Annotated in this window: 89 protein-coding genes and 1 pseudogene (1 of these 90 only partly in view); 46 read left to right on the top strand and 44 right to left on the bottom strand. The window is 70.9% G+C overall.

The genetic code is table 11. From position 1 onward, the window contains the following. Positions 1 to 333: 333 nt before the first annotated feature. The 7 genes from cas6e to ACIBM5_RS30925 form a co-directional block, all read right to left on the bottom strand. The gene (gene cas6e, locus ACIBM5_RS30955; RefSeq protein WP_396009856.1) at positions 334 to 1002 is read right to left on the bottom strand and encodes a type I-E CRISPR-associated protein Cas6/Cse3/CasE; all 669 of its coding nucleotides are present in this window, start codon (positions 1000 to 1002) and stop codon (positions 334 to 336) included. Beyond that, complete coding sequence (gene cas5e, locus ACIBM5_RS30950; RefSeq protein ID WP_396009855.1) at positions 999 to 1832, bottom strand: type I-E CRISPR-associated protein Cas5/CasD; 834 nt, start codon at positions 1830 to 1832, stop codon at positions 999 to 1001. The genes cas6e and cas5e overlap by 4 nt, the downstream gene beginning before the upstream one ends. Further along, positions 1829 to 3022, bottom strand: a complete 1194-nt coding sequence (gene cas7e, locus ACIBM5_RS30945; protein ID WP_396009853.1) for a type I-E CRISPR-associated protein Cas7/Cse4/CasC — start codon at positions 3020 to 3022, stop codon at positions 1829 to 1831. The genes cas5e and cas7e overlap by 4 nt, the downstream gene beginning before the upstream one ends. A gap of 36 nt (positions 3023 to 3058) precedes the next feature. Continuing rightward, a complete protein-coding gene (gene casB, locus ACIBM5_RS30940; protein ID WP_396009852.1) occupies positions 3059 to 3718 on the bottom strand; it encodes a type I-E CRISPR-associated protein Cse2/CasB in 660 nt (219 codons plus the stop codon). Positions 3719 to 3744: 26 nt separating this feature from the next. Beyond that, a complete protein-coding gene (gene casA, locus ACIBM5_RS30935) occupies positions 3745 to 5355 on the bottom strand; it encodes a type I-E CRISPR-associated protein Cse1/CasA (protein ID WP_396009851.1) in 1611 nt (536 codons plus the stop codon). Positions 5356 to 5519: 164 nt separating this feature from the next. Further along, a complete protein-coding gene (locus tag ACIBM5_RS30930; RefSeq protein WP_396009850.1) occupies positions 5520 to 8426 on the bottom strand; it encodes a CRISPR-associated endonuclease Cas3'' in 2907 nt (968 codons plus the stop codon). Positions 8427 to 9566: 1140 nt separating this feature from the next. After that, positions 9567 to 10058 carry a hypothetical protein gene (locus tag ACIBM5_RS30925; protein WP_396009849.1) on the bottom strand — a complete coding sequence of 164 codons (492 nt, stop codon included), beginning with the start codon at positions 10056 to 10058 and terminating at the stop codon, positions 9567 to 9569. A 521-nt stretch (positions 10059 to 10579) separates the two neighbouring features. Here ACIBM5_RS30925 and ACIBM5_RS30920 point away from each other — a divergent pair. The 5 genes from ACIBM5_RS30920 (at position 10580) to ACIBM5_RS30900 (ending at position 13597) form a co-directional block, all read left to right on the top strand. After that, positions 10580 to 11212, top strand: a complete 633-nt coding sequence (locus ACIBM5_RS30920) for a tyrosine-type recombinase/integrase (protein WP_396009848.1) — start codon at positions 10580 to 10582, stop codon at positions 11210 to 11212. After that, entirely contained in the window at positions 11209 to 11535 is a 327-nt protein-coding gene (locus ACIBM5_RS30915) for a helix-turn-helix domain-containing protein (RefSeq protein ID WP_396009847.1), read from the top strand. The genes ACIBM5_RS30920 and ACIBM5_RS30915 overlap by 4 nt, the downstream gene beginning before the upstream one ends. Positions 11536 to 11716: 181 nt before the next feature. Further along, positions 11717 to 12715, top strand: coding sequence for a hypothetical protein (locus tag ACIBM5_RS30910; RefSeq protein ID WP_396009846.1), 999 nt, complete (start codon positions 11717 to 11719; stop codon positions 12713 to 12715). Beyond that, a complete protein-coding gene (locus tag ACIBM5_RS30905) occupies positions 12712 to 13146 on the top strand; it encodes a hypothetical protein (RefSeq protein WP_396009844.1) in 435 nt (144 codons plus the stop codon). The genes ACIBM5_RS30910 and ACIBM5_RS30905 overlap by 4 nt, the downstream gene beginning before the upstream one ends. Then, positions 13133 to 13597, top strand: a complete 465-nt coding sequence (locus tag ACIBM5_RS30900; RefSeq protein ID WP_396009843.1) for a hypothetical protein — start codon at positions 13133 to 13135, stop codon at positions 13595 to 13597. The genes ACIBM5_RS30905 and ACIBM5_RS30900 overlap by 14 nt, the downstream gene beginning before the upstream one ends. 312 nt (positions 13598 to 13909) lie before the next feature. On the opposite strand, the gene ACIBM5_RS30895 is transcribed toward ACIBM5_RS30900, so the two are convergent. Further along, positions 13910 to 14077: a hypothetical protein gene (locus ACIBM5_RS30895; RefSeq protein WP_396009842.1), complete on the bottom strand. Its 168-nt coding sequence runs from the start codon at positions 14075 to 14077 to the stop codon at positions 13910 to 13912. Positions 14078 to 14499: 422 nt separating this feature from the next. Here ACIBM5_RS30895 and ACIBM5_RS30890 point away from each other — a divergent pair, with 422 nt between their 5' ends. The 5 genes from ACIBM5_RS30890 (at position 14500) to ACIBM5_RS30870 (ending at position 19634) form a co-directional block, all read left to right on the top strand. After that, complete coding sequence (locus ACIBM5_RS30890; RefSeq protein WP_396009841.1) at positions 14500 to 14694, top strand: hypothetical protein; 195 nt, start codon at positions 14500 to 14502, stop codon at positions 14692 to 14694. Between the two features lie 405 nt (positions 14695 to 15099). After that, complete coding sequence (locus ACIBM5_RS30885; RefSeq protein ID WP_396009840.1) at positions 15100 to 16038, top strand: hypothetical protein; 939 nt, start codon at positions 15100 to 15102, stop codon at positions 16036 to 16038. A gap of 142 nt (positions 16039 to 16180) precedes the next feature. Then, positions 16181 to 17653 carry a peptidoglycan-binding protein gene (locus ACIBM5_RS30880; RefSeq protein ID WP_396009839.1) on the top strand — a complete coding sequence of 491 codons (1473 nt, stop codon included), beginning with the start codon at positions 16181 to 16183 and terminating at the stop codon, positions 17651 to 17653. After that, entirely contained in the window at positions 17650 to 18354 is a 705-nt protein-coding gene (locus ACIBM5_RS30875) for an ABC transporter ATP-binding protein (protein ID WP_396009838.1), read from the top strand. Before ACIBM5_RS30880 ends, ACIBM5_RS30875 begins: the two co-directional genes overlap by 4 nt. 47 nt (positions 18355 to 18401) lie before the next feature. Further along, positions 18402 to 19634, top strand: a complete 1233-nt coding sequence (locus ACIBM5_RS30870) for an ABC transporter permease (RefSeq protein WP_396009897.1) — start codon at positions 18402 to 18404, stop codon at positions 19632 to 19634. Between the two features lie 86 nt (positions 19635 to 19720). Here the strand turns inward: ACIBM5_RS30870 and ACIBM5_RS30865 are convergent. Together ACIBM5_RS30865 and ACIBM5_RS30860 are read right to left on the bottom strand one after the other, a co-directional pair. Beyond that, positions 19721 to 20002 (bottom strand): annotated as a pseudogene (locus ACIBM5_RS30865) (IS5/IS1182 family transposase); the annotation flags it as partial. A gap of 524 nt (positions 20003 to 20526) precedes the next feature. After that, complete coding sequence (locus ACIBM5_RS30860; RefSeq protein ID WP_396009837.1) at positions 20527 to 21153, bottom strand: DUF4352 domain-containing protein; 627 nt, start codon at positions 21151 to 21153, stop codon at positions 20527 to 20529. A gap of 1220 nt (positions 21154 to 22373) precedes the next feature. Here ACIBM5_RS30860 and ACIBM5_RS30855 point away from each other — a divergent pair. The 11 genes from ACIBM5_RS30855 (at position 22374) to ACIBM5_RS30805 (ending at position 34004) form a co-directional block, all read left to right on the top strand. Continuing rightward, entirely contained in the window at positions 22374 to 23210 is an 837-nt protein-coding gene (locus ACIBM5_RS30855) for a hypothetical protein (protein ID WP_396009836.1), read from the top strand. 18 nt (positions 23211 to 23228) lie between these two features. Continuing rightward, positions 23229 to 23510 (top strand): hypothetical protein, encoded by a 282-nt coding sequence (locus ACIBM5_RS30850; RefSeq protein WP_396009835.1) that lies wholly within the window; start codon positions 23229 to 23231, stop codon positions 23508 to 23510. 14 nt (positions 23511 to 23524) lie between these two features. Then, positions 23525 to 24493: a hypothetical protein gene (locus ACIBM5_RS30845; protein WP_396009834.1), complete on the top strand. Its 969-nt coding sequence runs from the start codon at positions 23525 to 23527 to the stop codon at positions 24491 to 24493. Between the two features lie 62 nt (positions 24494 to 24555). After that, positions 24556 to 24990 carry a hypothetical protein gene (locus ACIBM5_RS30840; RefSeq protein ID WP_396009833.1) on the top strand — a complete coding sequence of 145 codons (435 nt, stop codon included), beginning with the start codon at positions 24556 to 24558 and terminating at the stop codon, positions 24988 to 24990. 631 nt (positions 24991 to 25621) lie between these two features. After that, positions 25622 to 27289 (top strand): FKBP-type peptidyl-prolyl cis-trans isomerase, encoded by a 1668-nt coding sequence (locus ACIBM5_RS30835; RefSeq protein ID WP_396009832.1) that lies wholly within the window; start codon positions 25622 to 25624, stop codon positions 27287 to 27289. Between the two features lie 396 nt (positions 27290 to 27685). Further along, positions 27686 to 27769 (top strand): putative leader peptide, encoded by an 84-nt coding sequence (locus tag ACIBM5_RS30830; RefSeq protein ID WP_396009896.1) that lies wholly within the window; start codon positions 27686 to 27688, stop codon positions 27767 to 27769. A gap of 549 nt (positions 27770 to 28318) precedes the next feature. Next, positions 28319 to 29455, top strand: a complete 1137-nt coding sequence (locus ACIBM5_RS30825; protein WP_396009830.1) for an LLM class flavin-dependent oxidoreductase — start codon at positions 28319 to 28321, stop codon at positions 29453 to 29455. A gap of 610 nt (positions 29456 to 30065) precedes the next feature. Continuing rightward, positions 30066 to 31037 (top strand): alpha/beta fold hydrolase, encoded by a 972-nt coding sequence (locus ACIBM5_RS30820; protein ID WP_396009829.1) that lies wholly within the window; start codon positions 30066 to 30068, stop codon positions 31035 to 31037. Positions 31038 to 31149: 112 nt separating this feature from the next. Beyond that, on the top strand, positions 31150 to 31635 hold the full coding sequence (locus ACIBM5_RS30815; protein ID WP_396009828.1) for a ChbG/HpnK family deacetylase: 486 nt from the start codon (positions 31150 to 31152) through the stop codon (positions 31633 to 31635). Positions 31636 to 32047: 412 nt separating this feature from the next. Then, positions 32048 to 32545 (top strand): hypothetical protein, encoded by a 498-nt coding sequence (locus ACIBM5_RS30810; RefSeq protein ID WP_396009827.1) that lies wholly within the window; start codon positions 32048 to 32050, stop codon positions 32543 to 32545. A 250-nt stretch (positions 32546 to 32795) separates the two neighbouring features. Continuing rightward, complete coding sequence (locus tag ACIBM5_RS30805; protein ID WP_396009825.1) at positions 32796 to 34004, top strand: serpin family protein; 1209 nt, start codon at positions 32796 to 32798, stop codon at positions 34002 to 34004. 155 nt (positions 34005 to 34159) lie between these two features. On the opposite strand, the gene ACIBM5_RS30800 is transcribed toward ACIBM5_RS30805, so the two are convergent. Next, a complete protein-coding gene (locus ACIBM5_RS30800) occupies positions 34160 to 34741 on the bottom strand; it encodes a GNAT family N-acetyltransferase (protein ID WP_396009824.1) in 582 nt (193 codons plus the stop codon). A 255-nt stretch (positions 34742 to 34996) separates the two neighbouring features. Beyond that, entirely contained in the window at positions 34997 to 35119 is a 123-nt protein-coding gene (locus ACIBM5_RS30795) for a hypothetical protein (protein ID WP_396009823.1), read from the bottom strand. Between the two features lie 168 nt (positions 35120 to 35287). On the opposite strand from ACIBM5_RS30795, the gene ACIBM5_RS30790 reads away from it, so the two are divergent. Further along, on the top strand, positions 35288 to 36481 hold the full coding sequence (locus tag ACIBM5_RS30790) for a hypothetical protein (protein WP_396009822.1): 1194 nt from the start codon (positions 35288 to 35290) through the stop codon (positions 36479 to 36481). Positions 36482 to 37280: 799 nt separating this feature from the next. Next, positions 37281 to 39686: a S8 family serine peptidase gene (locus ACIBM5_RS30785; protein WP_396009821.1), complete on the top strand. Its 2406-nt coding sequence runs from the start codon at positions 37281 to 37283 to the stop codon at positions 39684 to 39686. 94 nt (positions 39687 to 39780) lie between these two features. Here the strand turns inward: ACIBM5_RS30785 and uxaC are convergent, their stop codons facing one another. The 4 genes from uxaC to ACIBM5_RS30765 all read right to left on the bottom strand — a co-directional run bounded on the left by uxaC (position 39781) and on the right by ACIBM5_RS30765 (position 44044). Beyond that, the gene (gene uxaC, locus ACIBM5_RS30780) at positions 39781 to 41184 is read right to left on the bottom strand and encodes a glucuronate isomerase (protein ID WP_396009820.1); all 1404 of its coding nucleotides are present in this window, start codon (positions 41182 to 41184) and stop codon (positions 39781 to 39783) included. Positions 41185 to 41605: 421 nt separating this feature from the next. Further along, a complete protein-coding gene (gene larB / locus ACIBM5_RS30775; protein WP_396009819.1) occupies positions 41606 to 42322 on the bottom strand; it encodes a nickel pincer cofactor biosynthesis protein LarB in 717 nt (238 codons plus the stop codon). Between the two features lie 163 nt (positions 42323 to 42485). After that, the gene (locus ACIBM5_RS30770; RefSeq protein WP_396009818.1) at positions 42486 to 43859 is read right to left on the bottom strand and encodes a mannitol dehydrogenase family protein; all 1374 of its coding nucleotides are present in this window, start codon (positions 43857 to 43859) and stop codon (positions 42486 to 42488) included. Further along, entirely contained in the window at positions 43856 to 44044 is a 189-nt protein-coding gene (locus ACIBM5_RS30765) for a hypothetical protein (RefSeq protein WP_396009817.1), read from the bottom strand. Before ACIBM5_RS30765 ends, ACIBM5_RS30770 begins: the two co-directional genes overlap by 4 nt. 99 nt (positions 44045 to 44143) lie before the next feature. On the opposite strand from ACIBM5_RS30765, the gene ACIBM5_RS30760 reads away from it, so the two are divergent. The 3 genes from ACIBM5_RS30760 to ACIBM5_RS30750 all read left to right on the top strand — a co-directional run bounded on the left by ACIBM5_RS30760 (position 44144) and on the right by ACIBM5_RS30750 (position 47825). Continuing rightward, complete coding sequence (locus ACIBM5_RS30760) at positions 44144 to 45373, top strand: lactate racemase domain-containing protein (protein WP_396009816.1); 1230 nt, start codon at positions 44144 to 44146, stop codon at positions 45371 to 45373. Beyond that, positions 45370 to 46605: a nickel pincer cofactor biosynthesis protein LarC gene (gene larC / locus ACIBM5_RS30755; RefSeq protein WP_396009815.1), complete on the top strand. Its 1236-nt coding sequence runs from the start codon at positions 45370 to 45372 to the stop codon at positions 46603 to 46605. Before ACIBM5_RS30760 ends, larC begins: the two co-directional genes overlap by 4 nt. 170 nt (positions 46606 to 46775) lie before the next feature. Continuing rightward, a complete protein-coding gene (locus tag ACIBM5_RS30750; protein WP_396009814.1) occupies positions 46776 to 47825 on the top strand; it encodes a LacI family DNA-binding transcriptional regulator in 1050 nt (349 codons plus the stop codon). A 91-nt stretch (positions 47826 to 47916) separates the two neighbouring features. On the opposite strand, the gene ACIBM5_RS30745 is transcribed toward ACIBM5_RS30750, so the two are convergent. From ACIBM5_RS30745 to ACIBM5_RS30710, 8 genes are all read right to left on the bottom strand, one after another. Beyond that, entirely contained in the window at positions 47917 to 48564 is a 648-nt protein-coding gene (locus tag ACIBM5_RS30745; protein WP_396009813.1) for an SGNH/GDSL hydrolase family protein, read from the bottom strand. A gap of 65 nt (positions 48565 to 48629) precedes the next feature. Continuing rightward, complete coding sequence (locus tag ACIBM5_RS30740) at positions 48630 to 49490, bottom strand: sugar phosphate isomerase/epimerase family protein (RefSeq protein WP_396009812.1); 861 nt, start codon at positions 49488 to 49490, stop codon at positions 48630 to 48632. Between the two features lie 161 nt (positions 49491 to 49651). Beyond that, on the bottom strand, positions 49652 to 51076 hold the full coding sequence (locus ACIBM5_RS30735; RefSeq protein ID WP_396009811.1) for a chondroitinase-B domain-containing protein: 1425 nt from the start codon (positions 51074 to 51076) through the stop codon (positions 49652 to 49654). Positions 51077 to 51111: 35 nt separating this feature from the next. Beyond that, positions 51112 to 52545, bottom strand: a complete 1434-nt coding sequence (locus ACIBM5_RS30730) for a chondroitinase-B domain-containing protein (protein ID WP_396009810.1) — start codon at positions 52543 to 52545, stop codon at positions 51112 to 51114. Positions 52546 to 52596: 51 nt separating this feature from the next. Beyond that, complete coding sequence (locus ACIBM5_RS30725; protein WP_396009809.1) at positions 52597 to 53952, bottom strand: alpha-L-fucosidase; 1356 nt, start codon at positions 53950 to 53952, stop codon at positions 52597 to 52599. A gap of 191 nt (positions 53953 to 54143) precedes the next feature. Beyond that, positions 54144 to 55010: a carbohydrate ABC transporter permease gene (locus ACIBM5_RS30720; protein WP_391588369.1), complete on the bottom strand. Its 867-nt coding sequence runs from the start codon at positions 55008 to 55010 to the stop codon at positions 54144 to 54146. Further along, on the bottom strand, positions 55007 to 55978 hold the full coding sequence (locus ACIBM5_RS30715) for a carbohydrate ABC transporter permease (protein ID WP_396009808.1): 972 nt from the start codon (positions 55976 to 55978) through the stop codon (positions 55007 to 55009). The genes ACIBM5_RS30720 and ACIBM5_RS30715 overlap by 4 nt, the downstream gene beginning before the upstream one ends. Beyond that, a complete protein-coding gene (locus ACIBM5_RS30710) occupies positions 55975 to 57303 on the bottom strand; it encodes an extracellular solute-binding protein (protein WP_396009807.1) in 1329 nt (442 codons plus the stop codon). Before ACIBM5_RS30710 ends, ACIBM5_RS30715 begins: the two co-directional genes overlap by 4 nt. 484 nt (positions 57304 to 57787) lie before the next feature. Between ACIBM5_RS30710 and ACIBM5_RS30705 the strand changes: the two genes are divergently transcribed. Next, positions 57788 to 58807 carry a hydroxyacid dehydrogenase gene (locus ACIBM5_RS30705; protein WP_396009806.1) on the top strand — a complete coding sequence of 340 codons (1020 nt, stop codon included), beginning with the start codon at positions 57788 to 57790 and terminating at the stop codon, positions 58805 to 58807. A gap of 1732 nt (positions 58808 to 60539) precedes the next feature. Here ACIBM5_RS30705 and ACIBM5_RS30700 read toward each other — a convergent pair. The 4 genes from ACIBM5_RS30700 to abc-f form a co-directional block, all read right to left on the bottom strand. Beyond that, positions 60540 to 61778, bottom strand: a complete 1239-nt coding sequence (locus ACIBM5_RS30700) for a PP2C family protein-serine/threonine phosphatase (RefSeq protein WP_396009805.1) — start codon at positions 61776 to 61778, stop codon at positions 60540 to 60542. A gap of 248 nt (positions 61779 to 62026) precedes the next feature. Further along, positions 62027 to 64363, bottom strand: a complete 2337-nt coding sequence (locus ACIBM5_RS30695) for a collagenase (protein ID WP_396009804.1) — start codon at positions 64361 to 64363, stop codon at positions 62027 to 62029. Positions 64364 to 64789: 426 nt separating this feature from the next. Then, a complete protein-coding gene (locus ACIBM5_RS30690) occupies positions 64790 to 66478 on the bottom strand; it encodes an ABC-F family ATP-binding cassette domain-containing protein (protein ID WP_396009803.1) in 1689 nt (562 codons plus the stop codon). Positions 66479 to 66655: 177 nt separating this feature from the next. Continuing rightward, positions 66656 to 68290 (bottom strand): ribosomal protection-like ABC-F family protein, encoded by a 1635-nt coding sequence (gene abc-f / locus ACIBM5_RS30685; protein WP_396009802.1) that lies wholly within the window; start codon positions 68288 to 68290, stop codon positions 66656 to 66658. A 417-nt stretch (positions 68291 to 68707) separates the two neighbouring features. On the opposite strand from abc-f, the gene ACIBM5_RS30680 reads away from it, so the two are divergent. After that, positions 68708 to 69067: a cupin domain-containing protein gene (locus tag ACIBM5_RS30680; RefSeq protein ID WP_396009801.1), complete on the top strand. Its 360-nt coding sequence runs from the start codon at positions 68708 to 68710 to the stop codon at positions 69065 to 69067. 374 nt (positions 69068 to 69441) lie between these two features. On the opposite strand, the gene ACIBM5_RS30675 is transcribed toward ACIBM5_RS30680, so the two are convergent. The 3 genes from ACIBM5_RS30675 to ACIBM5_RS30665 form a co-directional block, all read right to left on the bottom strand. Further along, on the bottom strand, positions 69442 to 70317 hold the full coding sequence (locus ACIBM5_RS30675) for an NAD-dependent epimerase/dehydratase family protein (protein WP_396009800.1): 876 nt from the start codon (positions 70315 to 70317) through the stop codon (positions 69442 to 69444). A 171-nt stretch (positions 70318 to 70488) separates the two neighbouring features. Continuing rightward, positions 70489 to 73251: an AAA family ATPase gene (locus tag ACIBM5_RS30670; protein ID WP_396009799.1), complete on the bottom strand. Its 2763-nt coding sequence runs from the start codon at positions 73249 to 73251 to the stop codon at positions 70489 to 70491. A 245-nt stretch (positions 73252 to 73496) separates the two neighbouring features. Then, positions 73497 to 74051 (bottom strand): cysteine hydrolase family protein, encoded by a 555-nt coding sequence (locus ACIBM5_RS30665; RefSeq protein ID WP_396009798.1) that lies wholly within the window; start codon positions 74049 to 74051, stop codon positions 73497 to 73499. A 317-nt stretch (positions 74052 to 74368) separates the two neighbouring features. Between ACIBM5_RS30665 and ACIBM5_RS30660 the strand changes: the two genes are divergently transcribed. From ACIBM5_RS30660 to ACIBM5_RS30640, 5 genes are all read left to right on the top strand, one after another. Further along, a complete protein-coding gene (locus ACIBM5_RS30660) occupies positions 74369 to 75010 on the top strand; it encodes a hypothetical protein (RefSeq protein ID WP_396009797.1) in 642 nt (213 codons plus the stop codon). A 101-nt stretch (positions 75011 to 75111) separates the two neighbouring features. After that, complete coding sequence (locus ACIBM5_RS30655; protein WP_396009796.1) at positions 75112 to 75249, top strand: hypothetical protein; 138 nt, start codon at positions 75112 to 75114, stop codon at positions 75247 to 75249. 128 nt (positions 75250 to 75377) lie between these two features. Continuing rightward, positions 75378 to 75863, top strand: coding sequence for a pyridoxamine 5'-phosphate oxidase family protein (locus ACIBM5_RS30650; RefSeq protein WP_396009795.1), 486 nt, complete (start codon positions 75378 to 75380; stop codon positions 75861 to 75863). Positions 75864 to 75971: 108 nt separating this feature from the next. Then, entirely contained in the window at positions 75972 to 76262 is a 291-nt protein-coding gene (locus ACIBM5_RS30645) for a universal stress protein (RefSeq protein ID WP_396009794.1), read from the top strand. Between the two features lie 74 nt (positions 76263 to 76336). After that, positions 76337 to 77284 carry a universal stress protein gene (locus tag ACIBM5_RS30640; RefSeq protein WP_396009793.1) on the top strand — a complete coding sequence of 316 codons (948 nt, stop codon included), beginning with the start codon at positions 76337 to 76339 and terminating at the stop codon, positions 77282 to 77284. Between the two features lie 235 nt (positions 77285 to 77519). Here the strand turns inward: ACIBM5_RS30640 and ACIBM5_RS30635 are convergent, their stop codons facing one another. Beyond that, positions 77520 to 78734 carry a hypothetical protein gene (locus tag ACIBM5_RS30635; RefSeq protein WP_396009792.1) on the bottom strand — a complete coding sequence of 405 codons (1215 nt, stop codon included), beginning with the start codon at positions 78732 to 78734 and terminating at the stop codon, positions 77520 to 77522. Positions 78735 to 79127: 393 nt separating this feature from the next. Here ACIBM5_RS30635 and ACIBM5_RS30630 point away from each other — a divergent pair, with 393 nt between their 5' ends. Continuing rightward, positions 79128 to 79571, top strand: a complete 444-nt coding sequence (locus ACIBM5_RS30630) for a hypothetical protein (protein ID WP_396009791.1) — start codon at positions 79128 to 79130, stop codon at positions 79569 to 79571. A gap of 39 nt (positions 79572 to 79610) precedes the next feature. Here the strand turns inward: ACIBM5_RS30630 and ACIBM5_RS30625 are convergent, their stop codons facing one another. Continuing rightward, on the bottom strand, positions 79611 to 81227 hold the full coding sequence (locus ACIBM5_RS30625; RefSeq protein ID WP_396009790.1) for an MFS transporter: 1617 nt from the start codon (positions 81225 to 81227) through the stop codon (positions 79611 to 79613). Positions 81228 to 81608: 381 nt separating this feature from the next. Here ACIBM5_RS30625 and ACIBM5_RS30620 point away from each other — a divergent pair, with 381 nt between their 5' ends. From ACIBM5_RS30620 to ACIBM5_RS30600, 5 genes are all read left to right on the top strand, one after another. Continuing rightward, positions 81609 to 82265, top strand: coding sequence for a GAP family protein (locus ACIBM5_RS30620; RefSeq protein ID WP_396009789.1), 657 nt, complete (start codon positions 81609 to 81611; stop codon positions 82263 to 82265). A 179-nt stretch (positions 82266 to 82444) separates the two neighbouring features. Then, positions 82445 to 84721: a PQQ-binding-like beta-propeller repeat protein gene (locus ACIBM5_RS30615; protein ID WP_396009788.1), complete on the top strand. Its 2277-nt coding sequence runs from the start codon at positions 82445 to 82447 to the stop codon at positions 84719 to 84721. Positions 84722 to 84833: 112 nt separating this feature from the next. Next, complete coding sequence (locus tag ACIBM5_RS30610) at positions 84834 to 87245, top strand: protein kinase (protein WP_396009786.1); 2412 nt, start codon at positions 84834 to 84836, stop codon at positions 87243 to 87245. A gap of 184 nt (positions 87246 to 87429) precedes the next feature. Then, positions 87430 to 88131, top strand: a complete 702-nt coding sequence (locus ACIBM5_RS30605) for a hypothetical protein (RefSeq protein ID WP_396009785.1) — start codon at positions 87430 to 87432, stop codon at positions 88129 to 88131. Between the two features lie 111 nt (positions 88132 to 88242). Beyond that, the gene (locus ACIBM5_RS30600) at positions 88243 to 89076 is read left to right on the top strand and encodes an arylamine N-acetyltransferase (protein WP_396009784.1); all 834 of its coding nucleotides are present in this window, start codon (positions 88243 to 88245) and stop codon (positions 89074 to 89076) included. Positions 89077 to 89209: 133 nt separating this feature from the next. On the opposite strand, the gene ACIBM5_RS30595 is transcribed toward ACIBM5_RS30600, so the two are convergent. Further along, positions 89210 to 90943: a DUF885 domain-containing protein gene (locus ACIBM5_RS30595; RefSeq protein ID WP_396009783.1), complete on the bottom strand. Its 1734-nt coding sequence runs from the start codon at positions 90941 to 90943 to the stop codon at positions 89210 to 89212. 251 nt (positions 90944 to 91194) lie between these two features. Next, entirely contained in the window at positions 91195 to 92091 is an 897-nt protein-coding gene (locus tag ACIBM5_RS30590) for a hypothetical protein (protein WP_396009782.1), read from the bottom strand. A 261-nt stretch (positions 92092 to 92352) separates the two neighbouring features. On the opposite strand from ACIBM5_RS30590, the gene ACIBM5_RS30585 reads away from it, so the two are divergent. Then, on the top strand, positions 92353 to 93297 hold the full coding sequence (locus tag ACIBM5_RS30585; protein WP_396009781.1) for a hypothetical protein: 945 nt from the start codon (positions 92353 to 92355) through the stop codon (positions 93295 to 93297). Between the two features lie 140 nt (positions 93298 to 93437). Here ACIBM5_RS30585 and ACIBM5_RS30580 read toward each other — a convergent pair whose 3' ends face one another. The 5 genes from ACIBM5_RS30580 to ACIBM5_RS30560 all read right to left on the bottom strand — a co-directional run bounded on the left by ACIBM5_RS30580 (position 93438) and on the right by ACIBM5_RS30560 (position 98216). Continuing rightward, positions 93438 to 93740 carry a ferredoxin gene (locus tag ACIBM5_RS30580; RefSeq protein WP_396009780.1) on the bottom strand — a complete coding sequence of 101 codons (303 nt, stop codon included), beginning with the start codon at positions 93738 to 93740 and terminating at the stop codon, positions 93438 to 93440. Between the two features lie 5 nt (positions 93741 to 93745). Next, positions 93746 to 94993, bottom strand: a complete 1248-nt coding sequence (locus tag ACIBM5_RS30575; protein ID WP_396009779.1) for a cytochrome P450 — start codon at positions 94991 to 94993, stop codon at positions 93746 to 93748. 152 nt (positions 94994 to 95145) lie between these two features. Beyond that, positions 95146 to 95994 carry a class I SAM-dependent DNA methyltransferase gene (locus ACIBM5_RS30570; RefSeq protein WP_396009778.1) on the bottom strand — a complete coding sequence of 283 codons (849 nt, stop codon included), beginning with the start codon at positions 95992 to 95994 and terminating at the stop codon, positions 95146 to 95148. A gap of 69 nt (positions 95995 to 96063) precedes the next feature. Then, positions 96064 to 97299 (bottom strand): YcaO-like family protein, encoded by a 1236-nt coding sequence (locus ACIBM5_RS30565; protein WP_396009777.1) that lies wholly within the window; start codon positions 97297 to 97299, stop codon positions 96064 to 96066. Next, positions 97296 to 98216, bottom strand: coding sequence for an aKG-HExxH-type peptide beta-hydroxylase (locus tag ACIBM5_RS30560; protein WP_396009776.1), 921 nt, complete (start codon positions 98214 to 98216; stop codon positions 97296 to 97298). Before ACIBM5_RS30560 ends, ACIBM5_RS30565 begins: the two co-directional genes overlap by 4 nt. Before the next feature lie 980 nt (positions 98217 to 99196). Here ACIBM5_RS30560 and ACIBM5_RS30555 point away from each other — a divergent pair. Continuing rightward, a complete protein-coding gene (locus ACIBM5_RS30555) occupies positions 99197 to 100339 on the top strand; it encodes a glycosyltransferase family 4 protein (protein ID WP_396009775.1) in 1143 nt (380 codons plus the stop codon). Positions 100340 to 100361: 22 nt separating this feature from the next. Here ACIBM5_RS30555 and ACIBM5_RS30550 read toward each other — a convergent pair whose 3' ends face one another. The 4 genes from ACIBM5_RS30550 to ACIBM5_RS30535 form a co-directional block, all read right to left on the bottom strand. Next, positions 100362 to 101162, bottom strand: coding sequence for a helix-turn-helix domain-containing protein (locus tag ACIBM5_RS30550; protein ID WP_391588335.1), 801 nt, complete (start codon positions 101160 to 101162; stop codon positions 100362 to 100364). Positions 101163 to 101497: 335 nt separating this feature from the next. Then, positions 101498 to 102700, bottom strand: coding sequence for a cytochrome P450 (locus ACIBM5_RS30545; RefSeq protein WP_396009774.1), 1203 nt, complete (start codon positions 102698 to 102700; stop codon positions 101498 to 101500). Positions 102701 to 102824: 124 nt separating this feature from the next. Continuing rightward, positions 102825 to 104288, bottom strand: coding sequence for an MFS transporter (locus tag ACIBM5_RS30540; RefSeq protein WP_396009773.1), 1464 nt, complete (start codon positions 104286 to 104288; stop codon positions 102825 to 102827). Positions 104289 to 104473: 185 nt separating this feature from the next. Further along, on the bottom strand, positions 104474 to 104854 hold the full coding sequence (locus ACIBM5_RS30535; protein ID WP_396009772.1) for a nuclear transport factor 2 family protein: 381 nt from the start codon (positions 104852 to 104854) through the stop codon (positions 104474 to 104476). 403 nt (positions 104855 to 105257) lie between these two features. Between ACIBM5_RS30535 and ACIBM5_RS30530 the strand changes: the two genes are divergently transcribed. The 5 genes in view from ACIBM5_RS30530 to ACIBM5_RS30510 are tightly spaced (at most 51 nt apart) and all read left to right on the top strand, a layout consistent with a single transcriptional unit that may run on beyond the window. Continuing rightward, on the top strand, positions 105258 to 105620 hold the full coding sequence (locus ACIBM5_RS30530) for an acyl carrier protein (protein WP_396009770.1): 363 nt from the start codon (positions 105258 to 105260) through the stop codon (positions 105618 to 105620). Then, complete coding sequence (locus ACIBM5_RS30525) at positions 105610 to 112050, top strand: SDR family NAD(P)-dependent oxidoreductase (RefSeq protein WP_396009769.1); 6441 nt, start codon at positions 105610 to 105612, stop codon at positions 112048 to 112050. Before ACIBM5_RS30530 ends, ACIBM5_RS30525 begins: the two co-directional genes overlap by 11 nt. Before the next feature lie 30 nt (positions 112051 to 112080). Further along, positions 112081 to 113709, top strand: coding sequence for a long-chain-fatty-acid--CoA ligase (locus ACIBM5_RS30520; protein WP_396009768.1), 1629 nt, complete (start codon positions 112081 to 112083; stop codon positions 113707 to 113709). Beyond that, positions 113706 to 114497, top strand: coding sequence for a thioesterase II family protein (locus ACIBM5_RS30515; RefSeq protein ID WP_396009767.1), 792 nt, complete (start codon positions 113706 to 113708; stop codon positions 114495 to 114497). Before ACIBM5_RS30520 ends, ACIBM5_RS30515 begins: the two co-directional genes overlap by 4 nt. 51 nt (positions 114498 to 114548) lie before the next feature. Further along, positions 114549 to 115343: the 5' portion of an LLM class flavin-dependent oxidoreductase gene (locus ACIBM5_RS30510; RefSeq protein WP_396009766.1), read on the top strand. 180 nt of this gene lie beyond the right edge of the window; only the first 795 of its 975 coding nucleotides appear in the window; it begins with the start codon at positions 114549 to 114551; its stop codon lies off the right edge, out of view.

Below are 115343 nucleotides of genomic sequence, written 5' to 3'. Positions count from 1 at the left end.
CGGGGGCTGCGCGGATCACCCGGCTCAGGACGCGAAGCCGCCGCCGACGGTGAGGGATGCGCCGGTAATCCACCGGCCGCCGCCGCCCGCGAGCTGTGCCACGGTCGTGGCGACCTCCCACAGCTGTCCGTAGCGGCCGAGGGCCCGGCGGGGAGGATCGGGCCCAGAGATCGAACCCGCTTGCCACGAGGGATCGGAGAAGAGAACGCACGGGACGTCGAGCAGGGCGCTGCGAGCAGGAGCAGCCGAATTGCTCTCGGGTGCTCGACGCCGATCGTCGAAGCAGCGCAGGAGAAGACCGGTCTGGTGCCGAGGAAGAGCAGCCGCCGGTGTCTACTGTCCCGGCCGTAGGGGCGCGATCGTCAGCAGCCCGCACCCGTACGCCCGCCCTTTTCCGACGCCACCGATCATCGCGGCCCGCAGCGCGTCAGGGTCGACGATTTCCGCGGTGCCCTCGAAGCGGACGCGGTGGTGGCGCACCTTCTGGGCGCCACCGCCCTTGCCGCACCGGCCGACGGCGGCGTCCAGCGGGTGGGAGAGGTGGATGTGAATCTTGAGACCGGCCAGGCCCGCCCGGCGGTGCCACCAGTCGTCGGCGTGGCGGCCGTGGAGGGCAACGAGGGGAGGCAGGTTCCTGTACAGCTCCCGCGTGGTGTGGCCGGGGCGGCGGACGGGGTTGGCGTCGCAGCGGTAGGACAGGCGGCGGCCATGGGCAAGGGCGTTCAGGAGCGGCTCGATGTCGCGAGAAGCCGAGTCGACCGCGTACCCGTTCGGGAACCGCTCAGGCGCGACCTGTGTATTGCTCTGGACCATGAGTACGACCTGCCGCTCGGCCTGCTCGACCCGGTGTAGTACACCGAAGTGGCTTCGTGCCTCTTCGATCTCGGGGAGGTCGGGGAAGAGGGACATCACGCGCCGGTGCATGGCGACGGCGTCGCGCAGTTCCTTGCGTACGTCGGTTCGGGAAGTGTCGAGGGTGAGGCGGGCGAGCCAGGTGGTCATACGGCGGCCTCCGGACGGTCGGACGAGGGCACGGTGGTGGCGTGCAGATGTGCGGCGAGGGCTTTGAGGTAGCTGTTGCCGAGTTCGCCGGTGTACAGGCGCTCGGGCGGGTGCCAGGAACCCCGGTAGAGCCGACGGGTGCGGAAGGTACGCCGGTCCGCGGCCGTGTCCACCGGTTCGTCTTGAACCTCGGTACCGAGGCGGGTGCCGTCGTCGGGATCGTCGGGATGGCGTGGAAGCCAGCCGAGGGGGCGGTCGGCGAGCAGCGTCACCACGGGAGCCGGGGCCTGCGCGGGCAAAGGCAGTCGAAGGAGGCCGTCGAGGACGTCGGAGTTGCGGTCGAGCAGGACGGGGCCCTCGGGTGGGCAGCTGCGGCGGCCCAGGTAGAGGGGCCGGCGCGGGGCGGTCAGTGCGTCGGCGCAGCGGTCGAGGATCGCCTCGTCCTGACCGGTGAGCGCGCAGACGAAGGCGGCGTCGGCGAGGTAGAGACGGTGGCCGTAGACGGTGGACGTGTTCGCGCTGCGGGTGCCGCCCTTGGCCGTTTGCACGGTGTCTTTCGGGGCGAGGCCACCGCCGACGGTGTGCAGGTCCCGCAGCACGTAGCCGGGGCGGTCGACGCGCACGGTGAGATTCAGTCGGCGCAGGTCGTCGTTGGCCTGCCCTCGATGTCGGCCGAGCGCGCAGGAGAGCAGGCCGAGCACACCGGACTTGGTGGGGAAGGCGGCGGTGTCACGCTCTTCGGTGAAGTGGCTGCGCTCTCCCCAGGATTGCAGCGGAGCGGCGAGGCGTAGCAGCAGACCGGACTCCTGTGGTGGCTGTGGTGCGGTCACGCGCCGCCCTCCAGCGGGGCGAACGCGGCCTCGACACCGGCCTCGACCAGTGCATCGAAGGTGTCGACGCGGGTGCCCAGTCCCTCGATCTCCCGACCGGTCCCGGCCCAATGGGCGGCGAGGATGCGGTCGGTGCCCATGAGCGTGGTGGCGGTCTGCGCGTACTCGACGAGCTGGTCGCGGGAGGCGGCGCCGTGCCCGCCGCCCTGCGCGGAGCGCACCGGGGTCTCGAAGGCGGCGGCGAAGGACAGCGGGCGATCGCTGCGGACGCTGATGTGGACGAGGTCCGGTGCGGTATGCGGAGCGGTGGAGTTCTTCTTGGCCTGCGGCAGAGAGCGGATGAAGGAGGAGAGGAAGGCCCCGGCGATCCTGCGGGCGTCCTCGGAGACGTCGCGGTCGATTTCGGAGGTGTGGACCTTGCCCATGTTGGCTACGAGTTCGCGCACGTCGATGGTGGCGAAGCGGTAGAAGGTGCCGGCGGAGAACTCGGCCTCGCTGAGGTGGCCGCTGCCGGTCTCACCCCATGCGGCGGTCAGGTCGTCGACGGCGGTGAAGTAGTCGACCTGGACATCGCTGCGATGGGTGGTGAACGCGTGCGCAACCTGGACCGCGCCGTCGACACCGGCGTCGTCGACCTCGGCGAGCATGCGGCCGAAGGTATGGATGACGGCGTTGCCTCGACGGATGATCTCTTGGACACCGGTCGCGGGGAGTTGCGACTTGTCGGTCGCTTTTTCGATCTTCTTCTTCTTGATCTTGTCGGGGTGTTGGACAGCGAGGTCGGCGAGTTCTTCGATCGACTCGGCGGAAAGGTACACGAGTCCGTTGGTGATGGCCTCGTAATCCTCTTGGTCCGGCTTCCCCTCGATGCCGAACTTGATGCCGGAGGCCGCCACGATGTGAGCGCCGCCCTGGCGTGCTTCACGCTGATCCCAGCCGTGCTTCGTTTCCAGGACCTCGGCGACGGCCTTGCCGACCCGACGAGTTCGGGTGGCGAATTGGCCGATCTCCTTCTGGAACTCCGTCCGCAGCGCCCTCTTCCACGACTGGCTGCTGACGCGGGTGCGTCGCACGCCGCCGTAGTCCACCGTCTTGACGGCGTTGAGGTCGTCGCGGTTCAGCGTGGATACGGGGACGCTCTGAAGGACGTGGACGTCCACAAAGCAGGCGGGCAGGTGCGCGGTCGGCACGGGGGCTCCTTCTGGAGTGGTGTGCGGGGATGGCGGTCAGACGGAGGATGATCCGGGCTCGGGCACGGCCTGTGCGGCGTCGGTCTGGTCCTTCTTCTTCCACTCGTCACGGTGGAGGGCGCGGAAGTAGTCCTGCTGCCACCGGCTTCCGATGTCGGCCGCGTTCCACGGCCAGCGGGTCAAGTCGCTCAGCAACTGGGCCCAGTCGGGTTCCGTCCCGTACTGGCGCAGGAGGCGGGTGGCCGGCGGGAGGTAGCGGTGCAGCCCGGTAGGGCTCTGGCGGACGAGGAGGTCCAGGCGCCTGCGGGTACTGTCGCGCCGACGTGAGCGCTCCTGCGCGGGAGAGTTGAGAACGGACTCGGCGAGGGTGCGGCCGAAGCTGGGGCCGTAGGTGCCGATCGGCTGCTCCGCCTCCGTGTCATCCGCCGGCCGGCCGCGGACGACGTGGCGGGGCTGGTCGGCGATGAGCGCGGCGACCGCGTAGTAGGCGCGGTCCCGTTCCCGGTTCCGCTTGTCGGGCAGCCAGTGCGCGATGAACTCGTGCATCCCGGCCACCTGGTCGATGTCCTTGCCCACGCCGCGGCGCAGGCGCGCGTGTGCCCCGGGGTTGCCGGCACACAACTGCCGGATCTCCCGGACGAAACTCTGGTGTTCGGCGCGGCGCGCTCGTGCCGCGGCATCGCGGTCCTCCGTCATGGGACACCTTCCGATCGGCGTGGTGACTACTTGTTCTTGCGCTCGGGGCGCGTCATCCACAGCAGGCCACGGGCCTCGAGCACGGCTTGGTTGCCGCGGACGGTGCGGGTGAGCGGATCGGTCGTGCGCGTGTACGCCTCGCGGGCCAGTCCCAGAAAGGCGTCGCGCGCGGCGCGGATGTCCAAGCCGCCGTCGGGGGCGTCGCCCGTGCGATCGAGGTGGTCGAAGCGGATCCAGAACTCCCGCTCGGCGGCGGGCCAGTACAGGGCCTCGGCCTGTGGGACGAGTCTGCCCGCTTGCTTGGGATCGCCCCTGGTGTACAGCGCCCAGGCCTTGCGTACCGCTTCGGTGAGGTTCTCCCCGTAGCGTTCGCCGAGTCTGCGCAAGCGACCGACCGCGACCTGAGCATCGGGGCGCTGATCGGAGAGGTGGCCCACGGTCGCGGACGTGAGTCCGCTGACGAGCTGGCTGTTCTTGGCCTTGTTCTGGTCGAAGCCGAGTGCTCGAACGCGCAGTTGGTCGGTCAGTTCGACCGCTGACGCGAACACCTTCGGTGGCTCGACCGTGGTCTCCTCGCCTGCGGCCTCCGGAGGCCGGTGCAGCAACAGGCCGTCCAGATCCCTCCACAGGGCCCGGTTCGCCTTGGCCCGCCGGGCGGTGCGAACATTCTCGTCCTTCTCCCCCTGCTTCTTCTTGACGAGCTTGTGTTCCCAGATGAGGTACGGGTCGTCGAGAGCTCCCGGGAGGCGGTATGCCCAGGTGATGAAGGCGTCCGTGACACGCTCTCCGCGTGCGTCGGGCCGGAGCAGGAGAGCGTGCCGCGAGGTGTCCGTCCACCAGCCGCAGGGGCCGACGGGCACCGGTGGCGCGCCCGCCGGGTCTGTCGGCTCGTTCCGTTCCCAGGGGCACGGATCTTGCTTACGCAGCACCTTTGTGTTCGGGCGCACGAGCCCGGCAAGCAGGGTGACGAATAACGAGTCCCCTTCCGGGTGGTAGGAGAGCGAGCCGAACAACGGTCCGCGCTTGGCCTCGGAGATCCGCTCCCCGTGGAGTGCGCGGGCGGTGCACTTGCCGGGAGCGCCGTAGTAGTGCCACATCAGCAGGTACGGCACCGCCGCGGCCGCGGAGGGCGAGTGCGGGGAGCTGTCGCGGACATGCCCGAACCAGGAGTGGTTGTTACCCGAAGGCCGGGTCATCACCAGCTTGTTCACGCCGGTGGACTCGGTGCACTCGTTCGCCAGACGCGGGTCCTGCAGCCACGGACGGCCGGTGACTTCGTCGAAGAGAAAGAACCGATGGTGCCACTCGGAGACGTAGTCCTCGATGCCGTCCTGCGGCAGCGCATGCTTCTTCAGGATGCGCGCGCGCCGGTGCATCCAGCCGCCGTCCCGCCCTTCGCCGTCCCGCTCCTTGTCGTCTCGCTCCTGGTCGAGCTTGGTGACCCGTGCGGTGAGCGCGTACAGCACCCGTAGAAGCGCAGACTGGGCGGCGGCAAGCGGGACATCCAGGGCCTCGATGTCCTGGCAACGCTCCAGAAGCCCCCGGAAACCCACGGACTCGGGGCCGTCCTGGCCGGGGAGCCAGCGCACGGGGATCCACGGCTCGTCGAAGAGGTTCATCGCCCGCAGCGGTTCCACAGCTCTCCCGGTCTCCTGTTCGTTCTGTCCCTCAGGGCCGCACGGGCAGGTCCGTCGTGTCGGAGTGGCGCGCACCATCGGTGCCTTCGAGAGCACCTTCCGTAGCCGTGGGTTGTCGGTGATCGTATGCAGTCACGCCTCCCGGCGCTGCCCTTTTCCGGGAATCAATCGAGCGTGACCAGGCCGGTCCTGGTGAGTCCCAGCCGCATGTTCCCGAGGAACCCGGTATGGGAATCACCGGTTCCGCTGAGCACCACCGGATACACCCGGTTCAGCCATGTTCGCTTCTTCCAGTTCGTGTACTTGATGTTGTCGAATCGCCCACGGCCGATCTGCGTCGAGATCCCGCCTTCGGGCGCCCACTCCGGCGGAACCGAGATCGTATGCCGGGCCAGCGCGGCCACTGCCGGACTGCGCCCCTTGAGCTCGACGAAGGGCACTTTTTCCTTTCCCTCCGGATCCAGGAAGGCGGTCTTGACCCGGAGGTGGACGAACAGCACATACGCCTGTTCGAAACCCACCATGGCCGAGAGGCGCTCCTCGGTGAGGCCGGGCTCGATTCGGGTCAGCTGGTACAGGTCGTCGTGGACGTCCATCGGGCTCGGGATCCCGGCGAGGCCGGCGTCGTGCAGCAGCTTGGCCTCGTGTCCGTCGGCTGCGGCGTCCAGCCGGCGCTGCCGCTGAGCCGATACGTCGTCGAGAGCGGCCAGGTAGTTGTCCGAGTCGTACACCTGGCGGATCAACTGCTCGGTGTCGGCCGGTAGTTCAAGCCGCGGACCGTGGGAACGGAGCGCCTGCAGCGTGCGCTGCCTCAGCGCTTGGTCCGTCGGCGAGCCGGCCTGTTCCCCACCTTCCAGAAGGATCAGATTCCGACCGCGGGCAGCACGCGCCAGCAGCGACGGCAGCGGAACCAGAGGTGTGACGACTCGATCGAAGCGGAACGGGAGATGTTCGGCGAAGGAGGCGGTGGTCACGAGCACCGAATCGTTCTCCGCCGGGTCTTGGTGGGCCGCTGTGCACTCGGCCACCAGTTCGCGGACGCGATACCGACGGAAGCGCGGATGCAACAGCCGAACCTGGCCGGCTGCCGCGCCGGGGCGACGGAGATGTTCGAGCGCACGGAAGGTCCGCTGGGCTTCCTCCACGCTGCTGCAGCAAACGAGGGTCGAGCCGCTGTCCGCGACCTCGCGCGTGACGGCTTCCACGTACGAGTCCGCACCGCCGACCCGCAGCCGGACTTCGGACCGTGGGAAGCGCGGGGCCGAGTCTTCGGCAGGATCGACTGCGGACTCGGTGACCGCGCCGTCGAGTCCGTCGATATGCAGCCAACCCGGCTGGGGCAGCTCCGCCGACGAGGGCGCACCCTCCTGCAGGCTCCGCAAACCCCGAGCCGCTCGCGCGCCCCTCTGGTAGCCCTGTACCAGGCGGTCGGCACTCGCGCCGGCGAGGGTGTCGGTCAGCAGCACGACGGATGCCCCGAGTGCTCCCAGCCACTCCACCAGGAGGCACAGGAGGTAATGCGGCCGAGGCTCCTGAGGACGCACGTCGTCCACCACGAGGACCTTCTCGCTGAGTGCGAAGAGCCGTACGGCATTGTCCGGCACGAGCTGGACGGCCGACAGGAACTGCTCGTGTACGCCCACGCCGAGGGGAGCCAGCAGCCCGCGGCGTCGCTGGGTGAGCCACTGCTGCGCGACTTCCCGGTCACCCGGCGTGCCGAGGCTGAGTTCGGGGATTTCCTCGGAGGCCGATTCCGCGTCGCCGTCGAAGAACATCGGGTGAAGGCGGGTGAGCATGCCGGAGCCCTCCAGAAGCATGCCCGCCAACGACGCCAACTCGTCCGACGCCTCGTCGAGGTGATGTTCTTCCGCTAGTGCGAGAGCGATACCCCGAGCCCCGCACGCTCGACCCAACCGCGAGGCTGCGACCAGCCCGAGCCGCCGGCGGGCGGGGCCGGCCGGAGCGCTCACGAGCAGCATGCCGGGACCTGCGGGTGCGGTCGTTGTGAGCAGCTGTTGCGCAAGCCGACCGTGCACGGATCCGTCCGGGAATCCGGCGGCACTCAACAGCTCCTCCCCTGCCGGGGCGGCGAATCCGCAGCGCCCCAGAGCCCGCTGCCTCACCCCGGCCCGGGCCTCCTTCCGCGCACGCTCCCAGTGCCGGGCGAGGGCCTCGTGGCAGCAGCACTCCTCGTCCACGAGGCGCCGCACCTTCTTGATCGACTGGGTATCGCTGGCCATCCAGTCCGCCACCATCACCGCGCCGAGCACCACGACCGCGAGCTCGGCCGGGAGAATCCCGGTCGGTACCGGGCCATCGTTCGTGATCAGCCTGCGCAACACGCGGACGTGGTGGTGGCGTTGCTCCGGCCACTCGCACCTCCCGACCTGTGGCAGGAACGTCGCCGAGTGCTTCAACTGCCGACGCTCCATCCGCGGGTGGAAGACCCCGTGGTGCCCGCCGAGCAACTGCCCGATAGCGTGACCGACCAGGTCGCCGACCGGCCCCTCGGGATCGCCCGGCGGATAGCCCAGCTGCTCGAGAACGCCGGGCAGGGTCCAGTGCGTGATCTTGCTGTGGTGGCCCGCGCCGTTGTCGATGCCGCCCGTGCCGTGCCGGTAGAGACTGCCGGGGAATGTCTCCGCGAAGCACCCCGGATACCTCTTCCGCACGGAGTGCTGGTACGACGGTGAAATCTTCCCCACGTCGTGCAGCGCGGCCCAGAAGGCAAGTTCTCGCATGGCGTCGAGCTCCGACAACCCCAAGGCCAGAGCGACACGGGCATGCATGCGCGGTCCGACGGCCGACTTCCACAACGCCTCGAAGTACGCGCCGGTGTCGACGAGATGGCACACCACCGGGTACGGGTGGCCCAGGCCTTGCTCCTTGCCCCACAGGCGGGCGTCGAGGAGCGGGGGGTGGCCGTGGTGGCAGCGGTTGTTCCCGGCGCCGCGCCCGGACTCGGTGCTCGTCTCCATGCGAGTGTTGTAGCAGCAGCCGTCTGCCAACCGGCGGCGGACGGCGAGTACTTGGCGTAGAGTCGGAAGTGGGTCGAGGAGATCCGGCGCCACACGGCAGGGGATTCGTCCCCACGGCTAGTGACACCGCCCCGCGGGTCCAGCCGGCCCGTGGCACCGAATCTCCTAGAGGTGTCTACATGAACGAGTCCCAGAACCGCCGCGGTGGGTTCCTCAAGCTGGTCGCCGGCTCCTTCGTCGGCAAGGTGCTTGCGGGCATCCTGCTGGAGTGGTGGTCAGGGCAGTAGTCCCAGCCCACGGCCCGGACTTCGGTCCGGGCCGCTTTGTTCCCGGGACCCGGCGGAATCGTGCCGTCATCGATGTCGCCCCCAGGTCGTGGGCTGCGCCACGCGGTCTCGCGCGATGGCCCGCACGGGGGCGGTTGCCGCTCAACGCGCCGCTCCGAGATGGATGTTCGTCCGGGTCCGGAACGCAGCCGCTTGGCACAACGGCGAACCACTCGAGACGAAGGCACTTCTCCGGTTCACGGTTGACCGGTTCGCCCTCCCAGCGGGTGGCCTCGAAGAAGAAACCGATCCGGTCGGGGGCGCCGTCGCCCTGGTGGTGGTGGACGGTGTGGACAGTCGCAGGTCGTCGGGCTCGACCACGACGCCGGTTTCCTCGTGGGCCTCTCGAACGGTGGGCGCGGTGAGGGATTCCCGGGATCGAGCTTGCCGGACGGGGCCTGCCACAGGCGTGGCCGTAGGCCCCGGCTCGCTGGGACAGAAGAATCTTGTCACCGTCGCGCAGGATCAGATGCACGTCGATGACGGAACTGCCGGGGGTCATGGGCTATCCGGGTTCGCTGTGGCTCTTCGGGTGGGTGGGACGGTATCCGAATCGACGCTCGCCGCGTGCAGGATCACCGCGGCAGCACGCTCCCGGGTGACGGCGTCCGCGTCCACGCGCAGGACCCGCACGGCCATGGATTCGAGGATGGGGATCGCCCGTTCGTACAAGGCCCGACGCTTGTATTGCTACGGCGGGGTCCCATGTACCTCTCTATAGTCGTTGCATCGGTGTTTGCCTGTGCAACGCGCCGCCACCTCACGGTCGACCTGCGCATCCGCAGTTTCATGGGTCGTTGCAACGGTCCGACGACCGAAACGCACCCGTGAAACAGCCGGGAATCAGCTACAGCGAGCTACATGGGACTTCGCCGTGGCAATACGAGCGTCGGGCCGTGGAATGCGCTCAGTGCAGGATTTCGACACGCATCCTCTCCTTCGGCGTGGCGATGTCCCAGTAGCGAACAGTGCCCCGGGCGCCATTGAAGGCGCCTGTACCGCCGGTAATGGCCATGTCGAGCGTACTCGCTTCGTTCGTTCGCAGCGATTGCATCGTCAGAGAGCCACGCTCGAGTTCCAGCGTGATCACGGCCTGCGACGTGATCTTCCTGCCCTCGACGTGAACGACCTGAGCTGTCCCAGCCCCATATCCGACCTTGCGGCCGTTCTCTACGGCGGTGGCGCAGTAGGCGCTCATATCGCCCAGGCTCGGCCCTGCCGGGCCGAGGTCGATAGGCTTGTACTCAAGGTCCTTGAGCTGGAGTTCGAAGACCTCGACCCGGTTCTTTTTTGAGGTATCGGCATCTGCGCTGCCCACGGCGAAGACGCCGACCGCGGCGGTGACCAGCGACAGAGCGGCGAATTTCAAGAGCATGGGTCGTGTGTTGCTGTTCCCCATGGTGGAACCTCCTCATTGCGATCCTCTTGCGCGAACAACGTGAGGCCATGGCATACGAGATATGGCATCCAAGACCGATACCGATATGACGTTATTGTGCCGCTGTCAATCAGGGGTGGAATGCGCTCGCTTGGCAATCGGCGTCCATGGCTTCGACGGCGAGTCCTTCCTGCAACGACTGCGGCGGACGTCCGCTTGCTGCTCGACATATGGGCCTGCCCTACGCACACAAGACGCCGCTCCCCAGCGCTTTGTGACACCCACCATCGATGACCCACGTCACACGCCCGCGCTGTCAACCCCGACTACCCCCATCACACCGTCGCCTCACAGCTCGCCCTTGCGCACGCCCGCGAACCCTTGCTGTGTCTGTGGGATATCCCGTGAGTTCCTTTGAGGGTTGCTGAGCTCTCGTGCCTGTGGTCAGGGGCTTCTTCCTCGTTCGTGTGGTGAGGGCCCCTCCGACGTAACTTCGGGATTCCTGAAGCGTTCTCATCTCGTCCGACCGATCCACGGTTCGGGTGAAGGCGAGGGCCGCGGATCTGGCGTCCTGCCGCAAGTTCGCGCCGACCGCCCGCAACTACACGGCCGCGAAGCTGATGAGCGACGTGGGCCTGCGGGTGAACGAGGCATGCCGGCTCGACCTCGCCGACATCAAGTGGGACCAGGGCCGTTTCGGGAAGCTGCACGTCCGCTATGGCAAGGGCAAGCGCGGCTCCGGGCCACGCGAGCGGATGGTGCCCCTGATCAACGACGCGGGGCGGACGTCGCGCTGGTTCATCGAGGACGTCTGGGGGCAGTTCGGCGACGACCACACCCGCCCGGGCGCCCCGTTGTTCCCGTCCGAGCGCAAGAACGCGGACGGCTCCTCGCAACGGGTCGGCGACGATGCCCTGCGGGCCGGCCTCGTCGCCGCGGCCGAGAAGCCTCTCCCTGCGTGGGCGGAGACGCTCACGCCCCACGTCCTGCGGCACTTCTGCGCGTCGGAGCTCTATCTGAACGGCCTGGACCTGCTCTCGATCCAGGAGATCCTCGGTCATTCCTGGATCGCGACGACGATGCGATACGTCCACGTGCACCGCACCCGGGTCGAGGACGCGTGGGCGGCCGGGAACGAACGCGCCGCGAAGCGGCTGGAAGGACTGAACCGATGAGGTGGAACCTGCGACTGGCCGCCGCGAATCGAGGCGTCTGGAAAGCGTCCGAGCTACAACGCGACCTGGCCGAACACGGATTGGTCATCTCCGCCGGCAAGATGTCCGGACTGTGGTCCGGGCAGCCGATCTCGCTCAAACTCGATGACCTGGACGTGATCTGCGTCGTCCTCGGATGCGAGATCGGGGAATTGCTGGTCCCCGAACCGGACAAGGTCAGCCGCCCCGGTCACGAGACGGCGACGCAGGCAACAGCCGTCGGATCGACCACGACCGTGGTGATCCCCAAGGGCCGCGACGGCCGTTCCCTGCCCCCCACCTGAACGAGGACCACAGCGCGATGGGAAAGATCAGCGACGACAAGCCGGCGGCGTCGTGCGTGGAGTGTTTCGCCTGGGGACAACTGCCGGGACGGTACTGCCGAGCCTGTTACAGCTACGGCCAGATCAACGCGCGCGGCGAGTGCGCGGCCTGCCGCCGTGAGGTTCCGGTCCACGACGGACATTGCCGGCTCTGCCGGCCCAGGCCGGTTGGGCAAACAAGGCCGGCGGCAAGTGCTCGGTGCTGGAACCCTTCCTGCGGCAGGTCACCTGCCGGCAACTGTTCTTCGCGAGGATGCAACGGCCGCGCAAGGGCGGGCCGCCCGTCGGAAAGAGCGGGCGCCGTGTCCTGGCTCCACCACCGCTGCCCGAGATTCCCCGCCCGGTCACCGGCCGGGTCCAAACGGAACCCTTCCCGATCGCCCGCGACTACCGCGGCTTCGATCGGCGACGCCACGAAGACCCGGCCAAGCCGTGGCTCGTCCAAGCACGACGAGTCGCCCGCACCCTGGGCGAGTTCCGGGGTTGGACCCGCTGGATCGCGAGCGACGTCGACCGGGCCCTGGTCGTCGTCTTGTGCGGTCACGCCGAGGGCGAGACGATCCGATACTCCGAGATCTTCCCCGCGTTGCGAAGCCTCGGGCTCTCAGTCAACCGAACGACCGAAGACCGCGACAAAATGGGCCTGTTCGTGGACGACAGGGCTCCCGCCGCCGACCTGTGGCTGGAACGCAAACTCGACGGCGTCGCACCGGGGATCCGGCGCACGGTCGAGCAGTGGGCCCGCGCCCTCCTGGACGGCGGCCCTCGATCGGAGCCGCGTGACCGCAACACGGCCTGGACCTACCTCAACGCGATCCGGCCCGCTCTGCTGGACGGGTCGACCCGGCACGACCACCTTCGCGAGATCGAACGAGCCGACGTCGTCGCGGTCCGCGACGGCGCGACCGGACGTCAACGCGAAACCAGGGTCGTCGCCTTGCGTTCGCTGTTCGGGTTCGCGAAGAAGAACGGGCAGATCTTCCTCAACCCCACCCTTCGTCTTCGAGCCGGCGCCCGGGATACGGCGTCGCCCAGCCCCTCGAACAAGTACACATCGACGAGGCGATCACCGCCGCACGCACACCACAAGCGCGACTCATCCTCGTTCTTGCGGCCGTTCAGGCGGCACGACCCGCCATGATCCGGGCGCTGCGGCTGGAGGATCTCGACCTCGGCAACCGCCGCATCACGATTGCCGGGCACAGCCGTCCACTGGAGGACCTCACCCACCACGCGATCCTGGACCGGCTCGATCACCGACGAACCCGCTGGCCGAACACCGCGAACCCGCACCTGCTGATCACCCAAAAGACCGCCGTCAAATTCGGCCCCGTCGGCAAGCTTTGGGCGACCCAGGCCACTCGAAACATGACCGCGACCCTCGAACGGCTCCGCGTCGACCGCCAACTCGAAGAGGCCCTGACCCACGGCCCCGACCCCCTCCACCTCGCCCTCGTCTTCGGCATCGACGAGAAGAACGCGATCCGCTACGCGGCCACGGCACGTGGCCTCCTGGAAACCGGTGCCGAATCGCAGGCGGCCGTGCAAGCATCCACGGATGATCAACGCTGAGGACCTGATCGGCCGCCGACTCCTGCGGGTCACGACGTCCTGGCACCACTACCCGGACACCGAACCGTCCCTCCTGCACATGTGGTTGCACCTGGACGACCTCGGCCCCGTTCGCTTCCACACCCTGGGCGACGACCTGGACCTGCGGATCGACGAACCCCACGATCACTACGACCTGGACGAATACGGCCACGTCACGGTGGAGGACGATCCGGCGGACTTCCCCATGAGCCCGTTCGTGGATCGGCGCATCGTCTCCCTCCGGCCGATTCGGTATCGGGACGCGGACATCGACTACGTCACCGGCGTCACCCTGCAATTCGAGAGCGGCGACATCCGCGTCCTTGCCGTGGCGGACGAACTCGTTCTCGCCCACGAGCGACACCTGGGCACCATCGAATCCCACCTTCACGAGGAACCGGCCATCACTCCCTCGGACATCGAGCCCTGAGTACGGATCGAACCCACGGGTGCACCCCGGGAAACCCGACCTACCACCTGCGGGTTCGTCGCCAATGTCCTTCAGTTTTCTCGAACCCACGGGGAACTCCGCCCTGTTCTCCCGAATCTGCCGCAGCACGACATGTAACGCCGTGTGACTAACTTGACGTCCGCCTCGACGAGCGCGTCGAGTTGGGAGTCGAGCGACTGCCGGGCGGTGGACACTCGCGCGTACCCCAGGCGGATGTCTCCCACCGGCTCGGTACCCGTGCCCGCCGAGCGGGGCAGTTCGGTCCATGCCGAAGCAATACGAGCGTCGGGCCTACAAGCCCGGTTCCCGGCGGACCTTGTCGAGGTCGTGTTCGAAGCGGCGATGTGCGCCTCGGGCGGCCAGGCGGCGGGTGACGGTGTCGACCGACGCGGTGAGGACGACCGCGAGGTCGGGCGGGTCGACGTGCGCGCTGATGGCGCGGATGAAGTCCGTGGGCACTCCGTCCAGGCGCTGGGGAACCAGGCTGGACGCGAGGTAGCGCTCCCAGACGACGATGTGAGACCGGTCGCCAGGTGGGGCCGGAACTCGGTGTCCGGTTGGTGATGGCGGTCGGCGGCGACCAGCAGGGTCAGGGCCGTGCCGCGGACTTGGTCCCGACCGAGCGCCTGATTACGGCGTCACGAGCAACCAACCAACTTTTACCTTTATGAGGCGACTTTGTCCTTACTTTACTTACCATGATCGAAATGCATGCGGAGACCGATCGGTTGATTCCATGGCGTGTTCATGCTCACGACCGAGACGCAAGGTTTCCGCAGGTGAAATACCCACGCCGCTGATAATTTTTGATCGCTACAGAGCGCAATCGAAGGTTATTTCTCTGTACATGGCATGCTTTTCGATCTCGAATCGGAGTAATCATGCACGTACTCAGGTTTGCCGTCGTCTCCGCCCCCGCCCTCGCCGCAGCGAGCGCCGCCCTCCCGGGGCAGGCCTCCGCCGGGGAAGCCGCCGACAACGCACCCGTCACGGTCGTGGCCACGATCCACGCGAGTTCCGAGTTCACGAATCAGAACCTCAGTGGTGCACAGCGGGACGCCCCCTGGACAATGTGAACTGCAACGCCGAGTAAGTGATCCAGCAGAACGCCAACATCCCCGCCGGTGTGGACAACAACGTCGAATCCCATCAGACCTGGTCCCAGGTCCTATTGCCGGCAAAGCAGTCAGTCGAATCACTCCGACGGGGTCTGGCACGCCGGTTCGGCTTCCGGGTGGTGGGACGGTGCCCAGTACAGCCTGGGCGGGATGAACAACTACACGAGCTCGATCGCCTACCGCCAGCCGACACCGACCGTCTCCCGTCGGCGCCACACGGAACGGAAGCGTCCGGCGGTCGGTCGGGCAGTCGAGTAGTCGGTCAGTCGGGAACTCGGGCAGTCCGCCCGGTCGAGTAAAGGTTCGCGGGCCCGGTCGACGTTCCTCGCCGGCCGGGCCCGCTCACGAGAGGACGAAGCGTCGATGTCGGCAGTCCCCCTGCGCGGGAAGTTGGCCGCCCTCGTGGCGGTCGCCGCGTTCGTCGCGACGGGATGCGGCTCCTCCGGAGCGGACGAGAAGGCGAAGGAAGGGACGACCGGCAAGGAACCGCCACTGGGCGAACTCCGCCGGATTCGGGGCCCCGCCGACGTGGCGTTACCCCTGGACGCGTACTGGCCGACCACCCAGGACCGCGCCAACTCCTTCCGCGCCGTCTACCTCGTCGGGGCCGACTGCATGCGCAGGTTCGGCTCGCCGGACTGGCCCGTACCCGACATGGGCCCCCAAGCCCCCACCGAGGGCCGCAACATGCGGCGATACGGCGTCTTCCTCGCCTCCGACGCGGAACGCTACGGCTATCACAGCCCCGATCAGGCCGCGGGCCAGAGCGCGCCGCCACCGCCGCGCACCACACGCGTCCCGACCCCGCTGGAGAACCAGATCTGGGCCGGACAGATCGGTCAGACCCCCGACGGGCGCAAGGTCCCCACCGGAGGATGCTCGCAGGAGTCCGAGGACAAGATCATCAACGGGGTTCCGCGCGCGGAGTTCCTCAACACCGTCCAAAACCTGATGATGGAATCCTGGACGAAGGTCAAAACCGACTCCCGGGCACAGGCGGCCACCGCGAAGTGGAGCGAGTGCATGGCCCGCTCCGGTTACAAGTACGGCGACATCTGGGCGGCCCACGACGGCAACTCCGGCGGACCCACTGCCACTTCGAAGGAGATAGCGGTCGCCGAGGTCGACGTCGCCTGCCGCCAGGAAACCAACCTCACGAACCTGCTGTTCACGATCGACGCCGCCTACCAGAATCAGTCCATCGAGGCCCACGCGGAAGTCCTGCGCAAGGTGAAGGACTACCAGGACGCCCTCAAACGAGGCGCCGCCCGGGTACTGGCGGGCAAGCCGGTCGCCTCCTGACCATCGGGCGATTCGCGCCACGTCCACCGAGAGGACGACCACCATCGACACCCCATCGGGCCCCTACCCGCCGCCGCCCGCACGGGAGATCGCCCCCGACCCCGAGCCGCCGACCGCGGGCTTACCCGCGACGTCGCGCCGGATGCGAATACTGGTGGCCACCGTGATCGCGGCGGTACTCCTCGCCGGCGGGGGCCTCGCCGCGGCACGATTCGTGAAGTCACCGAACGAGAAAGCCGCCGAGGCCAAGGCACCCGCCCCGTCGGTGATCACGGCCATGGTCGAGCGCCGGATACTCACCGACACCGTCGTCCTGCGCGGCGAGGTCACCGCGGGCCAGACCGTGGCGGTCTCCCCCAGGGTCTCGGCCTCGGGCGGCAAGGACGCGGGCGCCGGCAAGCCCGTGGTGACCGGCCTTCGGGTCAAGCCCGGCGACGTCCTGCGGGCCGGCCAGATCCTCATCGAGGTCTCCGGCCGTCCGGTGTTCGTGCTCCCCGGCGACCTGCCGGTCTACCGCGACCTCAAACCCGGCAGCGAGGGCCGCGACGTCGCACAACTCCAGTCCGCGCTCGACGGACTCGGCCACAAGACCGGCACCGACAAGTCCGGTACGTACGGCACCGGCACCAAGGGCGCGGTCGCGTCGTTCTACAAGTCCCTCGGCTACGACCCGCCCGCGGCCGGCGAAGGCGACGACCAGGCACTGCGGGCCGCGCAGGACCGCGTCACCACCACCGAACGCGCCCTCGCCCAGGCCCGGGACGCCCTCAAGGCCGGCGCACCCGGCGGATCCACGACACCCCCGACCGGCCCCGGCGGAAGCGGCGGGACCGGCGGCACCACCGGCCCCGGCACGAACAAGCAGGCCGAACAACAGGTCCGCTACGCCACCGAGGACCTGGCCCGCGCCAAGGACGAACTCGCCGCCCTCAAGGCCAAATCCGGCGCCATGCTCCCCGCCGGCGAAGTACTCTTCCTGTCCCGCTTCCCCGCCCGCGTGGACACCGTCCAGGCCCAGGTCGGCTCCGAGGTCAAGGAACGCGCCCTCACCGTCTCCACCGGCGACCTCGTCGTCAAGGGCCGGCTCGCCCCCCACGAGAAGGGCCTGGTCCAACCCCGACTCAAGGTGCGGATTCTCTCCGAACTCACCGGCATCGAAGCCGAGGGCGAGGTCCGCTCGGTCGCCGACACCCCCAGCGACCCGAGCGGCGACATCACCGGCTCCGGCGACTCCGCCTCGGCCGGACGCGCCGCCGCACCCCAAGCACCGGGCCAGGGCTACGAGATGGTCGTCGTACCCTCCAAGGCCCTCGACGCGAAACTCGCCGGCCAGGACGTCCGACTCACCGTCGAGGCCGCGTCCTCCGGCGGCCCCGTCCTGGTCGTCCCGATCTCCGCCGTCTCCGCCGGCGCCGACGGCCGCACCGTACTCACCGTCGTCGACCCCTCCGGCACCCAACGCCGCGCCGAGATACGCCCGGGAACCTCCGGCGACGGCTACGTCGAAGTCACACCCCTGAGCGGCGAATCCGTACACGAGGGCGACCGCGTCGTCGTCGGCGCCGCCCGCAAGGACACCCCCGGCGGCACCGTACCCACGGGCCCGCGCCCGTGACGACCAACCCGCCCGTCGTCGAATTCACCGGAGTGGGACTGACCTACCCCGGCCCACCGCCCGTCCCCGCGCTGCGACCGTGCGACCTGCGCGTCGAACGCGGCGAGTACGTGACCATCACCGGCCCCTCCGGATCGGGCAAGTCCACCTTCCTCAACGTCGCCGGCCTGCTCGATCGCCCCACCTCCGGCACCTACCGCCTCGACGGCATCGACACCGGCGCCCTGCCCGAACGCGACCGCACCGCGCTGCGCGGATCCCGGATCGGCTTCGTCTTCCAGTCCTTCCACCTGCTCCCGTACCGCACCGCCGCCGAGAACGTGGAACTCGCGATGATGTACCAGGGCCGCACCCGCAGCCGACCCGAACGCGCCGCCCGCGCCCGCGAATCCCTCGCCCGCGTCGGCCTCGGACACCGCCTGCACCACACCCCCACCACGCTGTCCGGCGGCGAACGCCAACGCGTCGCCATCGCACGGGCGCTCGCCGCGGGCCCCTCACTGCTGCTGTGCGACGAGCCCACCGGCAACCTCGACACCACCACCGCCGACGGCGTCCTCGCCCTCCTCGACGGCCTGCACGCCGACGGCATGACGATCCTGGTCATCACCCACGACCCCGCCGTCGCCGCCCGCGGCCAACGCGGCGTCGCCATCCGCGACGGCGTCATGAGCCGGACCGGCCGGGAGAGCGCCACGTGAGCCTCGACGAACTCCTCGAACCCCGCCCCGAACCCACCCCGGCGCCGATCCCGCCCCCGGACCGCATCGCCCCCTCCCGACAACACCTGCGAGACCTGTTCGCCGAAGCCCTCGCCGGCATGCTCCAACGCCCCGCCCGCTCCATCCTCACCGCCCTCGGAACCGTCCTGGGCGTCGGCACCTTCGTCGCCATCCTCGGCCTCACTGCCACCGCCACCGGCCAGATCGGCGACCGCTTCAACGCCCTGACCGCCACCGAGGTCACCGTCGAGGACACCGGCGGCCAGGACGCCGCCGTCCAACCCCTGATGTTCACCCCCGACGCCGACCAGCGCGTCCGCGCCCTCAACGGCGTCGAACACGCGGGCGTGCACTGGAACATCCGACTCCCATCCGGGACCACCGTCCGCGCCGCCCCCGTCGGCCGCGACGCCGGCGGCCAACAGATCACCGTCCTCGCCGCCTCCCCCGGCCTCCTCGACGCCGCCGGCCCGCACTGGGCCACCGGCCGCGGCTACGACACCTTCCACGACCAACGCGCCGAAGCCGTCGCCGTCATCGGCGAAGGCATGGCCACCCGCCTGGGCATCACCACCCTCGACACCACCCCCGCGATCTTCATCGGCGACACCCCCTTCACCGTCATCGGCATCCTCGCCGACACCGACCGCAAACCCGACCTCCTCCTGTCCGTCCTCATCCCCCGCACCACCGCCGAAAAGATCTACGGACCACCCGACCCCGCCGACCGCGCCCACATGCTCGTCACCACCGAAATCGGCGCCGCCCGCCAGGTCGCCGGCGAAACCCCCTACGCCCTGCGCCCCGACGCCCCCGACGCCTTCAAACCCATCCCCCCACCCGACCCCCGCACCCTCCGCGACAACGTCACCGACGACCTCGGCGCCCTCTTCCTCCTCCTCGCCGGCATCTGCCTGATCATCGGCGCCGTCGGCATCGCCAACACCACCCTCGTCGCCGTCATGGAACGCACCGCCGAAATCGGCCTCCGCCGCGCCCTCGGCGCCCGAGGCCGCCACATCGCCGGCCAATTCCTCACCGAATCCGCCACACTCGGCGCCCTCGGCGGCCTCGTCGGCACCAGCCTCGGCACCGTCACCGTCGTAGCCACCGCCGCCGCGAAGCAATGGACCCCGGTCATCGACCCGACAACCGTCGCGGCGGCCCCCCTGATCGGCCTCGCCACCGGCCTACTCGCCGGCCTCTACCCCGCCTGGCGCGCCGCCCGCATCGAACCCGTCGAAGCACTACGCCGCTGAGAGGCCGTCGTCGTCCCCCGCCGCTCCATTCCCGAATCGGTCTCCGATCGTTTGGCGTCGAGCCGCACCAGGAGATGGCGGCCTGCCTCTCCGGTAGGGCGGCGGGCCATCGGATCGGTCATGGCCAGGTGGATCATGGCTTCGGAGCGGGTGGGGAGGGTTCCTCGTCGCGGGGCAGGCGTCGGCAAGACGTCGGCCGCCGTAGGTTCGTTCCGCCGCCCGCCATTTCGGTATCGAATCCAACCCCCGGCCCCAGGGGCGCGTGCGGAGATTTCCATGTCGATGCCGAGGATGATCGCGCGCTCGACGAGGTGCGAGCGATAGCCGCCGTCGACCCGGGCCTCGCGAATCCGCAGTTCGGCCGCGGCTCCGGGGACTGGCGGCGGGCAGAGGGGCGGCGACGACCCCCGCCGGTGATCGGATGACGGTGACGGGTCGGGCGCGGCCGTCGACCGCCTTCCGGATGGGATATGTACGGGTTGACGCGTTGACGCACAGGGCCCACGTCGCGGATCCGAGCGTCCCGGTCGTGGTCGGTGCCAGAGCCATGGTGACGCTGTCGCCCACTGCGTCGGCGATGGCAAGCGAACCGACGGTGTAGAACACGCCGTTCGTCAGCTTGATCTCGTCCTCGCCCGTGGCGGGCGGGATCGCGGGAGTCACGACTCGGCCGGTCAGGTCCTGCAGCTCACCGGGCCGGACAAGTCGGCCTCGTTCGCATGGTCCGAGGCCGAAGCCGACGATGTACTGCTCGCCTTGGTCAGCGTCGTCCCACAGGCCCCGGTCGGTGGCCCCGCTTGCTCCTTCCCTTGGTCGGGTCGGGTCAGGACGTGGCTGAGGCCCCGCGGCTCGTATCGCGCGGGGCCTCAGGTTCAGGGGTGATGCGGGTCGGTCAGGTGTTCCACTGTCCAGTGACAGTGGAAATCATGCTGATCTGCATCTGGATCGTGGTGATCTTCGAGTCGGTGGGGACTTCGTAGGTGACGTATCCGAGTCGGCTGCCGCCGGGCGGGATACTCACGCTGGACGGGAACGCCGGGCCCGCGGACGTGTCGGCGAAAGTACTACCGAACTGTTGGCCATCGCTATCGATGAGATGGGAACCGAAGTTCGGCGTGTCGGTGACCGGCACATCCCCTTTGTTGGTGATTTTCCACTGGACCGCGACGTACCGGCTGCCGGCTTTCGGCTTGAGGTACTGATTCGCGGAGGAGGCGGGATCAACGAGTTTCGCCAGGGTGACGTCGACCGGGACGTCCTTGCTGTTCGTCAGAGTAAGCGTGTCACCGACCTTCGCAGGCGCAGGAGCGGCGGGCTTGGCCGAGGTGGGTGGAGCTGCCTGGGTGACCGGGGCAGCAGCCGTCGGCGCAACGGTGCCGCCAGGTGGTTCGGTGACGGAAGCGTCGATGATGGTGGGCTTGTTCGGCTTGGTGACGACCTTGTCGTCGCGGCCGTTGCAGCCGGCGAGCGCGAGTGTGCAGGCGACGGCCAGGGCGATGCCGGTGGTGCGAGTGTGCATGATCCCCCACGGGTTCGAATGCGGGGGACGCTACGCCTGTGCGACCGGCGTGGTGGCCGAATTCGCAGATCCGACCCGGCCGAGTCGGTGCCGCACGTGTTGCGGCCGTGTGCGGTCCGGACAGTGAGTCGGCCGACACCAGCGGACGAGGCGAGGACCTCTGGAGGAGACAGGACCAGGCTGCCTGGTAGCCGCGGGCACCGCGTAATCCGACGGTGATGGCTCTGGGAACAATCGGATGCCCGAGTATGGTCGCCGACTGCTCGTCACTCTCCACCGCCCCCGCCTCGCGAGCTGCCAACACCGGCTCACCCCCACCTGCGTGGGGACTTCTGGACCGCTACCACACGGGCCGGCAACCCGACTGGCTCACCCCCACCTGCGTGGGGACTTCAAGATCAACGGCAAGCAGCCGCAGCGCGGCTGCGGCTCACCCCCACCTGCGTGGGGACTTCCCTTGCTGACCTGCGCATTCTCACAGGCTTTGCCATGTCGTGATCCAAGTTCGGCAATTGAGGCAAGAAACGTTCCTGAATAGCGCCTGACCACCAGGTTTCCGCGCTCATCACTCCGCTCCAGCACCACCCATCCCGATCCATACGCCCATTCAGTCACACAAACCCTCCGTGCACACCCCTGCGCCCACCCGGCCTCCTTCGCCCACCGATCGAAGGCGACACCCAACGACCCGCCTCCCGCGAGAAGGCCCCTTCCCTCTCTCGCTCAGCGCCACAGCCCCCAACTCGTCCACCTTCCAAAAGCGGCCACCAGACAATGCCGGAGCACAACCCTCGAAGATCCCGAAGAGCGAAACCCATTCGAACAAAGACACGATAATCCGATATCTACGTGCAGAGATTCCCTCACCCGGCGGGCATCACCCCAGCACCCCCGGAGACCCCCAGCGAGGAATTCTTCAACCCATAGAACATCCTGACGAGCCATTCCCGGTCCGATATTCGGGAACGATCAATTCCACACCCCCCACACCCCCGGGCCTTCACACATCACGCACCTGTGACTACGCTTCGGGTACTTCACGACCGGGGGCCAGCGTGAAAACCATCGACACGGACATCTTTTCCGCACGCTTACGGACGAAATCCATACGTCCCGACACGCCGGGGGCTCCTGATCGCTCGAATCGGCGTTCCGATCAGGTAACCGACCTGACCGAACCGCCCAACTGCGCAGGCTTCGGGCGCATTCGACACTTCGGGATGGACACCCCCGATCCATGGCCCGACAACCCACTACCGATCCTCCCCGCCGCCCACCGCCTCGGGGTCGTCGAGAGCACCACCCGCAACGCGCAGGTCTTCCAAAACGCTTCCTGCAATTGGCGATGCTGGTACTGCTTCGTACCCTTCGACCTCCTCGCCGCGAACGAGGCCAAAACCGCATGGCTCACCACCGATCGGATGATCTCCCTTTATCGCGCGGAGACAACACCACCGCTCGTGATCGACTGCTCCGGAGGACAACCCGACCTGATCCCGGAATGGATTCCGTGGATGATGGACTCCCTCACCCGCGAAGGACTCCACACCACCACATACCTGTGGTCGGACGACAACCTCAGCAACGATTACTTCTGGCGTCACCTCGACCCCGACCAACGACGCACCGTCACCGCCTACCGGAACTACGGCCGAGTGGGCTGCTTCAAGGGCTTCAACGCCCGGTCGTTCGCCTTCAACACCCGCGCCGAACCGACTCTCTTCACACGACAGTTCGAACTCTTCGCGCGACTACTCGCCACAGGCATCGACCTCTACGCCTACGCGACCTTCACCGCGCCGGACGACACGAACCTGGACCGCGACATGACGGACTTCGTCGACCGCCTCCAGGAGGTCCACCCCACCCTCCCCCTGCGCACGATACCCCTGCGCATCGAGGCATTCGGAGTCGTACGGCCGCGACTGCACCCCGAACACCGACACGCCCTCGAAATCCAGGATCAGGCCATACGAGCCTGGAACCACGAGATCGAACGACGATTCGACGCGCCCACGCGCGCCCTGGCCATGCCGGACGCGCCGCCGAAAGCGTGATCGGCCGTGGAATTCGACGTGTCCGACACCGAGTTCACCGACCGCCTCGTCGCCTGGCTACGCAGCCTCGACGACTCCACCCTGGGCGACCCCCACGCCGTCGTACGCAACTCCCCAGGCTTCTACCCCACCACCATCCTCGCGTTCTGGCCCGAGGAGATGGCACGCCGCGGCCTGCGCCTCGCGCCCACCGCCCCCACCGCGCCGACCCCCTACCCGTCTGCCATCCGGGCGACTTCGCATGGCGCTTCACCACCGACACCGCCCGCCGACTCGTCCGACGAGCCACACACCACCTGAACCACGACAGCACCGTGCTCCTCCTGGGCACGCCGACGACGTTCCTTTCGGCCGCGGACGCCACCTCGATCCACCACCACGTCCTGCTCGAGCGAAACGACTCCGTCGTCGACTCGTTGAACAGTGGCGTCCACGACGGGCACACCGTCGTCCGTCTCGACATCGCCACCGACCCGCTTCCCGCCCTGGAAGGCGCAGCAGCCATCGTCGACCCTCCCTGGTACCCGGCCGACACCACACACTTCCTGATCGCCGCGGCCACCATGTGCCTACCCGGCGCCCGGACCCTGCTGTGCCAACCCACCGCCACCACCCGGCCCGGAGTCCCCGAGGAACGCGCCCTGCCCACCCGGACACTGCCGGACCTCGGCTTCCGACTCGTCGCCGTCGAACCCTCCGCCGTGCGCTACCGCATGCCCCACTTCGAGGCCGTCTCCCTCGCCCGCACGGCCCCGGCGGTGACCGTACCCGTCGACTGGCACACCGGCGACCTGTTCGTCCTCGAACGCCGCGACACGGCCCCACCGCCGCGACCGATCCACACCACCACCGACCCCGCCCTCGACGAAATCGCCTTCGGACCGGTCCGCATCAAACTGCGCGCCGCCGGCGGACCCGACCTCGGCGAACTGGACGACCCTTCTACCGGGCCCCGCACACGGACCCAACCGGATTTCCGCACGATCCGGCGGCCGCCCCGGCGAAGCCCGGTCGCTTCGGTCGCTGTCTCGGTCGCCACGAGGAAACGCGCCTCACCGCTCCACCGCTCGCTGAGTTCGTCGACCCATCCGGAAAACTCGATCCTTCGGTCCTTCGGTCCTTCGGTCCGTCGCCGGCCCCGTCGCCGCCCCAGCGGCACCCGACGTCGGCATCTCGCACCAATCCGTCGGCCACGGACCCAGGTTCCCCCGCGTCCGGGAACGACGCCACCGGCAATCCCCGCCCTTCCGACGGACGACATCCCGCCCGAGCCGACCGGATAGCGGCCCCCGCCCCCGCCGCCACCCCCGCACCCCCGCACCCCCGCACCGCCGCCGCGACCCTCGTGCTGATCCTCGGCCTCCTCCTCACCGCACGCGGCAAGGGCTCCGGCAACATCGGCGTCGAGAACGACGGCAAGGCCTACGACCGACTCGTCACGGGCATCGAGGACTTGGGCGAACACGGCCGCGAGGGCGCCCTCCGCGACCTGACCACCTTCACCTGGGACAACGTCTACGTCTTCTTCGAAGGCGCCTCCCGCAAGGACATCGAAACCGCCACCGGCGACCGCATCGACCTCCCCGACGGCAGCGCCGGCGGCTCCGACTACTACTCCGGCGCCGGAGCCCTCTTCGTCTTCACCCACAACAAACACGCCACCCGCGCCATCGCCGTCCCCTACGGCGGCGTCACCGAAGCCGGCGGCCCCCGGCCATCCACCGCCCGCCAGACTCCTGGTGCCCCCGGCTCACCGGGCACCCTCACCCTCCAGGGCTGACGCCCTGTCGCAACGACCGATCCGCAGCGTCCGGTTTCGGTTCTCCATCGGGTTGTTGGTGTACGGCCGCCTCGTCGCCTCCGAGGGATGTTCGCCCGTGGTGTGGAGGTGTACTGGAGGCGGCGGTGCACCCCGGACCGGGGATGCTTGTGGTCCTGGTGCGGGTGCGATCTGCGCCGCAGAGGTCTCGCTCGTCAGGTCGCGGCTCACCCCTACGCGTGTGGGGACTCGGCAGCAGCAATGTGGTGGTGTGGGAACCGTGGTGGGGCAACATCGACTCTCCGGTGGGCCGGCCAGGGTACGGCGGTGCGCCCGCCACAGGTCGACTCGATCCTCGGCAACCCTCCCGCGCCCGCCCGCCGGGGCGGCGTCTGCCGGCTTTGGCCGAGAACCGGATGCGAACGCCGCGTTGTCGACGCGTCTTGGCCACTCGACGTCCGCGACCGCACGCATCCGGTGGTCACCGCGATCGAGGCGGGTGCTGCCCCAAGGCGAGGACGGCGAATGGAACGCGGTCCGCGGGTGGGCCCGCGAGTGGGATGATCGCGGGCAGCGCGGTCGCGGCAGGCGCGGCGCGGCGGCGGGTGTCGTCGGGGTGGCACGTGGCGAGGGGACGCAGGTGGGGGACGGCGTGAGCGGGCCGATGGCCGGGGATCCGGCGCAGATCGGGCCGTACCGGATCGAACGGCGGCTCGGCCAGGGCGGGATGGGCCGGGTCTATCTTGGGCGGTCGGCGTCGGGGCGGGCCGTGGCGGTCAAGGTCGTGCGGCCGGACCTGGCCGAGGATGCCGACTTCCGGCGGCGGTTTGCCCGTGAGGTGGCGGCTGCCCGTGTGGTGAGCGGGGCGTTCACGGCGGCCGTGGTCGATGCCGAGCCGGACGCGCCGAGCCCGTGGCTGGCCACGGTGTTCGTCGAGGGCATGGCGTTGTCCGACGCGGTGGCGACGCACGGGCCGTGGCCGGAGGGGCCGTTGCGGGCGCTGGGTGCCGGGTTGGCCGAGGCGCTGGCGGCGATTCACGCGGCGGGGGTGATCCACCGCGATCTGAAGCCGTCCAACGTCATGTTGGCCCCGGACGGTCCCAAGGTGATCGACTTCGGCATTTCGCGGGCGGTCGAGGCGAGTGTGCTCACCCGCACGGGCAGTACGGTCGGTTCGCCGGGATTCATGTCGCCCGAGCAGTGCGACGAGCGCCCGGTGGGGGAACCGTCGGACGTGTTCTCGCTCGGCGCCGTAGTGGCGTTCGCGGCCCGCGGAATCGGGCCGTTCGGGCACGGGTCGGTGCCGGCGCTGCTGTATCGCGTCGTGCACGACACGCCCGATCTCGCAGGTGTGCCGGCCTCGTTGCTGCCCCTGGTGTCGGCGTGCCTGGACAAGACGCCGGAGGCGCGTCCGACGGCCGCCGAGGTGCTGGCCGGGTTGGCGATCGCGGCCGACGTGGCGGGGGCGCGGACGGGGTGGTGGCTGCCGCCGGCGGTGGCTGCGGCGATCACGGGTGCGGGGCGGGACGAGGGTGTCTCGGGGGCTTCGGCGGTCACCGTTCCCGGGGTGGTGGAAGCGGTCGAACGGGAGGCGGTGTCGCCTGTGCCGCCGCCGCCCCGGACGCCTCTCATGCCCGGCCGGCCGCCGTATCCCGGCGGGTTCCCGATGACTCTGCCGCTGCCGCCGGACAAGCCGTCTCGGTCGCGGCCTCGGCGCCGTGCGCTCCTGGCCGCCGGCTCGGTCGCCGCGGTGGTGGCGATCACCGTCGCGGTCGTCCTGGCCACGCGGGGCGGCGATGCCGGCAACCGGCCCGCCGGCGCGGGTGCCACCTCGCCGAAGGCGAGCGCGACGAGCACGGCCGTGTCCGGGGCGCCGCCCACTCGACCACCCGCTTCCTTGGTGTCCGGCGGGCAGTCGCCGTCCGCGTCCTCGTCCGGCGCGACGGCCCGATCGCGTACCGAGCCGGACATTCGCCGAATCGACGTCGGCGCGGGCGGCGGGTCGGCCGTCCGCGTGCTGGAACCCGGTTCGGGCCCAGAGGTCAGAGCCGGGCAGCAGATCGTGGCGGACTACGTGGGCTTCTATCAGAGCGACCGCACAGTGTTCGACTCCTCGTGGTCACGCGGCACCCCGGCCGTGTTCACCATCGGCACGGGGCAGTTGATCCAGGGCTGGGAAGAGGGCGTGGTCGGCCAACGCCTGGGCAGCCGCGTGCAATTGGTGATCCCGCCCGAAAAGGGCTACGGCGCGAACCCGCCCGGCGAAATGCGCCCGAACGCCACCCTCGTCTTCGTGATCGACCTCGTGGGCACGGCCTGACAACGCCGCACCACGCCCGGCGGGAGCGGCCGGGCAGGAAATATCGAAGGGGTTTCCCTGGCGCTCGGCCCCATGTACATCATCACTCCCAGTGGCGCGCCACCATCCCCGATGACATCGACACCGGAATTCACGAACAGAGCGTGGTCGCCTCCGGTACCGACGCGGCCCCGGTCATCGTCCCCAGCGTCGCCCACCCACCCACCGAGTCGCCCACCTACCCACCGACCCGCGGGAGACCCCTTCCCGGGCAGCCTCGACCCCCTCCCGTCGACGAAGCGCTCCCGTGTCACGGGTCGGCGCTCCTGGGTCGGGCACTCGCCGACTGGTGTCTTGCGGTTGCCGGCACGGGTTGGATCTTGACGATCGTTGGTGTCGACTGCGAGCATCGGCGGCATGCTGACGCGATTGGTGCTCACACGGCGACGCCATGTCGACCTCTCGCGTGTCTCCAGCGCCTTCTGTTGCGCCGAGGCCTGATTTCGGGTTCGGTCTCGTAGGCCCGCCCGCTTCCCGTGCTCACGTCTCCTGGTGGACAGCGGTTGTCGAGCGATCACCTCAGCTCCTGAACACGATGCTCGGTGTGCCCCGTGCGCCCGGTACGCCCCGTATGACCGGTGCGCTCGTCGTGTTCCGTGCGTTCGTCGTGTTCCGTGCGTTCGTCGTGTTCCGTGCGCTCGTCGTGTTCCATGCGTCTGTCGTGTTCGGTGCGCTCGTCGCGTTCGGTGGCATCGGGGTACCGAAGATTTCGGGAGCATCGCAATCGGCGGTGCCCGCGACGGGAGTTCCGCATGTCCGCGCCTGCCGAGGGCGGCGGCGGGCTTCGCGATCGAGGGCTTCGACTCCGCGGACCTGAGCCTTCTCGACGACCGGGACAATTTCGGCCGGCGCCTCACCGAGAGCAAGGGCGTCACCCCTTCGACGGGGTGTGAACGCTGGGCTCCTCGGCGATCCACCGCGTCGACAAGGTGTCCCGACGCCACACGTCAAAAACCCTCACTGTGCCGACGATCCAAGCGGAGTCTTCCCGTGTCCCTCACCTTTCACTGGTTCCTGCCCACCAACGGTGACAGCCGGCATGTCGTCGGCGGCGGCCACGGGGCTCCGGTCACCACCTCCGGGCGGGACCGGCCGCCGACGGTCGCGTACCTGAGTCAGATTGCCCGCGCCGCCGAGGATCTCGGCTTCGTCGGTGCGCTCACGCCCACCGGCGCCTGGTGCGAGGACGCCTGGTTGACCACCGCGATGGTCGCCCAGCACAGTGAACGCCTGAAGTTCCTGGTCGCGTTCCGGCCCGGTTTCGTCTCGCCGACGCTGGCCGCGCAGATGGCTTCCACCTTCCAACGCCACACCCGTGGGCGGCTGTTGCTCAATGTCGTCACCGGAGGCGAGAGCCAGGAGCAGCGCGCCTTCGGCGACTTCCTCGACAAGGACGCCCGCTACCGGCGTACCGGTGAGTTCCTGGAGATCGTGCGCGGCCTGTGGGAGGGCAAGACCGTCGACGTGCGTGGCGACCACCTCCGGGTGGAGGCGGCAACGCTGGCCCGGGTCCCCGATCCGGTGCCCGAGGTGTACTTCGGCGGTTCCTCGGCCGTTGCCGGAGAGGTCGCGGCCCGACACGTGGACGTGTACCTCACCTGGGGCGAGCCACCGGCCCGGGTCGCGGAGAAGATCGCCTGGATCCGCGGGCTGGCGGCGGAACACGGGCGCGTGCTGCGCTTCGGTATCCGCCTGCACGTGATCACCCGCGACACCTCGGCGCAGGCATGGGCGGAGGCGGAACGGCTGTTGGCCGGCTTCGATCCCGAAACGGTGAGATCCGTACAGGCGGGGCTGGCCCGCAGCGAGTCGGAAGGGCAGCGGCGGATGCTGGCACTGCACGGGGGTGGCAGCCGGGACGGCTTGGAGATCCATCCCAACCTGTGGGCCGGAATCGGGCTGGTGCGCGGGGGCGCGGGCACGGCGCTGGTCGGGAGCCACGCCGAAGTCGTCGAACTGATCAAGGAGTACGCGGCGTTGGGAATCGAGGAATTCGTGCTCTCCGGCTATCCGCACCTGGAGGAGGCGTACTGGTTCGGGGAAGGGGTGCTGCCGAGGCTGGCCGCGGAGGGCTTGTGGCGGCACCCGGACGAGGAACGCGCGGTCGTGGCCCGGGACGTGTCGTAGGCGGCGGGACGAACCCGCCACCTGCGCTCGGTCGGCCTGACCGCTGAAACCGGGCCGCCGCACCACGGCCGACACCGACGCCGACGCCGACGCCGACGCCCGCAGCACGGCCGGCCTGCGTGTCTGGTTCGGCCTGTGTCCTGGCCTTTACCCTGGCCTCGGACGCCATGTGGACCGCAACGACCGGCAACTCCCCCTGGGCGTCGGCTCGTCCGTCGTCCCCAGCTTCGCAATGAAGCGATTCCCGCATGGAATGGAGGAGTTGGGTCACGCTGCGGCCCGGCTCCCCCGGGGCCAACGCTCTGCCGACCGGTCGGGGACACGATCCGGCCGAGGACACGATCCGGTCGAGGGCACGATCCCATCGGGAACACGACGGCGGTGACGGCCGAGCGGATCGCCCGCAGCAACCCCCTCCCGAGCCGGCAGGAGCGCCACGCCCCGAACCCGGAGGGATTCCAGCGGGAAAGACGACAGTCCGGGTGCGGCGTCCTTCGCGACCCGACCCGACCCGAAGCGTGGAGAACTGCGTGCGACCGGTCGGGAGGTGTGAGCCACCCGGCAGAACGAGGGGCGTGACTCCCGGACACCGAAGATCGTTCACCTTCGCGTGATCTACTCCGGCGCGCCACTCAAGACGCCTCACCTCGCCGAGACCGCTCCGCCACCGGGCGAGGCACTGGTGCGGACACATCGTTGGCAGGGTTTCTCCTGCGAATCACGCGCCATCCACGCAACCGCCCCGTACTTCCCGCCTGTGCTGCTCATCGGTGGGGCATTCCAGCGCAAGGAATCCTGGGGACGCTGCGAGGAGGTGTTCCTCGAAAGCATGGACGTGTTCACCGTCGATCCCCCCGGTTGGGGAGCCGCCGACCCGCTGCCCGAGACCTACGGCGTGGACTTCCTGGCCGACGCCGTCTGCCACATACTCGACGAATGCGGTGCCGGGCAGGTCAACATCCTCGCCGGCTCCTACGGAAGCGCCATCGCCTACGAGATCGCCCGGCGGCACCCCGACCGGGTCGGGCGCGCGGTCCTGGTCGGCACGATGACGGCGGTCCCCGACCACGCGCAGGCCGCGATGCGCCGCGCCTTGGAACACCTGGCCGCAGGAGACATGCAGACGTACGCGCACGCCTCGGTCGACTTGCTCATGACGCCGGATCACCTCGCGGAAATCCCCAACGGCACCCGCATCCGCGCTCTGTTGCTGCGCCGCATCCTCAACCTCTCCGCGACGGAGGCGCACCAGATGTACACCAATACCCTGCGCCTGCTCACCCATCAGGCCCTCGACACCAGCCGGCCGCCTCGAACACCGATCCTGACCGTGACCGGCGAATACGACTCGTTCACCACCCCCGAACTGTGCCGCCGGATGGCAGCAGCGTGTGCCGACAGCTGGTATGCCGAGATCCGCAGCGCCGACCACATGCTCATCCTGGAACGGACCGTCGAGACCGCCGACTTGATCACCCGTTTCCTCGCCGGCAAGCCACTGGGCGGCCTGCCCTACTGCCGTACCGTCGAGCGAGTGTCACCGGCCATCACCCCGCCCACCGATCCCATCCGCATACTCTGACCCACGCCGGAAGGCCGCTCCGGCACGCGTGCACACCGAGGACCCGGCATGGTGATCGCCGGGACCTCGGCTCAACACACGGCGGCCGTGCCCGGTAGCGGTTCAATGAGCCGTGCATCTTCCCAGTCGACGACCGGATATCCCGTTCGGGATCCACCTCACGTCGGTCTGCGATACGACCGAGCATCGGTGGAGCCCACTGGCCTCGCACGCGAAGGTACCCTCCCTGCTCGACGATGCGGGCGAACTGATTACGCTCGCCCCCGAAGGACGTTGCGAGCTCCTCGCCCGGGCCCGTCTCGATGAGGTCGAGCTCGAGTTCCGCGCGCAGATCGACGCCGGGCTCACGCCGACGCACCCGGACTTCCGCTGCCTGGCGGACGGCGGACGAGACGACATCCTCGACCTGACCGTGGCTCTGGCCACGGAGTGCGGCCTGGCTGTGCGGGTCTGGCTCGCAGCTGGACGCCAGAGGATGCGGCAGCGCGGCCTGCCGGTGATCGACAACCGCGGTGGGCCGGCGCGGGTCCTCGTCGAGGAGGTCGAACTCGCCGGAGGCGATCGTGTCCGCCGACTCCCGGCGTCGGGCCGGGCTTGACGGCGCCGGGCAGCGCCGTGTTCACCGTGGCGACCCTGGTGCTCGTCCAGGTGGATCATCGGTCGGGTCGACGTGGGGCACCGCGACGTGGATCGCGGAGGGTTCCCGTCGATCAACTCGCGTAGCGCGCGATCCGGTTCCCCGGACGTTCTCCGCCTGCCGTGCATGCCGACACACGGCCAATAGGTCCGCGTGTGCGGATTCCGCCGCGTCTGCGCGCCGGTACACCCGCGGCGAGAGTTCCTCGACCGCGCCGCGTCCTCGGCGACCAACTCCGCCTGTCGCTGCATCGGTGACCGAACGCCCGCACGGGCCGGCCCCGTTGTGGGCGCGGTACACAATCTGCCGACCGGTACAACCGTCTGCCGCCGCCGCCCGTCCAACTCTCGGGACATCCACACCAGGGGGCAACATGCGACGCATCATCCGACACACCACCACCGCCACCGCCACCGCCGTGGTCGCGGCATTCCTGCTCGCCGCGGGCTGCGACGGTGGAGACGACGACAGGAAGGCCACCTCCGCCGACCCGGACGGCCGCCCACCCGCCGGCACGGTGACCTCGGTCCCACTACCGGCGGACCGCGCACCCACCGTCGCCGCCCCGGATACCGGTCCGTTGGAGACGGCCGTCCGCGCCTACACCGCGCGCATGTTCGCCGGCGACGGCCCCGGCGCCTACACGATCCTGTCGACCCGATGCCAGGGCAAGACCACCGAAGCCGAGTACAACGCGATGGTCGACCAGGCCGAGAAGGTCTACGGCGTATTGACGGTCAGGACGATCAAGATCGACGAAATGCACGGCGACCGGGCCCGCGTCACCTACGCCGTCGGCGTCCCCACCCTCGACCGCCAGGCCCAACCCTGGACCCTCGAGGCCGGAACGTGGCGCTGGGACGCCTGCTGAACGTGCCCCCGGGCCACCGCCGGTACGCCGGGTCGGTGGGCGCTCCTGCTCGGAGCCCGCCGCGAGCCGGCGGTAGCAGAGGTCGGCAGGTGTGCAACGCCGACGCGCCCCACGATCACCGCGTCACCGCGTCACCGGCGTCACCGAGTGGCCGAGTGGCCGCATCGCGCGATGCGCAAATGCGCTCGCCGGTCGACACTTACGGCTCTACTCTCGCGGGGATCCCAGAGCGACGAAAGGGCAAGCAAACATGGTCGGTCACGGCACGGTCGAAGCCATCAACGGACTGACCGCGCGTTGGGCCGCCGCGACCCGGCCCGAGAAGAGCACGGTACTTGCCGCAGCCGGAGTGTGGCCCTTGCTCGGTCTCCTCGCCGCCGGTGCCGCAGGTCCCGCCCGGCAGGAACTCTCGGCTGCACTCGGCGTCCCGGCGGACGACGGCGCAACGGCGGCACGAGACCTGCTCTCCACTCTCGGGGCCATGCGTGGCCTGAGCATGGCCCTGGGCCTGTTCACTCGCGACACCCTGCCCATCGAACCGACCTGGCTGGACCAACTGCCCGCCGAAGTACACGGGCAACTCACCGGCGACCCCGCCCGCGACCGATTGCACCTCGACTCCTGGGCGGCAACGTGCACGGACGGGCAGATCGACGCGATGCCGATCACGGTGAACGACGAGATCCGGCTGGTGCCGGCCTGCGCCCTGACCCTCCGCACCGACTGGGTCCGGCCCTTCATCCCAGGCGTACTCGAAGCCGAGACAGGTCCCTGGCGCGGCAAGGTTCTGGCCGGTCTGTCCCGAACTTCAGGTCTCTTGAACCGTGTCGGTGTCGCGGACACGGCGGCCGGCCCGCTCACCGAACTTCAGGTCGTCGGCGCCCACGGCATCGACGTCCACCTGTACCTCGGAACTCCCGAAGCCACCGCAGACCGGGTACTGGCTGCCGCCGTGGCCACACTCCACAACCGACGGGCGACCGTCCCCGGCGATTGCCTCCCCGACGGCGCACCGGGCCCTGGGCTGTCCGTGGCCCGCGTCCCCAGTGTCGACGGCGAACCCGCCCTCCACGTGGATACCGTCGCGTTCACCGTCAAGGCCCACCACGATCTCCGTGCCCACGCCGACCTGTTCGGCCTGCGCACGGCAATGGACGTCTCACAGCACCACTTTCCCGGCATCAGCGCCGAACCCCTGGCCATCCGGCAAGCCGCGCAGACGATGACGGCGACTTTCGGCGCGCGCGGCTTTCGCTCCGCAGCCGTCGCCACCTTCTCCCTAATCGCTACCGGCATCCCGCGCCACGCCTTCCGGACCCGCGAGATCAGCGTCCGCTTCGATCGCCCCTTCCGCCTTCCTCGCCCTGCACCGCACCTCTCGACTCGTCCTCAACGCAGGCTGGGTCACCGATCCCGATACCTTCGAGGAAGCCTCCGACGACTACTGAACGGACGTTGAGTCCGATCTTCCTCGGCTCGTGAGCGCTCGATCGGCGTACCGATTGTCAGGTCGACGGCCCTTTGGGCGTGCCCATGCCGAGACGCGGGGCATGGAGCGAGAGCCGTACGCCGCCGACTTGTCGGATGAGCGGTGGGTGATGATCGAACCGACGGTCACGGCCTGGAGGTAGGACCGGATGGCGCGGCCGACGGCTGCCACTCTCGCCTGAGCAACCCGAACACCCACGAGTCGGATACCTCGCCGTTCACGACGCAGTCTTCCCGCAGCGTGCCTTCACGCACGAATCCGATCTTCTCCAGGACCCGCGCGGATGGCGCGTTGCGCGTATCGGTCTCGGCCTGAACCCGATTCAGGTCCAGTGTGTCGAACGCCCACTCCAACAAGGCGTGCGCGGCCTCCGTCGCGAAGCCGTTGCCCCACATCGCATCGCCGAGGCAGTAACCCAAGGACGCACTGCGATGGTTCTCGTCCCATGCGGTCAGACCGCACCAGCCGACAAAGGCCCCGTCGGAAGCACGGTCGATGGCCACCCGAGCTCCGGTGCCGTCGTCCGCCATCGTCCGGCACATCTTGATGAACCGCTCTGCGCGGGCCCGTTCGTTCCACGGCGGGGAGTCCCAGTAGCGCATCACGTACGTGCTGCCGTGCAGCGCGAAGAGGTGGTCCGCGTCGGCCTCGGTGAAGGGGCGCAGTCGCAGGCGAGCGGTGTGCAGTATGGGGGTGGCCAAGGTCATGCGCACCATCTTGCGTCCTCAAGAGGCGGGCAGACACCGAATATCCGATCCCGGCCCCGGTCCGCATGGCCAAGGCGCCGCCTACCGGACGGCGTGGGCGAGTTGGGGTGAGCCGATCGTGCGGGGCGATGCCGTGGCGGGCGCTGATTCGGGCAGGCGCCGCGGGAGCCTGTCCGCGGTGCACTGGTTGCACTCGGCACAAGCAACCACCAGCCACCACACAACGGTTCCGGCGCGGGCCCCGGACGCGGGTGGCTAGTTCGTCCAGCGCGTGAGTGCCCACGCGAGGACGGCGCGGACCGCTCCCGAGATCGCGCCGCCGATGACGGTGTGGGTCCAATGCGTGGGTGCGTTTTTGTGGGCTTGCCTGGCGGTCATGGTCGTCGTTCTCCTGTTCTTGGACTTCGTCGGGACTACCGTCGAGCTTCGGAGGGTGTTGCCGCGGGTGCTACGCGTTGCCGATGCGTTGGCAACGGCGCCTTGGGTGTTGCCGATTGCCGGCAACACCCGGCCCGGGGTCGGACGCGGGGTTTTCTGGAGGGGATCGTGCGGGACGAATCGCGGGTTGCGGGCACGGGTGTGGGATTCTCCGGTGCGTTGCGGCCGTTGGCGGGCGACCTGATCGCGCCCAGGAGGGAATTCGCCGAGGCGTTGCGTAGATTGTTCGAGACGTTGGGGATCTCGGTGAGGCGGTACGGGGCGCGACGGCATCTGGACCCGGCCACGGTGTCGCGTTATCTGAACGGGACTCGCATTCCTCCGATGACCTTCGTCGGCAACCTGCTCAGCGATGCGTACGAGCATCGGGGCGTGCCGTTGACGCTGGAGGCGGAGCAGCATTGTCGGCGTTTGTACGACGAGGTCCTGCGGGCCGAGGATCCCGAGCGGTGCAAGGTGCAACTGCTTCGGGATCGGCTCGAACTCGCGGACGAGCACGCTCGTCAGGCCGCGTTGCGCGAAGAGGTCCTGACGGACGCCGTACGGGATCGTCAACATCGGATCAGTGATCTGCAGGACCGGATGCGCAGGCTGCGCCTGACGGCCGCGGCCGAGCGGGCGTCCGTCGACGCGGCGCTGGAGGCCGGTGCCGAGGAGCGCTCCGGGTTGGAGGCCGAATGCGAACGGCTGCGCCGGGAGGTACGTCGCCTCGAGGGCGAGTTGGCCGACGCCCACCGCCGGACGCTGGAGGCGGAGAGGCAATGCGACATGCTGGAGCGCCAACTGGAGGCTGCGGACACGGGAATCACCGACCGGGACGAAGCCGAGGTGGCCCGAACGCGTGCCGAGGCCAGCGCGGCCAAGCAGTCGCTGGAGGGCGCGTTGCGCGAGATGGAGGGGCTCCGCCGGGAGATCGAGCGGTCCCGCGCTCTCGAGGTCCCTCCGAAGCCTCACGTCGGGAGCGTCGTCGATTCGGCGATGACTCTCCTGATGCAGGACAAACCGCAGTGGGCCATGGACGGGCTGCGCGAAGCCGCGCGGTCCCTGCCGGTGGAGTACCTCGTCGACCTCTACCGCATCCTGCGTCTGGGTCCCTACACCCCCATCCCCGCGCGCGAGGGAACCGTCACGGATTTCGGGGGAAGGGTGCGACTCATGCTCGCGATTGCCCTTTTCGAGGTCCGTCCGCGGGCACATCTGCGCGAGTTGGAGCGTCAGCTGCGTCACAATCGACTCTCCACCGAAGCCGCACAGATCGGGGCTCGTCTGGATGACCCCGCCCCGGCTCGCGGGCACATGTAGGCGGGCGCTCCATGGCGAGGGATCGGGCGGAACGGGGCATCGACGCCCGGGCACGTACGGTGCGCGTCGCGTCCACCCCACACACCACCCGCTCCGGTCGCCGCCCGAACACCTCCTCGGCCCCCCGGCCAAGGGTGTTCTGGCGTGTCCGGCGGCAACTGGAGTGGGATCCACCGTAGTTGCCCGTACCTCCCAACCTGACGCCACCGGGACCCGGTTCCACCAGGCGCTGGTGGCGCACGCCCGATCATTTCGAGACACGCTCGACCCACGATCGATTCGAGCACTGGGCGCTCCGGTTCCGACGACCGTGACCGAGTTCCAACCAACGTGTCGCCGCCCGCGCGGGACGCCGAACTTCGTGTACCGCATGTCTTCTCGACGGAATCCACACCGGGAAGCGTCCGACGGGTCTACTTCACGCGAAAGCCCCCATGCTCTTTCGCCCGGTGCCGGAAGTCGATCGGTGCAGGAAGTCAATCGGTGCAGGAAGTCGATCGGTTCGTCCCTTCGCGGCGTGGTGGCATGGGCTTCCGCCCACGCGGACGGCGGCCGGGTCGCGAGGGTGGCCAGGGTGGCGCGGATCTCCTTCGGGGTCACGAGCCGATGGTCGTTGCCGTGGCCGATCTTGAAGTCGGCACGGAATCATCCCCGACTCCCCGCGTGGCGCGATATCGTCGGCGGTCAAACCGGGACGGCCGACGAGTGCGGGCGAAGTCGGGGGCGGCATGGGCGACGATGACGGTGACGACGTGATGGTGACGATGATCCCGACGACGGTGCCGACGACGGGTGGCCGGTGAGGCGGCCGGGCGGACGTCGCCGCTGGGGGCTGGGCGCCGCGGCCGTCTTCCTTGTCCTGGCCGTGGTGGCGACCGTGTTGGTGGTCGTGCTGCGTGGCGGCGACGAGCGTGGCGCCGCGGCGCGTCCCGCGGTCCGGGCCGAAGACGTGCTGAGCGAGCGCCAACTCGCGCAGATCCGCGGCGCGCGGCCTGATCCATCCTGCGCCGCCGCGCCCGGGAAGGGTCCGGGGGCGCCCGGCCTCGTCGCCCTCGACGTGTTGCGCGTCGACGGAACGTGCCTGTCGACGACGACCGAGTACCTGCCCGCCGCCGATGTCGGAGGCCGGCAGGCCGTGTTGGCGCGGGATCCGGGGGTCGTCGTCGCCGCGGTGGCCCCGCCGGCACAGGCCGACGCGGCCGACGGCGAGCGTGAAGACCAGTGGGCCCTGGACGCCCTCGGAGTTCCGGAGAAGTCCAGCGAACTCCCGTGGCCCGACGGCACCGGAGTCGTGGTCGCGGTGATCGACACCGGTATCGACGCCGCCCACCCGGACTTCGCGGGCGCGGTCGTCGGCCGACGCCACTACGAGGGGGAAGGCGAGCCGGACCCGGACGGTCACGGCACCCACGTGGCCGGCATCATCTCTGCGCGTCGGAACAACGGCGGCATCGTCGGCGTGGCGCCGGGCGTGTCGGTGCTGGACGTACCCGTGCGCCTCAAGCACGCGAACGACCGGGGGCCGTCCTGGTCGGTCGGCTTGGCCTGGGCGGTCAACCACGGCGCGAATGTGGCCAACATGTCCCTGGGCAGTCCCCTCGCGCTCTACGGGCAACCCGACTACCACGATGCGATGGCGTTCGCCGCCGCGGCGGTGGAGTTCGCCCGGCACAACGACGTCGTCCTGGTCTCCAGCGCCGGGAACTGCGGCAGCGGTGAAGGGGATTGCGACGAGGACGACCAGCGGCAGGTCCCGGCCGCGTTGGACGGCGTCGTCGCGGTGGGCGCGGTGAAAGGCGACACGGAGGTGACCAAGTACTCCACGAAGAACGGCGATGTGGACCTGGTCGCCCCGGGCGGCGAGCACAATTTCCTGCTGCCGCCGAACGTCGGACACGACGGCACGGTGATATCCACGTATCCCGGTGGCAAGTACAAGTGGCTGAGGGGCACTTCGCAGGCCGCCCCGCACGTCGCGGCGGCCGCCGCCATCGGCCGTTTCGTGAGCCGACAGGCGAAGGGCGACGACATCGCCCGGGCGCTGATCGACACCGCCGACCCCAACCGGGTGAGCTGGAAGGACCGTTCGAAGCCAGGCGCCGGCCACGGGTTCCTGAACATCCCCGGGATGATCGACAGACTCCGGACGGCGCCGTCCCCCACACCCACCGGCCCGGCCGGCCCGGTCGGGCGCACGCAGGCCGCATTCGTGCAGGACGGCACGCTGTTCGCGTTCGACGGCGGCACGCCCCGCCCGGTACGCCGGGTGGATCCGCAGGCGCCGCTGCGGTGGATCACCTGGTCGGCGGATCACACGTTGCTCCTCGGCGCCGACGAACGCACCCTGTTCTCGTGGGCGGGCCCCGACACCCGCCTGGTCGAGAAGCCGTGCGACTGGTGCGCCGACAAGAACACCTCGCCCGCCTTCGTCGAGAACGTCACGGTCACCGACCCCGGCACCGGTGCCCCCGGCGGCGACCTGGTACTCCGCGTCGACCCGGACGGCACGCTCACCCGCTACGACGCGCACACGCTCGACGAACTCGGCTCGACGCGACCCGCGTACCCGGCCGGCGCGGTGGGTTCGAAGATGTTGCAGGGCGCGGTCGGTGGCAAGCTCGTCGTGATGGATTCCGGCGGCGCGCACGCGCTCGAGCGGTTGTGGCTGGTCGATCCGGTCTCCGGCCGGGTCGGCGCATCGCACGAGGTCGCCGGCCGGGTGCTGACCGACATCGCGGTCGGCGCCACGGGGGAACGGATCGCCGTCGTCACCGGTTGGGCCATGTGCGGGCGCCCGGACGGCGTCTACGTGCTCGGCGGAGGTGATCTGAAGGAACTCGCGAAGCCCGAGCCGCCCGCCGGCCAGATGTTCGACGAGGTGTTCTTCAACGGCGACACCCTCTACGCGAGCATGTCCGGGTACTCCATGTCGCCGGGCCAACCCTGCAAGACGGTTTCCTCGTCCGGCCTGTGGCGGCTCACCGGCGCCGGGTGGGAGCAGGTGGACCCGCGGCTCGCTGCCGGACGCCCGTTCGAAGGCCGTCCCGCCGGCCCGGCCACCGGCTGGCTCGCGGTGCGCGACGGCGGCGCCGTTCTGGAACCTCCGGTTCCCGACGATCCCGCGAAGGGGAACCTGGGTCCGGTGAGCGGGCAGGTGTGGTCCACCCCGACCCGTACCGAGGTGCCCGCCAAGCCGCCCCGGTGATGCCCCATCCCCGGACGGACGCGATTCGTGTGCGCGTTCCCCGGGCAGGCTCGATTCCCGTGCGCGTTCCCCGGGGTTCGGGTCACGGCGGTGATCACAGCTTGAATGCCCTTCGCGGGTTGACCGTGACCAGATCCACCGCCGTCTCCATCGCCTCGTCCTCGTCGAGTCGGTGTTCGGCGACCAGTTCGGCGAGGTAGCCGCAGTCCAGCCGACGTGACATGTCGTGTCGGGCGGGGATGGAGCAGAAGGCCCGGGTGTCGTCGACGAAGCCGGACGTGCGGGAGAATCCCGCCGTCTCGGTGACCGCGCGGCGGAATCGGCGGATGGCGTCGGGGGCGTCGAGGAACCACCACGGGGCGCCCGCGTAGACCGACGGGTAGAACCCGGCCAGCGGAGCGATCTCCCGGGTGAAGACGGTCTCGTCGAGGGTGAACAGGATCAGCTGGAATCCTTCGGCGGTTCCGTACCTGTGCAGGAGCGGACGCAGGGCGTCGGTGAACTCGGCGCGCAGCGGGATGTCGTGGCCGGTGTCGGGGCCGTACCGGTGGTGGGTGGGCGTGTGGTGGTTGCGGCGCACGGAGGGGTGCAGGGTCATCACGAGGCCGTCGTCGCAGGACATGCGGGCCATCTCGAGCAGCATGTGTCGGCGAAAGGCGACGCTCTCGGCTTCGCTCGCCGTGCCCTGCAAGCCCGCCCGGTAGATGCGGGCGGCCTCGCCGTGGGTCAGCGGTTCGGTGCCCACGTCCGGGTGGCTGTGGTCGGCGGAGGTGGCGCCGTGCGCGATGAAGTGGCGTCGTCGATTTTCCAACGCCCGGATGTAGCCGTCGTAGTCCGAGGTGTCGATGTCCGCGGCCTCGCCCAGGCGCGCCACGGCCTTTTCCCAACCCTGACCGGGTTCCAGGTAGCGGTCGGGTCGGAACGTGGGGACGACCCGCGCCGTCCACTCGGGGTCGGCGGCCAGTGCCCGGTGCGCGGCCAGATCGTCTGCGGGGTCGTCGGTGGTGGCCAGCACCTCGATGCCGAAGCGGCGGAACAGTGCCCGCGGGTGGAAGGCCGGTTCGGCCAGCCGCGCGGCGATCCGGTCGTAGATCCGGTCGGCCGTGGCCGCGGCCGGCCGCTCGGTCACGCCGAAGATCTCGACGAGTTCCGCCTCCATCCAGTAGCGGACGGGAGTCCCTCGGAAGGCGGTCCAGTGCTCACACATCGTGCGCCACACCCGGCGGGCCTGCTCTTCGGGCAACGGCCCCTGCCCCACCCCGAGTTCGTCCAGCGGGACGCCGCAGGCGTGCAGCAGGCGCGTGACGTAGTGATCGGGGGAGATCAGCAGACTCGCGGGATCGCTGAACGGCTCGTCCTCGACCAGCAACCGAGGGTCCACGTGACCGTGCGGCGACAGGATCGGCAGGTCGCGGACCGCTTCGTAGAGACGGCGGGCGACGGCGCGTGCTTGTGCGTCGACGGGCAGGAGCCGGTCGGGATGGAGTGAGGAGGGCATACTCCGAATGGTTGTCCGCAGCGGAGGCCACGGCAATCGGTTGTCATGTGTTGCCGCGATAGCTCATATGCGGAGGCTCGCGCGCAAGGGCTCGGACGCGAAACTTCCCGCGCAGGGGCTCGGACGCGAAACTTCGCGCGCAGGGGCTCGGACGCGAAAGCTCGCGCGCAAGGGCTCGGATGCGAAAGCTCGCCTGCAAGGGCTCGCATGCGAGGGCTCGTGTACAGAGGCTCGGATGCGGAGGCGCGTGTGCACGAGCTTGGACGCGAGGGCTCACGTGCAGCGGCTTGAACACGAGGGCTCGCGTGCGGGGCTCGTGGGCAGGAAACCCGTGCGTGCGGGTGCGTTCACAGGCGCCGATCGGCAAGGCCCGTCCAGGACTTCGGCCATGCGACGGGGGTAGCCGGCCACAAGGCGCGGCTCATTCCCGACCGTCCGACCCCCACGACGGAGCGCCGCCCGTCGGCGTGGAAGGCGCCGGCGGGCATGGCGCCGCGATCTGCGCGGCGAGGTGCCCGGCCCCGTAGCCGTTGTCGATGTTGACGACCGCGACCCCGGGGCTGCACGCGTTGAGCATCGACAGCAGCGGGGCCAGGCCGCCGAAGGCCGCTCCGTAGCCGACGGAGGTCGGCAGCGCGACGACGGGCGCGGCGACCAGCCCCGCCACCACGCTGGGCAGCGCGCCGTCCATGCCCGCGGCAACCACCACGACCCGGGCGGAACGCAGCAGGTCGAGCATGCCGATCACGCGGTGGAGGCCGGCGACGCCCACGTCCACGGCCATCTCACAGCGCCGTCCCAGATAGCGTGCGGTCAGTTCGGCCTCGAGCGCCACCGGGAGGTCGGAGGTGCCCGCCGCCAACACGACCACGAGACCTCCCTCCGGAGCGGGCGGTTCGGGCGGCCACACCAACAACCTGGCGTCCGACTCGTGCCGGGCGTCGGGCAGTTCGGCGAGGACGGCCCGCGCGTGCTCGGGACCGGCGCGGGTGAACAGGGCCACCGCCCGGCCGCGCTCGCGCAGCTCGGCGGCGATCGCGCCCACCTGCTCCGGGGTCTTGCCCTCACAGAAGATCGCCTCCGGATATCCTCTCCGGTCGACCCGGTCGTGATCGAGACGTGCGAACGATTCAGCCATGGCGAACTCCGATCAGGAAAGCGTGCAGGCGCCCGATTGCATGCCTGCGAATTCGACGGCGACCCTCCGGAACCCGGCGGCACGGACCATCGCCGGAGCCGCCTCGCGCAGGTCGCCGGCACTGGCGCCGCGTCCTCGACGCCCGGCACCTCGATGTCCTCGGTCAGGTGAGTTCCCAGGCGCGGGCGGTGAGCGCCTCGACCAGTTCGGTGTCTCCGGCGAGGGCGGGATCGAGGAAGGCCAGCACCGCGTGCGCGGCGTCGGACGGTGATCCGGTGAGGACCGGGGCTGCGGCGTCTCGTACCGGGACCCCGTTGCTTCCGAGCAGGTGCAGCAGCCACGCGGCGATGACGCGGAGCGCGCCGGGCGGCATCGCCCCGGACGTCCGCTCGGCGTAGAGCGTCGGAAGCACGCGCACCGGGATCTTCTGGGCTCCGTCCTCGGCGATCTTGGCGAGGGTGTGCCGGATGCGCGGGTTCGCGAAGCGGGCCGTCAGCGCGTCCCGGTAGCCGGCCAGCGCGGTTTCCGGGAAGTCCAGGTGGGCCGAGGCCTCGTCCCACCATTCGCGCACCCAGACCCGGCAGACCGGATCGGCCACGGCCTCGGCGACGGTGGCGTGCCCGCGAAGCGGCGCCGCGTACGCCAACAGCGAGTGGGCGCCGTTGAGCAGCGACAGTTTGCGTTCCTCGTACGGCGTGACGTCGGCGACGAAGCGGGCACCGGCATCCTCCCAGCGGGGCCGCCCGGCCGGAAACTCGCCGCTCAGCACCCATTCGGTGAACGGCTCGGTGACGACGGGGACTTCGTCGCGGCGCCCGGTCGCGTCGGTGGTGGCGGCCACGTCGTCCGCGGTGGTCCACGGGGTGATGCGGTCGACCATGGTGCCGACGTACGAGGCGTGCGCGGCCGCCTCGCGCCATCCGGGGCGCCCGATCGCGTCCGCCAGTTCGCCGATCACCCGTGCGGTGACCTCGCCGTTTCCCGGCAGGTTGTCGCACGGCACGACGGCCACGGGGTCGCCGCCCGCAAGCCGCCTGGCGGCCAGCCCGGCCAGCAGCCGCGCGGCGACGGTCGACACCGGGGCGTTCGGATCGGCGCGGAGTGCGGCGACATCGGCACTCACGTCGGCGCGTCGGGTGTCCAGGCCGCCCCCGGGGGCGCGGGTGTACGCCGCCTCGGTGACCGTCAGGGTGACCACCGCGAGTTCCGGTCGCCGCCAGTGGTCCAGCCACGCGGCGTGGTCGCCGCCGGGGTGCGCCGAGGTGAGCGAACCGATCACCTCGAAGCGGTCGCCGTCGGGAGCACGGGTGACCAGCGTGTAGAGCCCGTCCTGGGCGGTCAGCCGCTCGGCGATCGCGGTGCTGCGCCCGGTGAACGCCGCGATCCCCCACCGGTCGGCGTCGCCGGCGTGCTCGGTGTACCAGGCCTGATGGGCCCGGAAGAAGCCGCCCAGGCCGAGGTGGAGCATGCGCACCGGCGCGGCGGGGCGTCCGTCCACCGCACGGGACAGGGGCCGGGTCGCGGGTCGGGCGGTCACAGTTCGAAGACCTTTCGCGGGTTGACGCCCACCGGTTCCGCCGCCGCCTCGAATGCCTGGTTCCGGTCGAGCCGGTGCGGCGACGGGATCATCGGCAGGTCGCGCACCGTCTCGTCGCGGCGCCGGGTGAGAGCCCGCACACCGGGGGCGACGGGAGGTAGTCGGTCGGAGTGGGGGCTTGGCATGACGGCATGTTCGCTGCCGTCGGCCCGGTGCGGCAACCGGTTGCCATGTGTTGCCCTGGGCACTTGCACCGCGTCGGACGCCATGGTCCTCTGGCCGCCATGACAGCACAGATCGGTGGGCCGGACACCGTCCTTTCCGAGGCCCGGGTGCGAGCCTTCGTCGCCGAACAACTGGCCGACGAGGATCTCGACGGCCGGAGCGTATGCCTGGTGGTGCCCGACGCCACGCGCAGTTGCCCGCTTCCGCTGCTGCTCGCCGCGGTGCACGAGGCGCTGTACGGCCGGGTCTCCCGGTTGACGGTGCTCGTCGCGTTGGGTACGCACGCGCCGATGGGCGAGGCCGAGTTGGCCGCCCATGTCCCGCCGCTGCCGGGCATGACCGTGCTCAACCACGAGTGGTGGGAGCCGTCGACGTTCGCCTCGGTCGGCACGATCGGCGCCGAGCGCGTGGCCGAGTTGTCCGGCGGGCTGCTGCGCCAGGAGGTCGACGTGCGCCTCAACCGGGCCGTCGTGGACCACGATGTGGCCTTGGTCGTCGGCCCGGTCTTCCCGCACGAAGTGGTCGGCTTCTCCGGCGGTGACAAGTACTTCTTCCCCGGCGTCGCGGGCGCCGACATCATCGACCTGTCGCACTGGCTCGGGGCCCTGATCACCAGCGCGGAGATCATCGGAACGCGCGGCATCACCCCGGTCCGCGCGCTGATCCACGAGGCGGCCGCGCTGATCCCGAGCCGCAGGCGCGCGCTGTGCGTGGTGGTCGAATCCGGCACCGGGGCGCTGCACTCGATGGCGTACGGGACCCCGGAGGCGGCCTGGTCGGCGGCTGCCGACGTGTCCGCGCAGGTCCACGTGCGCTACCTCGACGCCCCGGTGCGGCGTGTGGTGTCCGTGATCCCGGAGAAGTACGAGGACATCTGGACCGCGGCGAAAGGCTTCTACAAGCTCGAACCGGTCGTCGCGGACGGCGGCGAGGTCGTGCTGTACGCGCCGCACGTGCGGACGATCTCCGCGATGCACCCGGAGATCGAGGAGATCGGCTACCACTGCCGCGACTACTTCACCAAGCAGTGGGACCGCTTCAAGCACCTGCACTGGGGCGTCCTGGCGCACTCCACACACCTGCGCGGCGCGGGTACCTACGACGAAGAGCACGGCGAGCGCTGCCGGTTGACCGTCACCCTCGCGACCGGCATTCCCGAGGACGTCGTCCGCGGGGCGAACCTCGGCCATCTGGACCCCTCCGCGGTGGACTTCGCGGCGCTCGCCGCCGACCCGGACACCCTCGTCGTGCCGCAAGCCGGCGAGGTCCTGCATCGGTTGCGCCGATGAGGGCCGCGTGGGTCGATGCGTCCGCCGGCATCGCCGGGGACATGCTGCTCGCCGCCCTCGTCGACGCCGGGGCCGCGTTGAGCACGGTGCGTGCCGCGGTGGAGGCGGTGGTTCCCGGCGAGGTGCGCCTCGCGCGGACACAGGTCGTCCGCGCCGGCATGCGAGCGACGCGGATCCAGGTGACGCCGAGCGAGGACGACCACGCACACCGGACGTGGCGTGACGTTCGCCGCCTCATCGAGCAGGCGCCCCTGCCCGATCCGGTCCGCGCGTCGGCACTCGCCGCCTTCGCCCGCCTCGCCGTCGCCGAGGCACGCGTACACGGCACCGAAACGGACGAGGTGCACTTCCACGAGGTGGGTGCCTGGGACTCCATCGCCGACGTCGTGGGCGTCTGTGCCGCGCTGCACGACCTCGCCGTGACCGATCTGACGGCAGGTCCCGTGGCGTTGGGCGTCGGCCGCGTCACCACCGCCCACGGCGAACTGCCCGTCCCCGTCCCCGCGGTGGCCGAACTCGCCGCCGAGTGGCAGGTGTTCGCGGGCGGCGAGGGTGAACTCGCGACCCCCACCGGCATGGCGCTGATCACCACCCTGGCCCGCGAGTGCTCCCCCCTGCCGCACCTGCGTCTGGAGCGAACCGGCATCGGGGCCGGCAGCCGCGACACCCCCGGACGCCCCAACGTCACCCGCGTCTTCCTCGGCGTCCCGGTCCCCGCCCCGACCCTCGACTCCGCCTTCGACGCCGCCGAAGCCGTCGTCCTGGAAACCAACATCGACGACCTGGATCCGCGCGCATGGCCCAGCGTCCTCGCGTCCCTCATGGAGGCCGGCGCCTCGGATGCCTGGCTGACCCCCATTCTCATGAAGAAGGGTCGGCCCGCGCACACGCTCTCCGTCCTGTGCCCACCGCACGGCGCGCACCCCCTCCGGGACGCCGTCTTCCGCCTCACCACCACCCTGGGCGTGCGCGAACGGCCGGTCCGCAAAACCGAACTCCAACGCGGCTGGACCCAGGTGGACGTCCTCGGCGGCCGCCTTCCCGTCAAGGTGGGCCATCATGGCGGCAGGATCCTCCAGGCGACGCCCGAGTTCGCCCCCGCCGCCGCCCTCGCCGCCCGTCTCGGCCTTCCCGTCCACACCGTCCTTGCCGCCACCACCACCGCCGCCCACCAGGCAGGCCTGACCTCCAGCGCCCCCGTCCCGCAAACGCTCGCCCCCGAACCCGCCTGAATCCGCGGCGCCGGCGCGGGCGTCCACCCGGACGACCGCGCGCCGGGTGGCGGTGTCGAAACGGGGTACAGTGCGCTCCCGCCCATGCCATGGGCAGCCATGGGGTCGTGCGATACCCGGTGTCGCCGCCCCGGACCTGCGGTTTTCCCCGCGAATGGAAGTGAGATCGGGTGAGCGAGCGTGACGGCGCACCGACCGCGGCAACCGGCGGGAGCAAGGCACCGACGATCTACGACGTCGCCCGGGCCGCGGGGGTGGCCGCGTCCACCGTGTCCCGGGCGTTCGCCAGGCCGGGTCGGGTGAACGCGGCGACCGCGGAACGCATCCGGCGCATTGCCGCGGAGCTCGGTTACCGCGTCAATCCGTTGGCGTCGGGGTTGCCCACCGGCCGCACGTCGATGCTCGCGTTGGTGGTTTCCGACGTGACCAACCCGTTCTACGCCGAGATCATCCGGGGAGCCGAGTCCGCCGCCGCCGAGGCCGGCTTCGTCCTCCTGCTGATCGACGCCCAGGAGTCCGACCGGGTGGAACGCGCCAGCCTGGAAAGGGCGTTGCCCGCCGTCGAGGGACTCGTACTGGCGGGTACCCGGTTGTCGGACTCGGCCATCCGGATGACTGCCAAGCAGCGGCCGGTGATCGTCCTCAACCGCGATGTCGCCGATGTCCCCAGCATCACCCTCGACAACCCGCACGGCATGCGCGTGACCGCGGAGCATCTGGCCCGGTTGGGTCATCGCACGGTGACCTATGTGGCCGGTCCGGAGGCCTCGTGGGCGGACGGCATGCGCTTGCGGGGCCTGCGTGAGGCGGCGGCCGGGCTGGACATGCGGGTGCAGCGCGTGGGCCCGTTCGCGCCCACGGTCGCCGGCGGTCGCGAAGCTGCCGACGCGCTCCCCGAGGACCTGCCGACCGCCGTCGTGGCCTACAACGACCAACTGGCGATCGGGACCATGCTCGCCCTCCAGGCACGCGGCGTCCGAGTTCCCGAGGACGTCAGCATGGTCGGCTTCGACGACATCTTCCCCACGCGCATCGTCCGGCCGGGGCTGACCACCGTCGCCGCCCCGCTGCGCGCCCAGGGAAAGGCTGCCGTCGACGCGCTGCTGTCCTCGCGCGGCAACCCGGCACCGCGCACCGGCAAGCCCATGACCCTGCCGGTGAAGCTGGTCGTCCGTGACTCGACGGCACCGGCTCGGCGCACCCGGCGTCCGAGCTCGTAAGGCGCTACGGGGCCGCGGATCGCGGCGGTGCCCGTGCCGACACGGCAAAGCGGGCCCGGTTCCGCGCCGGCACGGCGCAGCAGCACCGCTGCTACCGCTCTGCGTCCGGGGCCGTGGGAGCCACCTCGGCGAGCCAGGCGTCGGCGATCAGCCGATGCCCCGGCGGGCTCGGGTGGACGCCGTCCGGGGCCAGTTCCCCCGGCTCCCGGTCCTGCGCCGCGCGGGGCAGCACGAGGTCCGCGCGAACCACTCGGGCTCCGTTGTGCGCCGCTGCCCGCAGGACGGCGTCGGTACGCGGCGACAGGTCCTCGAACCAGCGCTCCTGGTCCGGCTCGATCGGAAGCAGGAACGGGGTGATCACCACCAGCCGTGCGGACAGCTTCCGCGCGGTGATCGCGAGCAGCCGGTCGAGGCACGCCTCGAACTCGTCGACCGGGCTGAGCAGGTTTCGGTCGTAGCGTCGCCAGGTGTCGTTGATGCCGATCTTGACCGTGACGACGGTGGGCCGGTGGTCCAGGACGTCGGTGTTCCAGCGGGATTCGAGGTCGTACACGCGGTGGCCGTTGATCCCCCTGTTGACGATCCGGGGGCCGGGTCCGTCGTGCGCCCGCTCGCGCAGGGTCCGCGCGATCTCGTGCACGTATCCCCCGCCGAGCGATGCCGGATCCGCACGGTCGCGGCCCGCGTCGGTGATGGAGTCGCCGATGAACAGGAGCGTGTCGTCGTCCTTGGGATGCATGCCTGCCGTCCTGGCGTGTGGGTTGGTGGGCGGGCGACCGGGCACCTCACCGGCGCCCCACCGGATCACGGTCGATCATGTCGGATCGAGGAGGCTCGGTCCACGGCGCGCCGCAGGGTCTCGGCCTCGCGCGCCAGCACGGTGGGGTCGTCGCCGGGGACGAACTCCAGCAGCGCCTCGAGACCCCGGCCCGCCAGCCGGCCGAGGGCGGCGACCCACAGGTCCCGGCGATCCGCCAGCGGCAGCCGGTTGTTGGCCGGCCACCACGAGAAGACGTGCACGGCGGCGACCCGGTCGCCGAGTTCGACGAGCCCGGCCGCCGCCTGCTCGTCGGGGACGTCGAGCGGCGGCTGCCAGTAGGTGCGGACGTTGTCCGCGCCCACCTCGTCCAGCAGCCGGACGGTCGAGGCGACGGTGTCGGTGAGCGTTTTGCCGTGGAACTCCGTCGCGAGTTCCAGGCCGTGGTCCGCGGCGATCCGGGCCGCCTCGCGCAGGCAGCGCACGGTTTCCTGCCGCTCGTCCGGGGCGACGGACCGCGATCCGATTCCGCCCGCCCAGACCCGCACCCGGGGCGCCCCGAGCAGAACGGCGGCCCGCGCGACGGCGGGGAACCCGGCCAGTTCGGCGGGGGTAGCGCGAAAGTACGAACCGTACGAGCAACAGACCAGCCCGTGGCGGTCGGAGACCTCACGGACCGCGCGGACCGTGTCGGGCTCCCCCGCGGGCGCGTGCACGTCCGCACCCCACTCGATCACCTCCAGGCCCGCGTCGATCGCGCGTCGCGCGACCTCGGCGGCGGGCAGCCGGCGGAAGGTGACCGAGCACAGGCCCGAACGGGTCCGCCCGCCCCCCGCTGTGTCCGTCGAGCCGGCGGGCGGGCGGACCGGGGGGCGGTCCGCCGCGCTCCGTGTGCTCTCCTCGGTCATGGCCCTGCCTTCCTGCGGTCGGCCTGCGGATGGTCTGCGGTGGTCCTGCGGGGGCTCGGCGCGGTCCGCCCGGACGGGGCCGGGCGGACCGGATCGCTTGGTCCGGCGAGGTCGGGTCGACGGACCGGTCGGGCGTGCGATGCCCCGTCGTCGCCGGTGGCTCAGGGAGCGTTCGGGCCCACGTCCGCGGCGGTGAGGGGGTGCCGGAGAGCGGGCGTCGTCGAGTACTCGTCGGCGCCGATGTCCCGTACGCTGCCGCGCGGGTCCCCGTCGATGTCGTCGGCCAGGGCCATGCTCAGCGTGGCCGCGCCGATCGCCGGGCTGCCCGCCGTCAGCCGCAGCACACCGTCCGCGCCCTGGGCAAGCCGGGGGTCGGCCCGGGTGAAGCCTCCGGCGGGGATGTTGCCGTTGCCGGCAGCCCCCCACAGCAGGTTGCTCCGCCAGGTGAAGCCGGTGGTGGCTCCCATGGCGACGAGGTCGCCGGAGTCGCCGACCAGCAGGTTGTCGGCGATGGTCACGTTCTGCGGCTCGTACGTGCGCGTCTCGCCCGACAGCGATCCGGCGTTGTTGATCAGGGAGTTGTGTGCGATCACCGCGCGGTCGCAGGCGTCGTTGCCCCGCCGCTGGGTCTCCGTCTCGCTCGGGGTGTGGTCGCGGGTGCTGCCGCTGCCGACCACCAGGGCGCGGCCGGACAGATTGCCGAGGTAGTTGTTGACGATCACGTGGTCGTTGCCGTAGATCCGCACCCCGTCGACGCCGCCGATCAGGTAATTGCCCTCCACGGTCGAGCCGTTGCCGTGCCGAAGCACGATGCCGCCCTTGCTGTCACGAATGGTGTTGTATCGGATGGTGTTGCCCGAGGACTTCACCGAGATGGCCTCGGGGTCGCCGTTGCAGCGCTCGAACAGGTTGTACTCGACCTTTCCGCCGGCGTTGGCCAGGGCCCGGCCGCTGGCGCCGAAGCGAATGGGTTCGCCGCCGTTGTCCCCGGTGAAGCTGTGGTCGGAGAAGTGGTTGCGGAAGATCTGCACGTTCTGCGCCATCTTGTCCTTGTCGGGACCGTCGACGACGACGAAGATGCCTGTGGTGGTCTTGTTGTGGAAGTGGTTCCGGTCGATCTTCGTGTCGTTCGCCCGGACGACGAGCCAGTACGGATCGCCGCTGTCCACGAACTGGAAGTCGTTGCGGGTCAGCCGGATCGCCGAGCAGTTCGTCGGTATGTCCAGCGTGGTGCTCTGCCGGAAGGCGAAGCCGCTGATCACGATGTTGGTCGAATTGCTCAGCACGAAGCCGCGTTCGCCCCGCAACACCACTCCGCCGCGCGTCTTCGACACGATGGTGATGGGTGCGCCGCTGGTGCCGTTCTTGCCGGAGATGTTGATCGAGCCGCCCGAGGGGACCGTGTAGGTTCCGTCGGCTACCACGATGCGGTCACCTGGCGCGGCGCCGTTGATCGCGCTCTGGAGCGCCGTGAGGGAGGAGACCGGGATGTCGGCCGCCGCCGCGCTGCCCGACAGCGAGGTGGTGAGAGGTACCGTGGCGAGTGCGGCCACGGCGGAACCCTTGAGGAACGTGCGTCGTTGCATGATGCCTCCTGCGTCGAAGTGGGCGGGCGGGTCGCTCAGTCGGCCCGGGGACCGACGTCGGCCGGGGTCAGCGGTCCGCACCTCGGCGCCCGGCGGAAGTACTCGTGCGCGCCCACGTCCGGCGTCCTGGTGCGGGGCTGTCCGTCGATGTCGTGCGTGATGCGCGGCCGGCGCGGCGTGCCGGCGTCGATCGCGGGGCTGCCGGCGGCCGGTCGGGCGATGCCGTACGCGTCCTTCACCAGCTTCGGGTCGACCCGGGTGCCGCCGTCGGCGGGGATGTTGCCGTCCGCGGCGGCGCCCCACAGGAGATTGCCGGTCCAGGTGAAGCGCACGGTGTTGGCCATGGCGACCAGTTGGCCCGTGTCCGCGACGAGCAGGTTGTCGGCGACGGTGACGTCGCGCGGCTCGTGCGGGCGCTGGCTCTCGCCGGAGATCGTGCCGCCGTTGTTCACCAGGGTGTTGTGGGCGATCAGGATGCGGTCGGGGGCGTCGTTGCCGCGGCGCGCCTCGGGCGTCTCGCCGGGCAGGTGATCGCGCTCCGATCCGCTGCCGATCACCAGGGCGCGCCCGGCCAGACCGGAGAGGTGGTTGTTGACGATCACATGGTCGTTGCCATAGATCCGCACGCCTTCGGTGCCGTCGATGAAGTGGTTGGCCTCCACCCGGTTGCGGTTGCCGTGCCGCAGGACGATCCCGCCGAAACTGTTGCGGATGGTGTTGTGCCGGATGGTGTTGTCCGAGCTCTTCACCGAGATCGCCTCGGGGTCCCCGTTGGCCCGCTCGAACAGGTTGTACTCCACGATCGCGTGGGCGCTGGACAGGGCGCGGGGGCTGACGCCGAGCCGGATCGGTTCGCCGCCGTTGGAGCCGGTGAAGGTGTGGTCGGAGAAGTAATTGCGATGCACGTGGACGCGCTGGGCCATCTCCTCGGTGCCCGCGCCCTCGATGCCGAGGTAGATGCCGAGGGTGCTCTTGCCGTGGAAGTGGTTGTGGTCGACTGTGCTGTCGTCCGCGCGCACCATCACCCAGTGCACGCCCTCGATGTCGGCCAGTTGGAAGTCGTTGCGGGTGAGCCTGATGTGCGAGCAGTCCGGGGGGATGTCCAGGGTGTTCCGCTGCCGGAAGGAGAACCCGCTCAGGGTGATGTGGCCGGACGCTTCGAGGACGAAGCTGTGCTCGCCCTCCAGGACGACGCCGCCCTGCGTCCGGGCGGCGATGGTGATGGGCGCGCGCCCGGTGCCCTGCTTGTTCCGAATGGCGAGCGGGCGGTCCGACGGGACGGTGTAGGTCCCGTCGGCCACGACGATCCGGTCGCCGGGTCGTGCCCGGTCGATCGCGGCCTGGAGCTCGTCCAACGTGCGGACGGCCTTCGAGGCCGCGCTCGCGCTCGCGGTCGGCGCTCCGCCGACGGGGGCGGCGGCAAGCGCCACCCCCGCCGCGGTGCCCATGAGGAACGTGCGGCGTTGCATGGTGCCTCCGTGAGGATGTGGTGGAGGTACGGACGGTGTTCCGGCTCGCGATCAGCCGGTGGTCGGGGTGTCCCGGGTCGCCTGGGCGTCCAGGAACAGTTCGATGACGGGTACGGGGGTGTCCGGGCGCTTGACCGGGAGCTGGAGCGTGAGCGTTCCGGCAGGCTGGCCGCCCATCTCGGTGTTGACCGCGGGCCGGTCCGGGTCGATGTGGACCGGGATGATCTCGGACGCGTCGTTGAGCAGTTGGGCGTAGCGCACCCGGCCGGCCAGGCCCGGCAGGTGCAGGTGACGCAGCGGCCAGGCGAACAGGTGGACGTAGAGCCGGTCGCCGCGCTGGGTGTACCGGCATTCGGCGGGGGCGGTGTACGAGGAGGGACCACAGCCGCGAATCGACCGCTCGTGCAGCTGCGTCCACCGGCCGATCTCGTCGAGGATCGCGGTGTCGCGCGGGTCGAGCGCGCCACGGCCGGTGGGCCCCACGTTGAGCAGCAGGTTGCCGCCCTTGGACACGCCGTCGACGAGCATGCGGATCAGCAGGTCGGGGCTCTTGTGGTCCAGGTTGTCCCGGTCGTAGCCCCAACTGCCGTTGAGCGTCTGGCAGGCTTCCCACAACACGGGTTGCCCGTTGTGGGTCATGGGACCGGACGGCTGGTACTGCTCGGGGGTGACGAAGTCCCCGGGAAGGCCGGTCCGGTCGTTGACGAGGACGTGCGGCTGCAGTTCGCGAATCGTCCGCAGGAGTTGCGCGGAGTCCCAGTCGTCGGGTCCCTTGCCGCCCCACCAACTGCGCCCGACGTACGAGAAGTCGAAGAACAGGTAGTCCACGCGTCCGAACGAGGTCAGCAGTTCGCGGACCTGACCGTGCAGGTAGCGCTGGTAGTCGCGGATGTCCCGCTCGGCGTTGGCGGCCTTGAACGCCTCGTCGTCGCGCTGTGGATGGGTGCCGTCCACGGGGAAGGACGGATGGTGCCAGTCGATCAGCGAGTAGTAGAGACCGACCTTGAGCCCCTCGGCGCGGCACGCCTCGACGAACGGCCCCACGAGGTCACGGCCGTGCGGGGTGTTGGTGACCTTGTACTCGGTGAGGGCGCTGTCCCACAGGCAGAAGCCGTCGTGGTGTTTGGTGGTGAGCACGACGTACCGCATGCCCGCCGCCTTGGCCGCTCTGGCCCACTCGGCGGGGTCGTAGCGGTCGGGGTCGAAGTGGTCGAAGTAGACCTGGTATTGCTCGTCGGTCAGTCGCTCGACGTTCTTGAGCCACTCGTGCCGTGCGGCGAGGGAGTACAGACCCCAGTGCACGAACATGCCGAACCGGGCGGTGGTGAACCAGTTCGTATCCGGGCCGTCCTCGGGATTCGGGGTCGCGGACGGCGGCGCCTGCGGGGTGTCAGCGCTCGGAGTCATGGGGAATCGCTCTTTCTCGTCGGCGTCCGGCGGCTTTTGGGTACGCGTCGGGGCTGGTCGTACGGGATGGGGGCGGACCGGACCGAGGCGCGGGCGCGGTGGGGCGCCGGACCCGGGGCTCGGCGCGAACCGCGGGCAGGCGCGGGGGCTGCGGAGTCGACGGGTCGCGGGTCGGCGGGTCGGTCCGCGGGTCAGCCCTTGAGTGCCCCGGAGGACAGACCGCTGACGAAGGACCGCTGGAAGAACAGGAAGACGATCACGGAGGGCAGCAGGGCCAGCAGGGAGGCGGCCATCACCACTCCGGGGGTCACGGCCGGGTCGATCCGCAGGGTCCGCAGCGCGAGCGGCAGCGTGTACGAGGAGGAGTCGGTGGCGACGAGCAGGGGCAGCAGGTACTGGTCCCAGATCATGGTGAAGCCGAAGACCCCGATGACTCCGAGGGCGGGCTTGCACATCGGCAGAATGATCTGGGCGAAGATCCGCAGGTCTCCGGCGCCGTCGATGCGCGCGGCCTCTTCGAGTTCGCGCGGCACGTCCTTCATGAACTCGGTCATCACCAGGATGGAGAACCCCCAGGCGCCCAGCGGAACGATCATTCCGGCGAGGGTGCCGATGAGGTTGAAGTGCACGACCGGCAGGTCGGCGAGAACGACGGACAGCGGCAGGGCCAGGATCTCCTCGGGCAGCATCAGCGTCGCCAGGATGGCGACGAGCGCCAGCGTCATTCCCGGGAAGACCTTCCTGGCCAGCGCGTATCCGGCCAGGACCGAGACGGACACCTGGAGCAGCAGCCCGAAGCCGACGACGAAGAACGAGTTCAGCAGGTACTTGAGCACCCCTTGGTCGAAGGCGATCCTGAAGTTGTCCAACGTGAAGCCCGAGGGCACGATGCTCAGTTGCGTCGGGTCCTTGATGTCGCCGAAGGCACCGACGAGCAGGGCCAGCAGCGGACCCGCGAACATGGTCAGGACCAGTAGGTAGACGACGGCCTTCAGAATCCGTCCGCCGACGCTGCGGCTCTCGGTCAGGCCCAGCGCGGTCTCGGTCGACTCGCTCACTTGCTCTCCCTCCGCCGCAGCAGTTGGACGATGATGGTCAGGATCAGCGTCGCGACGAACAGCAGGACCGCTCCCGCCGCGCCGACACCGAGCCGGTTCTGCTCGAGCCCGAGCTTGTAGATGAGGGTCATCACGACCTCGGTGGAGCCGTTGGGCCCTCCGTTGGTGAGCAGGAACACCTCGGTGAACACGCGCAGTCCGCGAATCGCGGCGAGGATGAACAGGATCGAGAACACCGAGCGCAGTCCGGGTACCGTCACGTGCCGCACCCGCTGCCATCGGGAGGCACCGTCGACCCTCGCCGCCTCGTACAGACCGCGGTCCACACTCGTCAAACCGGCGAGGAAGATCATCATGTCGTAGGGGGCGCCCCGCCAGATGCCGGTGAGCATGATGGACGACATCGAGGTGTCGGGGTCGTTGATGAACCCCGAGGGGCCCAGTCCCACCAGACCGAGAATGGAGTTGAGCATGCCGTCGTCGGTCGGGTGATACATGATCCGCCACAGTTCGGCGACGACCGCCATCGGCACCACCACCGGAAGGAACGCGGCGGAGCGCACGAATCCCAGTCGACGGCTCTGCCCCTCCATCAGCAGGGCCAGCGCGAAGCCGAGCGCCATCGAACCGGCGGTCTGTCCGGCGGCGAGGACGATCGTGTGCCACACCGCGTCGCGGAATCCGTGCGACTGCAGCACGGTGGTGTAGTTCTCGGTGCCGACCCACCTGTTTCCCAGGTAGGGCTGAACCTCCTGGAAGGACATGGTCAGTGCGTTGGCCATGGGGATGAACTTGAAGAACAGGAAGAGGAGCAGCGCCGGGGCGAGGAACAGCCACGGCATCCACCACCGGCCCGATCTGCGGCCGCGCCCCCGGCGGCCGGCGATCCCGCCGCCCAGGCGGCCCGCTTCTCGCGGGGCGGAGCCGGCCGCCGGCTTGGCGGCCTGCTCCGCCTGGTCGAGGCTCATGACGCGGCGATCCCCTGCTCCTTGAGGATGTCGGCGAGCTGCTTGTCGAGCTCACGCAACTTGGCGTTGATGTCGAGACCGCAGTCCGCCATCAGCGCGTTCACCGCGTCCGCCGTCACCTGCCGCACCGGCGTCCAGTTCGGGATGGAGGGCGCGTACCGCCCGGAGTCCTGGTACACCTGGGCGTAGGTCTTCCAGCGCGGGTCGGTGCGGATCTGGGAGATGTCCACGGTGGTGTTGACGGGGATCTGCACGGTGTAGCCGGTGGTGCCCTCCATGCCCTTCTTCTGGCCTTCGACGGAAACCGCGAAGCCGGCGAAGGCGTCCTGGCCGGCCCGGTTGTCGGAGCCGGCCATCAGGTAGAGGGAGCTGCCCTCGGCGAGCACGGTGGCGTCCTTCGGCCCCTTGGGCATCGGCACGACCTCGTACTTGTCCGCGCCGAGCGACTTGTCGAAGCGGGGCAGCAGGTACGGGCCGACGACGTACATGCCGGCCTTGCCCGCCTCGAACGTCTCGTTCGTCGGCGGGGTGTCCATGGTCACGGCGCCGGGCTGGATGGCCTTGGCCTTGCACCCCAGGTCGCGGAACCACTGCATGGCCTGCACCGACGCCGGGTTGGTCATCGCCGGCTTGTACTTGCCCTTCCCGGTCTCGGTGATGAAGTCGCCGCCCGCGGCCCAGAGGAAGTTGGAGAAGTACCAGGAGGCGTAGCCGCGCTTGGTGGACAGCGGGGCGGCGAGTCCGGCGGTGTTGTTCTTGCCGTCGCCGTCGGGGTCCTGCGTGGTGAAGGCCGCGGCCATCGCGGCGAAGTCGTCCCAGGTCCGCGGGGCCTCGAGCTTCAGCTTCTCGCGCCAGTCCTTGCGGATCAGCAGCGCGGACGCCTGCGCGGAGATCGGGAGGCCGTACTGCTTGCCGTCCAGGCTCTTCCCGGACTGCAGTCCCTGTCCGATGATCTGCTTGCTGTCCTTGATCTTGCCCAGGTCGATCTCCCGGAGCAGACCCTGGCTGTGCATGGTTCCGATCTGCGTCGCGTCGTTCATGACGATGTCGGGAAGCTTCTTCTGGGCGGCGCGCTGCTGCAGCTTGGTCTCGAAGTCGTCGAAGATGGCCGTGACCTCGACCTTGTAGCCCGTGGCCTTCTCGAAGGCGGCGGCGAGTTCCAGCGCGCCCTTCTCCCCCGGTCCACCCGGCGTCGTCCTGGTCCAGAGCTCGAGAGGCGCCTTGGAGTTCTGCTTGGCATCCACTCCCGCAGGCCCGGATGTACAGCTGGTGAGGATCAGTGCCGAGGCGAGGGCCCCCGCACCGATCCATCGCGATCTCTGCATGACAACTCCTGGTTTCGCCGCATCACATGGCCTGGAAAGCGCTTGCCAGGGACGGTAACCGGGTCCGATTCAAACGGTCAATAGTCCGATGAATACAAAAGGTTTCGGCGGACCGATGAGAGTGCCCATCCGACGCGCTCCCGCACCCTCTCCCACTCGATCCGGCGGACGGGGAGGACGACCCGACGCGCATAAATAGGCTCCTACGGGTGTGATTTGGGCATCGATGGGATCGACCCTTCGCCCCGAGGCGCGTCTCACTCTCCACGACAGCCACCCGAACGAAGAAGATCGGGCATCCAAGGTCACGGCGACGACATTTCAATGATCCGATGTATGGTTCCTGCGAGCTACGGGCCGGACAACGCACAGGCCGCACCGGTCCGCGACGTTCGGCCAAACGCTCGTCACCACTTCCGAGCAGGGACCGCCGACCGTCCGGCTGCCGGTCCACCACCGAACAGGCCGAGGAGACCAACCCGACATGCCCGACACGAACGAACCGGCCACCGCACCGACAGCCCTGTTGGTCATGGAGGAACGACGCCGGGCCGACGTCTACCCGCCCGCGGTGCTGGCCGAGATAGGCCGGCTCGTGCAATGGCAGGGACCGCCCCTCACCCGGCAGGAACTCGACGCGGACCCCGATGTGCTGCGGACCGTCGACCTTCTGCTCACGGGCTGGGGTGCACCCGTCCTCGATGACGCCCTCCTGTCACATGCCCCTCGGCTGCGGGCCGTTCTCGTCGCGGCGGGATCCGTCCGGCACCTGACCACACCCGCCTTCTGGGAGCGCGGCATCCCGATCGTCTCCGCCGCCGCGGCCAACGCCGTTCCGGTGGCGGAGTTCACCCTCGCCCATGTTCTCCTCGGACTGAAGCAGGCCCACCACATCGCGCGGGAGGTGACGCGGAGCCGTCGCTTCCCCACCGATCCCGACGTCCCGGGCGCCTATCGGTCACGGGTGGGCCTGGTGGGACTCGGACACATCGGCCGGCTCGTCGCCGCCCACCTCGCCCGCTTCGACGTCGAGGTCCTCGCCACGGATCCGGTCGCCTCCGCGGACACCGCCCGGCGCGCGGGAGTCCGACTGGTCTCCATCGAGGAACTCTTCGCCACCTGTCACGTCGTCAGCCTGCACGCACCGCTTCTGCCCGAGACCCGCGGCTCGATCGGGGCTCGACTGTTGAACTCCATGGGTCCGGGCACGACCCTGATCAACACCGCCCGGGGCGCACTGATCGACGAGACCGCCGCCACGCAGGTCCTGCGCGCCAGGCCCGACCTCACCGCCGTGCTCGACGTAACGCACCCCGAACCCCCGGCCCACGACTCGCCACTGTTCACCCTTCCCAACGTCGTCCTGACACCCCACCTGGCCGGTGCCCTGGGCGCCGAACGCCACCGCCTCGGACAGCTCGTGCTCGACGAACTCCGCCGCCTCACCCGGAAGCAACCGCTCGAGCACGCCATCGACCCCGCCCGCGCCGCCTCGCTGGCCTGACACCGCCAGGCACTGCCGACAAGAGCCTCTTCCCCCGGAAACCTCCGATCGGCGACGTCACGCAAGGTCATGCTGTACCGCGTGCCAGGGTCCGGGCAAGCCTGCTCGGCACCCGCTCTCCCCAGCTCACAGCCAGGGACGTCACGTAATCGAAACGTGAGTGAGACGTCGGCGCGGGCGGCGCGACTTCGGGGCCGCGGCGAGCACCCCTCGGCCCCGAATCCGCTCTGCGGACCCTCGGACCGGGCCGCCGCGCCGAGCGAAGGGGGCGACCACGAACCCGGGCGGGACCAACAGCGACTTCGGTGGCAGCCGGTCACGGCGCTCACCCGGGTGAAGGCCGTCACCCCGCACGGACCCCGACTCCCAAGGACCGCCGAGAGCACGGCAAGTGCCGAGGCGAGGGCCTATGCGCCCCCCGGAGCAGCCGTGCCGTGCGCGGGCGGTCGCCCGGCGCTGTCATCGGCGGCACCTCCGCGACCACGAGTACGGCGGGCCGGGGAACCCGATCCGCGTTCGACCGACGTCGCCTCGCCCCGAACGCCCGGATCGCGTCGCGGTTGTCATGCCCGAAGGGTAGGGCCGGTGGACCCGGCGTGACGAACGGGAGTTCGGGCCCGGAGTCCGACATGTGGACGACTCCCCGTTCGACCCGGCGCGGCAGTTGTGCGGGCTGTGCGCTGTGCACGATGACGGAGAACGGCTCCGGTCGCGGCAACGCGCGGTCGGAGCCGTTCCCGTTCGTCGCGCGGGTCACCGGTGGAGGGGATCACCGGTGGTCCGTGGACGTCCCATGGCGGACACCGCCCACGATCAACGGACCCGGGACGGTACCCCGAAACGCGTGGAGGGGCCCTGGTGCCGTAGACACCAGGGCCCCGAAGGAACTGCTACACCATCCGCCGGCCCTGATCCTGCGCCGGCCTTCCGTTTCCGCAGACCCGACCGAACTGCCGTCGGGGGTGCGGGGATCGCGGTTGCTCGACCGGAGACCACCTCACTATCGATGTCCTGCGGTACCCGGGCTCGGACTTCCGCCCGGGCGATCCCGATGGCGCTTCCACTCCTTCGTTATTCCTCGGTGACCATCCACTGCGTACTGCCCGGTGGCCCGTGACGGCGCCACCACTTCTTCGGCAGCCGGCCCCGATCGCCTGTCCTACGTATTGCCTTGGCGTGGAACCCCACTGCCGAACCTCCCGGTGCGCGCGTCCGCAGCCGACGCCTTCACCGAGGTACCGCTCACCTACCGAACTGCGGGTACTGCGGGTACTGCGAATTGCACCTACCGGTACTGCGACTGCGTGAACTGCGGTACTGCTCGCGGCCCCTGATCATCCCGGGGCCGGCCGGTGCGGCCGTCAGTCCCGTCGTCGCCCTGCGACAAACCTGACTTCGGGACTCCACAAGCGCACCGTCCTGCAAACCTGCGACTGCGAGTACTGCACACTGCGACCACGGATACTGCGACCGGCAGTTCGTCTCTGCCAGGTCCTTCGGTCTCTCTGGCTACGAGAGAAACCATAGCCACACCGGCACCCAATGTCTACTCCAGCCACAACAGATTTTCGCGCGTTCGACAGTGAGGTAATCGACTTCCGGTACAGGCGTGTCTTCGCTTCGCATGGGGCGGCCTGGTGTCGAAGCCGGTGTCGCACGTAGTCGGGATGGGCCTCGCCCCACGTCGACGTCGACTCGAACCACTCCCGACCGGTGACCTCCCGCCGTCGCGTCATCGGCGTTGCGGGCTCCATTCGAAGAGCAGGATGGTCACGTCGTCCCGCAGTTGGTTGCGCTGGTAGTCGAGGATGGCGTGGATGAGCAGTCGCAGCACCTCGGCCGGGCGTTGTCCGGCGGAGGAGGAGCGGATGATGAAGTCGGTGAATCGGTCGAGGCCGAACTCCGCACCGTCCGCGTCGCGAGCCTCCACGACGCCGTCGGTGTAGAGCAGGACGCAATCGCCCGGTTCCAGGATCGCCTCGTGGACTTGCCGGGCTGCCGGGGCGAGTGGACCGGCCAGGCCGATCGGCGGCTGTGGGGGGCTGTCCAGCGCCCCGGCGAGGACCCGCTCGGCACGGATCAGCAGCGGTGGGGGGTGACCGCAATTGACCCAGCGCAGCACCCCCGTGTCGGCGTCGAGCCGACACAGCACGCCGGTGCAGAAGTAGTCGGGCACCCACTGGGCGAGTGCCCGGTCGACGGAGCCGACGACGTCGGCCAGGTCGGCACCACCCCTGCGGGCGTTGCGCGCCGCCGCCATGGCGACCGACGTGGTCAGGCCGGCGGTCAGATCGTGACCCATGCCGTCGAGGATCATGGTGTGCAGGAAGTTCTTGACCACCGAGTGGTCGAAGGCATCGCCCGCGACGTCGTAGGCCGGTTCCAGGACGGCGGTCGATACGCACCTGCTGCTGCCGATGGTGCGGGGAGGCAGGAAGGCCCGCAACATCTCGGCGGGCAACCGCATGGTCGCGGTGCGGGTACGGGCGGCGAGCCAGTCGCTGTAGGCGCGCTTGGAGGTGATCAGCATGGCGAACAGATGGGCCAGCATCCGGCTGCGGCGTATCCGCGCCCCGTCGAGCGAGCTGGTCCGCACCGCCAGCACGCCCAGCCGCTCCGCACCGTCGACCAGAGGCATCCACAGGGTCGAACCGTCGTCGGCCTCGGCCACCCGCGGGGAGACCGTGCGGTAGGCCCAGCCGGCCGACGAGCTGTCCACCGGCAGCGGCTCCGAGGCCTCGTCGAGTGGGATGAGCAGTTGTTGTTGCAGGTCGACGAGATAGATCGACGCGGCCTCCAGGCCGAGGGCGGAGGCGCACCGGTTCGCCAGGGCGGGCAATTCGACCGGCAGGGTGGTCTGCGCCTCGATGATCAGCTCTTCCAGGCGATTCTCGTCGACGGCGGGGTCGGGGCTGGAGGACACGGGCGATGTATCCGACACGAAGATCACCCCTTCCGTACCCAGTTTCACACCGATCCTGTTCTCTCTCACGTCAGCCCGCCCGAGCCGATCATCGGCACCCGAACCCTCGGCCACGAACGGCGGTCCCTGCCAGCCGTCACCGGCCGCGGCAGGGACCGCCGTCATGCGCGGGCCCGTTTCCCGGCGGTGTCACACCGCCGGGCCCCGCGTTGCCGAGCAGATCCCTGCTCGGCGAATCCCGGCCCGTCGGGGTGCGCCGGGTTCACCGGGTGCGGCGGGCCCGCCGCCGCACCGGGTCACCTGTACTGCGTGGTGACGCTCACGCCGCCGAACGTCTGCGACGCGGCGAGGGTGAAGTAGACCCAGCCGGATGGCGGGTCGGCGATCGTCAAGGTCTCACCGTTGCCGGTATTGGTGGACTTGGCCTGGTAGTTGCCGGTGGTGGCCCAGTTGTTGCCGCCGTAGTACAGGTCGGCGTTCCCGGTGCCGCCGCTGCTGGTGATGGTCAGGTCCTTGGCACCGGCCGGCAGGTAGAGGAAGTGGTAGCTGTTGTTGCCGGTGGTGGCCGCGAGGTTGTCCCGGCGGCAGTTCTTGTCGAACTGACGGGGGTCGGCGAGGGTGCACAGCGGGACGGACGATGCCTCCGGCAGCGGGCCGCAGTCGTCGGTGGCGCAGGTGGTCGTCAGCCAGGTGGCGAAGCCGGCGTCGTAGCGGGTGCCGATGGTCTGCTTCAGCAAGGTGCGGGCGCCGTTCCAGTCGCCGGTGCGGTACATGCCGAGCACGGTCTCGACGTCCGCGGGGTGCGCCTGCAGCATGTAGCGGACGGCCAGGAAGCCCCAGCGGTAGACCCGGGCCGAGTTGACGTCGGGGTCCTCGTCCTGGTCGTAGACGGTGTCGAACAGTTCGCTGAGCGTGTAGGTCTTCGCGCCGGCCGCGGCGATGGCATCGGCGTTGCGCTCGTGGCGGTAGCCGAACGAGATGTTCTCGGCGATGCCCTCGACCCACCAGATGGTCGGCGTGGTCAGACTGGCCTCGAAGTCGCCGTACATGTTGTAGCGGCCGTCGAGGTAGTGGGTGTATTCGTGGTTGAGGTTCCAGATCTCGAAGGACGGACGCAGCCAGTCGGCCTCGTGCGCGATGAAGCGGGCCTGGTTGCCGGCCTGGGTCGGGTTGCCCTCCTCGTACATGCCGCCGTTGTCGACGTCGATGTTGTAGATGGCCCAGGCGTACAGCGCGTACTGGACGTAGTCGTCGAAGGCGACGACCTCGAGATTGGTGTTCACATCACCGGGGATGGCGCCCTTGTCGCCGATCACCCGATGGAAATACGCGTCCTGGTTGATCAGGCTGTTGCACGTGGCGGCCAGTTGCCCGGGAGACATGTCCTGGGCACGGAACTTCAGGTTCGGGTTACAGGTGTGCCGGATCGGCAGGACCACCGGCAGCACCCGGTCGGCGAGGTCGCAAATGGCGTAGGCCGCACAGTTGTTCCGGTCGAACTGGCGTGTGTACCAGGCCAGGTTCATGGTGATCGGTGCGGTGGGGCCGACGTTCGGGTAGCGGTTGATCAGGTCCTTCAGCAGCGGCCGGACCCGGTCCTTGAGTTCGGGGACGTCGAGCGCGTAGCCGAGGTAGCGGCCGACGTTGCTGACCACGTCCAAGCGGTTCAGCTGGGCGTTGTTGCGGGTGATGAAGTCGGCCCAGGTGTCGAGGAACGCGGGGTCGGCCTTGAGCGCGGCCCGCCAACCGCGGCTGTCGTTCTTGGCCTTGAAGCCGTTCTCGACGACCCACTCGACGTGCTCCACGGCAAGGGTCATCCGGCTGGGCCAGGTGGAGTCGTAGCCGGCGAGCAGCCACTTGACGACGCCGGCGTAGCGGCCGGCCGTGTGGGTGCTGTCGATCAACGTGACGACTTCGTTGAGGGTTTCGCCGTTGGCGTCGGTGACGTCCTTGCTGTGCGGGGAGGCGAAGAAGGCGTCCAGGGCGCTGCGGGCCGCGGTGTCCAATGCCGGGCCATAGTCGCCGACGGCGTCCGCGTGGTTGTCCTGTACGTAGTAGCCGGCGCGCAGGAACATCACCAGTTGTCCGATGGAGGTGGTGTTGCTGCCCGGGTATGTCGCGGAGGTGTCGCGCAGCGCGTCGGCGACGGTCACCATCTTGGCTTCGCGGAAGGCCGTCCCCGCGGACTCCCCGGTGAGGTTGAACAGCGGGTAGGTGCAGGTGACCCTGGGAAGGGCCTTGAGTTGTTGGATCAGCGCGCCGCCCGAGGCGTTGATCACTCCGGACAGGTCGCCGCAATCGTCCCCGGCGGCCGAGAACCGCCTTTCCGCGTCGGCGGGTTCGGCGGTCGGGGCGGCCTGCGGCGCGGACTCCTCGGTGGTGCCTTCCTGCGAGGAGATCTTGGCGCCGAAACTGTCCGTCCTGGCGTCGGGCGACTTGGGGAGCGGGATCGACCGCGGCGCCGGGGCCGCGGTTCTGCCGGCGCTGACACCGGCCGTGGCGCCGGCCGGAGCCGTGGCGCCGATCGGGGCAGCCTGGCTCTGCGGCGCGAACAGGCCGAGGGCTATGAAGAAGGCCACGCCGAGCGCAGGGAGTCTGCGCGTATTGGCCTTCGCTATCCGGGAGGGACTCATCTGTGGGGGCCTCCGGAGCCGTTGTCGGCCGCGTACCGGGACGCGGCCTTCCGATATGCGACATGTAACATTGCACATGTCGCATCACGCCGGAAGAGCGAGCTTCGAACGAGTTTCCGTGCGCCCGACTCCGCGCCCGACTGCGGACGCCGGTTCGCGGTGACTGCGGAGTCGCCGACCGGCCAAGTTCCCGATGTCCGTTTGTTTCGACGCCCGTTGGGGCCCTGCCGTGGGAGCCGATCGACCTGCGGCTTTCGCTCGATACCGCCCCGGGGTCGCGCCGAACTCCCGCTCGAAGGCATGCGAAAGTGCGTACGGGGCTGCCATAGCCGATTCGGCCCGCGATGGTGGCCAGGGTCTCCGGGGTGTCGCGGAGTTTCGGCTCATTCGATCGGCGCGTTCGATCGGCGCGACCGTTCGGCCTGCTCACAGGCCGAACTCTCTTCCCTGCCAACGGTTTCGCAGCCACCGGTCGTGACTGGCCACGACGATCGCGCCGGGGCCGGGACCCAGCGCCTCCTCCAGTTCGTCGGCCAGCCGGGGCGAGAGGTGGTTGGTGGGTTCGTCGAGCAGGAGCAGCGTCGGCGGGTTCGCCACCAGCAGGGCCAGGGCCAGCCGGCGGCGTTGGCCCACCGACAGTTCCCCGACCGGTCGGTCCAGGTCCTGCGGGCCGATCAGGCCGAGCGAGAGCAGCGGTACGGCTTCGGCGCGTTCGGCGCCGAGGGCCGCCGCGTAGGTCGTGCGCACCGTGCGATCCGGTCGGGCGAACTCGGTGTCCTGGGCCAGCATTCCGACGGTGAGCCCCGGGCGGCGGCGGACGTCGCCGAGCGCCGGCAGGTGTCCGGCGAGGACCGCCAGCAGGGTCGACTTGCCGGCGCCGTTGGCTCCGGTGACCAGCAGGCGGTCGGTCGCCGGTACGTCGAGGCGGTCGATACGCAGCCGGTCGGGCACGGTGACCCGCCGCAACGACAACAGCATCTCCGGCGCGCCTTCCGCGAGTTCGCCGGCCTCGGTCGTGTCGGGCGTGTCGGCGAAGTCGGTGGACGCGCCGGACTCGGCGCTCTGCGCCGGATGGCCCACGAGCGCGCCGGGCCAAAAGCGCAACGGCTGTGGCGGCTCGGGTACCTGGGCGCGGGTCAACTCGTCGAGGCGCCGCGACGCGTTGCGCACCCGCCGGGCGATCTGGTTCTGCACCCGGCCGCCGGCGTGTCCGTAGCCCATCTTCTCGTTGTCGCGCTTGACGCCGCCGCGCGCGACGCGGTGCGCCGTCGACTCGACCGCCGTACGCAACTCGGCGAGTTCCTTCTGCTCGTCGGCGAAACGCTGCTGCCACCGCTCGCGTTCCGCCCGCTTGTGGGCCTGGTAGCGGGTGTAGCCGCCGCCGAAGCGGGTGGGGCCGTGTACGGATGGGTCGAGGTCGATCAGGTCCGTGCAGACCGCGTCCAGGAACGCCCGGTCGTGGCTGGCTGCGACGACGATCCCGGGCAGCGTGCGCAGTTGCTCCTCCAGGAAGGCGGCAGCCGGGTCGTCGAGGTGGTTGGTGGGCTCGTCCAGGAGCAGTGCCGTCGGACGCCGGGCGAGCAGCGCGGCGAGCGCGAGTCGGCCGCGCTGCCCGCCGGACAGCGAGGCGAGCGTGCGATCGTGCGGCAGGTGCTCCAGGCCGAGGCCGGCGAGCATCATGTCCGCGCGTCGGTCGGCGTCCCAGACCTCGTGGTCCCGGGCGTGGTCGAGTTCTCGGCCGTACTCGGCGAGCAGTCCGGCGTACCCGGGCGAGTCCGGTGGGGCGTCGCCGAGGGCGCCGGTGAGCCCGTCGAGGCGGGCCAGGGTTTCCCGGGCTGCGCGCAGTGCGTCGTCGAGCACGTCGGCGATCGTCGCCGCAGGCTCGAACGGCATTTGCTGGTGCAGGAATCCGAGGTCTGCGGGGCGGACGACCGTACCCGCGTCGGGTTGGTCGATCCCGGCGAGCAGGCGCAGCAGGGTGGACTTGCCCACGCCGTTCTCGCCGATCAGTGCGATCCGCTGTCCGGGGGCGGCGACGAGGGAAACGCCGTCGAGTACCCGACGGGTGCCGAGGACCCGGACGAGGTCGTGCGCGAGCAGGGGTGCTGGGGGCATGAGACACCGCCGAGAGGAAGGATTTCCCGGTCGGGGCGGCCCGACCGGGGCGTGGAGGGGGTACGCGGGCCGGCGCGGGACAGACGTGTGCCTGCCCCGCACCGGCCCTCGGGTGGTGCGCGGAGCCGGTGGGCTCGGAGCCGGTGGGGCTCCTCGAAGCCGGTGGGGCGCGGCGGGTCAGTTCCCGTCCGGGCCGATGTCGCGCAGTCGTCCGTCACGCAGGAGCAGCCGGCGGTCCACCTTGATCTCGGTCAGGAAGCGCTCGTCGTGGCTGACCACGACGAAGGCGCCCTCGTAGGCGTTCAGCGCGCTCTCCAACTGGCCGACGCTGACCAGGTCGAGGTTGTTGGTCGGCTCGTCGAGCAGGAGCAACTGCGGTGCCGGTTCGGCGAACAGGATGCACGCCAGGGTGGCCCGCAGCCGCTCTCCCCCGGACAGCGCTCCGACCGGAAGGTGGATCCGCGCGCCTCGGAACAGGAAGCGGGCCAACAGGTTCATCCGCTGTGCCTCGGGCATCGCCGGGGCGAACGCGGTGAGGTTCTGTACCACCGTGCGGTCCGGGTCCAGCAGGTCCAGTCGCTGGGACAGGTAGGCCACCCGGCCGTCGGCTCGCCTGATCTCGGCGCCCTCCGGCGGCGCGTCCCGGCCGATCATCCGCAACAGGGAGGACTTCCCCACGCCGTTGGGGCCGGTCAGCGCAATGCGTTCGGGCCCGCGGATGGTCAGTGCGACGCCGCCTTCCTCGAACAGCGCCCGCTGTCCGTAGCGGACCTGCATCGCCTCGCCGTGGAAGACGGTACGCCCGGCCGGGACCTTGGTCCCGGGCAGTTCCAGGCTGATCCGCTGTTCGTCGCGCACGGCGCGTTCGGCCTCGTCCAGCCGGGCCTTGGCCTCGCCGACGCGCGCGGTGTGCGTCTCGTTGGCTTTGCCCGCCGACTCCTGGGCGTTGCGCTTCATCGTGCCCGCGAAGATCTTCGGCAGGCCCGCGTTGCCGAGGTTGCGGGCGGCGTTGCTCGCTCGCCGGGCGGCTCGCTCGCGAGCCTGCTGGAGTTCCCGCTTCTCGCGTTTGACCTCCTGTTCTGCGTTGCGGATGTTCTTCTCGGCGACCTCGCGCGCCGCGGCGACCGCTGCCTCGTACCGGGTGAAGTTGCCTCCGTGGAAACGCAGTTCGCCCCGGTCGAGTTCGGCGATGCGGTCCATCCGGTCCAGCAGCGCCCGGTCGTGGCTGACCAGCAGGAGGACGCCGTTCCAGTTCTCCAACAGGTCGTAGAGCCGGTGCCGCGCGTCGAGGTCGAGGTTGTTGGTCGGCTCGTCGAGGAGCAACACGTCCGGCCGCTTGAGCAGTTGCGCGGCCAGACCGAGGGAGACGATCTGGCCGCCGCTGAGGGTGTGCAGTTTGCGGGTGAGCGGGAGGTCACCGAGCGCGAGGCGGTCCAGTTGGGCGGCGGTGCGCTCCTCGATGTCCCAGTCGTCGCCGATGGTGGTGAAGTGCTCCTCGGCCGTGTCCCCGGACTCGATGGCGTTCAGCGCGGCGATCACCTCGGCGACGCCGAGCACTTCGGCCACGGTCAGGTCGCCGGTCAGGGGCAGTGTCTGCGGGAGGTATCCCAGGAGACCGTCGACCGAGACGGTGCCACCGGTGGGTCGGTACTCGCCGGCGATCAGCTTGAGCAGCGTGCTCTTGCCGGCGCCGTTGGGCGCGACCAGGCCGGTTCGGCCCGGGCCCACGGTGAACGAGAGGTCCCGGAAGACGGGGGTGTCGTCGGGCCAGGAAAAGGACATGCGGGTGCAGATGACGGATGCGTCGGGCATGCGAAACGAGCCTCGTGAAAGTGATGCGGGTGCGCGGGGGCGCCCGGCGGGGAACAGGGAATCGTGGAACGACGACATGACCGAGGCTGCTGCGCGTCCCGCGCGCCTGCCTTCGGTCGGGCTCTTCCGGTATCAGCCGGAGATGTCGTCTTCTGTTCCCACGCTGCTCTCCCAGGTCTTCCGAATCACTGCCCGGCAACATACCAGCCGCGCGGCGCGGCGTGTCGGCACCTCGGCCCAGTCGGTCGCGCCCGACGGATGTCCCGACCGCCCGCACACTCCGCGCGGCCCGCGCAGCCCGCACCACCCGCATTCACTCCTGTGGCTGCGCCGAGTTGCGGATCCGGGACTTCATTGGCAATCCCGTCCCGTCGAGCGCAGGATGGAAGTGGTGACCTCCTGAGGAGATGATCCACAATGCTCGCTGTGCGTTCGATCAACGAAGCCGACGAGAGTCGCGACATGCCGCACGGCCACCTCGATGTGGTCAGCTTGGAAGGCGTCGATTTCGGCGTTGCCCGCTTCGAGGCGGGTTGGCGATGGTCTCAGGACGTCGCGCCGATCGCGGGAACCGAGAGTTGTCAGTTCCACCACAACGGCTATGTCGCCCAAGGGCACCTGCACATCCGCATGGACGACGGTGAGGAGAAGGACCTCGGCGCAGGCGATGTCTTCGTCTGCGATCCCGGCCACGACGCGTGGGTTGTCGGCGACGAGACCGCGGTGGTCTTCGACTTCGCCGGCAACATCCACGAGTACGCCGTGCAGTCCGAATAATCGAACCCGGATCGCATGACCGCGCCTTGCGCACGCGGACGGCACAACCGCGTCACCGCTCGGGGGGAGACGCCCGTGATCGGAACCGTCCGCCACACCGCCCGGCGCCGACGCGACCACCGACCCGGCGCCGCCCTCGGCCGTGAGCACGGAGTCCGGTGAGCCGAGAGGGTACGCGTCTCCTCGGCGCACTCCGCGGTGAACAGGCCGGCCTGGTACAAGCCTGCCGCCCGCCGTCGGGAGCGTACTGGCGTTCGTCCCGGCAGACGGCGCAGTCGGGCTGGGGGCCGGCGTACTGGGTGCCGCGGGTGGCACGGAGCGGGAGGCGGGCGCCGGGACGGGTGCGCCGGGCCGGCCCGGGTGCGCCTTCGGTGTCAGGCATGGGAGCCGGCGATGAGGTCGGTGGTCGGGTGGGCCTGGGCGGGCTGCCAGCCGAGCAGGCGGACGGCGCGGTCGCCGGAGACGGTCTGGTCGAGCGCGAGGGCCTGGGCGAACGGGAGGCCGAGGGTTTCGGCGGCCTGTTCGAGCGGCCAGGGTTCGGCGCGGCCGACACCACCCGCCGCGAGGTCGGCGGCGGCGGCAAGTGCCGGGGTGGCGACGGAGTCGACGGCAACGCCGTGCCAGAGGGTGCCGGCGTCGGCTTTCGTGAGCACGAGGCCGTACAGGGTGGCGAGGTCGTCGACGTGGACCATCGGCCAGCGGGTGCCGGGCGTTCCCACGTAGCGGCCGGTGCCGTGCTCCTTGGCCCACGCGAGCATGAGGGCGGGGATGCCGCCGCCGTGGCCGTAGGCGATGCCGGGCCGGACGACGCCGGTGCGAATGTCGTGCCGGGCGGCGTCCAGGACCTGCTGCTCGATGCGGGGGCGGTAGCCGACGATGTCGATGGCGTTGGTGGGGGCGTCCTCGGTGACGGGGCGGTCGCCGGTGGCGCCGAGCACCCAGACGCCGCTGGTGTAGAGGAAGGCGCGACGCGTGCCGCGAAGCGGTGCGGTGAGGGCGTCGATGGCGGCGGCGTCGGCCTGTTCGTCGCCGGTGGGAGTTGCGAGGTTGACGACGGCGTCGATGTCGTCGGTCACGGCGGTACGAAGGCTGTCCGGGTCGGTGAGGTCGCCGAAGCGCACGTCGGGCCCGGGTGCGGGCGCAGCCGTGCCGGTCTTGAGGAACGGGACGACGGTGTGGCCGTCGTCGACGAGGCGGCGGGTGACGGCGCTGCCGATGTAGCCGGTGGAGCCGAGGACGAGGACCTTCATGGTGTGCCCCTGGTGCGTGTGGTCCGTGGGCCGATCGGGCGGTGATCGGCGTTGCCAGGACGACGCTAGGTCGTGCGAAGGTGCGGCGGATCCGTCGAATGACCGGGGTGGATACGGGGTTGCCCGGGCCCGCCCGGTGACCCCGGGCGTCGTGTCGTCGAGGAGGAGGCGTCAGTCGGCCGGCAGGTCGAGGGTGCCCAGTGCGGCACGGGAGGTGATGCCGAGCTTGGGATAGGCGTTGGAGAGGTGGTAGCCGACGGTGCGGGGGCTGAGGAACAGGCGGGCACCGATGTCGCGATTGCTGAGCCCGGTGGCGGCCAGGCGGGCGACCTGCAACTCCTGTGGGGTCAGCCGCGCGGTGGGGTCGGCGTGCCCGCCGGTGTCGGCCGTGGTGGCGGGAGGGGCGCCGACGGCGCGGAGTTCGGCGGCGGCGCGGTCTCGCCACGGCGTGGCCCGGAGCGCCTTGAAGGCGGTGTGGGCGGCCGTGAGGCGGGTGCGTGCGGCGGCCCGCTGCCGGTTGCGGCGGAGCCATTCGCCGTAGAGGAGTTCCGTGCGGGCGTGCTCGAAGGGCCGGCCGTCGCCGCGGTGGGTTTCCAGGGCTGATCGGTACAGGTCGCCCGCGCTGTCGTCGGCGGCGAGGAGTGCCTGGCAGCGCAGTGCGATGGCGTGCGCCCAGGGGGTGCGGGTGCTGTGCGCCCAGGTGGTGAACCGCTCGGCGGTGCGCCGGGCTTCGCCGGGCCGGCCGAGGCGGGCGGCGGCTTCGACGTGGTCGGCGAGGCTGTGGATGGCGACGACGACATGGGCGCGGGGGCCGTCGGCTATCTCGGTGAGACGGGTCAGCGCGGTTTCGTGGCGGCCTCGGCCGAGGTCGAGGAGGGCTTCCGCGCAGGCGTTCCAGACGGCGGGCACACCGGCTGCGCCGGCCTGGTGGACGGCGGCGTGCCGGACGGCGGCGTGGTGTGCCCTCTCGTCGCCGTCGATGGCCGCGAGGACGGCGAGGACGCCGTGGAGCATCGCCTCGTGGTGGTGATTGGCGGTGCTTCGGGCGATGTCCAGGCCCTCGACGGCGGTGCTGTGGGCGTGGTGGTGGCGGCCGAGGAACAGGCGGCAACGGGCGAGGCGGAGCAGCAGCATGGGCAGGGTGCCGACCGCGCCCTGCTCGCGGGCCCGCCGTTCGAGCGCCTGGGCCTGATCGTGCACGGCCCGGTAGCCGCCGAGGAGCATGTCCCAGCCCTGCAGGCGGGTTTCGTCCGCGAGCGGGCGGGTGTCGCGAACGGTCCGCATGCCGTCCGTGAAGCTGCGCAGGAGGGGGTGGCCGGCCTCGGGGTTCCCGGTGGCGAGGTGGTGGAGGGCGAGGGCCCCGGTGCGGGGAGGGCTGTCGCCGAAGTCGAGGCCCGCGAGAGTGTCCAGGATGCCGGTGGTGGCGGTGGCCGGATCCGGGGTGTCCCAGGCGGCGGCGACGGCCTCGAAGAGGATCCCGGCGGCGGTGTCCGGGTCGTGCGGTGCGGTGGTGCGAGCGGCCTCGACGAGGATGAGGCGGGCGGCATCGGGGTGTCCGGCGGCGTGTTCGACGGTGGCACGGATGGATGCGAGTCTGGCGGTCGCCGCCGGATCGCGGGTGTGCGGCGCTGCCTCCTCGGCGAGCGCGGCGGCCGTCTCGGGGCGGCCCGCTTCGGAGGCGGCGAGTGCGGCCAGGGTGAGCCGGTGCGCGCGGAGCTGCGGGTCCTGGGTGAGTTGGGCGGCTCGCCGGTACGCGGTGGCCACCGTCGCCCGCCCGCCTTGGGCTCGGAAATGTTCGGCCGTCTCCTCGAGCCGGTCGGCCACGGAGGCGTCGTGGCCGACCGTGGCGGTGGCCAGGTGCCAGGTCTGCCGGGCGCGGTCGGTCTCGGGCAGGGCCGCGGCGAGCGCTCGGTGGGCTGCGTTGCGTTGCACGAGCGTGGCGCCGTGGTAGGCGGCGGCGCGGGCGAGCGGGTGGCGGAAGGCGAGCCGCGTGGGGGTGAGGTGGATCAGTCCCGCGTGTTCGGCGGGCTCCAGGTCGCCGGGCGCGGCGCCCAGTTCGCGTCCCGCGCGCAGCACGAGCGCGGGGTCGCCGGTGTCGTCGGCCGCGGCGAGCGTCAGGAGCGTGCGGGTGGCGGTGGGAAGGGTCCCGATGCGCTCGTCGTACAGGCGTCGGACGCGCCAGGACGCGGGCAGCACGGCGATCTCGTGGTCGTCCAGCAGGTCCGCTCCGGCGCGCAGGCCCGGTGTGAGTGCGGCGGCGAGTTCGACGAGGGCGAGCGGGTTCCCGGCGGCTCGGCGCAGCAGCCGACGGCGCACCACCGGCGTGAGGCCGGGGGCGTGCTGGTCGAGCAGCGCACTGCCGGCGTCGTCGCCGAGCGGCTCCAGACGGTGTACGGGCAGCCCGGGCGCGTCGAAGTCGGCCGACCCGTCGCGTGCGGCGAAGACGATCGCGACGGGCTCGGCCGCGAGCCGGCGCGCGGCGAACAGCAGGGCGTCGGCGGTCTCCTGATCGAGCCAGTGGGCGTCGTCGACGAGTACGAGCAGCGGCTGCTCGTCGGCGAGTTCGCCGAGCAGGCTGAGCACGGCGGCGCCCACGAGGAACCGGTCGTAGTCGCCGGGGGCGGCCGGATCCGCGGTGGTTCCGTGGACGGCGTGGCGGAGCGCGTCGGCCTGATGCCGGGGGAGCCGGCCGGCCAGGTGCAGGGCCTCGCGGAGCACGACGTGGAGCCCCGCGTACGGCAGCCGGGCCTCCGATTCGACGCCGGCACCGCGCAGGATGCGCACACGCGCCCCGGTCTCGGCGGCGGCGTCCAGCAGCGCGCTCTTCCCGCTGCCGATGTCGCCGACCAGCACGATCGCACCTCCGTGCCCCCCGGCGGCGTCGCGGAGCAGGGCATCGAGGGCGGCGGTGTGGGGTGTTCGTCCGTGCAGCACGAAGGTCAACTTATCCGGGAGCCCGCGGCCACGAGGCAACCGTGACCGCGGGGGTGCCCGGCCAACCGCATTCGACCGCGAGGACGGGACTACCGGAACCGGCACGCGGTCGAATGCGGGTATCGACCGTCCGCGGGGAACGTTGCCGCGGCGATCGGTGATGACGGGTTCGCCGTGCGATTCGAGGCCACCGGCGTCGGCACCGTCTCACCGTCGCCGCGGTCCGCACATGGCCGTGACCGGGATCAACCTTGCTCCGCGTGCCAATCGGCGCAGGTCACGACCTCGAATCCGCGGCTCGGGAAGACGGCGTCCATGAAGAAGTCGTGCATTGCCGTATCACCGTCGGCGCAACCGTCACGCAGCACGGTCACGCGGTAGTCGCGGTCCGCCGCGTCGTAGCACGTCGCGGCCACCATGGCGCTGGTCGCGACTCCGGCGATCGCGAGAGTTCCGACGCCCTTCGCGCGGAGCACGAGGTCGAGATCCGTGCCGGCGAACGCGCTGCCGCGCCGTTTGGTCACGACGACGTCCTCGTCGGCTACCGGCAGGGCGATCTCGGTGCCGGACGATCCCTCGTGGAAGGCGTCCCCGGCTTCGTGGAACGTCCTGAAGAGTGCGTTGCCCGGGGGCAGGTCGGCCCCGTTGGGCCGCAAGGCGAAGTGCACGAACACCACGAGGGCTCCGGCCGCGCGGGCACGCGGCAGCAGTTCGGTGAGCGGCGGCACGACACGTCTGGTGAAGGGGTAGTTGCTCGTGATGCCCTGCTGGATGTCGCCGATGATCAGTGCGGTCCTCACGACAGGCTCCCGTCCGGTCCATCCATTCGGCGCCCTGGGTCGGCAAGGCGGCCATTGCGGCGGCCATGGTAGTGGCGATGGCCGACCGTCCGCGGATGAGACCCCTCCGCGCTCGACCACAGGTGGCCCGGCAACGCGGCCTCCGGCGACTCGCTCGCAACGCGCTTGCGGCAACCGGCTGTTGGGCCCGCCGAGTCGGGCCGATCGGCCCTGGGGCGGGCTTCGCGCCCACGACAACCTGAAGCCGAGGCCCAGGAGAGCACGTTCGTGGCCGAGCGCCGAGCACCGGGCCCGGCGCCCGCAGAGAGGGAATCCACATGGCAACGTCGCACGACCACCGGCTGTCCCCGCGCCTGCCGCACCGCGCCGGCTCGGCGCCCCGAACCAGGGTCGAGCGGACCGCGTCCGACACCGCGGCCGGCTCACCGGCCATCGCCGCGGTCCGCACCACCGACATCGCCGTGACCGGCCTGCGCGTCCTGCTGGGCTTCGTGTTCCTGTGGGCGTTCCTGGACAAGACCTTCGGCCTCGGCTACGCCACCGCGAGCGGCAAGGGTTGGATCGACGGCGGCTCCCCCACCAAGGGCTTCCTCTCCCACGTGGACGTCGGCCCGATGGCCGGCACCCTGCGCGGCTGGGCCGGCGAACCCTGGGCCGGCTGGCTGTTCATGCTCGGCCTGTCGGCCGTCGGCGTCGCGCTGATCCTGGGCATCGGTCTGCGTCTCGCGGCCGGCGCCGGCACCGCGATGATGGCGCTGATGTGGATCGCCGAATGGCCGCCCGCCAAGCACCTCGACAGCGGCAAGGCCACCTCCTCCACCAACCCGTTCACCGACTACCACGTCATCTACGCGATCTCCCTGATCGTCCTCGCCGCGGTCGCCGTCGGCAGCCGGCTGGGCCTGGGCGCCCGGTGGGCCCGCCTGCCATTCGTTCGGGACCACCGCTGGCTGCTCTGATCACCACCACGCTCGGCCGGGCATCGTCCCCATGACGGGCCCGGCCGATCCCGGTGCGCCGGGCCACCCGATCCGACCCGAAGGAACAGGAGCCGGCCGCCGTGCGCGCAGCGCGACCACAGCCCGAGGAACCCACCTCCCGTCGATCCGCGGCACGATCGCCCGCCGGCATCCGCGCCGGACGGGAGAGCATCGGCGACTTCATCCGCTACGACATCGACGCCGCCGACTTCCATTGAGAAGACCGTCGGAAACAACCGCGACGGGAGGTACCCCCGACGACCTCCGAACAGGAGTGCGTCCCGACCCGTGGACACAGGGCCTTTCGGCCCTGGTCGGGACCCGGTCGGGGTTCGAGGGTGGTGGGATGAGCGACTACCCCGTGACGAAACGTCCTCTCGACCGCCGGGAGACGTTGGAACTGATGGCGGGCGCGCAGGTGGGACGCGTCGTCGTCAGCGAGGGCGCTCTCCCTGCCGTGTACCTGGTGACGTTCGCCCTCGACCGGGAATGCGTGGTTTTCCGCGCCTCCGCCGACTCCGCTCTCGCGAAGGCCGCGCTCGAGACGGTGGTCGCGTTCCAAGCCGATCAAGTCGACCACGTCGACCGGTCCGCCCGAACGGGCTGGACGGGCTGGACGGGCACCGTCACCGGCCACGCCTCGCGCGTCCGGGACCCCGCCGCCGTCGCGCATCTGGACCAGCTGCTTCCCGAGGCCGACGGCGACGGTGCGGGACACGTGTGGTTCCGAGTCACCTCCGAACTCGTCACGGGCCACCTGGTGCAACGAGCGGGCGACCGCTCCGGCCTCGAACCCGACGCCCCGAGGTCGCGAACGACGCCCCCGGGGTGAAGCGGCGGCATCCGCACCACCCGCCCGCGGCACGGGTTGCACCCTCCTCCCCCGCCCCGGGGACCTCGGAGCCGAGGCCCGCGACCTGGTCGCGACCCTCGGCTGCGGATGGGTGAGGAGATGCAGGAGGGCCGGCTCCGGCTTGCCGAGACCCTCGCCGGATGGACCGGGAAACACCCGAACGTGCCGGTGCACCGCGAGGTCGCGGTCGGACACCCGGTCGAGGTCCTGCGCAAGGCCGCCGAGCACGCCCTGTGCCCGGTCGTCGGTACCCGCGGTCGCGGCGGCTTCGCGGGCCCGCCGCCGGGCTCGGTCGGCCGGGGACTGATCCAGCACGCCCGCTGCCCGCTGGTGATCGTCCCGACCACGCACCACGCGGAATCGGCCGAACACGACTGAGCGTGGGCCGGGCCGGGCACCCGAGGCAAGGATCGGCGTCCGACCCGACGATCACCGTCCGACAGGAGACCGCCATGAACCAGGCATCGAACCCCACCACCGGATCGCCCGCGCCATCGACGCCGCCCCGCGGCCACGTCGTCGTCGGATTCGACGGCTCACCCGGTGCCGAGCGTGCCGTGGACCTGGCCGCGGACGAAGCCGTACGCCGGCACACCACCCTCGAAGTGCTGCACGCGCTGGAAGGGGTCGAAGTCGCCGGTGGGAACGACCGCTTCGGTCGACACCTGCGCGAGAACGCCCGCGCCGTCGTCGACCGGGGCGCCGCCCGCGCCCGTGCCCGTCACGGCGACCTGTCGGTGCTCGCCACGATCGAACTCGCCGACGCCATCGACGCGTTGGCAACCGCGGCCGACCGGGCCGCACTCCTGGTCGTCGGCAGCCGAGGAATGGGCGGCTTCGCCGCCCTCCTGGTCGGCTCGGTCGGCCTCACCGTCGCGGCGACGGCCCGATGCCCGCTGCTGGTCGTCCATCCCGACCACGAGACCACCGCCGACCGCATCCCGAAGTCGATCGTGGTGGGCGTCTCCGACGACGACTGCGCCCCCGCCCTGGAGGCCGCCTTCGCCCAGGCCCAGGCCCGACACCTGCCCCTGCGGGCCATCCATGCGTGGCGCTACCCCGCGATGACGGCCGGCGGCGTCGGGTTCGCCCCGGCCATGTGGCTCATGGACGACTGGCGGGCCGCGGCACAGGCCGGCGCGGCCGCCGCACTCGCACCCTTCGGCAGGAAGTACCCGTACGTCACCGTCACCGAGGACGTCGTCCTGGACACGCCTTCGCACGCCTTGATCACCGCGAGCGCCGATGCCGACCTGGTCGTGCTCGCCGCGCACCGCAACACCGGCCGCTTCGGCCCCAACCTGGGCCGCGTCACCCACGCCGTCCTCCACCACGCCAGGTCCCCCGTCCTCCTCGTCCCGGTGCACGGCCGAGCCGAGAAGGATCGGGACGACGACTGACGCCCGGGTGGGCCCACGGACGACGGCGGTACCGCTCTCGCGCGGGTGCTTGGCCGGGGCGCGCCATCCCGGGCCGCGCGTCGCCCCCGCGAAGCGCGCGGAGGCCATGCGGTCGGCCGACCCGCCCTTCGCGCGGCAGCGCGAGTTCGTCCACGTCGAACGGCCCCCTCCCGCGCTCGTGAACGCGAGGAACTCATCCGCGGGGCACTCATCCGCAGGGAACGTCGGCGGCCCACTATCGCGCTTCGGCTCGCCCGGTCGGCTCGCGGTCGCGCCCGGTGGCGGCCAGCAGGGCGATCACCGCGAGCAGGACCAACAGGATGACCACCCACAGCAGGATGACCCATGCCGTCGGGTGATTCCACAGGGCGAAGCCGAGGGTGACCAGGAGCAGCGCGCCGAGGGTGAGCCACCGGCGTTGCGCGGCCACCCAGGTACCGACTTTGCCGGTGCCCATGCCGTGCCTGTGGCCGGAGCGGGCGACCGCGTCGGCGCCGCGGTCGGCGGTGGCGCGCAGGGCGCGCGGGAGGCGTCCCGCACCCGAGAGGTAGGCGCCGATGCCCACCACCACGCCCAGGACGAGCGCGGTGCGGACGCTGTTCTTCAGGAAGCGCAGCAGCGTGTCGAAGATCGCTCCGGCGGCCGCCGGGGACTGCACCGTCGCGGGCAGGTGGTCGAGGTAGTAGCGGCGCGCGATCGCCAGGCCGATGGCCAGGATCAGGCACGCGAAGGCGGCGCCCAGGGCGGTGGTCACCAGGGCGCGGCGGCGCCGACGGGCCAGGAGGACCCCGATCGCGCCGAGCAGCACGGTGAGCACCGGAAGCCAATTGCCCAGCACGTCGAGTGCGTGCGCGGCGTCCTGGATCTTCTTCAGCTTGTCCGACTTGACCAGCACCATCTTCTTGTCGACGTCGGGGATCTGCTCGGCCGGGGTCACCCCGGCCGCGACGAGGTCCTGTTTGACCGTGTCCACGGCGGCGCCGACGTCGAGCGTCACGGTGCCGTTCTCGACATCCACCGAGCCGCGACCCTTGCCGGTGAGCACCTTGACGACGTCGGAGTGGGCGGTGCGGTTGGCATTCGTCCAGACCCTCTCGAACCGGTCGCTCTCCACGAAGCGGGTGGCCGCCCGCTGGGCCACCTGGTCGACGGCGTCGTTCAGTTGTGGGCCCAGCCCTTTCACCGCGGTGCCCACCCTCGGCGGGAGCCCCTGGGCCTCCAGCCAGGCTGCGATGTCCGCGGTGACCTGGGCGCCGTCCACCCGCACGTCGACCGCTTCGGTGATGCGGTGGGCGGCGGCATCCTCGACCGCCGGGTTCGACGCGAGCGGCTTCACCGTCGAGACGTACCGGTCGGTGTCGAGCACGATGTCGTGCACCCACACGGTGATCAGCGAGACCGGCACGAGGACGCAGGTGAGCGTGATCAGCACCGCGGACAGGGTGCTCATCACGATCCGCCCCGCACGCCGAGCGCCTCGGTGCCCGGGCTCTCGCCGGGCTGAGGCCGGTGCTGCACCGGTGGGCGGCTCGGACGGGGTACTCATATGGCGCTCCCGGGGACGGTGCGGCGAACTACCGCATACCCCCATTGAGTACTCACCGTAGCCGGCGCGCACTCGGGGTTACGCCCTCCGGGGGAGCCATCGGTCCGGTCCCGATCCCCGCGTCGTCGGTACCGGGCACCAGGCGAACGGGTGGGCCGGTCGGCCGCGTCGCGTCGTCGACAGGCGCCGCCCACCCCGGCCTCCTACCGTGGAAAGGTGTCCCGTCCCCCCGGATCGTCCGAGAAATCACGGAAGCGCGGCGCGCCTCGCACACCCCGGACCGACTACGCCGGTGCCGTGTACGGGTCCCTGCTCGCGGCCTCCGTGGTGGCCACCGCCGGGGCCCTGGGCAAGTACCCGAGACTCCAACTCGTCATCCTGCTCCTCGTCACCGGCCTGGTGTTCTGGGCCGCGCACGTCTACGCCCACCTGGTGGGCGAACGCACGCTCGGCCAACCCTGGACCCGGGCGGAGGTACGCCGCGTCGCGGCCCACGAGTGGTCCATCGTCGAAGCCGCCGCCCTGCCCGCCCTGGCCGTGGCCGTCAGCCCCCTGCTCGGACTGGGCCTGAACACCACCGCATGGCTCGCCCTCGGCGTCGCCGTGGCCCAACAGGTCCTGTGGGCGTCCCTGGGAGCCGCCGCGGCCGGCGCCGACCGCAGTCAGGTGGCGGTCGAAGGCGCGGTGAACCTCGTGCTCGGCCTGATCATCGTCGCCGCCAAGGCGGCGCTGGGGCACTGACCACCACGGCGTCGGAAGGCGGGCCGGATCCGGCCCGCCTCACTGCTTCGCCGAACCGGGCTGAACCCTGGGGATCCTCCCGGTGAAGAACATGGCGAGCAGCGCGGTGAGAGCCAGCACGGCGAGGGCGGCACGCAGCCCGTCGAGCCTGGCCGAGGTGTTCGCGTCGACGGCCGCCTGCGCCACCTCCGGTGCCGTGCCGGCCTTGGTGAGGGCGGAGGTGAGCTGGTCGTCCGACAGAAACGGCACGCCGCCCTCGAGTTCGATGTTCGCCCGACTCGTGACCGCGGCCGGGACCGCCGGGTTGTTCTCGATGCTGGTCAGGAACGACGTCGTCATGACGGCGATCAGGATCGATCCGGCGAGTGCCGTGCCGATCGAGGCGCCGAGATTGGTGACGGCGTTCTGGACGCCGCCGACCTCCGTGCTCTGCTCGTCCGGCACCGCGGACACGGTGACCGATCCCAGCTGCGACGCCAGGGCGCCCACGCCCAGTCCGATCAGCAGCAGGGGCACGGTGACGATCTCGGCGCCCGCGTCCGCGTCGAGCGCGGCCATCAAGGCCACCGCGCCCGCGAGCAGTGCCAGGATCCCCATCCGTACCACGCGCCGCGGCGAGACGTCCGGGAGGAGCCGCGGGATCAGGATCGCGGCGGCCAGCAACGTGAGCGACAGCGGCAGGATGCGCGCGCCGGTCGCCAGCGCCGACAGGCCCAGGGCGACCGACAGGTAGAGCGGTACGACGAAGAACACGCCCATCTGCACCAGGTATTGGAAGAAGAACATCGTCAAGCCGCCGGTGAGCTGCCGATTGCGCAGCATGGACGGGTCCACCAGCGGCTCCCTGCCCCGTGCGGACAGGCGGGCCTCCCAGGACAGGAAGAGCCGGATGAGGGCCAGGCCGGCCAGCATCAGCCAGACGACCAGTGAGACCCCGAGCCAGGCCGGCGCGTCCGGCTTGGGCCGGAACCACCCCCATTCGGCCGACCGGAGCACGCCGAAGACGAAGATTCCGAGCCCACCGGCGGACAGCACCGCCCCGACGAGGTCCATGCGCGACCGCGCCCCGGTCGGCGCGTCGGTGATCCGGCGGGCGAGCCCCAGGATCACCAGCACGATGACCACTTCCCCGGCGAAGACCCAGCGCCAGGAGAAGTACGTCGTGGCCACGCCACCGATCAGCGGCCCCACCGCGATCGCCGCGGCCCCCGCGGCCGCGACGAGCCCGTACGCGGAGGGACGGCGCTCCACCGGAAAGTTGCCGGCCACCAGCGCCACGATCGCCGGCAGGATCAGTGCCGCCCCGACCCCCTCCAGGAACGCCCACCCGAGCAGCAGTACCGGCAGGTTCGGGGCGAGCGCCGTCGTCAGCGAACCACAGCCGTAGACGCCGCAACCGATCATGAACGCGCGTTTGCGGCCGATGAGGCCGCCGAGCTTGCCGCCGGGGATCATGAGCATCGCCATCACGAGCGTGTACGCCGTGATCGCGCCCTGGATCCCGGTTACCGTCGTGCCCACGTCCTCGGCCACCGTCGAGATCGAGACGTTCATGACGGAGCTGTCCAGCGCCATCAGGAACTGCCCCGCCACAAGCGGCAACAGGACCAGGCCCACCCCGGCGGAATGCCCCGGCTTTCCCGTGCCAGTAGCCATGCACGCATCGTGCCGGCGACCCGGGGAAGCGCCGGCCCGACCCGCCGCGATGTCAGCCGGATGGCAGTATCGCCGCCGCCGGAACGCGCCGGGCACCCACCGAATACACCGCCGCGGTGCACCGAGGTCGCCCCGGCGCCCGGTTGCCCGCACGAGGCCCCACGCGCATCACGCCGGGGCGGCGATGGGCTTCGCGGCACGCGACACGATGGGCCCCGGGTTCGGAAACGAGGTCTGGGACGAGACCGGAGGGGGCACACTCGACGACCACCCGGATCCTCCGTCCGGGTCTTCCGTGAAGAACACGCTTCGTCAGCCCCCGGACGGACTGCGCCGAGAAGCCTGCTCGACGAGTCCGCGTCACCCCCGTAAAGGGCAGCCATGGTCCTCGATCTCGTCCTCATCGGCACGGCCATCACCTTGGGACCGTTGCACAACTCCGCGTTCATCCTGCTGCTGTCCGCACACCGAGGGCTGCTGAAGGGACTCGTCTTCATCCTCACCTGGCTCGCGGAACTCGTCCTGGTCGTCGCCGTGGTGACGCTGTTGACCGGGGGCGAGCCGCCGGCGCGCCACAGCTCGCCCTCGGTAGCGGGTCTGGTGGTCAAGCTGGTCCTGGGCCTCGCGCTCGTCGTCTACGGACAACACAAACGACGCCGGGGGGCCTCGCGCTCCCGGGGAACTCCCAAGTGGATGGCACGGCTGGATCGGGTGTCCGCCTGGACCGCCGCCGGCCTCGCCGTCCTGCTGCAACCGTGGGGAATGGTCGCCGCCGGGGGCGCCACCGCGATGAACGCGGACCTGTCTTCGGCCGCCTCGTTCCTGGCCCTGATGGGCTTCTTCCTGCTCGCCACGGCCAGTGTGCTCGCGATGGAGCTGTACGCGACGTTCGCACCGGCCAGGGCACACGAACGACTGGAGTGGCTGCGCACGGCGATCGACACCCACCAGGACCAGGCGATCGTCGTCCTGTCGCTGCTTCTGGGCCTGTGGCTGGCCGGGAAGAGCACGTACGAACTCGTCACACTCGCCGCGTAGGTCACGGCATCCGTCGCGGCCCGCAAGCTCTCCGAGCGCGGCCGCGGCACGGCCGTGCGCCGACCCCGCCCCCTCGCGCTCCACCCGACATCCCCGGGTCGGTCGGGCTCCCCGGTGGGGACGGCGCACGATGATCATCGAGTAGGTATTGTGGCGACCCGCCGCAGAAGAGGGGAACCATGGAGTTGTCGGGCGCCGATCCGCGGCGGGTCGGACCGTACGCCGTGCTCGGCCGGCTCGGCGCCGGGGGCATGGGCAAGGTGTACCTGGGGCGTTCGCCCGGCGGCCGTACGGTCGCGGTGAAGGTGATCCGTCCCGAACTCGCCGACGACCCGGTGTTCCGGGCCCGCTTCGAGCAGGAAGTCTCTGCCGCCCGGCGGGTCTCCGGTGCCTTCACCGCCCCGGTCGTGGACGCCGATCCGGACGCTCCGGTCCCCTGGATGGCCACGGCGTTCGTGCCCGGCATCCCCCTGCACACCGCGGTCGCCCGGCACGGGGCGCTGCCCGAGGCATCGCTGCGCATGCTGGTCGCCGGGCTGGCGGAGGCGCTCGGGAACGTGCACGCCGCCGGCCTGATCCACCGCGACCTCAAACCGTCGAATGTCCTGCTCGCGCTGGACGGACCGCACGTCATCGACTTCGGCATCTCGCGGGCGGTGGAGGGAACCTCGCACACCCGCAGCGGCGCGGTGGTCGGCTCGCCCGGGTACATGTCGCCGGAGCAGGCGCTGGACCGGCCGCTCACCCCGATCAGCGACGTCTTCTCGCTGGGCGCCACCGCGTATTTCGCCGCGACCGGTCTGCCGCCGTTCGGGAGCGGCAACGCCGCCGCGCTGATGTTCCGCGTCGCCGGCACCGAGCCGGACCACGCGCCCCTGGCCGAACTCGGCGAGCCGCTTCGCGCACTGATCCTGCGCTGCCTGGCCAAGGATCCCGCGGCGCGGCCCGATCCGGCCCGGGTGGTCGCGGACATCGAACGGCAGGGCGTCGAAGTGTCCGCCGGGAGTTGGCTGCCCGCGTCGCCGACCGCCGACATCCTGGCGGTCCGCTCGTCGATCCTCACCGCTCCCGGGCACATACCACCGACCTCGCCGGTCACGCCCGTGCAGATACCTCCGGCACCGCCGTTCCCTTGGCCCCCGCCCGCGCTGCCGGCGCAGCCATCGACTCGGGGTACCCGTACGATCGGTCGCCGCGCACTGCTCGTCGGCGCCGCGGGCACCGTCGCGGTGACGGGGAGTGTCGCCGCGGCCGTCCTGCTGACGCCGAACGGCGGCGGCGAACCCACCGGCCGCAACACCGCGTCCAAGCCCGGTCCGACAAGCACCCCGGCCGCCCTCCGGACGACGCCGCTCACCGCACCCGACGCCGTCGTCCGCAAAATGCCGGACCTCGCCGCCGAGTGCACCGGCCTCGTCCTGAGCGGCGACGTCCTGGTCGCCTTCGGCCTGCTCGACGCGACCGGCCTGGACCTGAACGCCAGAGTCCGCTGGGCGCCGATCGGAGCGACCACCGCCGGCGGGTCCAAGCACCGGCCCGGCGTCGTCCGCAACGGCATCCTCCACTTCTGCGGGCGTGCCGGGTCGCCGCCCGTCAAGGGCCTGCACGCCGTGGACATCGCGACCGGGAAACTCCTGTGGTCGGTGGGGGCCCCGGCCGCCGGGTGGTATCCGCAGACCGTCGCCGGACTCGTCGGCGACACCGCGTTCGTCTCCGGCAGCATCGAACCCTCCGGCGGCGGAACGCCCCGGAGTTTCGTGTGGGCCGTCGACACGCGCACACGCAGCACCCGTTGGCAGGAATCGGGCGAGGATGTGACGGCGGTGCTGCTGATACCACCCACGACCGAGACGATGATCCTGGTGGGCGGTGCCGGCAGCCGCGGTGGCCTCGACGGCGAAGTGGTCGTGTTCGACCCGGCGACCGGCAGGCGTGGCTGGCGAAACCCGGTGCCCGGCGGCTCCTTCGGCACCTGGACGCACGCGACGGCGTGCTTCGCCGGCGGCGCCTACGTGTACGCGGGAACCTCGATCACCGCGGTCGACCCGCTCAGCGGCAGGCCGCGGTGGACCTTCAAGGCCACCCGCAACGGATACGACGCCTTCGGCGCACCGGTCGCGAGCCCGGACGAAAGAACGGTGTACGTCACCTGCGCGATCGGACTCGTCACCCTCGACGCGGCGACCGGAGAACCGAAGTGGGCCACCGCCCCGCGAGACGGTTCGCTCAAGGAGAGCCCGGCCTCGGCCGGGATCCGGGTCGCGGACGGCAATGTGTACGTGGCGGACGACCGGACGAACCTCTGGGCCGTGGACGCCGAGACCGGCATGGGCCGGTGGAAGTACAGCGATCCCGTCCAGGATTCGATCACCGTCCCGTCGACGGCGGTCGGTGGCGGCCGCGTGTGGAGTGCCAACGGCACCTCGCTGGTCGTCATCGCCGCGAGCGGGGCGTAGCCGCCGACCCCACCCGCGCGACCCGGGCGACCTGCGCGGGTACCACGATCGATACCCGAACCCCCCGCCACTGCCCGGGAGTTCACGAACATGAAGGTGATGGCGGCCGTCCATGGAACAGCTCGACGCCTCGGACCCGAAGCGGGTCGGCCCGTATGTCCTGCTTCTCCCGCTCGGTTCGGGCGGGATGGGCAAGGTCTATCTGGGCCGCTCCGCCGCCGGACGCGCTGTCGCGGTGAAGGTCATCCGCGCCGACTTCGCCGCCGACGACCACTTCCGGGACCGGTTCCGCGCCGAAGTGGCGGCCGCGCGGCGGGTGTCCGGTGCCTTCACCGCGCCGGTCGTGGACGCCGACCCGGACGGCGACCCGCCCTGGATGGCAACGGCGTTCGTCTCCGGCCTGTCGCTGCACGACGCCGTCCGGCGCCACGGCCCGTTGCCCGAGCCGTCGCTGCGCATGCTGCTGGCCGGACTGTCCGAGGCGCTGGTCGGCATCCACGCGGCGGGCGTGGTGCACCGCGATCTCAAGCCGGGCAATGTCCTGCTGGCACTCGACGGCCCTCATGTCATCGACTTCGGCATCGCCCGTGCACTGGATGGCACCTCCTTCACCCGGGAGGGCACCATCGTGGGATCGCCGGGCTACATGTCGCCCGAACAGTCCCTGGGACAGCCGGTGACCGCGGCGAGCGATCTGTTCGCGCTGGGCGCGACGATGCTGTACGCGGCGTCCGGGCAGCGGCCGTTCGGCAGTGGCCCACCCGTCGCCGTGCTCAGGCGCGTCGTCGGCGATCAGGCCGACACCGCCTCGCTGCCGCCCTCCCTCCGGGAAATGGTGGCGGCCTGCCTGGACAAGGACCCCGTGCGGCGTCCGACGCCGCACGCGCTCATCGACTTCGTCAGCCGCGAAGGGGTCCATCCGCACACCCGGAGCTGGTTGCCGGACGCGGTGACGCGCGACGTCGGCCGCGCGGCCGACGTCCTGACGGGGCTGCCGGCTTCGTACGGCCCGACGGGGCTGCCGGCTTCGTACGGCCCGACGAGCGAGCGCACGACCGGGCACCAGGCCCCGCCCACGATCACCCGGTCGACCATGGCGCCGGCCGAACAGCCCGCGCAGTCCGCTCCCGCGCCGCCCGGGATGCCCGCGCCGCACGGCCCGCCGGCACCGGTCCGCCGAGAGCCCTCGCGCAGGTGGCTGGTCCGCGGCCTCGCCGCGAGCGCGGCGGTGGCGGTCTCCGGCGGTACGGCGGCCGTCCTGCTGTCCGGGAACGACGGTTCGGGCAACAAGGCAGCCGCGACACCGGCCGATGCCGCCTCCGGATCCGCGACACCGCCCGCCGTCCCGGCACCGCCCCCGGTCGTCGCGCACCCGCCGCTGCCGGCGCCGACCGGCAGGAAGGGCGTCCTCGACGGACCCGCGGCCGCGGCGAAGTGGACGGTCAAGGCGGGTGGCCCGATCTCCGACGTGGCCGTGTACGGGGGTTCGGTCATCGCCGCCGGCACGAACGGCCGGGATGCCTTCGACACCGTCGCGGGCCGACCGCGGTGGACACTGCCCGTGGTCGTGGATGGGACGAAACACCAGGGTTTCGCTGCCGGAGACGACCGTGCGGTCTATCTCACCGGCACCGGGACAGCCTCCCGGCAGTACCTGCTGAGCGCCGTCCGACCCGACACCGGAACGGAGTTGTGGAGGCTCCCGCTCCCGCGTCGCGAGTGGCTCCCCTTCGGTGTCTCCGGCGTCGTCGACGGCATCGCCTTCGTGACCGGCTCGGTGAACGGCGGTTCCGAGATACCTCCCCCCAGGTTCGTATGGGCCGTCGATCTCGAGACCCGAACCGGTGTGTGGGAGACCGTCGGCGAGGACATCACCGGGTTGTTCGTCCCCCCGCACGGCCCGGACCTGCTGCTGCACGGCGACGGCGAACTCGGCCGGGACGGAAGGCTCACGACGCTCGACTCGGCACGCCGGGGCGCACGCGGCTGGACGCGACCGCTGCCGCCGGAGTCGACCGGGTACGTCGCCCCGACCGGGCGGCGGGTCCCCGTCTGCTGGGCGGGCGGCGGGTTCGTCTACTGCGCGGATCAGGTCTACCTCGTCGAGCCGGGCAGCGGAAAGCAGGTGTGGGCCTTCCCTGCCACCGCGGCCGACGACAGCTTCACGGACTGCACCTCGGACGCCGACGGCGGCACGGTCTTCGCCACCACGCAGACCACGCTCTTCTGCCTCGACGCAAAGACGGGCGCACTGCGCTGGCGCAGCTCGATTCCCGGCGGGTCCACGAGGTTGCCGGTGTTCGCGACGGGAGACGTCTGGGTTCGCCACGACTTCGGCAACGTTTACGTCGCGGCCGGCACCGGAACGTTGTGGGCGGTCGACGCGGCCACCGGCACGACCCGGTGGAAGCACCCGTTCCCGACCCTGACCGGAGCCGGTGTCACCCCGGTCCTGGCGGCGGGCGCGGGCACGGTGTTCGTCGGACACGGATTCCGGCTCACCGCGATCGACGCGGGCGGGTGATCGCCGATGAGCACCCGCGTCGGGGCCGCCCTGCCGGGGCGATCTCCCGCCGCCGGCCCACCCGGCGTCCCCCGGGGAGCGATGAGGACCGCCGTCCACCACCGGCCGGTGCGGTGCCCCGTTACGTTTCACGGCGAGCGTGTCGACGCGGGAACCGAACGTCGGGCGCCGACGTCACATCACCATGGCCGAGTCGAATGAGCGACCACCCACCGCACGGACGACCTACGTCGTCATCGCCGCGCTGATCGCCGCCGTCTGCATCGGGGTCGGGCTGTGGTTCCTGCTCGCACGCGGTGACGACGACGAGCCGACGGCGGGAGAACCGATCCGGACGGCGTCCGAGACACCGATCACCCCACCGGTCACCACTCCCGTCGTCCCGACCGTCACCCCACCCGCTGCCACCCCCACCGGGATGCCGACCACCCCGAACACCGCACCGCCGGGCACCGGCGCCCCCGCCACTCCCACCGACGGCCGCCTCGACACGCGGACCGTCTCCTTCGCCGACGCCCGCGGCCTGCCCAAGGTGTTCGCCGTCGCCGAATCGGCACAACAGGACGCGGACGTCCTGGCCGGCGTGTTCGCCGGCAACCCGACCAAGCGCCCCGCCGAACCCGCCCCCGCAACCGACTTCGCCCGCAACGTGGTGGTCACCGTGACCGTCGACGCGGGCTGTCTCGACCCCGAGGGCGCCCGGCTGTACGCACACGGGAGCCGGCTCACCCTCGACGTGCGCCTCCCCGACCGCAGTGCCCCGCCGGAATGCCTGGCTCCCTACACCCGGCTCGCCCGCTTCGAGGTGCCGCGTACGTCGATGCCGACCCGACCGGTCCTCGACGGCAGCCCGCCGGCCATCCCGACCGCGAACCCTCGTCCGTGACAAGGACGTTGTGCCCTCCGTACCGGCGGCGACCCGTCACGCGAAACGCCGCCGAGGCACTCGCCGGCACCCTCGATGCAGGCGCGAGCCGGGCACTGGTTGACTGAGTGCGTGAGTACTGACCTTTGGCAGGTGGACGGCGTCGACCTCGACGGCTACCTCGCGCGGCTCGGCCTTCCGGCGCGGGCACCGGCGCGGAAGGTGCTGGACGAGTTGCACGAGGCGCACGTCCGGACGTTCACGTTCGACAACATCGACGTGTTCCTCGGGCAGCCCGGCGGAGTGGACCTGGCGGCCGTGCAGGAGAAGTTCGTGGGCCGAGGTCGGGGCGGCTACTGCTTCGAGCACTCGACGCTCCTCGCGGCCGTGTTGGAGCGGCTGGGCTACGACGTCCGCCGCCGTCTCGCGCGCGTCGGCGATCCGGCGGACGGCAGCCTCCAGGGCCGGACCCACATGGTCGTCGAGGTCGTGCTGGACGGGCAGCGGCTGCTGTGCGACCCGGGATTCGGGATGAGCGTGCTGCGCCCGATCCCGTTGACGCACGGCACCCAGGACGACCACCTCGGTTGGCGCTACCGGATCGACCACACCGACGACGGGTGGCAGATGCGTCGTTGGCGCGACAACGGCTGGCTGATGATGCACACCACCGACGAACTGGGCGTGCTGCCCGTCGACGTGGAGATGGGTCACCACTACACGAGCACCCATCCGACGTCCCACTTCATGCGCACGCTGATGGTCACCCGCCACCTGCCCGACCGGCACGTCACCGTCACGCACGCCGCACTCACGATCCGCCGGGCCGATGCGCCCACCGAGCACCGCCTCCTCCGCGACGGTGAACTCGCCCACTGGCTGCGCGTCCTGGAGGTCCCGCTCACGCCGGACGAGGAACAACGCCTCCTCGAACGAGCCGCCGAGGCAGCCACAGCACAGGCGTGAGCGCACCGCATGCCCCGATGCCCGGCCCCCTCCGGGCAGCGTTCGGCGGATCACGGCTGGAGCCGGAGTCCGCGCGGGCACCGGGGCGTTGCCGGTGTAGGGGTTTACCCCGGCAACGCCACCGGCCGCGGTGTTACCGGGTGGACCGGGGGGATGCCGATGGTGGGGTCGGTGAGGCCGGGATCGAGGAGAGTTCGTCGGTGAGGTCGTCCAGGCCCAGCGAGCCCTGGGACAGGGCGGCCATGTGCCAGGACTTCAGGTCGAAGGCGGCACCCTGGGCGCGGCGGGCGTTCTCGCGGCCCAGCAGCCAGGCACGTTCGCCGAGCTTGTAGCCGATGGCCTGGCCGGGGATGGTCAGATAGCGGGTGAGCTCGCTCTCGACGAAGTCGGCGGGGCGGCTGCTGTGCGCGGCGAAGAACTCCTGTGCCAGGTCGGGGGTCCAGCGCTCGCCGGGATGGAACGGGGAGTCCGCGGGGATCTCCAGTTCCAGGTGCATGCCGATGTCGACGATGACACGGGTGGCCCGCATCATCTGGGCGTCCAGGTAGCCCAGGCGCTGCTCGGCGTCGGTGAGGAAGCCCAGTTCGTCCATCAGGCGTTCGGCGTACAGGGCCCAGCCCTCGGCATTGGCGCTCACCACACCGACCGTGGCCTGGTAGCGGGACAGGTCGCCGGCGATGTGGGTCCACTGCGCGAGCTGGAGGTGGTGGCCGGGGACGCCCTCGTGGTACCAGGTCGACACCAGGTCGTAGACCGGGAAGCGGGTGCGGCCCATCGTCGGCAGCCACGTGCGGCCCGGACGGGTGAAGTCCTCCGACGGCTGCGTGTAGTACGGCGCGGCGGCGCTCCCGGGCGGGGCGATGCACGACTCGACCCTGCGTACCCGCTCGGCGAGTTCGAAGTGGGTGCCGTCGAGGTGGTCGATCGCTTGGTCCATCAGGGTTTGCAGCCATGCCCGTACCTCGTCGACGCCCTCGATGTGGGTGCCGTGTTCGTCGAGGTGGGCGAGTGCGACCCAGGGCGTCTCGGCGCCGGGGAGGATCTTCTCGGCCTCCTCGCGCATCTCGCCGAGGATGCGGTGGAACTCCGCCCAGCCGTACGCGTACGCCTCGTCCAGGTCGAAGTCCGTGCCGTTGAAGAAGCGCGACCAGCGCGCGTACCGCTCGCGCCCGACGGTGTCGGGGGCGTCCGCGACGGCGGGGGCGTACACGTCGCGCATCCAGTCGCGCAGTGCCGCGACGGCGGCGGTGGCGGCGCGTCCGGCCTCGTCGAGTTCGGTACGCAGGGCGTCCGGGCCGTCGGCGGCGAAGTCCTCGAACCAGCCGCGGCCGTTGCCGGTGTCGGCCCACTCGCCGAGCTGGGTGATGCATGTCGCGGTCGGGCGCGGACCCGCGTACAACTTGCGCTCCAGGCCGAGGGCGAGCGACGCGCGATAGCCGTCGAGCGCGTCCGGCACCGCACGCAGACGCTCCGCGATCGCAGCCCAGTCCTCGACGGTCTCCGCGGGAGTCACGGAGAACACCTCGCGGACGTCGTGCAGCGGCGTGCCGAGATTGCCGACGGCTCGCAGGCCCTCGTCGGCATCGTGCACCGCGAGTTCCGCGATCAACCGCTCGCGGAGCAGTCGGGCGCAGCGCCGCTCGATATCGCCGTCCGCGCCCGGCTGCTGCTCGGCTCGGGCAAGCTCGGCGAGCGTGGCCCGCGCGAGGTCGGCGCGCGCCTCCCGTCCGGCCGGGGAGAGGTCGGGCAGCTTGGCGGAGCTCTCCGGGACGCCGAGGTAGGTTCCGGTGATCGGGTCGAGGGCGATGAGCTCGTCGACGTACAGGTCGGCTAGCCGACGGGGCAGCGGGGCGTTCGTGTCTGACATGTGGACATCCTCGTACGACAACGGTGTCGGCGTCACTCGGGTTGGCGCCTCACGTCGTTCCTCGTCACGAGGGAGCCTTGCTCGATCGGTCCCGCGGATGTGCCCGGGGGCCGGGCCGGCCGGGCCGTTCGCTGACCGGTCGGGCTATCGGGGGCGTTCTCGGGGGCGTTTTGCGAGTGTCGGAACGAGCGGGGCGCAGTGGTGGTGTCGCGGCGAGGCCGCGGTGATGCCGTGCCGAATTCTTCCGATTGTCAGGGTGCGAGCGGGAGTTGGTCTCCGGTGGCGCCGGCTTCCAGCGTTGCGTAGTCGGGATGGTTCAGGCGGTGGTGGACGTAGATCTGGTCGGCCCAGGGTGGGTCGAAGGGGGTGAAGGCGCGCAGGCCCAGGACTCGGCCGATCGCTCGGTCCGGATGGGCGGTGTTGAAGTCGGCGATCGCGGCGGCCTCACCGATGTGCTCGACGGTGCCCGGGAGGTCGTCGAGGTAGCAGGTGACCCGGGGCAGCAGGTGTTCGTGGCCGGGGCGGCGGAAGAGTTCCAGTGCGGTTGTCGTCGAGGTGTAGTGGTCCAGGTCCAGGGCGACGAACCCGACCGGGTGATCGCGCAGTTCGTTCGAATGGGTGTCGAGGTAGTCGGGCAGTGTGTGGGCGAGGTCGCCGATCACCAGCTCCGCCTCGCCCAGCCGGGCACGCAGGCGGTCGTGGTCCATGGCGTAGAAGCCGGGGCCGAACAGGTAGGGCAGATCCCGGGGATCCCTGGCCGGCGGCATGCCCACTCCGCCGTCGAAGCCGACCACCCGCACCGTGACGCCCGTCGCGGCGGCGTAGTAGCGGGCGTGCTCGGCCAGCGCCAGCAGCCCGTTGCCGCCGGCCACCCCGAACTCCACCACCGTCACGCCGCGATGCCCCAGGCGCGCGGCCGATTCGGTGGCCCGACGCACGCCGTAGGCGTAGTGGGCCCGTTCCACCAGCCCGAACCGGTATGCCGTCGCCGACCCGACACCGGGCAGCCGCCGAATCAACCGGTTCCGGGCCGCATGGCGGGTGCCGGACTTGGACCAGTCCCACACCACGTCGGACCACCCACCCGTGGGCCGACGACCGAAGGGATGACCCTTCTGGGCACTCGTATGTGAACCCCTGCGCGTCATGGGCTCTCTCCCTCGGCACGACGGACGGGCGGACGGGCGGGCGAACGACTGGGCGACTGGGCGACCGACCCTCCCCATGATCAATGAGCCCTCGGCCGCACGCACACACCCCGCCCCGGCCGGTCGGGTGCATTTCGGAACGTTGGGAACTGGTTCGTGGGTGTTCAGGTGGGGGGCGTCTGGCGGACACAGTTCTGCGTCATCGTCTTGGCGTTCGGACACATTGGTTCAGGATCGGCGCGGTTGAGGAGTTCGGTGGGTATGAGGCTGGTCGCGAAGGGTCTGCGGGCGGTATGGCGAGGAACGTCGGTCGGCGCGGTCTGTGTCGCGCTGTGTGCCGGCGGCGGACTCGCGGGTACCGCGCACGCGGCGGAGACTGCGGGTGCCGAGGGCGCGGGGGCGGCGTTCCCGTCCGCTGTCGCCGGGTGGAAGCCGGTCGGAAAGTACGAGATCGACGCACAGTCCCAGGCCCAGGGGTTGGCCGGCGTGCGACCGCACGGCGGGAAGCCCTACACGTACTACGCCGGGAACACCTCGATTCCGGCGGACGTGCGGGCGCGTGGCTGGGGGCACATCGGTGACCCGGACTCCTCGCGCGGCTACGTGTTCGATGCCTATCAGGGCGGTGGGGACGCGACCGCCAAGATGTTCCGGGTGACCACACCGGCGGGCGACGCCTACGAGTACGTGCACCCGCTGGCTGCGGGTGAGGCGATGAACAACTCCTTCGCTGCGGTTTCCCCCGACTCCCGTTGGCTCGTCTCCGGCGAGTGGGACACGATGAATCGGCTGCTCGTCTTCCCCACGCCGATGCTGAACGGGGCCACGCCGCAGACCGGCGGCACCCTCCCGCTTGCGGCCACCATCGAGCTGGACCGGCCGGTCAAGGACATCCAGGGCTGCACGTTCCTGGACGCGAAGCGGTTGGTGTGTGCGTCGGACGACTCCGACGCGAAGTTGTTCCCCGTGGCCAAGCCGCTGCTGCAGATCGAGTTGAAGAAGGCGCTGAACGGCAAGACGGTGACCGGGCATGTCACTTCGCTCGGCGCGCTGCCCCTGCTGAGCGCATGTCCCGGCGCTCCGGCCGACTTCGAGACCGAGGGCGACGACTACGACCGGCGTACGGGTGTCCTGCGGGTGGAGATGATTCCGCCGCGTGATTGTGCGGCGCGCGCCACCGTGTACGAGTTCGAGCGCAAGCGCTGATTCGGTCCGCCCACGCGGAGGCCGCGAACACGCGCTCCGCGTGGGCGGGTTCCGCGTGGGCGGGTTCGGCAGTAGAGGGGTAGGCGGCAAAGACGGCTCCCGGACGGTGCGGTTCCCCGGCGCTGCGGCGGTCGGGGCGGCTACGGGGTGTCGGGACGCGGCGTGTCGGCATGCGGCGTGTCGGCATGCGGGGTGTCGGCTCGGGCGAGGGTGATGGCTTCCACGGGGCACAGCGCGGCGGCGTCTTCGGCCCGGGCGGTCGTGGGTGGGGCGTCGGAGCGTACCCGGGCCCGTCCGTCGGCGCCCTGCGCGAAGTGGGTGGGGGCCGTGGCCGCGCAGATGCCCGAGGCGATGCACAGGTCGAGATCGATCTCGATGTGCCCGTGGGTGGGGCCCGGGGCGGGCGTGTTCGGGGGCGGAACCGGGGGCTTCGGGGTGGGCATCGGCGTCACCAGCTGACCGGGAGGGTTCGGGGGGCTCGGGTCTTCAGACCGAACTTCCAGGTGACGGGTGCTGCCGGGCGCAGGGTCGGGAAGCGGCGGGTCAACGCGGTGAGGGCTTCCTGGAGTTGCACGCGGGCGAGTTGGGCGCCCACGCAGTGGTGCACTCCGTGACCGAAGCCCAGGTGGGGGTTGGGGGTTCGGGTGAGGTCCAGGATCTCGGGCGCGTCGAAGACCGATTCGTCGTGGTTGGCGGACGAGTTGATCGCCATCACCGCGTCGCCCTCGGCGATCTCGACGCCGGCGAGGGTCAGTGGTTCGGTCGCCACGCGAAGATTGGCCTGGACGTTGGTCTGCGCGTAGCGCAGGAGTTCCTCGGTGGCGGTGGGGATGGTTTCGGGCCTGTCGAGGATGTGCCGGTAGCGCTCGGGGGCGGCCAGGAGCAGATGGATCATGCCGGACAGGCGGTCGGACGTGGTGCCGTAGCCACCGGCGAGCAGGACGACGCAGAAGGAGATCAGTTCGTCCTCGGTGAGGCGGTCCTCGTCGTCGCGGGCGGAGATCAGGACGCTGAGCATGTCGTCGGCCGGGTGTCGGCGCTTGTCGGCGATCAGGTCGGCCATGTAGCCGGTCATCTCGGCGACCGCGAGGGTGACGGCGGCGTCGGGGATCGCGGTGAGGCTGCGCAGCGCGTCGCACCAGGCATCCAGCCGGTCGCCGTGGTGGCGCGGGGTGCCGAGGAGGTCGCAGATGACGGCCAGGGGCAGGGGTCGGGTGAACAGCGGCACCAGGTCCGCCGGGCGGCCGTGCGCGCTGACCGTGTCGAGCAGGCCGTCGACCAGGCGGGCGATGTCGTGTCGCATGGCCTCGGCGCGGCGCGCGGTGAAGGCGGCGGCGACGAGTTTGCGCAGGCGGGTGTGTTCGGGCGGATCGGCGGCCAGGATCGAGTCGGCCAGCGTGGGGACGTCGGCCATCCGCGGGCCGCTCCCCCGGGTGGCGCGGGTGCGGCTGAAGCGCGGGTCGCCCAGGACCAGGCGCACGTCCGCGTAGCGGGTGACCAGCCAGGCCCGGTCACCGCTGGGGAGTCGGATCCGGACGCACGGGGCGTCCCGGCGCAGGGCGGCGAACTCGGGAATGGGGTCGAGCCCGTCGCGGTGTGGGAAGGGGAAGACCCGGCCGGGGGCGGGGTGGGTGGGCGTCTCGGGGAGGGGATCGCCGCCGGCGACGACGGGCGGCCGCGTTCGCGGCAGCGACATCGAGTCGTCCCCGGAGGCGGCGGTCGTCCGCGTTCCCCGTTCGGGCTTCGGCTCGCCGCCGGAGGTATCGCTCGCCCGCGTTCGCGTCGGCGAGGTCGCGTCGCCGCCCCGGGTGGCGGTGGGGGTGCGGGGTTCGTCGGGGGCCGGGTGGGTCACGGTTGCTCCGGGGTGGCGGGTTCGTAGACGGAGACGTGGTAGGTGCTGTCCCGAGTGAAGGGGGCGCCCGCCCACGAGCCCAGGCGCTGCCTGAGCCGCAGGCCCGCTCGGTGCGCCAGCAGGTCGAGTTCGCCGGGGGACGCGTAGTGGAACGAGACGCGCAGGTGGCGAGTGCGGTCGGCCTCGTGGATGAGGTAGTGCGAGTGGTACGTCTGGGTGGACGGGTCGATCCTGCGGTGGCACAGGATGAGGTGTTCGTCGGTTTCGGCGACGACCTCGGGGACGCCGGATGCGGCGGCGACCGCGAGGGCTTCGGGAAGGTGGGCGTCGAACACGAAGACTCCGCCGGGCTGTTGCAGGCGGGCCCTGGCGGCGGCGAGGCAGCGCTGTTGGGCTCGGCTGTCGGGAAGTTCGAAGAAGGTGCCGCCGGCGAGGTAGATCAGGGAGAACGGGCCGGGTGTGGCCACGTCGGCGAAGTCGCCCGTGATGACCGTGATTTCGGCTCCGCCCGGCTTGCCGCGCAGATGCCGGATCATCGCTTCGGAGGCGTCGATGCCGTGCACGCGCAGGCCACGTTCGGCGAGCGGCAGGGCGATGCGGCCGGTGCCGATGCCGAGTTCGAGTACCGGTCCGGAGCCGGCGAGGTCGGCAAGGGCCTGCACGGTGGCGCCGGTGATCCCGGGTTTGCCGAACCACCGGTCGTAGTCCGCCGCATGGGTGTCGGCGTAGCCCGGGCCGATCGGCTCCGCGGCGCCCGCGGATCGCAGCTTGGCGCCGCCGCCGGGGTCGGGCGTCGGGCCGGCCGGACGGGGGCTACGGGCGGGCGGACTGTCGGTCCTGGGCATGGCGGCTCCTCGGCTCGCGGCGGATCGAAGTCGGGGGACGGGGATCGGAGGTCGGGGGTGGGCGTCGGCTCAGCCGAACGGGTGCGGAGCCGACGCCCTCCGTGGGTGCTGTTCGGGCGCCGGCCCGGTGGGCAGGGCGCCCGCGCCCGGGGCGATGGCCCGGATGACGGTGCTGCCGAGAGTGCGGGCGGGGCCGGCCGTGGTGTCCACGAGGATGACGTCACGGTCGGTGTGGGCGGCGAGTGCGGTGAGCCCGGGTCGATTCACCGGCGTCGTCGCGGCGTCGGCGCTCGCGCGTCCGGCCGGCTGCCGCGGCGGCGTGGGGTGCCCGTGGGCGTCGTGGGTGCGGCTGGTCCACAGGGTCAGGCTGTCCTGCCGGTGGTAGGCCCACAGGGCGTGTTGTACGGCCGTCCGTGGCGGGTGACGCCCCCACCCGCGGGCCCAGGTGTCCACGGCCACCGGGCTGCTCATGCTCCAGCGCACCATGAGGGCCTCGTAGGCCGCCTTCTCGATCAGCGGCGGGATGGCGGTGTCGGGGCCGCACCGGGCTCCGAAGGTCTGGCGGGTGCCGTCGGGGGCGTGCAGGCAGACCACGACGCAGCGGGCACCGGGGGTGGCCGGGACGTCCAGCACGCTCGCGGTGACGTCGAGTTCGGTCAGGAGCTTGGCCAGGGGGTCGGGTGGTTCGCCGGTGGGCAGCGGGGTGGGGGCCGGCGAAAGGCCGTACCAGCTGCGGCGGATCAGGTCGCGTTCGAGGACTTCCCAGGCGGCGTGGTCCGCGGCGGCCTGTGGGTCGGGGTGCGCGGCGAGGCCGGTCGAGCCGACGCCCGGGCCCGGGTCGCAGCCGGTGGGCGGACGATGGTGCAGGAAGACCGAGCCGGCGGGCACATGGATCTCGGCGTCGGTGTGCGCGTGGCGCCCGAGCACCCACAGCCGTCGGGTGCTGCGGGCGACGTCCGGGGGCGTGGTGGGCGCGAAGCCGTCGGGGGTCGCGGCGGCGGGGTCGAGTGCGGGGATGCCGCGCCGGCGCAGCTCGGCGTAGCCGGCGACCAGCGCCGCGTCGTTCGCCTCGGCCTCGCGGCCGGCCAGGATGTTGCCGACGCGCTCCAGGAGTTCGCCGCGGGCGCTGGTCACCACCTGTTCGCGGCGATGTCCCGCGGCGCTGCCGACGACGACCGGTCGTTCGCCGGCCGCGCAGACGGCGTCGAATTGCGGCGAGCGGGCGGCGATGCGCGCGATGACGATGTCGGGCCCGCGGTCGTAGGGGCTGAACACCTGCGGGTCCCACCCGGGCGCGGGCGTCACGCGTGCGTCCCGGCGACGTCGGCGGCCTGTTCCAGGACGGACAGCCCGTGCTCGGTGAGCGCGCGGCGGTGCTCGCGCAGGGTGCCCACGGCGTCGATCGCGGAGCGGGCGAGCAGGTCGTGCCGGGATCGCACGGCGTCGGCCGCCTTCGTCGGGGTCGCCGCCGGACCCGCGTCCAGCAGCCGCCGGTACAGCAACACGCTCCGGGCCAGCACCACCGCCTGTTGGAACAGGCCGGTGAGCGGCCGCGGATCGGCGCGCAGCGGGGTGGCGACGAGTGGGCCGTCGTCTTCGGCGAGGCGACGCAGGAAGGGCTCGGCGGCGACGGTAGCGGCGTTGCAGCGGGTGTGCGTTCCCTCGTGGACGAGGGCCTCGGCCAACCGGATCGGGCCGGGCAGTCCGTGGGCGCTTCGGTCCAGCCGGTCGCGTCGGATGAACACCGCGCCGTGCACGCCGAAGTCGGTGAAGCCGTCGATCGCCGCGCCGTCCAACAGCGCGATCTGCACCAGGATTTCGCCGAGTTCCGCGCTTGCCTCGGGCCAGATGTCGGCCAGCAGGCGGGCGGTCTCGCGGACCGTGTCGGTGTCCGCGTCGCGCCAGGCGACCACGGTCGACGCGGGCGGGGTCGTGGTGTCGTCGTCCCGCTTCGGAATGGCCTTCAGGGCCCGGGCCACGCTGCGTTGCAGATGTGCCCGCGGGGCCACGAGGTCGACGGGCCAGGCGAGTTCGGGGAGCGGGTCGGCGATGTCGGCTCTGGCGCGTTCGAGCATGCGACCCAGCGCCTCCAGGCGTTGTGGGTCGGGTGGTTCGGCGTGCAGGACTCGCTGGGCGACGTGGGCCGTCTCGATGACGGCCGGGTGTGTCGATTCCCGCGGCGTGGTGGTCAGGTCGGCTCGGGCCAGGATCGTTTGCGTCATGCGCGCCAGGACCGCGCGTTCCTCGGCGCTTTGCCCGGCATCCGGTTCCACTCGCATGGCGAGTACCTCTCGTGATCCCGATGCGGGGTGTACGACGGGCCGGATCGTCCGGCCCGTCGTACACGGTGACGTTGCCTCAGCTGGGGATGTCGATCATCAAGGCCAGCTCGGGCAGTTCGTCTTCCGGGACAAGTTCGATGTCGTCGTGCATATCGGACTCCCTTCGGATCGCCGGTTCCCCCGCCGTCGACGAGGACGACCGGAAGCGCCATCGTGGGCGCGCAACGACGATCGGCACAAGGAGTAGCCGCTGGTTGCGCTCCGTGGGGAGTCGAGTCGGTACAGCCGGAAACGCCCTTGTATTTCGCGCGGATGACCCTGCTTCGTCCCGAACCGAGCGGGCCGGCAGCCGTTTTGGCGGGAGGCGCGAATGCCGGCCACATCCGCCGCGGCCTGTCAACGGCTCATCCGGACCTCCGAGGTGCCGTGCGTCGGACAAACAATGGCCGGAAACCACGAGGCGGGTTCTGCCCGGCGAGGCGATTGCCGCGGGAGAGCCGCCGACGACGGCCCGATCCGGCGCCTCGGGGCGGCGGGTCGGGCCCGGGCGGTGGGTTCCGTCCGCCGCCGCGACACCCGGATTCGGACGTTCTGGGGTTCCCGCATCCGGGGCGGGCGAGTGCGGTGTCCCGCCCCGCGGTCCGGGTCGGGCGCCGGTCTTCGCCGGCCCCGCGAGGCGCCCCGGGCGGGTGGTGTCGACCGGTTCTCGCCGTTGTCCGCGCGTCACTCTTGGCAACGCGGTGATCACCGGTGATGATGTCCCGGCGTCGCCGCCCCGGGCGCACGCCGGCACCGCCGGATCACCGCCGCCCAGGACGAGGAGACGCCGATGAGCCCCGCCCCCATCGCACCGACCCGAACGATTCCCGATGCCCGTCGCGGATTGTGCCCGCCGGCTCCGGTTCAGGGCTGAGGGCGGCATGCGCATCGCCTACCTGCACGGCGGCAGCATCCCCTCGTACTGGGCCAACAACGTCCATGTCATGCGCATGTGCGACGCGTTCGCCTCGGCCGGGCACGACATCACCCTCTACGCGGCCCCCGGCACCTATCCGGCCGACGACGCGTACGCGTACTACGGGGTCCGCCATCGCTTCCCCATCCGTACCGTCGCGGCACCGGAGCACTCCCCCGCCGGATACCGGCAGCGCGCCGAGCGGGTGCGGGAGTCGCTGATCCGCGACGGCGTCCCGGATCTGATCTTCGGGCGCGATCCGTACTGCCTCGCCGTGGCCGCCGACGTGGCGCCGTTCGTGTACGAGGTGCACCAGATCCGGACGGACCTCTCCCCGCCCGAGACCGAGCAACGGCTGCTCGCCGAGCCCCGGTTGGCCCGGGTCGTGGTGATCACGCAGGCGCTCGCCCGCGATCTGTGTGCGACCTACCCGCAGCTGGATCCGGCGGCCGTGCTGGTCGCGCCCGACTGCGCCGACCCGCCCCGCCCCGCGACCGAGCCGGTGCGGCTGCCGGGCCGGGCGGGGGTGCCCCGGGTCGGCTACGTCGGGCATCTGTACGACGGGCGCGGCATCGATCTGATCCTCGACCTCGCCGAGCGGCTCCCGGGCCTGGACTTCCACCTGGTCGGCGGCACACCCGAGGACCGGGATCGGTGGGAGCAGTCCTGTGCGCTTGCCAACATCTACTTCCACGGGCATCGACCGCCCGCGGAACTACCCGGCTATTTCCCGCTGTTCGATGTGGTCCTGGCGCCGTACGAGGAGAAGGTGTATCTCACCGGCAGGCTCGGTGAGACCGGCCGGTGGACGTCTCCGATGAAGTTGTTCGAGTACATGTCCCACGGGCGGGCGATCGTCGTCTCCGACCTGCCGGTCCTGCACGAGGTGATGACGGATCGGGTGAACTGCCTGATCCGCCCGCCCGCGGATCCGCCCGCGTGGGCGGACGCCGTCCTCGAACTGGTGGGCGACGACGAGTTGCGTCGCTCGCTCGGCGACGAGGCACGGCGGCAGGTCCTGGACCGCTACACGTGGCGTCGGCGCGCCGACGTGGTGTTGGCGGGCCTGGATCCGTCGCGGGTGGTGGGCGGCGCGGGGCCGGCGTGACGCGGTGGTGCCGGTGCCGCGGCTACCACTTGGTGGTGCGCAGGACCTCCGCGGTTTCCGGGTCGGCCGGGTAGAAGGACTCGATGGCCAGCTCGGCGACGGTGATGTCCAGCGGGGTGCCGAAGGTGGCCATGGTGCTGAAGAAGGTGAGGATGCGGCCGTCGTGGTGCAGGCGGAGTGGGATGGCGATGTCGCCGGGGCCGGGGAGTTCGACCTTGGGCTCCGGCTGGTCGCAGGGGTAGCCGACGAGTTCGTCGTAGAGCTTGATGATGTCCGGATCGGCGGTCATCGTCACCTGCTGGCGCAACCTGCTGAGCAGGTGGGCGCGCCATTCGCCGAGGTTGGCGATCAGCGGGGCCAGGCCCTGCGGGTGCAGGCTCAGGCGGAGCAGGTTGACCGGCTCGCGCAGCAGTTCGTCCGAGACGCCGATACGAAAGAGCAGGGCGGGCTCGTTGGCTTCCACCCGGTTCCAGTATCGGTCCAGGACCACGGCCGGGAACGGCTCGTGTGCGGCGAGCACTTGGCGCAGCATGGCTCGCACGGCCGCCATGTGCGGGGCCTCCAGGCTGGTCTCGTGGTAGACGGGGGCGTAACCGGCGGCGAGTAACAGCGGGTTGCGTTCGCGCAGTTCCAGCCCCAGGGCCTCGGCCAGGCGCAGCACGATGTCCCGGCTGGGGCCGGAGCGGCCGTTCTCGATGAAGCTCAGGTGGCGCGGGGAGATCTCCGCCTGGGTGGCAAGTTCCAGTTGGCTCAGCAGACGACGTTTGCGCCACTGGCGCAGCAGGTCGCCGATGGGCTGTGTTTGGCGCGGGGTCGTGGTCACCGTCACTGGTCCCTACCTCGTCCTCCCGGCGGGCGTCCTCCGGCCCGCCTGGCTCCATTGTCGATACCCGGGCGGCGGCGCGCATGGTGAACGCGGTATCGGGTGGCGCGGTGTGCACCGGCGGGGAACGCGGTCCCGCGCGGGCGCGCAGGCATGGGAGCGGCCTCCGACGCCTGGCCACCCCACTTGCGCGGTCCCGCGCGGGCGCGCAGGCACCGGCGCGGGGCATGGGCTGCCAGCGAGGTGGGTGGAGGACGGCCCCGGCGTGCGGTCTCGGGGGTCGACCGCGTGGCGGGGCCGTCGGTCCGGTGCGGCGGTGCGGCACCACCGGTCGATCACCAGGTGACGGGAAGTTCGTTGACGCCGTAGACCACCGTGTCGTAACGGAACGAGAGATCGACGAGGTCGGCGCCCAGGCGCAGGTTCGGGAACCTGCGGAACAGCGCCGGCAGCGCGATCTCCATCTCCATCTTGGCCAGGGCCGCGCCCGGACAATAGTGCGTGCCGTGTCCGAACGCGAGGTGGTGCCGGGCGTCCCGGTCCGGGTCGAAGCGGGCCGCGTCGGTGAACACGCTGTCGTCGTGGTTCGCGGCGGAGATCGCGAAGACCACCGCGTGGCCCGGCCGGATCGGCACGCCGCCCAGGGTGGTTTCCCGCTTGGCGACCCGGACCTGGTTGTCCTGCGAGATGGACCAGTAGCGCAGGAGTTCGTCGATCACCTTGCCCAGCCGGCCGGGCTGTTCGAGCATGGGTTGGATCTGTTCCGGATGCCGGAGCAGGGTCAGCACGCTCAACGCGATCTGGCTGGCCGTGGTCTCCGCGCCCGCGACCAGAAGCAGCAATACCATTGCCACGAGTTCGTCCCGCCCGAACTCGCCCTTGGCCACGTGCAAATGCACCAGGCGACTGATCAGATCGTCGGACGGTTCACGTTCCTTGTCCCGGACCAGCCCTTCCAGATATTCGGAAAGTGCGCCGAACGCGTCCACCGCATCCGCATTGCGCAGATCGCATCGCGTCAGCGCCAGATTCTGTTCCTGGAAGGCGTCCAGATCGCGTTCCGGTACGCCGAGTATTCGGGCGATCATCAGCGCCGGAATGGGAAAGGCGAATGCGGGCAGCAGGTCCACCGGCTGCGGTTGTTCGGCCACGGCGTCCAGCAGGCCCTGCACGAGTTCGCGTACGGCCGGCCGATATCCGTCCACGGCCGTGTTGTTGAATTCCGGCATCACCATGCGCCGTACCCGGGTGTGTTCGGGCGGGTCCAGCCGCAGGAACGAGTGCAGCAGCGGGTCGGGCGGGAGCGGCAGGCGCAGCGGGAATCCCGGCAGCGTGATGTCGACGCTGAGCGAGGGGTTGAGCATGGCCGCGCGCATGTCCGCGTAGCGCGTCACGAGCCAGGCCAGGGTGCCGTCGTCCAGGCGCACCTGCCTGGGCGGTTCCTCGCGCAGCTCGGCGTACCGGTCGGGGGGCAGCAGCGGGCAGGATCGGGGCATCGGCCAGGTCGGGATCGTCGTGTCCTGGGTCGTGTCGGTCATCGTGCCTCCTCACGCGGAGAGTGGAGCCGATCGCACGGTTGCGGTGCGAACGGGACGAGCCGAGCGGGTGCGGTGGCGGACCCCCGGCCCGGTGGGGTGTCCCGCGCCACCGGGCCGAGGTCGATCAGCTCTCCTGTGCGGCGGGCCCGGGCAGGAGTTGGGCGAGGCCCGCCACCACGACGGTGAAGCCGGCCAGGACCGCCACGCTCCATTCGAAGGCGTGCGCGTAGGCGAGCGAGTGGCCGTCGCCCAGCACGCCGAAGAACACCACACCGATGGCGGACACGCCCAGCGCGTTGCCGCATTCCTGCGCGGTGGACAACACTCCGGCCGCAGCGGCGGCGTGGCTGGGTGAGACCCCGGCGAGCACGGTGGGCGTCACCGGATTGATGAACAGCGCCATGCCCATGCCGGCCACGCACAGTCCGGGCATCACCCACGCCGAGGGCCCGTCGACGCCGATCCCGGCGACGGCGGCGAGCAACAGGCCGTATCCGACCGCGACCACCAGTGCGCCCAGGGTGAGCACGTGCTTGCCCAGTCGGACGCCCAGCGCGGGTGCGGCGAACGCGGCCGGGACGTAGCCGATGCCCAGGGCTCCGAAGACCACACCGGTGGTCAGCGGCGACAGGCCGTGGCCGTCCTGGAGGTAGAGCGCGAGCACGAGCATGAAGGAGGCCATCGCGGCGAAGAAGCCCAGGATGATCAGCACGCCGACGGAGAAGGCCCGTTCCCGGAACAGGGTCAGCGAGATCAGTGGTGCCTGGTCGCGCTGTTCGAGTCGGTGCTGGCGGACGGCGAACCCGGCCAGCAGCGGGACGGAGGCCGCCAGGCATGCCCACGACCACGCCGGCCAGCCCTGTTCGCGGCCCTCGACCAGCGGGAAGACGATGGCCAGGAGGCCGAGCGAGCCGAGCAGTGAGCCGAGCAGGTCCAGGCCGAGCCGACCGGAGCCGTGCGACTCCGGGATGAAGCGGCGCATCAGTACCAGTGAGGCCAGCCCGATCGGCACGTTGATCAGGAAGATGGTGCGCCAGCCCAGGCCACCGATGTCCAGGTGGATCAGCACCCCGCCGATGAGTTGACCGAAGGTGGCGCCGATGCCCATCGACAGTGCGAACGCGGTGAACGCGCGCACGCGTTGCGGGCCGGTGAACGAGGTGTTCAGGATGGCCAGCATCTGCGGGGTCATCACGGCCGCGCCGACGCCCTGGAGCACCCGGGCGGCGATCAGTACGCCCGAGTCCGGTGCCAGACCGCCGCCCAGCGAGGCGACCGTGAACAGCACCATGCCCAGGGCGAACATCCGACGCCTGCCGTACAGATCGCCGAGTCGGCCGGCGGTGAGCATGCAGGCGGCGTAGGCGAGGCTGAACCCGGAGACGATGAACTCGACGGCTGCGGAGCTTGCGTGCAGGTCCGCGCGGGTGGACGGGATGGCCACGTTGACCACGAAGAAGTCCAACGTGATCATGAACATGCCGGAGACCACGATGAGCATGCGGATCAGGGCGTGCCGGTCCGCCTCCGGCTCGGCCGCCGGTACCGCGTCGGGCGCGGCGGTGCGGGTGTTTGCGTCGGTCGACATGGTCGAACTCCCGATCGAGGTGTCGTCGTTGCTTCCGGCCGCTTCGCCGCCGCCGGGAGACGACGGCGCGGGGTCCGGCACGGGACGGGTGGTGCACCCGGGCCAGTGCCGGAATCGACCCGCGCCGCGAGGATCGACCGCACCCGATCCCGCGAGGTGGTCGCGGCGCGGCGGTTGACGAGTGCTCAGTCGGCCTGGTCGGCCTGCACCTTGTCGATGAACTGGTGGTCGCGGACCATCCGGCCGTTCGCGTCGAAGGTGACCACCTGCGTACCGGTCATCGTCGGCTCGCCGCCGGCCGCCGGGACCACCTCCCACTGGTAGCGCACGGCCTCCTGGGTGGCGTCCACCCTGGCGACCCGGAACCCGAAGCCCTTCGGGACGAAGTTCTCGTACGCTTCCGTGACCGCCTCCTCGATGCCTTCACGGCCTCGATACACGGTGGCGGTGTTGCTGTAGACACAGTCCTCGGCCCACAGTTCGGCGATGTTCTTCCGCCGGATTTCGGCGTCCGGCTCCGCCCAGGTCGCGACGTACTTTTCCACGATCGCTTCGATCTCGCTCACATGCACTCCTCATACGATCACACGGGGATTTGAATACGAGGACGTACGGGGGTTCGGCCTCGCGTGGGGCGGAAAACGCCCCGACGGCTCAAGCCTGGTACCGAAAGAGAGCCCGGTCGATTACCTCGGAAGTAATAAATCTGCGTGGATCGGGCCGTCGGCTCGTGGGTTCCGCTCCGGTGTGCCGCCGCCGCGTCGCCTTCCGCGTCGCCGCGCCGCCGCCGCGTCGTCACTTCGCCGATCCGAGCGTGCCGGCGGGCGAAGAGCCGGGTCCACTACCCGGGAGGTAATAAATCCGCGCGCCCGGAACCCGACCGGGCCGGTTCGACCGGGCGGAGCGCGGCGGCAATCACATCAGCCCTGGATCAGCCCGGCGTCAGCAACGGCTGTTTACCTGTGGCCGATGAATACCAGTCGACACCTGCGTGAGATGAGTCGGCGCGAGCGCCGAGACGCCCTGGAAGACCTCGTCGTGGCATACCTCAAGGAGATCCTGCTGATGGACGACGGTGAGGAACTGCCGCTCGACCAAGGCTACTTCGACCTCGGCCTGACCTCTCTTCGGCTCAACGACGTCAGGTCCCGGCTGGAGCGGTCACTGGACATCGGCATCGACGCCACCATCCTGTTCGGCCGCCCGACGGTGGAGCAGCTCGTCGCCTACCTGACCGACGTCCTGTCCGCACCGCCCGCCGAACCGATCATGCACGCGGCCGACTCGCGGCCGCCCGGCACGGAAACCAAGGAAACCAGTGATGTCGGATAGCCCGCGCACGAGCGACCGCCGATGGGAACCGGGCGACGAGCCCATCGCGATCGTCGGCATCGGCCTGCGCCTGCCCGGCGGAGCCGAGTCCCCCGACGAGTTCGACGCGTTCCTGCGGGCCGGGCGGTCCGGCATCCGGACCATCCCGGAGGACCGCTGGGACGTTGCGGCCTTCAGTGCGCAGGAGCCGGACCAGAGGGGCAGGATCGGCACGCACAGCGGCGGTTTCCTGGACCGCCTGGACCTGTTCGACGCGCCGTTCTTCAACATCTCCCCCAAGGAGGCCCGCTACATCGATCCCCAGCAGCGCATGGTGTTGGAGACCGCGTGGCAGGCGCTGGAACACGCCGGTATCGACCCCACGCCGCTGCGGCGCGGCGACGGCGGCGTCTACATGGGTGTCAGCTCGTTCGACTACGCGCTGCACATGGGCGCGTTGCCCTACGAGGAACTGGACGGGCACCTGGCGGCGGGTTGCACGATCTTCTCGATGTCCGGCCGGCTGTCCTACTTCCTGGGGTGGCGCGGCCCGAGCGTGTGTGTGGACACCGCGTGCTCGTCCTCGCTCAGCGCGCTGCACATGGCGGTGCAGGCGCTGCGCAATCGCGAGTGCACGATCGCGCTGAGCGGTGGGGTCAACGCGGTGCACCACCCGAGCTTCATGGTGATGTTCTCGCACGGCCAGATGCTCGCGAGCGACGGACGCTGCAAGACGTTCGACGAGTCGGCCGACGGCTATTCACGGGCCGAGGGCTGCGGCATCGTGGTGCTCAAGCGGCTGTCGGACGCCGAGCGCGACCACGACACCGTGCACGCGCTGATCCGCGGCACCGCGATCGGCCAGGACGGCGACAGTGCGGGCCTGACCGTGCCGCACGGCCCCGCGCAGGAGCAGGTGATCCGCACCGCGCTGGCGGCGGCCCGACTGACGCCCGCCGACATCCAGTACGTGGAGGCGCACGGCACCGGCACCCCGCTCGGCGACCCGATCGAACTGGGCGCCATCAACGCCGTGTTCGCCGATTCGCACAGCGCGCGGGCGCCGCTGGTGGTCGGCTCGGCGAAGACCAACATCGGGCACCTGGAGCCGGCGTCCGGCATCGTCGGGGTGATCAAGACCGTCCTGCAACTGCGTTCGGCCACCATCTACCCGCACCTGAACTTCACCGAGCCCGCGCGCCGCATCCCGTGGGACCTGTATCCGATCAGCGTCCCCACCGAGTGCCTGCCCTGGCGGGCGCCGATCCGGCGCGCGGTGGTCAACAGCTTCGGCTTCGCCGGCACCATCGCGGCCACCGTGCTGGAACAGGCCCCGGAGCCGTCCGCCGCACCGCTCCCCGAACCCGCGCCGCCCACGGCCGTGTTCACCCTGTCCGGCAAGAACGCCGCCGGATTGCGCCGCCAGGCCCGGAGCTACCGGGAGTTCCTGGACCGCACCCCGGAACCGGACCTCGGCCGGTTGTGCCACGCCGCCAACGTCGGCCGGGCCCACCTGGGCCACCGGCTGGCCGGCGTCGTCAAGAGCCGCGCCGACCTGGTCAAGCTTCTGGACGCGGCGATCGAACCGGACGACCGGCCCGCCGCCGCCCCGGTACGCAAGGTCGCCTTCCTGTTCGGCGGCCAGGGCGCCCAGTATCCGGGCATGGGCGCCGCCCTGTACGAGCGGTTCCCGGTGTTCCGCGAGTACTTGGACGAGTGCGAGTCGCGGTTCGCCCCGCACCTGGCCGAGTCGATCCGGGACCTGATCCTGGGTCGGGCCCGGGACGACACGCTGCTGGATCGCACCGGGTACACCCAACCCGCCCTGTTCGCCTTCGAGTACGCGCTCGCCCGGTTGTGGATCTCCTGGGGTGTCCAGCCCAACGTGCTGATCGGGCACAGCATCGGCGAGGTCGCCGCGGCCGCGGTGGCCGGCCTGTTCTCGCTCCCGGACGCGGTGACGCTGGTGGCCGCGCGCGCCCGGCTGATGCAGTCGGTCCGCAAGCCCGGCGGGATGGCCGCGGTCGCGCTGCCCGCCGAGGAGGTCGGCCCGCTGCTGGCCGGGCGCACCGATCTGGCACTGGCCGCGGTGAACGCCCCCGACCAGTGCACGATCTCCGGGGGCAGCGAACAACTCGACGAACTGGTGGCCGAGTTGCGTGACCGTGGCGTTCGGGTGGATGCCCTGGCCGTGTCCCACGCGTTCCATTCGCCGCTGATGGCCGAGGTGTTCGACGAGTTCCACTCGGCGATCGCCGGGATCACCTTCCGGCCGCCGGAGATCCCGCTGATCTCCAACACCACCGGCGCGCTGGGCCGGTTCGCGGAACTGGGCACCGCCGACTACTGGGTGCGGCACATCGGCGAACCGGTGCTGTTCATGGCCGGGGTGCGGGCGGTCGAGCAGCGCGGCCGGCATGCCTTCGTCGAGATCGGCCCCTCGACCGCGCTGACCGCGCTGGCCAAGCGGTGCATCACCGCCGAGGAGCACCGGTGGGCGGCCAGTGTCCGACGCCGCGACCCGCACGGCGACACCGTGTTGCGCGGCCTGGCCGAGCTGTACGCGGCCGGCATCGGGGTGTCCTGGGCGGGCGTGCACGCGGGACGCCCGGCGGCGCGCATGCAGTTGCCCACGTACGCCTTCGAGCGCAAGCGGTACTGGCTGCCGGTGGCCGGGAAGGCCGGCAGCGGTGCCGGCGCCTCGGCGCCGGGAGCGGCGTGGCATCCACTGCTGGGCCGACCGGTCCCGACCACGGCGGACGACCCCGCCGGCACCCGCCGGTTCGTCGCCGACTACACCGCCGAGCGCCCCGCGTGCCTGGCGGGCCACCAGGGCCCGGACGGCCCGGTGGTGCCCGCCGCCGCGTACGTCGAACTGCTGTTGGCGCTGCGCGATGTCGTGTACGGCGACAGCCACGGCGCGGTACACGACCTGGAGATCGGCGCACCGCTGCCGCTGCCCGAGGAGGGCACCGTCGAGTTGCGCACCCGGCTGGTCCCGTCGGCGGACGGCGGCGCCCGGGTCGAGATGGTCAGCGGCCCGGCCGAGGACGAGCGCACGCACGCCACCGCGCTCCTGGCCGCACCGCGGGACGACGATCGTCCCGATCGTGCGCTGCGGGCCCTGGCCGATCGGCCCGGCCCGATCCGGGAGAGCGTCGATGCCGACGACCTGTACACCGACCTGGCCTCGGTGGGCCGCCGGCACGGCCCGCGCTACCGCCTGACGACCCGGGTCGACCGGCATCGGGACGGCGTGCTGACCGGTGAGCTGACCGGTCGCGAGGCCGGTGCCGTCGAGCAGTTGCCCATCGAACTGTTGGACTGCGCGCTCCAGGTCGCCGTCGGCGCGGACCCGCACAGTCCGGCATTCGCCCCCGTGCGGTTCGGCTGCGTGCGGCTGTTCCGCAAGCCGCGCGGCGAGCGACTGCGGGTGGTCGCCCGCGTCGATGCCGACGGTCCGGACCGCCGACTGGTCGACCTCCTGCTCCTGGACGGCGACGCGCCCGTCGCCGAGCTGCGCGACGTGCGGCTCGCCCTGCCCGAACCGCCCGACAAGCGCCCGGTGTTCCTGCACCGGCTGAGCTGGTTGCGGCATCGGGCGACGCCGGGCCCGGCATCGGTCGAGCGGCACGTCCTGGTCCTGGGCGCCGACCCGGCCCGGTTGGCCGCCGCCGGTGCGACGGCGGGCATCAGGTTGTCCCACCCGGAGGGGCCCGACGGGCTCGCCCGGGCGCTCGACGACTCCTCGGTGACCGACGTGTGCTGGTTCTGGCGTGCGCTGGACGAGCCGATGTCCGCGGGCCGGCTGCGCCGCGAGTGCGAACGCAACTACCGCGACCTGTCGTCCGCGGTGGCCGCGCTGACCGCCTCGGGTACCGGTGGCGCGCCGCGACTGTGGCTGGTCACCGAGCGGGCGCAGTGGTTGCCGGGCGACCGACCGGGCACCGGCGAACAGCTCGCGGCGGCGACGCTGTGGGGGTTCGGCCACGTCCTGCTCAACGAGTACCCGCGGCATCGGGCCACCCTGCTCGACCTGCCCACCGACGCGGATCTCGCGATCCTGGCCGACGAGTGGCGCGCCGCCGACGTGGGCGACTTCCAGGTGGCCTACCGCGACGGTCTGCGCTACGCCCGCCGGTTGTTGCCCGGCGAGCGCACCCCCTCATGGGACGGCGGTTTCGCACTGCGCGCATCTGCGTCCGGCGAAACCGCGGACCTGCGTCCGGTGCCCGCCGAGGATCTCGCGCCCGGGCCGGGCCAGGTGCAACTGCGGGTGCACAGCGCCGCGGTCCACCCGCACGACCTGCGGGTGGCCGCGGCCGGCGATCCGGCGCCGGTGCCGGGCTCCGGATGCAGCGGCACGGTCGTCGCGGTCGGCGCCGGCGTGCGCTTCGCGGTCGGCGACCCGGTGGTCGCGCATCACCCTGGCACCGTACGCCGCACGGTGACGGTGCCGGCCGAGGCGGTCGCGCTCGCCCCGGACGACGTGCCCGCGCACGCGGCGGCGGCGCTGCCCGCGGCCTATGTCGCCGCCCACCACGCGCTGCGGGCCCTGGACGGGATCCCGGCCGGGGCGGTCGTGCTGGTCCGGGTGACCGGCGGGGTCGGGCAGGCGCTGACCGCGTTGGCGGTCCGGGCCGGGTACGAGGTGATCGGCCTCGCCGACCCGGACGACCCGGACCGGCCGTCGACGACGGGGGCGCGGTACGAACTCGCGCCGGACCTGGCCGACCCGACCACCGAGGTGCTGCGACGCACCGACGGGCTGGGGGTCGACGCGGCGTTCGTCGAATTCGGCGGCGGCTGCACGGCGGTCGACGTGGGCTGCCTGGTCGAGGGTGGCCGACTTGTGGTGGTCGGCGGCGCCGAGCCCGGTCCGCGGGCGAACCCGGACGCGAGCACAAAGGCGGGCGCGGACGCGGAAGCGCACGGGCAAGCGGCCACGGGTGCGCACGCGGACACCCGGGCTGCCACGGACGCGGAAGCGGACACACACGCGGCCACGGGTGCGCACCCGGGCCCCCGGGCGGCCGCGGACACGCAAGCGGCTAGCGGTGCGCACCCGGGCATCCAGGCGACCGCGGACGCGGGTGCGAGCGCGCGGCCCGATGCGATGTATCGATCCGCCGACCTGGCCGAGCTGTCGGCGACGGCGCGCACCCGCTTGGTCGCCGAGGTGCTGCCGGCGGTGGTCGAGTCGGTGCGCCGCGGTGAGCTGCCGCGGATCCGGGTGCGTGGCTTCGACCTGGACGAGGCCGACGAGGCGCTCGCCGCGGGCCGCGACGGGGGCGCCGGGCAACCGGTGCTGACCGTGGCATCCGAGCGTTCCGACCCGGTGCGGGCCGCGCCGATCCGGCCGGATCGCACCTACCTGATCAGCGGCGGTCTGGGCGGTCTGGGCCTGGTCACCGCCACCAGGCTGGTCGACCTCGGCGCCCGGCACCTGGTCCTGGTCGGCCGCAGCGGGCGGCCGACCCCGGAGGCGGTCCCGATCCTGGCCGCGCTGCGCGAGCGGGCCCGGGTCACCGTGGCCCGGGCGGACCTGGGCGATGCCGACGAGGTCGATCGGCTCTTCGCCGACGTGCGCGCCGGCGGCGTACCGCTGGCCGGCATCGTGCACGCCGCGGGCAGCGCGGGCTCCGCGCTGATCGGCAACCTGAGCTGGGAGGCCATCGACGAACAGCTGCACGCGCAGGCGTACGGCGGCTGGCTGTTGCACGAGGCGAGCCTGGACTGCCCCGAACTCGACTTCTTCATCGTGCACTCCTCGATCGCCGCGGTGGTCGGCGGCTCGACCCAGGCACACTACGCCGCCGCGTTCGCCTTCCTGGACGGCCTGATCGCGTGGCGCACCCGGCAGGGCCTGCCGGGGCGGGCGACGAACTGGGGCATGTGGTCGCGCGTGGGCATGTCCGCGCGGTTGAGCGACAACCTCGCCCGGGAGTTGGAACGCGGCGGCATGCGCTACTTCTCGCCGGCCCGTGCGCTGCGCACGATGCACCGCCTGTGGTCCGGACCGGACACGCAGTACGTGGCCGGCGAGTGGGACTGGGACCGGTACCTGTCCCAGAGCCCGCTGCGCAACGCGCTGTACGCCCGGCTGGTCGGCGCCGGTGGTCCGGATGCCGGCGAGGAGCGGGGCGGTGGCCGGACCGGTCTGGACCTGGCCGCGCTGATCGCCAAGCCCGAGTCGGAGCGCCGGGCCGCCGTGGCCGAAGTGGTGCTTGCCGGTGTCGCCGCCGCGCTGCACGCCGAGGACGAGGAGGAGATCGATCCGAGTACCGAATTCGTCGCGCTGGGACTGGACTCGCTGATGGCGCTGGAGCTCAAGACCGGTCTGGAGTCGGCCTTCCGCATCCCGCTGCCCGCCTCGCTGGCCTTCGATTTCCCGTCCCCGCAACTGCTGACCGAGTTCCTCGACGGACAACTCGTGCCCCCGGCCGGCTGACCCCGGGCCGTATCACCCTCGGAGGAGACCATGGACGACGCCAGGCAATGGACGCTGGTCGCCACGTCCGCCGCACATGCCCGCGATCGCGCCGACCACCCGGCGATCATCTGCCAGGACCGCCGGATCGACTACGCGCAGCTGCACCGCATGAGCAACCGCGCGGCGCACAGCCTGCGTTCGGCCGGCATCGGGCACGGCGCCCGGGTGGCCTGGCTGGGCCGCGAGTCCGAGTACTACTACACGATCGTGCTCGCGTGCGCCAAGGTCGGCGCGGTGCTGGTGCCCGTCAACTGGCGGCTGACCGCGCGCGAGGCCGATCACATCCTGCGTGACTCGGGCGCGCAACTCCTGTTCTTCGACGGGGAGTTCGACCCGGTGGTCGCGCCGGTACAACCCACCCTGCCCGCGCTGAGGAACCTCGTGCGGATCGACCGCGGCGACGAGGTCGGCGGCGGTCTGCACGCGTGGTGGGCGGACGCGCCGGACACCGACCCCGACACCGCGGTCGATCCCGAGGACGCGGTGGTGCAGATCTACACCAGTGGCACCACGGGCCTGCCCAAGGGGGCCGTGGTGCCGCATCGCAGCTTCTTCACCTTCCCCGCCGCGATGCGTGCGGCCGGTGTGGACTGGGTGGACTGGCTGCCCGAGGACATCAACCTGATCTCGCTGCCCGGCCTGGGCACCGCGGGCACCGCGTGGTTCTGGCAGGGTTTCAACGCCGGTCTGACCAATGTGGTCATGCGTGCCTTCGTCGCGCAGGAGGCGGTCCGGCTGATCCGCACGCTCGGCGTGACCACCACCTTCGCCGCGCCCGCCATGTTGCGGATGATGCTCGACGAACGCGAGGCGAGCCCCGAGGCGTTCGCGTCGATGCGCAAGGTCGCCTACGGCGGCGAACCCATCTCCACCAACCTGCTGACCCGGTGTCTGGAGGTGTTCCGCTGCGAGTTCGTGCAGATCTACGGCAGCACCGAGACGGCCAGCGTGCCGGTGTGCCTGCCACCGGCGGACCACCGCCCCGGCAGTCCGCTGCTGCGCTCGGCCGGCCGGGTGTGTCCGGGCAACGAACTGCGCATCCTGGACGGCGAAGGGCGGGAGCTGCCGGCCGGCGAAATCGGCCAGATCTGCATCCGCACCCCGTCCCGCATGCTGGGGTATTGGAACCGCCCCGAGGCCACCGCCCGCACGCTGCGCGACGGTTGGTTGTACATGGGCGACAACGGCTACCTCGACGAGGACGGCTACCTGTACGTCTGCGACCGCATCGACGACACCATCATCGTCGCCGGCCAGAACATCTATCCGGCCGAGATCGAGAAGGAACTCGCCGAGCATCCCGCCGTCGCGGAGAGCGCGGTGGTCGGCCTCGGCGATGCCCGCTGGGGGGAGGCGGTGCACGCGTGCGTGGCCTTTCGGCCCGATCGGCGGGCCACACCGCGCGAGTTGATGCTCTTCCTGCGCGGCCGAATCGCCGACTACAAGATCCCGACCGCCTATCACGTCATGCCCGCACTTCCGCGCAATCCCGCCGGGAAGATCCTGCGCCGGGTGGTCCGGGAGCGGTTGGAGAGTGCACGGACCGTGCCGGACACGGACACCGCAGGCCACCGGTCTGCGACGACAACCGAGGCAATGGAAGGAACTTCACGGTGAGCACCGCGATAGCCAGGAAGATGTCCAGGCCGGGCCAGTGGTTTCAGCCCGCCGAGGCCGATCCCGAGGCCCGGATCCGTCTGTTGTTGTTCCCGCACGCGGGCAGCGGGGCGATCATCTACCGGGACTGGCCCGAAGTGTTGCCCGCCGACATCGGCGCCCAGGCGGTGACCCTGCCGGGCCGCCAGGAGCGCCGCGGCGAGACCTCGTACACCGAGTGGCAGCCCCTGGTGGAAGGGCTGTACGAGGCCGTGCTCGGCGCCTCCGACCACCGCCCGTTCGCCTTCTTCGGACACTGCCTCGGCGCGCAACTGGCCTACGAGTTGGCGGTGCGCATGGAGCGGGACGGCGTACCGGGACCGCTCATGGTGGGCATGTCCGGCTGGGCGCCGACCGGATTCTTCTGCCCGACGGACGAGCACATCGAGATGCCCGAGGAGCAACTGGTCTCCTGGATCAAGCGACTCGGTTCGTTCCCGGCCGAGATCTACGACAACCCCGCGATGTTGGCGATGGTGATCCCCGCCCTGCGCGCCGACCTGTCGGTGGCCGCCCAGCGGGTCGACCTCGGTGCGTTGGTGCCGTGTCCGCTGGTGTCCTACGGCGGTCGCAGCGACGGACTCCAGGAGGAGGAGGACGCGTTCGAGTCCTGGATCCCGCGCAGCCCGCAGTATCTGGGGCACCGGGAATACCCCGGCGGTCACTTCTTCATCGACACCCACGTGGAAGCGATCACCCAGGACTTCTGCGGTCACCTCTACCGACTGGAGGCCGCCGCGCGCGGCTGATCCGCGCGTGCCGGCCCGACCGCCGTCCCGGTACCCGTCAAGGAGCACACCATGCCCCGCTCTGCCCTGCCCCACTTCGGGATCCTGTTGCCGACCCGCGAACAGGCCATCGTCGGTGCCCTGGACGCCCGCCCGCTGATCGACTTCGCCGTCCGGGCCGAGCTGCTCGGCTTCGATTCGTTGTGGGCCGGGGACTCGCTGATCGCCCGGGCGCGGTTGGATCCGCTGGTGGTGCTGTCCGCCGCCGCGGCGGCCACCCATCGGATCGGCCTGGGCACCGCGGCGCTGACCCCGGCCCTGCGGCATCCGTTGATCGGCGCGAACCTGATCACCAGCGTGGACCACGTGGCCGCCGGCCGGTTGACCCTGGGCCTGGGTTCGGGCTTCCCGATCCCGGAGACGGAACGGGAGTTCGCCGCCGTCGGGGCGGCCTACGCCGGGCGGGCCGGCCGCCTGGACGAGATCGTCGACCTGTGGCGCCGGGCCTGGAGCAGCGGCGAACCCGGCGCCCGGACCGACTTCGTCGGCCGGCATCTGCAGGCCGCGGACCTGGACCTGCTGCTGCGTCCGGCGCGGATCGGCGGGCCGCCGCTGTGGCTGGCCGGCAGCGACACGCCGGCGGTGCTGCGCCGGGTGGCCCGGCGTTACGACGGCTGGTTGCCGTACCTGCCCTCGGTCTCCGCCTACGCACACGCGTGGCAGCAGATCGGGAAGCTGGTCCGGGAGGCCGGGCGGCCGGCGGACGCGGTCACCCCGGGGTTGTACGCGACCGTCAACGTGAACCGGGACGAGGCCGCGGCGGAGGCCGAGTTGGAGCACTACGCGCAGCGCTACTACCGGCGTTCG

Origin of the sequence: Embleya sp. NPDC050493 (assembly GCF_044458105.1) — a bacterium.
Lineage (GTDB): Bacteria > Actinomycetota > Actinomycetes > Streptomycetales > Streptomycetaceae > Embleya.
Note: the sequence above shows the minus strand (reverse complement) of the source record. Positions and strands in the feature narration are given on the sequence as shown.

Excerpts from the sequence above, each read along its gene's own strand:
- ACIBM5_RS30660 (WP_396009797.1), top strand. The coding sequence starts at position 74,369 with ATGGCAACGTCGCACGACCACCGGCTGTCCCCGCGCCTGCCGCACCGC.
- ACIBM5_RS30590 (WP_396009782.1), bottom strand. The coding sequence starts at position 92,091 with ATGACGCGCAGGGGTTCACATACGAGTGCCCAGAAGGGTCATCCCTTC.
- ACIBM5_RS30570 (WP_396009778.1), bottom strand. The coding sequence starts at position 95,994 with ATGCCCAGGACCGACAGTCCGCCCGCCCGTAGCCCCCGTCCGGCCGGC.
- ACIBM5_RS30715 (WP_396009808.1), bottom strand. The coding sequence starts at position 55,978 with ATGAGCCTCGACCAGGCGGAGCAGGCCGCCAAGCCGGCGGCCGGCTCC.
- ACIBM5_RS30650 (WP_396009795.1), top strand. The coding sequence starts at position 75,378 with ATGAGCGACTACCCCGTGACGAAACGTCCTCTCGACCGCCGGGAGACG.
- ACIBM5_RS30805 (WP_396009825.1), top strand. The coding sequence starts at position 32,796 with ATGGTCGGTCACGGCACGGTCGAAGCCATCAACGGACTGACCGCGCGT.
- ACIBM5_RS30800 (WP_396009824.1), bottom strand. The coding sequence starts at position 34,741 with ATGACCTTGGCCACCCCCATACTGCACACCGCTCGCCTGCGACTGCGC.
- ACIBM5_RS30560 (WP_396009776.1), bottom strand. The coding sequence starts at position 98,216 with ATGACGCAAACGATCCTGGCCCGAGCCGACCTGACCACCACGCCGCGG.
- ACIBM5_RS30885 (WP_396009840.1), top strand. The coding sequence starts at position 15,100 with ATGTCGGCAGTCCCCCTGCGCGGGAAGTTGGCCGCCCTCGTGGCGGTC.
- ACIBM5_RS30585 (WP_396009781.1), top strand. The coding sequence starts at position 92,353 with ATGAGGCTGGTCGCGAAGGGTCTGCGGGCGGTATGGCGAGGAACGTCG.
- ACIBM5_RS30580 (WP_396009780.1), bottom strand. The coding sequence starts at position 93,740 with ATGCCCACCCCGAAGCCCCCGGTTCCGCCCCCGAACACGCCCGCCCCG.
- larB (WP_396009819.1), bottom strand. The coding sequence starts at position 42,322 with ATGGCTGAATCGTTCGCACGTCTCGATCACGACCGGGTCGACCGGAGA.
- ACIBM5_RS30810 (WP_396009827.1), top strand. The coding sequence starts at position 32,048 with ATGCGACGCATCATCCGACACACCACCACCGCCACCGCCACCGCCGTG.
- ACIBM5_RS30530 (WP_396009770.1), top strand. The coding sequence starts at position 105,258 with ATGAATACCAGTCGACACCTGCGTGAGATGAGTCGGCGCGAGCGCCGA.
- ACIBM5_RS30520 (WP_396009768.1), top strand. The coding sequence starts at position 112,081 with ATGGACGACGCCAGGCAATGGACGCTGGTCGCCACGTCCGCCGCACAT.
- ACIBM5_RS30540 (WP_396009773.1), bottom strand. The coding sequence starts at position 104,288 with ATGTCGACCGACGCAAACACCCGCACCGCCGCGCCCGACGCGGTACCG.
- ACIBM5_RS30640 (WP_396009793.1), top strand. The coding sequence starts at position 76,337 with ATGAACCAGGCATCGAACCCCACCACCGGATCGCCCGCGCCATCGACG.
- ACIBM5_RS30525 (WP_396009769.1), top strand. The coding sequence starts at position 105,610 with ATGTCGGATAGCCCGCGCACGAGCGACCGCCGATGGGAACCGGGCGAC.
- ACIBM5_RS30855 (WP_396009836.1), top strand. The coding sequence starts at position 22,374 with ATGGACACCCCCGATCCATGGCCCGACAACCCACTACCGATCCTCCCC.
- ACIBM5_RS30830 (WP_396009896.1), top strand. The coding sequence starts at position 27,686 with ATGCTGACGCGATTGGTGCTCACACGGCGACGCCATGTCGACCTCTCG.
- ACIBM5_RS30605 (WP_396009785.1), top strand. The coding sequence starts at position 87,430 with ATGGCCGAGTCGAATGAGCGACCACCCACCGCACGGACGACCTACGTC.
- ACIBM5_RS30625 (WP_396009790.1), bottom strand. The coding sequence starts at position 81,227 with ATGGCTACTGGCACGGGAAAGCCGGGGCATTCCGCCGGGGTGGGCCTG.
- ACIBM5_RS30710 (WP_396009807.1), bottom strand. The coding sequence starts at position 57,303 with ATGCAGAGATCGCGATGGATCGGTGCGGGGGCCCTCGCCTCGGCACTG.
- ACIBM5_RS30705 (WP_396009806.1), top strand. The coding sequence starts at position 57,788 with ATGCCCGACACGAACGAACCGGCCACCGCACCGACAGCCCTGTTGGTC.
- cas6e (WP_396009856.1), bottom strand. The coding sequence starts at position 1,002 with ATGACCACCTGGCTCGCCCGCCTCACCCTCGACACTTCCCGAACCGAC.
- ACIBM5_RS30905 (WP_396009844.1), top strand. The coding sequence starts at position 12,712 with ATGATCCGGGCGCTGCGGCTGGAGGATCTCGACCTCGGCAACCGCCGC.
- ACIBM5_RS30545 (WP_396009774.1), bottom strand. The coding sequence starts at position 102,700 with ATGACCGACACGACCCAGGACACGACGATCCCGACCTGGCCGATGCCC.
- ACIBM5_RS30765 (WP_396009817.1), bottom strand. The coding sequence starts at position 44,044 with ATGCCAAGCCCCCACTCCGACCGACTACCTCCCGTCGCCCCCGGTGTG.
- ACIBM5_RS30900 (WP_396009843.1), top strand. The coding sequence starts at position 13,133 with ATGATCAACGCTGAGGACCTGATCGGCCGCCGACTCCTGCGGGTCACG.
- ACIBM5_RS30620 (WP_396009789.1), top strand. The coding sequence starts at position 81,609 with ATGGTCCTCGATCTCGTCCTCATCGGCACGGCCATCACCTTGGGACCG.
- ACIBM5_RS30610 (WP_396009786.1), top strand. The coding sequence starts at position 84,834 with ATGGAACAGCTCGACGCCTCGGACCCGAAGCGGGTCGGCCCGTATGTC.
- ACIBM5_RS30595 (WP_396009783.1), bottom strand. The coding sequence starts at position 90,943 with ATGTCAGACACGAACGCCCCGCTGCCCCGTCGGCTAGCCGACCTGTAC.
- ACIBM5_RS30690 (WP_396009803.1), bottom strand. The coding sequence starts at position 66,478 with ATGCCCCCAGCACCCCTGCTCGCGCACGACCTCGTCCGGGTCCTCGGC.
- ACIBM5_RS30925 (WP_396009849.1), bottom strand. The coding sequence starts at position 10,058 with ATGGGGAACAGCAACACACGACCCATGCTCTTGAAATTCGCCGCTCTG.
- ACIBM5_RS30730 (WP_396009810.1), bottom strand. The coding sequence starts at position 52,545 with ATGCAACGCCGCACGTTCCTCATGGGCACCGCGGCGGGGGTGGCGCTT.
- ACIBM5_RS30735 (WP_396009811.1), bottom strand. The coding sequence starts at position 51,076 with ATGCAACGACGCACGTTCCTCAAGGGTTCCGCCGTGGCCGCACTCGCC.
- ACIBM5_RS30635 (WP_396009792.1), bottom strand. The coding sequence starts at position 78,734 with ATGAGCACCCTGTCCGCGGTGCTGATCACGCTCACCTGCGTCCTCGTG.
- larC (WP_396009815.1), top strand. The coding sequence starts at position 45,370 with ATGAGGGCCGCGTGGGTCGATGCGTCCGCCGGCATCGCCGGGGACATG.
- ACIBM5_RS30915 (WP_396009847.1), top strand. The coding sequence starts at position 11,209 with ATGAGGTGGAACCTGCGACTGGCCGCCGCGAATCGAGGCGTCTGGAAA.
- ACIBM5_RS30575 (WP_396009779.1), bottom strand. The coding sequence starts at position 94,993 with ATGTCGCTGCCGCGAACGCGGCCGCCCGTCGTCGCCGGCGGCGATCCC.
- ACIBM5_RS30695 (WP_396009804.1), bottom strand. The coding sequence starts at position 64,363 with ATGAGTCCCTCCCGGATAGCGAAGGCCAATACGCGCAGACTCCCTGCG.
- ACIBM5_RS30680 (WP_396009801.1), top strand. The coding sequence starts at position 68,708 with ATGCTCGCTGTGCGTTCGATCAACGAAGCCGACGAGAGTCGCGACATG.
- ACIBM5_RS30745 (WP_396009813.1), bottom strand. The coding sequence starts at position 48,564 with ATGCATCCCAAGGACGACGACACGCTCCTGTTCATCGGCGACTCCATC.
- ACIBM5_RS30675 (WP_396009800.1), bottom strand. The coding sequence starts at position 70,317 with ATGAAGGTCCTCGTCCTCGGCTCCACCGGCTACATCGGCAGCGCCGTC.
- ACIBM5_RS30860 (WP_396009837.1), bottom strand. The coding sequence starts at position 21,153 with ATGCACACTCGCACCACCGGCATCGCCCTGGCCGTCGCCTGCACACTC.
- ACIBM5_RS30725 (WP_396009809.1), bottom strand. The coding sequence starts at position 53,952 with ATGACTCCGAGCGCTGACACCCCGCAGGCGCCGCCGTCCGCGACCCCG.
- ACIBM5_RS30740 (WP_396009812.1), bottom strand. The coding sequence starts at position 49,490 with ATGACCGAGGAGAGCACACGGAGCGCGGCGGACCGCCCCCCGGTCCGC.
- ACIBM5_RS30645 (WP_396009794.1), top strand. The coding sequence starts at position 75,972 with ATGGGTGAGGAGATGCAGGAGGGCCGGCTCCGGCTTGCCGAGACCCTC.
- ACIBM5_RS30890 (WP_396009841.1), top strand. The coding sequence starts at position 14,500 with ATGCACGTACTCAGGTTTGCCGTCGTCTCCGCCCCCGCCCTCGCCGCA.
- ACIBM5_RS30795 (WP_396009823.1), bottom strand. The coding sequence starts at position 35,119 with ATGACCGCCAGGCAAGCCCACAAAAACGCACCCACGCATTGGACCCAC.
- ACIBM5_RS30555 (WP_396009775.1), top strand. The coding sequence starts at position 99,197 with ATGCGCATCGCCTACCTGCACGGCGGCAGCATCCCCTCGTACTGGGCC.
- casB (WP_396009852.1), bottom strand. The coding sequence starts at position 3,718 with ATGACGGAGGACCGCGATGCCGCGGCACGAGCGCGCCGCGCCGAACAC.
- ACIBM5_RS30880 (WP_396009839.1), top strand. The coding sequence starts at position 16,181 with ATGCGAATACTGGTGGCCACCGTGATCGCGGCGGTACTCCTCGCCGGC.
- ACIBM5_RS30760 (WP_396009816.1), top strand. The coding sequence starts at position 44,144 with ATGACAGCACAGATCGGTGGGCCGGACACCGTCCTTTCCGAGGCCCGG.
- abc-f (WP_396009802.1), bottom strand. The coding sequence starts at position 68,290 with ATGCCCGACGCATCCGTCATCTGCACCCGCATGTCCTTTTCCTGGCCC.
- uxaC (WP_396009820.1), bottom strand. The coding sequence starts at position 41,184 with ATGCCCTCCTCACTCCATCCCGACCGGCTCCTGCCCGTCGACGCACAA.
- ACIBM5_RS30615 (WP_396009788.1), top strand. The coding sequence starts at position 82,445 with ATGGAGTTGTCGGGCGCCGATCCGCGGCGGGTCGGACCGTACGCCGTG.